The organism is Streptomyces sp. NPDC101166, assembly GCF_044768125.1.
Lineage (GTDB): Bacteria > Actinomycetota > Actinomycetes > Streptomycetales > Streptomycetaceae > Streptomyces.
Window position 1 is genome coordinate 889,093 of record NZ_JBIWPF010000001.1, and the last position, 114,734, is coordinate 1,003,826.

The 114,734-nt window shown below is 71.1% G+C and carries 100 protein-coding genes and 2 pseudogenes; 57 read left to right on the top strand and 45 right to left on the bottom strand.

Annotated elements, in window-relative coordinates; all coding sequences use genetic code 11:
* The 5 genes from ACIRS4_RS03785 to ACIRS4_RS03805 form a co-directional block, all read left to right on the top strand.
* The coding region (locus tag ACIRS4_RS03785) for a Pls/PosA family non-ribosomal peptide synthetase (RefSeq protein ID WP_404189425.1) at positions 1-2,415 on the top strand (2,415 nt) is incomplete at its 5' end.
* 767 nt (positions 2,416-3,182) lie between these two features.
* Complete coding sequence (locus tag ACIRS4_RS03790; RefSeq protein WP_404189428.1) at positions 3,183-4,190, top strand: TauD/TfdA family dioxygenase; 1,008 nt, start codon at positions 3,183-3,185, stop codon at positions 4,188-4,190.
* Complete coding sequence (locus ACIRS4_RS03795; protein WP_404189431.1) at positions 4,187-5,797, top strand: acyl-CoA ligase (AMP-forming), exosortase A system-associated; 1,611 nt, start codon at positions 4,187-4,189, stop codon at positions 5,795-5,797. Before ACIRS4_RS03790 ends, ACIRS4_RS03795 begins: the two co-directional genes overlap by 4 nt.
* Complete coding sequence (locus ACIRS4_RS03800; protein WP_404189433.1) at positions 5,794-6,369, top strand: hypothetical protein; 576 nt, start codon at positions 5,794-5,796, stop codon at positions 6,367-6,369. Before ACIRS4_RS03795 ends, ACIRS4_RS03800 begins: the two co-directional genes overlap by 4 nt.
* Positions 6,332-6,547, top strand: coding sequence for an acyl carrier protein (locus tag ACIRS4_RS03805; protein WP_404189435.1), 216 nt, complete (start codon positions 6,332-6,334; stop codon positions 6,545-6,547). The genes ACIRS4_RS03800 and ACIRS4_RS03805 overlap by 38 nt, the downstream gene beginning before the upstream one ends.
* 177 nt (positions 6,548-6,724) lie before the next feature.
* On the opposite strand, the gene ACIRS4_RS03810 is transcribed toward ACIRS4_RS03805, so the two are convergent.
* A complete protein-coding gene (locus tag ACIRS4_RS03810) occupies positions 6,725-7,840 on the bottom strand; it encodes a serine hydrolase domain-containing protein (protein WP_404189438.1) in 1,116 nt (371 codons plus the stop codon).
* A gap of 272 nt (positions 7,841-8,112) precedes the next feature.
* Here ACIRS4_RS03810 and ACIRS4_RS03815 point away from each other — a divergent pair, with 272 nt between their 5' ends.
* The gene (locus ACIRS4_RS03815; RefSeq protein WP_404189440.1) at positions 8,113-8,994 is read left to right on the top strand and encodes a GyrI-like domain-containing protein; all 882 of its coding nucleotides are present in this window, start codon (positions 8,113-8,115) and stop codon (positions 8,992-8,994) included.
* A gap of 318 nt (positions 8,995-9,312) precedes the next feature.
* Here ACIRS4_RS03815 and ACIRS4_RS03820 read toward each other — a convergent pair whose 3' ends face one another.
* On the bottom strand, positions 9,313-10,506 hold the full coding sequence (locus tag ACIRS4_RS03820) for a PAS domain S-box protein (RefSeq protein ID WP_404189443.1): 1,194 nt from the start codon (positions 10,504-10,506) through the stop codon (positions 9,313-9,315).
* Between the two features lie 359 nt (positions 10,507-10,865).
* Between ACIRS4_RS03820 and ACIRS4_RS03825 the strand changes: the two genes are divergently transcribed.
* From ACIRS4_RS03825 to ACIRS4_RS03835, 3 genes are read left to right on the top strand one after another with little or no spacing between them, the layout of a single operon-like run.
* Positions 10,866-12,239 (top strand): acetyl-CoA carboxylase biotin carboxylase subunit family protein, encoded by a 1,374-nt coding sequence (locus ACIRS4_RS03825; protein WP_404189446.1) that lies wholly within the window; start codon positions 10,866-10,868, stop codon positions 12,237-12,239.
* Positions 12,236-14,242, top strand: coding sequence for a PEP/pyruvate-binding domain-containing protein (locus ACIRS4_RS03830; RefSeq protein ID WP_404189449.1), 2,007 nt, complete (start codon positions 12,236-12,238; stop codon positions 14,240-14,242). Before ACIRS4_RS03825 ends, ACIRS4_RS03830 begins: the two co-directional genes overlap by 4 nt.
* Entirely contained in the window at positions 14,239-15,681 is a 1,443-nt protein-coding gene (locus tag ACIRS4_RS03835; protein ID WP_404189452.1) for an MFS transporter, read from the top strand. The genes ACIRS4_RS03830 and ACIRS4_RS03835 overlap by 4 nt, the downstream gene beginning before the upstream one ends.
* An 81-nt stretch (positions 15,682-15,762) precedes the next feature.
* Here ACIRS4_RS03835 and ACIRS4_RS03840 read toward each other — a convergent pair whose 3' ends face one another.
* The 3 genes from ACIRS4_RS03840 to ACIRS4_RS03850 all read right to left on the bottom strand — a co-directional run bounded on the left by ACIRS4_RS03840 (position 15,763) and on the right by ACIRS4_RS03850 (position 17,828).
* Entirely contained in the window at positions 15,763-16,413 is a 651-nt protein-coding gene (locus tag ACIRS4_RS03840) for a hypothetical protein (protein ID WP_404189455.1), read from the bottom strand.
* A gap of 108 nt (positions 16,414-16,521) precedes the next feature.
* The gene (locus ACIRS4_RS03845) at positions 16,522-17,376 is read right to left on the bottom strand and encodes a GNAT family N-acetyltransferase (RefSeq protein ID WP_404189458.1); all 855 of its coding nucleotides are present in this window, start codon (positions 17,374-17,376) and stop codon (positions 16,522-16,524) included.
* 146 nt (positions 17,377-17,522) lie between these two features.
* Positions 17,523-17,828 (bottom strand): hypothetical protein, encoded by a 306-nt coding sequence (locus ACIRS4_RS03850; protein WP_404189461.1) that lies wholly within the window; start codon positions 17,826-17,828, stop codon positions 17,523-17,525.
* A 331-nt stretch (positions 17,829-18,159) separates the two neighbouring features.
* Here ACIRS4_RS03850 and ACIRS4_RS03855 point away from each other — a divergent pair, with 331 nt between their 5' ends.
* Positions 18,160-20,472 carry a beta-L-arabinofuranosidase domain-containing protein gene (locus tag ACIRS4_RS03855; protein WP_404189464.1) on the top strand — a complete coding sequence of 771 codons (2,313 nt, stop codon included), beginning with the start codon at positions 18,160-18,162 and terminating at the stop codon, positions 20,470-20,472.
* A 257-nt stretch (positions 20,473-20,729) separates the two neighbouring features.
* On the opposite strand, the gene ACIRS4_RS03860 is transcribed toward ACIRS4_RS03855, so the two are convergent.
* A complete protein-coding gene (locus tag ACIRS4_RS03860; protein ID WP_404189466.1) occupies positions 20,730-21,665 on the bottom strand; it encodes a LysR family transcriptional regulator in 936 nt (311 codons plus the stop codon).
* Positions 21,666-21,805: 140 nt separating this feature from the next.
* On the opposite strand from ACIRS4_RS03860, the gene ACIRS4_RS03865 reads away from it, so the two are divergent.
* The 5 genes from ACIRS4_RS03865 to ACIRS4_RS03885 all read left to right on the top strand — a co-directional run bounded on the left by ACIRS4_RS03865 (position 21,806) and on the right by ACIRS4_RS03885 (position 28,070).
* The gene (locus tag ACIRS4_RS03865; protein WP_404189469.1) at positions 21,806-23,047 is read left to right on the top strand and encodes an MFS transporter; all 1,242 of its coding nucleotides are present in this window, start codon (positions 21,806-21,808) and stop codon (positions 23,045-23,047) included.
* A gap of 60 nt (positions 23,048-23,107) precedes the next feature.
* Complete coding sequence (locus ACIRS4_RS03870; RefSeq protein WP_404189811.1) at positions 23,108-23,941, top strand: cysteine hydrolase family protein; 834 nt, start codon at positions 23,108-23,110, stop codon at positions 23,939-23,941.
* Positions 23,902-26,097 carry an MMPL family transporter gene (locus ACIRS4_RS03875; RefSeq protein WP_404189472.1) on the top strand — a complete coding sequence of 732 codons (2,196 nt, stop codon included), beginning with the start codon at positions 23,902-23,904 and terminating at the stop codon, positions 26,095-26,097. Before ACIRS4_RS03870 ends, ACIRS4_RS03875 begins: the two co-directional genes overlap by 40 nt.
* 90 nt (positions 26,098-26,187) lie before the next feature.
* Positions 26,188-27,378 (top strand): sensor histidine kinase, encoded by a 1,191-nt coding sequence (locus ACIRS4_RS03880; RefSeq protein WP_404189475.1) that lies wholly within the window; start codon positions 26,188-26,190, stop codon positions 27,376-27,378.
* A 14-nt stretch (positions 27,379-27,392) separates the two neighbouring features.
* Positions 27,393-28,070, top strand: coding sequence for a response regulator (locus tag ACIRS4_RS03885; RefSeq protein ID WP_404189477.1), 678 nt, complete (start codon positions 27,393-27,395; stop codon positions 28,068-28,070).
* Positions 28,071-28,145: 75 nt separating this feature from the next.
* Here ACIRS4_RS03885 and ACIRS4_RS03890 read toward each other — a convergent pair whose 3' ends face one another.
* From ACIRS4_RS03890 to ACIRS4_RS03915, 6 genes are read right to left on the bottom strand one after another with little or no spacing between them, the layout of a single operon-like run.
* Complete coding sequence (locus tag ACIRS4_RS03890; RefSeq protein ID WP_404189479.1) at positions 28,146-29,453, bottom strand: amidohydrolase family protein; 1,308 nt, start codon at positions 29,451-29,453, stop codon at positions 28,146-28,148.
* Positions 29,454-29,479: 26 nt separating this feature from the next.
* Entirely contained in the window at positions 29,480-29,800 is a 321-nt protein-coding gene (locus ACIRS4_RS03895; protein WP_404189482.1) for a hypothetical protein, read from the bottom strand.
* Positions 29,763-30,182: a hypothetical protein gene (locus ACIRS4_RS03900; protein ID WP_404189485.1), complete on the bottom strand. Its 420-nt coding sequence runs from the start codon at positions 30,180-30,182 to the stop codon at positions 29,763-29,765. The genes ACIRS4_RS03895 and ACIRS4_RS03900 overlap by 38 nt, the downstream gene beginning before the upstream one ends.
* Positions 30,179-30,889 (bottom strand): ABC transporter ATP-binding protein, encoded by a 711-nt coding sequence (locus ACIRS4_RS03905; RefSeq protein WP_404189488.1) that lies wholly within the window; start codon positions 30,887-30,889, stop codon positions 30,179-30,181. The genes ACIRS4_RS03900 and ACIRS4_RS03905 overlap by 4 nt, the downstream gene beginning before the upstream one ends.
* The gene (locus ACIRS4_RS03910; protein ID WP_404189491.1) at positions 30,886-31,605 is read right to left on the bottom strand and encodes an ABC transporter ATP-binding protein; all 720 of its coding nucleotides are present in this window, start codon (positions 31,603-31,605) and stop codon (positions 30,886-30,888) included. Before ACIRS4_RS03910 ends, ACIRS4_RS03905 begins: the two co-directional genes overlap by 4 nt.
* Positions 31,583-33,694: an ABC transporter permease gene (locus ACIRS4_RS03915; RefSeq protein ID WP_404189494.1), complete on the bottom strand. Its 2,112-nt coding sequence runs from the start codon at positions 33,692-33,694 to the stop codon at positions 31,583-31,585. Before ACIRS4_RS03915 ends, ACIRS4_RS03910 begins: the two co-directional genes overlap by 23 nt.
* Before the next feature lie 128 nt (positions 33,695-33,822).
* Between ACIRS4_RS03915 and ACIRS4_RS03920 the strand changes: the two genes are divergently transcribed.
* From ACIRS4_RS03920 to ACIRS4_RS03935, 4 genes are read left to right on the top strand one after another with little or no spacing between them, the layout of a single operon-like run.
* Positions 33,823-34,239 (top strand): nuclear transport factor 2 family protein, encoded by a 417-nt coding sequence (locus ACIRS4_RS03920; protein WP_404189498.1) that lies wholly within the window; start codon positions 33,823-33,825, stop codon positions 34,237-34,239.
* Complete coding sequence (locus tag ACIRS4_RS03925; RefSeq protein WP_404189501.1) at positions 34,236-35,330, top strand: acyl-CoA dehydrogenase family protein; 1,095 nt, start codon at positions 34,236-34,238, stop codon at positions 35,328-35,330. Before ACIRS4_RS03920 ends, ACIRS4_RS03925 begins: the two co-directional genes overlap by 4 nt.
* A gap of 6 nt (positions 35,331-35,336) precedes the next feature.
* A complete protein-coding gene (locus tag ACIRS4_RS03930; RefSeq protein WP_404189504.1) occupies positions 35,337-36,143 on the top strand; it encodes an acyl-CoA dehydrogenase family protein in 807 nt (268 codons plus the stop codon).
* Between the two features lie 9 nt (positions 36,144-36,152).
* Positions 36,153-36,950 (top strand): acyl-CoA thioesterase, encoded by a 798-nt coding sequence (locus ACIRS4_RS03935; RefSeq protein ID WP_404189507.1) that lies wholly within the window; start codon positions 36,153-36,155, stop codon positions 36,948-36,950.
* 250 nt (positions 36,951-37,200) lie between these two features.
* Here the strand turns inward: ACIRS4_RS03935 and ACIRS4_RS03940 are convergent, their stop codons facing one another.
* Positions 37,201-38,346, bottom strand: coding sequence for a thiolase family protein (locus ACIRS4_RS03940; RefSeq protein WP_404189509.1), 1,146 nt, complete (start codon positions 38,344-38,346; stop codon positions 37,201-37,203).
* On the bottom strand, positions 38,339-39,775 hold the full coding sequence (locus ACIRS4_RS03945) for a class I adenylate-forming enzyme family protein (RefSeq protein WP_404189512.1): 1,437 nt from the start codon (positions 39,773-39,775) through the stop codon (positions 38,339-38,341). Before ACIRS4_RS03945 ends, ACIRS4_RS03940 begins: the two co-directional genes overlap by 8 nt.
* Positions 39,776-39,828: 53 nt before the next feature.
* Between ACIRS4_RS03945 and ACIRS4_RS03950 the strand changes: the two genes are divergently transcribed.
* Positions 39,829-40,596 (top strand): SDR family oxidoreductase, encoded by a 768-nt coding sequence (locus ACIRS4_RS03950; RefSeq protein WP_404189514.1) that lies wholly within the window; start codon positions 39,829-39,831, stop codon positions 40,594-40,596.
* Positions 40,597-40,615: 19 nt separating this feature from the next.
* Entirely contained in the window at positions 40,616-42,529 is a 1,914-nt protein-coding gene (locus tag ACIRS4_RS03955) for a hypothetical protein (RefSeq protein WP_404189517.1), read from the top strand.
* A 64-nt stretch (positions 42,530-42,593) separates the two neighbouring features.
* Here ACIRS4_RS03955 and ACIRS4_RS03960 read toward each other — a convergent pair whose 3' ends face one another.
* Genes ACIRS4_RS03960 through ACIRS4_RS03990 form a run of 7 tightly spaced genes read right to left on the bottom strand, consistent with a single transcriptional unit; the run spans position 42,594 to position 50,776 of the window.
* Positions 42,594-43,631 (bottom strand): CaiB/BaiF CoA transferase family protein, encoded by a 1,038-nt coding sequence (locus ACIRS4_RS03960; protein WP_404189520.1) that lies wholly within the window; start codon positions 43,629-43,631, stop codon positions 42,594-42,596.
* Positions 43,628-44,584, bottom strand: coding sequence for an LLM class F420-dependent oxidoreductase (locus ACIRS4_RS03965; RefSeq protein WP_404189523.1), 957 nt, complete (start codon positions 44,582-44,584; stop codon positions 43,628-43,630). The genes ACIRS4_RS03960 and ACIRS4_RS03965 overlap by 4 nt, the downstream gene beginning before the upstream one ends.
* A 1-nt stretch (position 44,585) precedes the next feature.
* Positions 44,586-44,987, bottom strand: a complete 402-nt coding sequence (locus tag ACIRS4_RS03970) for a cobalamin B12-binding domain-containing protein (RefSeq protein WP_404189526.1) — start codon at positions 44,985-44,987, stop codon at positions 44,586-44,588.
* On the bottom strand, positions 44,987-46,564 hold the full coding sequence (locus ACIRS4_RS03975; protein WP_404189528.1) for a methylmalonyl-CoA mutase family protein: 1,578 nt from the start codon (positions 46,562-46,564) through the stop codon (positions 44,987-44,989). The genes ACIRS4_RS03970 and ACIRS4_RS03975 overlap by 1 nt, the downstream gene beginning before the upstream one ends.
* The gene (locus tag ACIRS4_RS03980; protein WP_404189530.1) at positions 46,561-48,003 is read right to left on the bottom strand and encodes a FadD3 family acyl-CoA ligase; all 1,443 of its coding nucleotides are present in this window, start codon (positions 48,001-48,003) and stop codon (positions 46,561-46,563) included. Before ACIRS4_RS03980 ends, ACIRS4_RS03975 begins: the two co-directional genes overlap by 4 nt.
* Entirely contained in the window at positions 48,000-49,178 is a 1,179-nt protein-coding gene (locus tag ACIRS4_RS03985) for an amidohydrolase family protein (protein ID WP_404189533.1), read from the bottom strand. The genes ACIRS4_RS03980 and ACIRS4_RS03985 overlap by 4 nt, the downstream gene beginning before the upstream one ends.
* 11 nt (positions 49,179-49,189) lie before the next feature.
* Entirely contained in the window at positions 49,190-50,776 is a 1,587-nt protein-coding gene (locus ACIRS4_RS03990) for an AMP-binding protein (protein WP_404189536.1), read from the bottom strand.
* A gap of 64 nt (positions 50,777-50,840) precedes the next feature.
* Here ACIRS4_RS03990 and ACIRS4_RS03995 point away from each other — a divergent pair, with 64 nt between their 5' ends.
* Genes ACIRS4_RS03995 through ACIRS4_RS04005 form a run of 3 tightly spaced genes read left to right on the top strand, consistent with a single transcriptional unit; the run spans position 50,841 to position 53,319 of the window.
* Positions 50,841-51,833, top strand: coding sequence for a 2Fe-2S iron-sulfur cluster-binding protein (locus ACIRS4_RS03995; RefSeq protein ID WP_404189538.1), 993 nt, complete (start codon positions 50,841-50,843; stop codon positions 51,831-51,833).
* Positions 51,834-51,875: 42 nt separating this feature from the next.
* Positions 51,876-52,595 (top strand): enoyl-CoA hydratase/isomerase family protein, encoded by a 720-nt coding sequence (locus ACIRS4_RS04000; protein WP_404189540.1) that lies wholly within the window; start codon positions 51,876-51,878, stop codon positions 52,593-52,595.
* Positions 52,585-53,319 carry an alpha/beta hydrolase fold domain-containing protein gene (locus tag ACIRS4_RS04005; RefSeq protein ID WP_404189543.1) on the top strand — a complete coding sequence of 245 codons (735 nt, stop codon included), beginning with the start codon at positions 52,585-52,587 and terminating at the stop codon, positions 53,317-53,319. Before ACIRS4_RS04000 ends, ACIRS4_RS04005 begins: the two co-directional genes overlap by 11 nt.
* Before the next feature lie 304 nt (positions 53,320-53,623).
* Here ACIRS4_RS04005 and ACIRS4_RS04010 read toward each other — a convergent pair whose 3' ends face one another.
* From ACIRS4_RS04010 to ACIRS4_RS04020, 3 genes are read right to left on the bottom strand one after another with little or no spacing between them, the layout of a single operon-like run.
* A complete protein-coding gene (locus tag ACIRS4_RS04010; RefSeq protein WP_404189545.1) occupies positions 53,624-54,907 on the bottom strand; it encodes an amidohydrolase family protein in 1,284 nt (427 codons plus the stop codon).
* A complete protein-coding gene (locus tag ACIRS4_RS04015; protein ID WP_404189547.1) occupies positions 54,907-55,236 on the bottom strand; it encodes a hypothetical protein in 330 nt (109 codons plus the stop codon). The genes ACIRS4_RS04010 and ACIRS4_RS04015 overlap by 1 nt, the downstream gene beginning before the upstream one ends.
* Before the next feature lie 50 nt (positions 55,237-55,286).
* Positions 55,287-56,570 (bottom strand): aromatic ring-hydroxylating dioxygenase subunit alpha, encoded by a 1,284-nt coding sequence (locus ACIRS4_RS04020; protein WP_404189549.1) that lies wholly within the window; start codon positions 56,568-56,570, stop codon positions 55,287-55,289.
* 172 nt (positions 56,571-56,742) lie between these two features.
* Between ACIRS4_RS04020 and ACIRS4_RS04025 the strand changes: the two genes are divergently transcribed.
* Both ACIRS4_RS04025 and ACIRS4_RS04030 read left to right on the top strand, forming a co-directional pair.
* Entirely contained in the window at positions 56,743-59,253 is a 2,511-nt protein-coding gene (locus ACIRS4_RS04025) for a glycoside hydrolase family 3 C-terminal domain-containing protein (protein WP_404189551.1), read from the top strand.
* A complete protein-coding gene (locus tag ACIRS4_RS04030) occupies positions 59,250-60,125 on the top strand; it encodes an NAD(P)-dependent oxidoreductase (RefSeq protein WP_404189554.1) in 876 nt (291 codons plus the stop codon). The genes ACIRS4_RS04025 and ACIRS4_RS04030 overlap by 4 nt, the downstream gene beginning before the upstream one ends.
* On the opposite strand, the gene ACIRS4_RS04035 is transcribed toward ACIRS4_RS04030, so the two are convergent.
* The 11 genes from ACIRS4_RS04035 to ACIRS4_RS04085 all read right to left on the bottom strand — a co-directional run bounded on the left by ACIRS4_RS04035 (position 60,101) and on the right by ACIRS4_RS04085 (position 71,174).
* Positions 60,101-60,700 carry a TetR/AcrR family transcriptional regulator gene (locus ACIRS4_RS04035; RefSeq protein WP_404189557.1) on the bottom strand — a complete coding sequence of 200 codons (600 nt, stop codon included), beginning with the start codon at positions 60,698-60,700 and terminating at the stop codon, positions 60,101-60,103. The two genes, ACIRS4_RS04030 and ACIRS4_RS04035, sit on opposite strands and share 25 nt — an antisense overlap.
* 86 nt (positions 60,701-60,786) lie before the next feature.
* Positions 60,787-61,617, bottom strand: coding sequence for an NAD(P)-dependent oxidoreductase (locus ACIRS4_RS04040; protein WP_404189560.1), 831 nt, complete (start codon positions 61,615-61,617; stop codon positions 60,787-60,789).
* Entirely contained in the window at positions 61,614-62,114 is a 501-nt protein-coding gene (locus ACIRS4_RS04045) for a DoxX family protein (RefSeq protein ID WP_404189563.1), read from the bottom strand. The genes ACIRS4_RS04040 and ACIRS4_RS04045 overlap by 4 nt, the downstream gene beginning before the upstream one ends.
* Positions 62,107-63,021: an alpha/beta hydrolase gene (locus tag ACIRS4_RS04050; protein ID WP_404189566.1), complete on the bottom strand. Its 915-nt coding sequence runs from the start codon at positions 63,019-63,021 to the stop codon at positions 62,107-62,109. Before ACIRS4_RS04050 ends, ACIRS4_RS04045 begins: the two co-directional genes overlap by 8 nt.
* A 31-nt stretch (positions 63,022-63,052) precedes the next feature.
* Complete coding sequence (locus ACIRS4_RS04055; protein ID WP_404189569.1) at positions 63,053-64,708, bottom strand: thiolase C-terminal domain-containing protein; 1,656 nt, start codon at positions 64,706-64,708, stop codon at positions 63,053-63,055.
* The gene (locus ACIRS4_RS04060; protein ID WP_404189572.1) at positions 64,705-66,072 is read right to left on the bottom strand and encodes a cytochrome P450; all 1,368 of its coding nucleotides are present in this window, start codon (positions 66,070-66,072) and stop codon (positions 64,705-64,707) included. The genes ACIRS4_RS04055 and ACIRS4_RS04060 overlap by 4 nt, the downstream gene beginning before the upstream one ends.
* Positions 66,073-66,106: 34 nt before the next feature.
* On the bottom strand, positions 66,107-66,298 hold the full coding sequence (locus ACIRS4_RS04065; protein WP_123766231.1) for a ferredoxin: 192 nt from the start codon (positions 66,296-66,298) through the stop codon (positions 66,107-66,109).
* Between the two features lie 16 nt (positions 66,299-66,314).
* Positions 66,315-67,688: an ABC transporter substrate-binding protein gene (locus tag ACIRS4_RS04070; RefSeq protein ID WP_404189576.1), complete on the bottom strand. Its 1,374-nt coding sequence runs from the start codon at positions 67,686-67,688 to the stop codon at positions 66,315-66,317.
* Positions 67,689-67,777: 89 nt separating this feature from the next.
* Entirely contained in the window at positions 67,778-68,983 is a 1,206-nt protein-coding gene (locus ACIRS4_RS04075; protein ID WP_404189579.1) for a CaiB/BaiF CoA transferase family protein, read from the bottom strand.
* Complete coding sequence (locus ACIRS4_RS04080; RefSeq protein WP_404189583.1) at positions 68,980-70,446, bottom strand: aldehyde dehydrogenase family protein; 1,467 nt, start codon at positions 70,444-70,446, stop codon at positions 68,980-68,982. Before ACIRS4_RS04080 ends, ACIRS4_RS04075 begins: the two co-directional genes overlap by 4 nt.
* Positions 70,443-71,174: an SDR family oxidoreductase gene (locus ACIRS4_RS04085; RefSeq protein ID WP_404189586.1), complete on the bottom strand. Its 732-nt coding sequence runs from the start codon at positions 71,172-71,174 to the stop codon at positions 70,443-70,445. The genes ACIRS4_RS04080 and ACIRS4_RS04085 overlap by 4 nt, the downstream gene beginning before the upstream one ends.
* Positions 71,175-71,354: 180 nt before the next feature.
* Between ACIRS4_RS04085 and ACIRS4_RS04090 the strand changes: the two genes are divergently transcribed.
* From ACIRS4_RS04090 to ACIRS4_RS04105, 4 genes are read left to right on the top strand one after another with little or no spacing between them, the layout of a single operon-like run.
* A complete protein-coding gene (locus ACIRS4_RS04090) occupies positions 71,355-72,161 on the top strand; it encodes a TauD/TfdA dioxygenase family protein (protein WP_404189589.1) in 807 nt (268 codons plus the stop codon).
* Entirely contained in the window at positions 72,158-72,877 is a 720-nt protein-coding gene (locus ACIRS4_RS04095; RefSeq protein WP_404189592.1) for an SDR family NAD(P)-dependent oxidoreductase, read from the top strand. Before ACIRS4_RS04090 ends, ACIRS4_RS04095 begins: the two co-directional genes overlap by 4 nt.
* Entirely contained in the window at positions 72,874-73,410 is a 537-nt protein-coding gene (locus ACIRS4_RS04100) for a carboxymuconolactone decarboxylase family protein (RefSeq protein WP_404189595.1), read from the top strand. The genes ACIRS4_RS04095 and ACIRS4_RS04100 overlap by 4 nt, the downstream gene beginning before the upstream one ends.
* A 17-nt stretch (positions 73,411-73,427) precedes the next feature.
* Positions 73,428-74,483, top strand: a complete 1,056-nt coding sequence (locus tag ACIRS4_RS04105) for a dihydrodipicolinate reductase (protein WP_404189598.1) — start codon at positions 73,428-73,430, stop codon at positions 74,481-74,483.
* Between the two features lie 19 nt (positions 74,484-74,502).
* On the opposite strand, the gene ACIRS4_RS04110 is transcribed toward ACIRS4_RS04105, so the two are convergent.
* The 3 genes from ACIRS4_RS04110 to ACIRS4_RS04120 are packed head-to-tail and all read right to left on the bottom strand — an operon-like array spanning position 74,503 to position 77,327.
* Positions 74,503-75,294, bottom strand: a complete 792-nt coding sequence (locus ACIRS4_RS04110; protein ID WP_404189600.1) for an enoyl-CoA hydratase — start codon at positions 75,292-75,294, stop codon at positions 74,503-74,505.
* A gap of 24 nt (positions 75,295-75,318) precedes the next feature.
* Positions 75,319-76,476 carry an acyl-CoA dehydrogenase family protein gene (locus ACIRS4_RS04115; RefSeq protein WP_404189814.1) on the bottom strand — a complete coding sequence of 386 codons (1,158 nt, stop codon included), beginning with the start codon at positions 76,474-76,476 and terminating at the stop codon, positions 75,319-75,321.
* Entirely contained in the window at positions 76,476-77,327 is an 852-nt protein-coding gene (locus ACIRS4_RS04120; RefSeq protein ID WP_404189603.1) for an acyl-CoA dehydrogenase family protein, read from the bottom strand. The genes ACIRS4_RS04115 and ACIRS4_RS04120 overlap by 1 nt, the downstream gene beginning before the upstream one ends.
* Before the next feature lie 166 nt (positions 77,328-77,493).
* Here ACIRS4_RS04120 and ACIRS4_RS04125 point away from each other — a divergent pair, with 166 nt between their 5' ends.
* From ACIRS4_RS04125 to ACIRS4_RS04185, 13 genes are all read left to right on the top strand, one after another.
* Positions 77,494-78,381, top strand: coding sequence for a TetR/AcrR family transcriptional regulator (locus ACIRS4_RS04125; RefSeq protein WP_404189605.1), 888 nt, complete (start codon positions 77,494-77,496; stop codon positions 78,379-78,381).
* A gap of 153 nt (positions 78,382-78,534) precedes the next feature.
* On the top strand, positions 78,535-79,701 hold the full coding sequence (locus ACIRS4_RS04130; RefSeq protein WP_404189608.1) for an acyl-CoA dehydrogenase family protein: 1,167 nt from the start codon (positions 78,535-78,537) through the stop codon (positions 79,699-79,701).
* A gap of 9 nt (positions 79,702-79,710) precedes the next feature.
* Positions 79,711-80,478: an SDR family NAD(P)-dependent oxidoreductase gene (locus ACIRS4_RS04135; protein WP_404189610.1), complete on the top strand. Its 768-nt coding sequence runs from the start codon at positions 79,711-79,713 to the stop codon at positions 80,476-80,478.
* Between the two features lie 62 nt (positions 80,479-80,540).
* A complete protein-coding gene (locus ACIRS4_RS04140; RefSeq protein WP_404189613.1) occupies positions 80,541-81,308 on the top strand; it encodes a FadR/GntR family transcriptional regulator in 768 nt (255 codons plus the stop codon).
* Positions 81,309-81,395: 87 nt separating this feature from the next.
* Complete coding sequence (locus tag ACIRS4_RS04145) at positions 81,396-82,208, top strand: enoyl-CoA hydratase/isomerase family protein (RefSeq protein WP_404189616.1); 813 nt, start codon at positions 81,396-81,398, stop codon at positions 82,206-82,208.
* A gap of 2 nt (positions 82,209-82,210) precedes the next feature.
* Positions 82,211-83,191, top strand: a complete 981-nt coding sequence (locus ACIRS4_RS04150; protein WP_404189619.1) for an acyl-CoA dehydrogenase family protein — start codon at positions 82,211-82,213, stop codon at positions 83,189-83,191.
* A complete protein-coding gene (locus ACIRS4_RS04155) occupies positions 83,188-84,345 on the top strand; it encodes an acyl-CoA dehydrogenase family protein (RefSeq protein WP_404189622.1) in 1,158 nt (385 codons plus the stop codon). The genes ACIRS4_RS04150 and ACIRS4_RS04155 overlap by 4 nt, the downstream gene beginning before the upstream one ends.
* Positions 84,346-84,360: 15 nt before the next feature.
* Positions 84,361-85,935, top strand: a complete 1,575-nt coding sequence (locus ACIRS4_RS04160; RefSeq protein ID WP_404189624.1) for a FadD3 family acyl-CoA ligase — start codon at positions 84,361-84,363, stop codon at positions 85,933-85,935.
* A gap of 4 nt (positions 85,936-85,939) precedes the next feature.
* Positions 85,940-87,118 (top strand): CaiB/BaiF CoA transferase family protein, encoded by a 1,179-nt coding sequence (locus ACIRS4_RS04165; protein WP_404189627.1) that lies wholly within the window; start codon positions 85,940-85,942, stop codon positions 87,116-87,118.
* Positions 87,115-87,918, top strand: a complete 804-nt coding sequence (locus ACIRS4_RS04170; protein WP_404189629.1) for an enoyl-CoA hydratase/isomerase family protein — start codon at positions 87,115-87,117, stop codon at positions 87,916-87,918. The genes ACIRS4_RS04165 and ACIRS4_RS04170 overlap by 4 nt, the downstream gene beginning before the upstream one ends.
* Complete coding sequence (locus ACIRS4_RS04175) at positions 87,918-89,054, top strand: thiolase family protein (protein ID WP_404189817.1); 1,137 nt, start codon at positions 87,918-87,920, stop codon at positions 89,052-89,054. The genes ACIRS4_RS04170 and ACIRS4_RS04175 overlap by 1 nt, the downstream gene beginning before the upstream one ends.
* Before the next feature lie 14 nt (positions 89,055-89,068).
* The gene (locus tag ACIRS4_RS04180; RefSeq protein ID WP_404189632.1) at positions 89,069-90,217 is read left to right on the top strand and encodes an acyl-CoA dehydrogenase family protein; all 1,149 of its coding nucleotides are present in this window, start codon (positions 89,069-89,071) and stop codon (positions 90,215-90,217) included.
* A gap of 3 nt (positions 90,218-90,220) precedes the next feature.
* Positions 90,221-90,979, top strand: a complete 759-nt coding sequence (locus tag ACIRS4_RS04185) for an SDR family NAD(P)-dependent oxidoreductase (protein WP_404189635.1) — start codon at positions 90,221-90,223, stop codon at positions 90,977-90,979.
* Positions 90,980-90,984: 5 nt separating this feature from the next.
* On the opposite strand, the gene ACIRS4_RS04190 is transcribed toward ACIRS4_RS04185, so the two are convergent.
* From ACIRS4_RS04190 to ACIRS4_RS04200, 3 genes are read right to left on the bottom strand one after another with little or no spacing between them, the layout of a single operon-like run.
* Positions 90,985-92,973, bottom strand: a complete 1,989-nt coding sequence (locus ACIRS4_RS04190; RefSeq protein WP_404189638.1) for a Tat pathway signal sequence domain protein — start codon at positions 92,971-92,973, stop codon at positions 90,985-90,987.
* Positions 92,970-94,244, bottom strand: coding sequence for an amidohydrolase family protein (locus tag ACIRS4_RS04195; RefSeq protein WP_404189640.1), 1,275 nt, complete (start codon positions 94,242-94,244; stop codon positions 92,970-92,972). The genes ACIRS4_RS04190 and ACIRS4_RS04195 overlap by 4 nt, the downstream gene beginning before the upstream one ends.
* Positions 94,238-95,431 carry a CoA transferase gene (locus tag ACIRS4_RS04200; protein WP_404189642.1) on the bottom strand — a complete coding sequence of 398 codons (1,194 nt, stop codon included), beginning with the start codon at positions 95,429-95,431 and terminating at the stop codon, positions 94,238-94,240. Before ACIRS4_RS04200 ends, ACIRS4_RS04195 begins: the two co-directional genes overlap by 7 nt.
* A gap of 52 nt (positions 95,432-95,483) precedes the next feature.
* Here ACIRS4_RS04200 and ACIRS4_RS04205 point away from each other — a divergent pair, with 52 nt between their 5' ends.
* The 3 genes from ACIRS4_RS04205 to ACIRS4_RS04215 all read left to right on the top strand — a co-directional run bounded on the left by ACIRS4_RS04205 (position 95,484) and on the right by ACIRS4_RS04215 (position 97,995).
* The gene (locus tag ACIRS4_RS04205; RefSeq protein ID WP_404189644.1) at positions 95,484-96,422 is read left to right on the top strand and encodes an enoyl-CoA hydratase/isomerase family protein; all 939 of its coding nucleotides are present in this window, start codon (positions 95,484-95,486) and stop codon (positions 96,420-96,422) included.
* Between the two features lie 78 nt (positions 96,423-96,500).
* Positions 96,501-97,763, top strand: a complete 1,263-nt coding sequence (locus ACIRS4_RS04210; RefSeq protein WP_404189647.1) for a cytochrome P450 — start codon at positions 96,501-96,503, stop codon at positions 97,761-97,763.
* Between the two features lie 43 nt (positions 97,764-97,806).
* A complete protein-coding gene (locus ACIRS4_RS04215) occupies positions 97,807-97,995 on the top strand; it encodes a ferredoxin (protein ID WP_404189649.1) in 189 nt (62 codons plus the stop codon).
* Between the two features lie 204 nt (positions 97,996-98,199).
* Here the strand turns inward: ACIRS4_RS04215 and ACIRS4_RS04220 are convergent, their stop codons facing one another.
* Positions 98,200-99,762, bottom strand: coding sequence for a hypothetical protein (locus ACIRS4_RS04220; RefSeq protein WP_404189652.1), 1,563 nt, complete (start codon positions 99,760-99,762; stop codon positions 98,200-98,202).
* A 529-nt stretch (positions 99,763-100,291) separates the two neighbouring features.
* On the opposite strand from ACIRS4_RS04220, the gene ACIRS4_RS04225 reads away from it, so the two are divergent.
* From ACIRS4_RS04225 to ACIRS4_RS04245, 5 genes and pseudogenes are all read left to right on the top strand, one after another.
* Positions 100,292-100,885 carry a trypco2 family protein gene (locus ACIRS4_RS04225; RefSeq protein ID WP_404189655.1) on the top strand — a complete coding sequence of 198 codons (594 nt, stop codon included), beginning with the start codon at positions 100,292-100,294 and terminating at the stop codon, positions 100,883-100,885.
* Positions 100,885-103,050, top strand: a complete 2,166-nt coding sequence (locus ACIRS4_RS04230) for a hypothetical protein (RefSeq protein ID WP_404189658.1) — start codon at positions 100,885-100,887, stop codon at positions 103,048-103,050. The genes ACIRS4_RS04225 and ACIRS4_RS04230 overlap by 1 nt, the downstream gene beginning before the upstream one ends.
* Positions 103,047-104,042, top strand: a complete 996-nt coding sequence (locus tag ACIRS4_RS04235) for an AAA family ATPase (RefSeq protein ID WP_404189661.1) — start codon at positions 103,047-103,049, stop codon at positions 104,040-104,042. The genes ACIRS4_RS04230 and ACIRS4_RS04235 overlap by 4 nt, the downstream gene beginning before the upstream one ends.
* Positions 104,043-104,046: 4 nt before the next feature.
* A pseudogene (locus tag ACIRS4_RS04240) lies at positions 104,047-105,480 on the top strand (SAV_2336 N-terminal domain-related protein); the annotation flags it as partial.
* A 267-nt stretch (positions 105,481-105,747) separates the two neighbouring features.
* On the top strand, positions 105,748-106,401 hold the full coding sequence (locus ACIRS4_RS04245; RefSeq protein WP_404189820.1) for a two-component system response regulator: 654 nt from the start codon (positions 105,748-105,750) through the stop codon (positions 106,399-106,401).
* 429 nt (positions 106,402-106,830) lie between these two features.
* Here the strand turns inward: ACIRS4_RS04245 and ACIRS4_RS04250 are convergent.
* Together ACIRS4_RS04250 and ACIRS4_RS04255 are read right to left on the bottom strand one after the other, a co-directional pair.
* Positions 106,831-106,953 (bottom strand): annotated as a pseudogene (locus tag ACIRS4_RS04250) (gamma-glutamyl-gamma-aminobutyrate hydrolase family protein); the annotation flags it as partial.
* A 293-nt stretch (positions 106,954-107,246) separates the two neighbouring features.
* Positions 107,247-107,816 carry a TetR/AcrR family transcriptional regulator gene (locus tag ACIRS4_RS04255; RefSeq protein WP_404189664.1) on the bottom strand — a complete coding sequence of 190 codons (570 nt, stop codon included), beginning with the start codon at positions 107,814-107,816 and terminating at the stop codon, positions 107,247-107,249.
* A gap of 126 nt (positions 107,817-107,942) precedes the next feature.
* Here ACIRS4_RS04255 and ACIRS4_RS04260 point away from each other — a divergent pair, with 126 nt between their 5' ends.
* Entirely contained in the window at positions 107,943-108,656 is a 714-nt protein-coding gene (locus tag ACIRS4_RS04260; protein ID WP_404189666.1) for an alpha/beta fold hydrolase, read from the top strand.
* Positions 108,657-108,828: 172 nt separating this feature from the next.
* On the opposite strand, the gene ACIRS4_RS04265 is transcribed toward ACIRS4_RS04260, so the two are convergent.
* On the bottom strand, positions 108,829-109,278 hold the full coding sequence (locus ACIRS4_RS04265) for a transcriptional regulator (RefSeq protein ID WP_404189669.1): 450 nt from the start codon (positions 109,276-109,278) through the stop codon (positions 108,829-108,831).
* A 59-nt stretch (positions 109,279-109,337) separates the two neighbouring features.
* On the opposite strand from ACIRS4_RS04265, the gene ACIRS4_RS04270 reads away from it, so the two are divergent.
* The 5 genes from ACIRS4_RS04270 to ACIRS4_RS04290 all read left to right on the top strand — a co-directional run bounded on the left by ACIRS4_RS04270 (position 109,338) and on the right by ACIRS4_RS04290 (position 114,572).
* The gene (locus tag ACIRS4_RS04270) at positions 109,338-110,171 is read left to right on the top strand and encodes an NAD(P)H-binding protein (protein ID WP_404189823.1); all 834 of its coding nucleotides are present in this window, start codon (positions 109,338-109,340) and stop codon (positions 110,169-110,171) included.
* Positions 110,172-110,232: 61 nt separating this feature from the next.
* Positions 110,233-110,517 (top strand): hypothetical protein, encoded by a 285-nt coding sequence (locus tag ACIRS4_RS04275; RefSeq protein WP_404189672.1) that lies wholly within the window; start codon positions 110,233-110,235, stop codon positions 110,515-110,517.
* A gap of 584 nt (positions 110,518-111,101) precedes the next feature.
* A complete protein-coding gene (locus ACIRS4_RS04280; RefSeq protein ID WP_404189825.1) occupies positions 111,102-111,305 on the top strand; it encodes an alpha/beta hydrolase fold domain-containing protein in 204 nt (67 codons plus the stop codon).
* Positions 111,306-111,727: 422 nt separating this feature from the next.
* Positions 111,728-112,849, top strand: coding sequence for a lactonase family protein (locus ACIRS4_RS04285; RefSeq protein ID WP_404189675.1), 1,122 nt, complete (start codon positions 111,728-111,730; stop codon positions 112,847-112,849).
* A gap of 277 nt (positions 112,850-113,126) precedes the next feature.
* Positions 113,127-114,572, top strand: coding sequence for a DUF1996 domain-containing protein (locus ACIRS4_RS04290; RefSeq protein WP_404189677.1), 1,446 nt, complete (start codon positions 113,127-113,129; stop codon positions 114,570-114,572).
* The last annotated feature ends 162 nt before the right edge of the window (positions 114,573-114,734 follow it).

Sequence of the window (114,734 nt, forward strand, 5' to 3'; positions counted from 1 at the left end):
GCCGACTCGATGCTGATGGCCCGATTCTGCGCCCGGGTACGCAAGCAAACCGACCTGCCATCGGTTTCCATGCCGGACGTCTACAAAAACCCGACAATACGAAAGCTTGCAGCCGCCCTCGCCGACACCAAAACCGACCGCAAAACCATGCCTGCCTCGCAGCAGGCAACTCCGGCGGCTCTCAGTGCGCCGCCGAGACGGGCGCGCAATGGTGAGTACGTCCTCTGCGGGGCGTTGCAACTCCTGTTCCTCCTCGGCTACCCCGCCCTTACCACCATCGTCGCGGTGAAGGGCTACGAATGGGTCTCGGCCGGCCCGAACCCGATCGACATCTACCTGCGGGCGGTCGTGTACGGCAGCGCGATGTTCCTCGGCCTCTGCTGCCTTCCGATCATGCTCAAGTGGCTGATCGTCGGCCGGTGGAAGCCCCAGCAGATCCGCGTCTGGAGCATGGCGTACTTCCGCTTCTGGCTCGTCAAGACCCTGGTCCAGCGGAACCCGATGGCGCTGTTCGTCGGTTCACCGCTCTACATGCTCTACCTGAGGGCACTGGGCGCGAAGGTCGGGCGCGGCGCCGTCATCTTCTCCAGGAACGTGCCCGTGTGCACCGACCTGCTCAGCCTCGGCGACGGCGCGGTGATCCGGAAGGATTCGTTCTTCAACGGCTACCGGGCCCACAACGGCATCATCCAGACGGGCGCGGTCAGCCTCGGCAAGGACGCGCTCGTCGGCGAGATGACGGTGCTCGACATCTGGACCTCGCTGGGTGACGGGGCCGAGCTGGGGCACTCCTCCTCGCTGCACACCGGACAGACCGTGCCCGACGGCGAGCGCCGGCACGGCTCCCCCGCGCAGCCGTCCGACGTCGGCTGCCAGCGGATCCCCACGATGGACGTCAGCACCCGGCGACGGGTCGTCTTCGCGACCGTGCAACTGGTGAACCTGCTTCTGGTGGGTACGCCGCTGATGTTCGTCATCGCGATCCTCGCGCTCACGAAAATCCCGCAGCTCGTCACGCTGTCGGCCGCGGAACCGGTCTCCTTCACGAGCTGGGCGTTCTACCGCGACGACGCGCTGGTCATATCCGCCGTTTCCTTCTTCGGCGCCGTACTCGTCGGCATCGTGTTCGTGGGAACCGTTCCGCGCGTGCTGAATTTCTTCATCAAGCCGGACAAGGTCTACCCGCTGTACGGGTTCCACTACTGGATCCACCGCGCGATCGCCCGCACGAGCAACAGCAGGTTCTACAACACTCTTTTCGGTGGCACCTCCTGCATCGTCCATTACCTGCGTTGGCTGGGCTACGACCTTCGGGGGGTGCGGCAGACCGGTTCGAACTTCGGCGAAATGGTCAAACAGGACACCCCGTTCCTCAGCGCGGTCGGCAGCGGAACAATGGTCGCGGACGGGTTGTCCATCATCAATGCCGATGTCTCGAGCACGTCGTTCCGGCTGTCCCGCGTGTCGATCGGGGCAGAGAACTTCCTCGGGAACCTGATCGCCTATGCCGCGCAGGGCAGGACGGGCGACAACTGCCTCCTCGCGACGAAGGTCATGGTTCCCGTCGACGGACAGGTGCGGGAAGGCGTGGGCCTGCTGGGCGCGCCCAGCTTCGAGATCCCGCGGTCGGTCAGGCGTGACAAGCATCTGGACGTGCGGAGCAAGGACGAGCTGCGCCGCGGCCTGCGGGCCAAGAACGTCTACAACACCATCAGCATGGCGCTGTTCCTGCTGGTGCGCTGGTTCTTCATCTTCCTCGTCACGGTGCTCTACTTGGCCGCCATCGACCTCTGGGCCTCCCTGGGTGCGCTCGCCTTTGCACCGGCCACAGCCGGGGTCTTCGTTTTCACCGTCGCCTACAACGTCCTGGTCGACCGGCTGGTCCGGCAGCTGCAGTGCTTGCGGCCGCAGGGCTGCTCGATCTACGACCGCGCCTTCTGGCGGCACGAACGCTTCTGGAAAGTGAGTTCTCTCGCCTATGTCCTCGTCTTCAACGGCACCCCGCTCAAGAACGTGGTCTGGCGGCTGCTCGGTATGCGGGTCGGCCGCCGGGTCTTCGACGACGGCCTCCGCGTGTCCGAGCGGACGTTCACCACGATCGGGGACGACTGCACCTTCAATGTGGACACTGTCGTTCAGTGCCACTCGCAGGAGGACGGAGGATTCAAGTCGGACCGTAGCGTGATCGGTGCCGGCTGCACGCTCGGTGTCGGCGCATTCGTCCACTACGGCGTGACAATGGGCGACGGCGCGGTGCTCGCCACCAGCTCCTTCCTCATGAAGGGCGAGGAAATGCCACCGCACGCCCTGTGGGGCGGGAACCCGGCCAGGAAGATGCGTGAGCAGTCGGCTGACCTTCGGCTGCGAAGGAACAGTCTCGACGACCGCGCCGACGTGCTCGTCCGCGGCGACTGACACCCGGCAAGCGTGGAACGTTGGGACGATTCGATGGGCGATCGGATTGAAACCGACCGGGAGTTCTGGCGGGCTGTGCTGTGCGCGGGCGGCGCGACCGCGATCCCGCGGTGGACGCTCGACCCGGCACCGGGCGTCGCCGAGCACATCGCGACTCTTCTGCGGCGGACGCGCCGGCCTGCCTGTGAGCTGGAGGTGCCGCTGCACTCGGTGGCGCCTGCCGCGCACCGAGAACACCCTGCTGCGGGTGGCCGGGGTCCGCGACGGCGCCGTGGTGGTCGCCGAGCGAGCCCGACCGCAGCACGCACCTGGTGCTCTTCCACTCCGGCCCGAGGCTGCTCGAGGCCGAGGCCCTGCGCCACTTCTTCGACCTGGACGGCGCGCCGCTGTCGGCGGTGCGGCCGGCGATCGCCCTGGAACGGGCAGTCTCCCCTAGGGCGTGTTTCGAAAGTAGCGTCGTCCGCCCGGAGGGCGGGGCTCGCGGCGGCGATGGGGGCACCTCCCGCGCGAGCTCGGTTCGAGCGTGGGGGAGCGTGCGATCGCAAGGCGGAGGGTCGCCCTCGTACTGGGCGTACGAGGGCGATCCCGACAACGCGGCGAGCGCGCGTGCCAGGCGTCGCGAGCCAGACGGGACTTTCGAAACACGCCCTAGGACCTCACCACCACCCGGCCCTCGCCGATCTGGCCTGCTGGTCACGACAGGCTCGAGACGGCACCGGGCGTGCAGTGCGTCAAGAGTGGACATCGAGGGATCAAGGAGAAATGAGATGTCGACCTCCTCTCAGGCGGCGCTGCTCGAAGTGGACCTGCAACCTGGCAAACCGCCGATCCTGCACACCGGGCCTGTCGGCGACGCGGTGCGCTGGGCAGCCGAGCACCGGACGGCGCTGCGCGCGGTGGTCGCCGAGCACGGATCGGTCCTGGTCCGCGGCCTCGGGCTGCGCGACGCGGCCGAGACCGTCGCCGTCTTCCACCAACTGGCCCGCACCGGTCTGATGACCGAGAGAGAGGCCTTCGCCTCCCGGCGGACCTACGCAGAGGGTGTGTACTCCTCCTCGAAGTGGCCGCCGAACCAGCCGATGTGCATGCACCACGAACTGAGCTACCGGCTCGAGTTTCCCGGCCTGATGTTCTTCGCGTGCCTGTCCGCGCCCACCGAGGGCGGGGCGACCGGTGTGGCGGACTCGACGGCCGTGCTCGACGCGCTGCCCGGTGACCTCGTCGAACGACTCGAGCGGGAGGGCTGGACACTCGTCCGCAACTACAACGAGGAGATCGGCACGTCGGTCGCCGAGGCGTTCGGCACCGAGGACCGTGGCGCGGTCGAGAGCTACTGCCGCGCCAACGCCATCGAGTTCGAGTGGCGACCCGATGGAGGGCTGTGCACCTGGCAGCGCCGCAGCGCGGTGGTGCGGCACCCGGTCACGGGGCGGCGCTGCTGGTTCAACCAGATCGCCTTCCTCAACGAGTGGACGCTCGACCCCGAGGTGCGCGAGTTCCTGGTCGACACCTACGGCGCCGAGGGGCTGCCGTTCACCACTCGCTTCGGGGGCGGCGACCCGATAGGCGAGGAGGTCGTGCACCTGCTCAACGAGGTGTACGAGGCCGAAACCGTGCGGGAGCCCTGGCAGGCGGGGGATCTGATGCTCGTCGACAACATCCGCAGCGCACACAGCAGGGAGCCCTTCGCCGGACCGCGTGAAGTCCTGGTCGGGATGGTCGACCCGGTACGCCTGGCCGACTGCTCGCCGACTGTCAGGGTGAACGCCGGATGACCACCGCCGAAATGATCACCCGAGTGCCGGACCTCGTTGCGAGGTCCGCCCAACGGAACCCCGGCGCGCCCGCCCTGACCGCACGAACGATCACGATCTCCTATGCCGATCTGCACGAGCGGACGGAGCTCGCGGCCGTCGGCCTGCGCGACCTCGGCCTCGATGGTGGCGAGCGCGTCGCGGTCTTCCTCGACAAGAGGATCGAGACCGTCGTGGCGCTGCTCGCCTGCTCGCGGGCCGGTGGCGTGTTCGTCCCGGTGAATCCCGTGCTGCGGGCCAGACAGGTGAGGCACATCCTGGACGACTGTGCCGTGCGGGTACTGGTGACCTCCAGGGACCGGCTGCGGACCCTGCGCGCCGAGCTCGCCGCCTGCAAGTCACTCTCCCACGTCCTCGTGCTGGACGACTCGCTTGGGGAGGACGAGGAAGCCCCCTACCGCGTGCTCCCCTGGTCGAAGGTCGCCGAACCCGCGAGCCAGGACGTGTGTCCTCCGACGGGCGGCGTCGACACGGATGTGGCCGCGATCCTCTACACCTCGGGGAGCACCGGGGCCCCGAAGGGCGTCGTACTGTCGCACCGGAACCTCGTCGTCGGCGCGGAGAGCGTCAGCACTTACCTGGACAACACGGCAGAGGACCGAATCCTGGCCGTTCTCCCGCTGAGCTTCGACGCCGGGCTGAGCCAATTGACGACCGGCTTCTGCGTCGGCGCTCATGTGGTGCTCGCCAACTACCTACTGCCGGCGGATGTCGTCCGGCTGTGCGCGAAGCACCGCATCACCGGGCTGGTGGGCGTACCGCCGCTGTGGACCCAGCTCGCAGCCCAGACGTGGCCGTCCGAGGCCGTGGCCGGGGTGCGCTACTTCGCGAACACCGGGGGACGACTCCCGCGCGTCACCCTGCAACGACTGCGAGCGATCTTCCCGACCGCAACGCCATACCTGATGTACGGCCTCACAGAGGCGTTCCGCTCCACCTACCTCGATCCCCGGGAGGTCGACCGGCGGCCCGATTCGATCGGCAAGGCGATCCCGAACGCCGAGATCCTCGTGGTCCGGGAGGACGGCGGCCTGTGCAGTCCGGGAGAGCCGGGTGAACTGGTGCACCGAGGTCCGCTTGTCACGTTGGGTTATTGGAATGACCCGGAGCGTACGGCCGAGCGGTTCCGGCCACCGCCGAACCGTCCGGTCGAGCTGTGTACGCCCGAGCTGGCGGTCTGGTCCGGCGATGTCGTCGTCCGCGACGAGGAGGGCTTCCTGTACTTCGTCGGACGGCGTGACGACATGATCAAGACATCGGGATATCGGGTCAGCCCGCAAGAGATCGAGGAAGTGGCCTACGAGACCGGCCTGGTCCAGGATGCCGTCGCGCTCGGCCTCGACGACGAGGCACTTGGCCACCGGATCGTCCTCGTCGTGTCACCCTGCGATCCCGCCGGTTTCGACCCGGCTGCGGTGACCGCACGCCTGCGGCAGGAACTACCCGGCTACATGGTGCCCGCCGAGGTGATGGTTCTCGATGTTCTGCCCCGCTCGCCGAACGGCAAGTTCGACCGGGCATTCCTTCGCCACGAGCTCACCGCCTCCCGCCCGCAGGAGCCCGCATGACCGCAGGCGCCTACGCGCATCCCACGATCAGCCGGTTCGCGATCGCCGACGGAATGCTCCGCATCGGTGGCCCCTCGGTCGGGTTGCTCGCTGAGCGCGCCGGTGCCACCCCGTTCTTCACCTACCGGCCTGCGGCGACGGACCTCGACGTCCTCGGCTTTCACGTGTTGTCCGGCTCGCAGAACGTGTACGCCGATGTCCTTTCCGCTGCACACGGCAGGAACGCCGACCTCGTCGTGCGGCTCGGCGACCCGGCTGCTGAGACTGTCAGCGTCGGGTGCTTGTGCACCCTGCTGGACGTGCTCGCACGTGATGTCCGCCTCCCGCGTGCCGAGATCGGCGACCTTGTGGCGGTCTTTCAGGCCCGCTCCTATGGGATCACGGCCAGTCCCACAGCGTTCCTCGGCCATCCGATGCCGACGGAGGTGATGGTGCAGATCGCAGGCCGCCGGGTCTGCACGACTGATGAGGAGAAGCCATATGACTCGCTCGCAAGAGATCTCGCAGGCGATTTTCGAGGACGTCAAGGCCCTCGTGGTGGTCACGCTGGACATCGAGGACCGGGCCGATGACCTCGGGCCGGAGACGGGCCTGTACGGCAATCTTCCTGAGCTCGACTCGCTCACCGTCGTCAAGCTCATCGTCGCATTGCAGAAACGGTTCGGGATCGAGATCGGGATCGAGGTCGTCGGTGAGACCTTCGACACCCTCGGGCGGCTGGCGGCCTTCGTGGAGTCCAAGGTGTGCTGAGAGCCGCTCCGCGGAGTCGGGTACTTGAGGGGTCGTTCTCTTTCCGAACCTGGTGTGCGGATTCCGCTGGTCGGACATGGGATGGCGGTTGTCGCGGAAGCCTCGACTCGTTGCTGATCGAGTTGTCCCGGAGAGGAGAAGGCAGCCTGTGCGGGTCGGGCCGCTCTGTTGTCTGTCTCAGTGCAGTCCGCTGTAAGCGGCCATGATGATCTCCATGCCGCGGTCGTCCTCCTGCCGGTCCCGGTCGATCATCTGGTTCATGACGTAGGCCACCGTCATGCGTGAGTCGGGGTCGCTCACGACCAGCGAGCCGCCCCAGCCGCCCCAGCCGAAGGTGTTGCCGAACTTGCCGAAGCCCACCGTCCAGCACATCGGGGTGCCCAGCACGCGGTCGCCGCCGCGGAACACTTCCTGCCAAGCGGGCTCGCAACCCTGGGGGGACAGCAGGCGCACGCCGCCGGCCGAGCCCTGGTTCGCCAGTACCGACTGGGCCAGGGCGACGGAACGAGCGTTGCCGAAGCCGTTCACCGCAGGGATCTGCGCACGGCGCCAGGCCGCAGAGTTGGCGTCCTTGACCCGGATCGCGGCACCGGTGTTCTCCCGGGACGCGCCATCCGGTCCGGGCGGTGCGGTGGCGGCGTACTCGTCGGTCAGTGACGGCGGCGGGATGAGCGGTGCGACGCGGTGGTCATGTTCGGTGGAGAGCCCGATGTGGAAGTCCGCGCCGAGCGGTTCGGCCACTTCCTCGGCGAAGAACTCGCCGAGGCTGCGGCCGGTGACGCGACGGACGATCTCACCGACAAGGAAGCCGAAGGTGAGCGCGTGATAGCCGGCGGCCGTTCCCGGCACCCAATCGGGCGCCTGCGCTGCCAGAGCCGCGGACACGCTCTCCCATTCGTAGAGCTCCTCGACCGCCGTCAGCCCGGACACGTCCGGCAGCCCTGCGGTGTGCGACAGCACGTGTCGCACCAGCACGTTCTCCTTGCCGGCCGTGGCGAACTCGGGCCAGTAGGCGGCGACCGGGGCGGACAGATCGAGCTCGCCCCGGTCGGCCAGGATCAGTGCGCACAGGGCGGTCATGTTCTTGGTCGTCGAGTTCACGCCGGTCAGGGTGTCGCGCTCCCAGCTGACGGAGCGGTCGGCATCGGCGTACCCGCCCCAGATGTCGACCACCGGCTCGCCGTTGACGTAGACGGCCGCCGAGGCACCCACGTCGTCCTTGCCGAGCAAAGCTGCAAGAGCCGCCTGGACCGCCTCGAACCGCGGCTCGCAAAACCCCTTGACATCAGTCATGGGCGTAAGCCTCGTGCCAGGTCAGGGCTTCCTGCCCGATAATTCCCGCACTGGTTCTGTCGGGTGGGGCGCGGTCACATCTTCTCTACTCCGGCAAGGCGGTCGGGCTGCCGGATCGCCCGGTCGACTGCTCGTGTCTTCAGTCGGGTCGGTCGACGGTCCGTCGGCGGCTCGGAGCGCAGCGCCGACGACTCACGCCAGGGCGCCTTGCGCAGCGAGGCACTCCGCCGTGGGTGTTCTGTGGCGGAGACGAGAACGAAGGGCGGATACGCGTGCTGGAGCGGCTGAATCAGGCGCTGGACCACCTGGAGGCCTGCCTCGACCGGGAGATCGACATGACAGAGGTGGCCCGGATCGCCGCGGTGTCGGAGTACCACTTCCGGCGGCTGTTCTCCGCGCTCGCCGGGATGCCGCTCCCGGTCTACGTGCGGCGCCGACGCATGACGCTCGCTGGGGCTGAGGTGCTGGCCGGGGACCTGACGCTGCTCGATGTCGCGGTGCGGTACGGGTACAGCTCGGGCGAGGCGTTCGCCCGGGCGTTCCGTTCGGTGCACGGCGTCGGCCCGGGCGAGGCCCGGCGAAGGGGCGCTGTGCTCACGGCACAGCCCCGCATGTCGTTCCGTGTCGTCGTCGAAGGCAGCACGGCCATGCGCTACAGGATCGTCGAGAAGGGGTCGTTTCGGGTCGTCGGCAGAAAGGCCCGGCTCCCACTCGTGCCGGAGGGGCTCAACACGGCGGCTGTGGCGCACTTGGAGAGCCTGGACGAGTCGGTGATCGTGCGGATGAAGAAGCTGGCCGGCCGGGAGCCGGAGGGGATTTTGTCGGCGGTGCTGTACCTGACCGACAGCCGGGAGGAGGGCGCCGAGGCGGACTACTGGATCGGCGTGGTGACCGGTCCCGAGGTGGCCGCCGAGGAGCTTGACGCCCTCGACGTTCCGGCCGGGACCTGGGCGGTCTTCGACCATCGCGGGCCCTATCCGAGTGCCCTCCAGGAGCTGTGGCGAGACGTGTTCACGCATTGGTTCCCCTCGAATCCGTACACGAGCCGACCGGGTCCGGAGCTCTTGCGGACGCAGCCGGTGGAGATCGGCGCGGAGACCGACTCCCAGCTGTGGATCCCCGTCGAGCGGGAGCGCGGCAGCGCCGGGGCCTGAACACCGGCACCTGCTCCCCGGGGGTCCTGGCTCAGCCGCACGGTAGCGTGTAGAGCTGCTGGGCGAGTGCGGCGTGTTCTGTGCTGAGGCGGTTGTCGCCGGTCCGTCAACTGCTCCGTCTGTTGACGGACGTGCCCAAGGAACCGCTTTTCCTCCTCGCTGTGGCCGCCTCGGACCATCTCGTCACCGAAGCAGCCCGGCTCGTTGCGGAGTTCCATCACGCACGACAAGACGCGTCCGGCCCGTTTGAGGCGCACCTGCGCCGAATTGAGGCGCCGACCCGGGTGCTGAGGCGTCGCGACGAACCGTCCGCCGGCGTCACACAGTGCTGAGCGGGTGGGCCGCCGTGGCCGAGCGTGGAGGCCAGGCGTGGGGCGCGAGTATGCCCAGGACGTAGGCGCGGGCCACGAGGGCCGGACGGGTGGCGGCGCCCAGCAGGTGCCGCAGGCGGCTGAGGTGGTAGTCGAGCGTCTGCCGCGACAGTTTCAGCGAGGCGGCTATGTCGCTGTTGCTGCTGCCCTGCGCCAGCAGCGACAGGATGCGGATCTGCGCGGCGGTCAGCGGCGGATGCGCCTCATGGGCGAGGCTCTGATGGGTGATCACCGCCCAGACGTGCCGAGCCCGACTGGCGGAATGGCCGATAGTCGTCAGGTGGAGCTCCGCCCGCCGCTGCAGTCCATGGGTGTCGACGAGCACGGCGGTGGTCTCGACACGTCGGGTGCGGCGGGCGATCAGACTGTTCCAGCGACGGTGCAACTGTTCGAGGTCGGGTCCCGGTCCGGGGGCCAGCAGTGTGTGGGCGCGGCGGCCCACGAGGTCGGTCAGGCCGAGGTGGAAGAGTTCGGCGGCCGCCACGCTGGCCTCGATCACGCGCCCGTTCGCCGACAGCAGGGCGCAGGGCAGGCCGCTGTGGTCACGCAGGGCGCTGAGGTTCTCCTCGGCCTCCTGGCGCTGCGCCGTGGCCCGCACATGGTCGGTGATGTCCACGTAGATGCCGGCGATGCACGTACGGGACTGTTCCCGCACCGGGAAGCGGTGGCCGACCGCGCGGCCCGTGGTGCCGTCCTGACGCACGTAGCGCAGGGTGTGGCGGACGGGCGTGCCCCTGGTGAGTATCTGCTGGTCAAGTGCCCTGAACCGGTCGGCCTCGGCCGGGGCGTCGAAGTCCTCGATGTATCTGCCGACCAGCTGTTGCGGCACGGTGCCGTAGAGGTGCGCGTAGGCGTGGTTGGCCCACAGGTAGCGCCCGTGGCGGTCCCGGATGAAGGCGGCCGCCGGAGCGAGGTCCACGAGGTCCGCGAAGGCGGCGTAGCCGGAGGGTATCGCGAGCCCTGCTCCCTGCTGCCGCGGGTCCGGGGCATGCCGTGAGCCGCCCGGGTCGCCGGTGTCGTCCGACTCACCTGTCCGCAAGGGCCCGTCGGCCTCCCCCTCCCCCGTCTGCCACGGCTCGTCGGCTTCCCTCCAGAACACGGGAAGGTTCTCGAGCAGTGTCTTGAGGCTTGGGTCGCCCACAACGGTCTCCGTTCGCATACGACTGTTTGACGCACAGTCACATGTCGTTGGATATACCGCCCGCTACAGAACACAAGCTCGATTCCCGGCCGACTTGCCGGGAGCTGCCTGGCCCCCGTCGCCTTACCGCTCGGGCCTGGCTCCAGGGACGAAAGTCTGCGAATCACCCCGGCGACTCAGGCATTTGCCTGAGTCGTGAGCGCCCTCTGCGGCGATATGGACGGGTACAGCCTGGTCCCCTGGAGGGTGCGGGCGGACACGCCGGACGCCGTTCCCCCGCCCGCGATCCCCGGGCCCGTCACCGCACCACCGGTGCCGAGGAGGGCCTCTACCGACCAGGTGAATGGAGACGAATTCCTGTGAGCACGGTGCTGTTGGTGCATGCCAAGGGTGGTCCGCCGCTCGGCCATGTCCTGTCCCGGACGGCTGCGAGGGCGGACGTGCACCTGCTGGCGCTCAGCGCTCTTCCCGCCACCGTGGCGGGTTCCGCCGCCAGACTGTGCGCCTCGGTCACGACGCCGGACGACGCCGCCCGCCGCGACCTGGTCTCCCTGATCGTCTCGCACGCCCAGGAGGTCGGCGCGGACGCCGTGCTCACCTTCTCCGAGTACGCGGTCGTGGCCGTCGCCGAGGCCTGCGAGAAGCTCGCTCTGCCGGGCGCGGGCGCGGCCGCCGCACTCGCACGCGACAAACGGCTGATGCGCGGCACCTGGCAGCGAAGCGGCCTGCCGCAGCCTGCGTTCCGCCCGGTCGCCACGGAGGCGGATCTGCAGGCGGCGGTGAACGCCCTGTCCTGTCCGCTGCTGCTCAAGGCGGCCTGGAGCGCGGGATCCACCGCCCACCAGATCATCGCCTCCCCCGATGAGGCGTCCGCCGCCTGGGCCCGCTCGCGCCAGGTCATGGCGGAGTCCGCCCAGTTGGGATACGCGGAGCTGCACGTCGCCGAGGCGAACGCCCACTTCGTGGTCGAGGAGATCGTCAGCGGCACCGCGGCGGACTGGTTCGACGAGCCCGGCTGGGGCGACTATCTCAGCGTCGAGGGCGTCGTGGCGGACGGCGTCTTCCACCCCGTCTGCCTCAGCGGCCGGATGCCCACCATCGAGCCCTTCACCGAGCGCGCCGGCATCACCCCCGCTCTGCTCTCGCCGGACGCGCAGGACCGCGTCGTGGACCTGGCACGCCGCGCCGTCGACGCGCTGGGCCTGCGCGACTGCGGGACGCACACGGAGATCAAGCTCGGCCCCGACGGCACCATGTGGCTCATCGAGACCGCCGCCCGGTTCGGCGGCGCGATGACCGTGCCGCAGATCGAGGAGGTCTTCGAACTCGATCTGGTGGGCATGCTCGTCGACCACCTGCTGGGACGCCCGGTCGCCTGGCCGGAGCAGGCCCTGACGCCGGCGCAGGCACGAGGGGCGGCAGGCTCCCTCGTCGTCCTCGCCGTGGACGGCCGCGGCGAGGCCTGGCACGACCGCAGGGTCTGGGACTTCCCCGTGGTCGCGTCGGACGTCCCGCTGAGCCCGGACAGCGAACTGTCGGTGGTGGCGGAGAGCTCCCTGCCCGACGGCAGTGTCGTGCCGGTCTACGACCCCGCCGCGGGCGCCAACACCATGGCGGCCCTGTGCCTGCTCTCCGCCGCCGACCCGCGGACGGTGCTGCGGGACTTCGAGACCCTGGTGGACGCCCTGCCCCGGGTGCTGCCCGCCGCGCAGTCCGAGGAGGTCCCCGCATGAGCACCCACCTGGCCACCGGAGCCGCCGTGACCGCCACCGACCGCACGGTCGTCGGCGAGAACCTCTCCCTGCCGCTCTTCCGCACGCTGTCGGGGGTCCTGGCGGGTCACCCCTACCTCAAGGTCGTCGTCGACCGAGCGGAGAACACCTGGCACCTGCTCGACACCGACGCGCACCCCTTCCACGTCAACTACATCGCCACCCGGGTGCTGGGGATGGATCTGGACGCGCTGGACGCGCAGTTGGACGCGTTCAACGCCTCCGTCTACACCGATCCCGAGCGCCGATTCCTGCTCGGTGTGCTGTCCCTGCACACCGAGCAGGACGACGGCAGGGAGCGGCCGTTCCTCGTCCTGGAGACGACCGAGGCCGACACCATGCACGGCGAACTGCTCACCTTCTACTACGAGTTCGTCCGGTCCCGGGTCGACAGCAGTCTGCCGCTGCTGCTCAAGCCCGCCAACCACGGACAGGAGGAGGAGCTGTCGGCGATCAGCGAACAGCGCGTGCCCCGCATCCTCAGCCACGAGCTGTTCGGCTCCCGGGAGCGCACACCGCTGAACCCCGGCGAGGCCACCGGGCGGCTGCGCTTCTTCCGGACGGCCGAGGAGTACAGGGCGGCGGAGTCCGGCCTGGGCTGGGCCGACATCGTCGCGATGCCCTGCCTGCCCGACGACGTACCGCGTGTGGCCGGCTTCATCAACACCGCGCCGATCACACCGCTTTCGCACACCAACGTCCTCGCCTCCGGCTGGGGCATCCCCAACGCGATCGTCCGCGACCTGGAACAACTCGTCGACGAGGACGGCCTCGACGACGCGTGGGTGCGCTACCGGGTCGCCGAGGACGACATATCCCTGCAGCGCCTCGACCACGAACCCGACCTGCGGGCGCCGGCCTGGCACCAGCAGCGCATCCGACTCGAACCGCCGCTGCTCGAAGGCGCCCCCGTGCTCTCCCTGCACCGCCTGCGCAGCGCCGACCGCGACCGCTACGGCACGAAGGCCGCCAACCTCGGCGAGCTGCACCACGTCCTCGACAGCCGCACGGTGGACCTGACCTCCTTCTACGGCCGGCCCCGCCCGCCGCGCGAGGACCTCTACCGCCACCTCGCCACCCGCCTCGGTCTCAGCGCCTTCACCGTGGAGCAACTCCGCTGCAGGGCCGCCGAGTTCGTCGCCGAGTCCGTCGGAGCCCCGGAGGGCGTCGCCCTCCCCTTCGCGCTCCAGCAGCAGTTCCTCGCCTCCTCTCCGGCCCTCCAGCAGGGCATCGGCAAACTGAAGATGGCGCTCGAACTCGACGCCACCGACGTCCTCGACTCGCTGTGCCTGCACCTGCAGCACCTGATCCGGCACATCCCCGTCCCCGAGTCGGTCACCCGGCAGATCGACCAGGCCTTTCCCGCGGCGGCGGCCACGCGCCGACGACTGGTGGTGCGCTCTTCCTCCAACGCCGAGGACCTCCCCGGGTTCTCCGCGGCGGGCGTCTACGACTCCGTCACCACCGTCCATGGGACGGGTGAACTCCTCGACGCCGTACGCCAGGTGTGGGCCTCCCTCGTGTCGCCCCGCAGCGTGCGGCTGCGCCACCAGGTCGGCATCTCCCTCGACGACACCTACATGGGCGTGATCATCCAGGAGTACGTGCCCGCCTCCCTGGGCGGCGTCCTCGTGACCTGCAACCCGACCCGCCGGGAGGACTTCCGCAACGTCTACCTCAACTGTTCCCCGGGCTCGCCGGAGCAGGTCGTCGACGGGACGGTGCTGCCGCAGCAGTACCTGTACAACACCGTGGAGGGCGGCGGCCGTACCGTCGCGCTGGGATCGTGGAACCAGGGGCTGTCCGCCGCCGTCCGCGCCCGGCTCGCCGACCTGTCCCTGACCGGACGGCTCCTGCAGTCCCACTTCAGCGAAGCCGACGTGGACAAGCCCCTCGACATCGAGTGGCTGATGACCGAGCAGGGCGACTTCCGGCTGGTCCAGATCCGCCCCTACGCGCTGTGAGGGCGCTTCCCGGCCGGCCTCGCCCCGGCACCGGAGCGGGCACGGGCCTGACCGACACCGCCCGCCGGATCATCCGGCTCAACTACGGCTTCCAGCTGCTGTTCAACCTGCTGTGGTGGATGCCGGTGTTCTACGCCTACCAGAAGGCGGCCGGCCTCTCGGACGGGCAGATCTTCGGCATCCAGAGCATCTACTACGTGGCCTTCTGCCTGCTGGAGATCCCGACCGGGCTGATCGCCGACCGGATCGGCACCCGCAACTGCCTGCGGGCCGGCGCGGTGGTGATGACGGCCGCGAACCTGGCCCCGGTCGTCAGCGCCTCCTACACGGGGTTCCTCGTCCACTTCCTGGCCATCGCCGCCGGCCGGTCGCTCACCTCGGGCGCGGCGAGCGCCTACCTGTACGACGGACTGCGGGCGGAACGGTGCGACGAGCACTATCTGCGCGCGGAGGGCACCGCGCGGGCACTTGGGCTGGCGGCGAAAGTGTTGTGCTGGCCGCTGGTCGGACCGTTGATGGCTCTCGCCCACCCGGCCCCGTACGTGCTCAGCGCCGTGAGTGCGGCGGGCTCCCTCGTCTGCGCCGTGCTGCTGCCCCGCCTCGCCGGAGCGGAAGCCGGCGCGGACACGGGCCGGGGTAGCGGCGGGCGCCGGGGCGGCGCCTTCCTGCGGGACGCGGGAACCGCGCTGCGCTGCGTCGCCTCCTCACCGTGGCTGGCCCTGGTGATGGTGCAGGGCGTGGCGGTCTTCACGCTGTCGCGCATCTGCCAGGTCAACCTCTTCCAGCCGATCCTGCTGGACCACGGCATCGGCGAGGCCTCGCACGGTGGGGTGCTGGCCGCGATGACCGTGGCGGAGGCGGTGGCGTCCGCCCGACCCCAATGGCTCAGCCGCAGACTGCCGCCGGTCGCCTGGGTGTCCGTCCTCAGCCTCGCGCTGGCGGGCGCCCTGGCGGCCATGACCCTGGGCGGGCCGTGGACCGTCGTCGTGCTGCTCTGCCTGTTCGCCGCCGCCACCGGGTTCGCGTTCCCCGTCCAGCGCAAACTGGTCAATGACGCGGTCCCCGCGCATGCACCGCGGGCCACCCTGCTGTCGGTGGAGAGCATCGTGGACCGCGCCGTGTGTGCGCTGGCCGCGATCGCCGTGGGCGCGTACCTGTCGGCCGGGCATCTGGACGCCCTGCTGTGGCACAGCGCGCTGGCCACCGCGGTGCTGCTCGGGGTCTTCCAACTGCTGCTGCGCAGCGGGGTGGTCGACCGTACCGGCCAGGGCGGGGATCGGGCGATGCCGTCGCAGGCGGGCGGCCCGGGAGCCGGCACCGCGTCAGCGGGGGTGGGCGACGGTGCTCCCGACCCGGCGGACGCGGACGCGGCGGGAGAGCCCGGCCGCGAGGGGGCCCTCGAACCGGGCGAGGCCGCCCGGAGACCACGCACGACGTGACGGCCGGGTGATCGGAAAGGGCGTACGACGACGGGGCGGTCCCTGCTGCGGCTACGGCCGTAGCAGGGACCGGGACGGTGATCAGCCGTGGCGACGGCCGAGGAGTTCGACCAGTCCCGCCGGCAGGAACACGGGCCGCTTCGGCCGACCGACCTGGTACGACACGAAGCCCAGCGACGAGGCGACGGACACCTCCTGGGCGGTCTCCGCCTGGTAGACGACCCGGCAGCCGGCTGAGTCGTCCTTGGCGCGCTGCCACAGGACCGGGGACGGCTTGCGTTCGGCCTCGGTGCGCGGCGTACGGATCCGGTCGCCGAAGTCCGCCCAAGCGAAGGGCACCGGGCCCCGCCACGTCGCGTCGACCTCGGTCCGGAGCCGGGCGGCGCGTTCAGCGTCGGTCGTGCCCCAGGAGGGCGGGACGTTGGTGATCAGGCCGACCCTGATGTGGCGTCCCCGCAGGTTCCGCAGGTATGAGGCCGCCCCGGGCAGGTAGGTGGTGCTGCCGTCGTCGGCGGTGTGCACCAGGGTCTCCCCCAGGTCGAAGTACACGACAGGACAGGCCCGTTCCGCGTGTGCGGGCGTGGTGGCGGCCGCACCCGGGCCCTTGCCGGCCTCCTCGGGGGCAGCCGCGGTCGCCGGCGTGCAGAGCATCGCCGACACCAGGGCTGCGCCCAGTGCGAGGCCCGCACGGGCCGGCCTGTTGGAGGCGGATCCGTTCATGTGCACCGTCATCCCTTCACTGTCATAGGCATGACACGCTAACGCTCCTGCGGTCCCTCGGTGGGCCGAGCACACGACTGGCTTGAACCCGCCCCTGGCCCGGGGCGGGTCTTCGTGGCCCTATTGCCCGCGTGCCGGCTGGTTGGCGATGAGCAGGGTGGTACCGGCCGGACGATAACCGAGCCGGGCGTAGATGCGCGCGACGGCCTCGTCGGCGTAGGCGAGGAAGACGGTGGGCACGCCGTGGTCGCGGGCGTGGGCCACCAGGGCCGCCATGACGGCGGCGCCGAGCCCCTGCCGTCGGGCGGCGGGAAGCGTGCCGATGCCGCCGATCTCCGTGGCGCAGGCCGCCGGGTGATGGTGCCCCACGGCGAGAGGGGTGCCGTCCGGTGCGAAGGCGGCGACGAGGGCCTTACGGCCGGTGCGCAGAAAAGGCCTGTTCATGGCGACCGTGCCGTCCGCCCGCAGTCGCTCGGCTGCCCGGGCGAGTTCCGCGGGTCCCGCTGGGCCCACAGCGGTGCCCTCGTCCGCGAACGCAAGGCCGGGCAGGGCGAGTACGGCCGGCAGGGAGGGATCGTCGGCGTCAACGGCACGGACGGTGACGCCGTCGGGGACGGGCTGCGGCGACGGTCGGCGGTCCGCATCGATCACCATCAACGGCCTTTCCGCCACCGGGAGTCCGGCCGCCTCGATGCGCTGGCGCAACGACGGCGTCACCTCGGCGAGCCACTCGAAGGCCTCCGGTACGCCGAGCTCGCGCTGCCGGGCGCGCACCAGGTCGATGTCGGAGACGGAGGGCACGCGCAGGCGCCCCGCCGAAGCCGGGCGGGCGTGGTGCGGGCCGCCGTAGTACGGGGCGCCTGCCTCCTTGCGCCGGAACAGCCTGAAAGGGCCCAGCACTTCGGCCTCCGCGAAGTGCAGCGGCACCGTGTCGTAGTACTCGTCGATGTGCTCGCGCAGGGAGAGGTCGTTCACGGGGCCCATCCCATCACGGGGCATCCCGACCGCGCCCACGGCCTGATCGTGCGGGGCTCCGCGCCGAGACCTGTCAGCGCTTCGGCGGGGCTGACGGCGGCGCCACGACCGGGCCTGCTCGTGCGCCCTCCTCGCACTCCACGGCGTCAGTACAGGTCCCCCTGGAAGGCGTGCCGGACGTCGGCGGGGCAGACGAAGATGCGCAGGCCTCCCCAGCGGCCGACGACCACCCCTGCCTCATCGTCGCCGGCCACGGTGAACAGGAGCGTCGTGGCCGCGCCGCAGTCACGGCAGGCGAGGACTGCGGGGTGCGTCAGGTGCCAGGTGGGCCGGCCGCCGAGTTTCCAGCCGGCGAGACGGGTGATGACGTCACCTCCGTCGCCGCTCTCACGGATTCGGCGGGCAACAACGGCTGGCCGTCCGCCGCCCGATGTCTGGCCAACGCTCAGCATGCCGATTGGAAGCACATCCCGGAGTAGCCAACATTCCGTGTCGCACGACTGGACAGTGGCACCGTTCGTATCCGTTAATCCATCCCATGTATCTGTTGACACGGCTGATGCGGTCGAGACCCCGACGCGCCCCGGCCGCGTTGCGATGCAGGGCTGCGCCGCGTCCGCCGCTGACGGCTCCGCCGGTGTTGTCGCCGGCCTGTCACCTGAGGCGCCACATCGGCAGCAGACACCCCGTGACGTATGGCGCCCCACCAAGGGACAGCGAACGCATCGACGACGAACGCGTCGACGACCAGACAGTCACCCATCCCTCACCGAGAGGTTAGAGATGTCCTCCTCCTTAAGCAGGCGACGCCTGCTGCAAGCAGCCGGGGCCACCGCCGCCGCCTCTGCCACCGGGTCCCTGGTCGGCGCATCCCCCGCCCGCGCGGCCGTCCCTCCCGCAAGGGCCGACATCGGGGTCTTGGCGCACCCCTTCACACTCGGTCAGGTCCAGCTCACCGCGAGCCGGTGGCTCGGCAACCAGAACCGTACGCGGAACTACCTGCGGTCCGTCGACGTCGACCGACTGCTGTACAACTTCCGAGCAAACCATCGGCTGTCCACCAACGGCGCAGCGGCCAACGGAGGTTGGGACGCGCCGACGTTTCCTTTCCGCACCCACGTGCAAGGGCACTTCCTCACGGCATGGGCACAGCTGTACGCGGTGACCGGGGACACCACCTGCCGGGACAAGGCGACCACCATGGTGGCGGAGTTGGCCAGATGTCAGGCCAACAACAGCGCAGCCGGTTACAACGCCGGCTACCTCTCCGGCTATCCGGAGTCCGACTTCACCGCGCTCGAACAACGAACCCTGAACAACGGCAACGTGCCGTACTACACCATCCACAAGACCCTCGCCGGTCTGCTGGACGCATGGCGCCACATCGGCAGCACGCAAGCCCGGGACGTGCTGCTCGCCCTGGCGGGGTGGGTCGACCTGCGCACCGGTCGGCTGAGCGGGCAGCAGATGCAGGCCATGCTGGGAACCGAGTTCGGCGGCATGAACGCCGTGCTGACCGACCTCCACCAGCAGACAGGCGACGCGCGGTGGCTCACCGTCGCCCAGCGGTTCGACCACGCCGCGGTGTTCGACCCCCTGGCGTCCGGCCGGGACCAGCTCAACGGACTGCACGCCAACACCCAGGTGCCCAAGTGGATCGGGGCCGCACGGGAGTACAAGGCCACCGGCACGACCCGCTACCGGGACATCGCGTCCAACGCCTGGAACATCACCGTCGACGCACACACCTACGCCATCGGCGGCAACAGCCAGGCGGAGCACTTCCGCGCCCCGAACGCCGTCGCCGGCTACCTGAGCAAGGACACCTGCGAGAGCTGCAACACCTTCAACATGCTCACCCTCACTCGGGAACTGTTCGCCCTGGCCCCGAACCGGGCCGCGCTGTTCGACTACTACGAGCGGGCATGGCTCAACCAGATGATCGGCCAGCAGAATCCGGCCGACGAACACGGCCACGTCACCTACTTCACCCCGCTCAACCCGGGAGGCCGGCGCGGTGTGGGCCCGGCGTGGGGCGGCGGCACCTGGAGCACCGACTACGGCACCTTCTGGTGCTGCCAGGGCACGGGCCTGGAGATGCACACCAGGCTGATGGACTCCATCTACTACCGCAACGACAACACGCTGATCGTGAACCTCTTCGTGCCCTCGGTGCTCAACTGGTCAGAGCGCGGAATCACCGTCACGCAGACCACGTCGTACCCGGTCAGCGACACCACGACCTTGCAGGTCACCGGCAACGTCAGTGGAACCTGGGCGATGCGCGTCCGCATCCCGAGCTGGACCGTCGGGGCCACCATCAGCGTGAACGGCACCGCGCAGAACATCACCACCACGCCCGGCAGCTACGCCACCCTGACCCGTTCCTGGAGTTCCGGCGACACGGTAACCGTCCGCCTGCCCATGCGAGTGGTCATGCGAGCGGCCAACGACAACGCGAGCGTCGCCGCGATCACCTACGGCCCGGTGGTCCTGTCCGGCAACTACGGTGACACTGCGCTCAGTTCACTCCCGTCGCTCAACACCTCCTCGATCTCACGGACCAGCAGCAGTTCGCTCGCCTTCACCGCCACCGCCAACGGCTCCACCGTCAACCTGGGACCGTTCCACGACGCACACGGCCACAACTACACCGTCTACTGGAACGTCAGCGACACCAGCACTGTGCGTCTCGCCAACGCGGGCAGCGGTCTTGTTCTGGGCATCCAGGACATGTCCACGGCCGACGGCGGCCGCGCACTGCAGTGGAACGACTCGGGTACCGCGGACCACAACTGGCAGATGATCCCCGACGGAAACGGATTCCGCTTCCGCAACGCGCACAGCGGCAAGGTGCTCGGCGTCCAGAACATGTCCACGACGGACGGTGCGACGGTCCTGCAGTGGTCGGACAACGGCACGGCCGACCACGTATGGACGCTGCTCGACCAGGGAGACGGCACCTACAAGATCCGCAACGGGAACAGCGGCAAGCTGCTCGCCATCGCGAACAACTCCACCGCCGCCGGCGCGTTCGCGGTCCAGGACTCGGACAACGGCACGGCCGACAACCGGTGGCGCATCGTGCGGAACTGAGGTCGACCGTACGACCCCCGATCGCTCTCCTTTGGCCTCGCCTGCTCGGCTACCCGACCATTGTGGGAACGCACGCCGATGCCGTGGGCCTGCGTCGGGTTCGCCGGGCCCCCGACCCGCTCGCCGGTCCAGCGCACCCGCACCGGCGGCCTCACGCATCTCCTCACCAAGCCCCGGGCGTCCGAGTGCCGCATCGCACTCCCGGCCGAATGCAACCACTCCCTCGAGAGCATCAGGACCGGCAGGAAAGGGGCCGTTCAGCGCGGAATCACCCAGCCCGGTGCCCAGGTGCCGGCGGCGTCGTGGTCGGCCGTCGTGGCGGCGAGGTGGGTGCGGAGGGTGGCCAGCGCCGGGTGGGGGTTGTCGCGGTGCCAGAGGAGCGAGTGCGGGTAGACGGGCGTCGGGTCGGTCACCGGGATGCGGCGCAGGCCGTGGTCAGCGGGCCAGATGAGGCGGGTGTGCTCGCCCATGAAGGTGGCCAGGGCCGGGGTGTCGGAGATGGTGTCGAGGAGCGCGTCGGAGCCGAAGTTGGGGCCGGTCACCTCAATGGTGAGGCCGAACTCGGCGACGAGGTCGTCGTAGTAGGCGCCCCACTCGGTACCGGGGGCGATGCCGGGCATCCAGATCCGGTGCCCGGTGAGCTGGGCGACGGTCACGGACCGGGCGCCTGCCAATGCGTGGGCGGGGCCGGTGAGGAGCTGGAGCGGCTCGTCGAGCACCCGGATGGACTCGATGTCCTCGGGGAGGGGTCGGCCTGGCGCGGCGACGGCGCGGAAGGACGCGTCGATCGCACCGGAGCGAATGGCGGTGACGGCGGTCTCGATGTCGAACAGCATCATCACGTCGAGGTCGATCTCGGGGTGTGCGCGATGGAAACCGCGCATCAGGCTCGACTGCGCGCTGCGCGAGGCGATCACGTCGACGCGAAGCGGACGGTGGCCGGGGCGCACGGACGCGCCTGCACGCTCGGCGACGCGCAGCAGCTCGCGTGCGTGGGGCAGGAACGCCTGACCATCGATGGTGAGCTCAGCTCCGCGTGGGGCACGGGTGAACAATCGCACGCCGAGGGTGCGCTCCAGCGCGGCGATGCGTTTGGAGACGGCCTGCTGGGTGATCGAAAGGTCGGCGGCGGCTTTCTGGAACTGGCCCGCTTCCGCGACGGCGACGAAGGTACGCACTGCTTCGAGATCCACGCCGACCCACCTTAGTGAACAACTGATTGTTGTGGATTGCCGGCAGGTCAGTTGTTTGACCTGCTGTTGTCCTGCCCGCTTATCTCTCCATGGTCAACGTCAGTTTGTTCCGGTGGGGCCTCAAAGGGAGTGCGCTGAGCGTGGTGGGCAGGAGACGGTTGGGTCGGCAGTTCGGCTGGCTGTGGGCGTCATATGCGGTGAGCGCATATGGGTCCGGGCTGGGGTTCGGGGCTTTGCCGCTGATCGCCGTGCTGGTGCTGCATGCCGGACCCGCCGAGGTGTCCGCCCTGTCGGCGGTGGGACCTGCGGTGGGTGCGCTGATTGCGGTGCCGCTCGCGCCATGGGTGGAGTTCCGGCACAAGCGCCCAGTCATGATCATGATGGACCTGGCCCGGTTCACGGCCATGGCGACCATCCCGGTCGCCTACGCCTTCGGATGGCTCAGTTTCGTCCAACTGCTCGTGGTCTCCGCCGTGGTCGCCGCAGCCAAGATCGCGTTCAATGCGGCCGGCGGCGCCTGTCTCAAGGCCCTCGTGCGGCCGGACGACCTGCTCATCGCCAACGCGCGGTTCGAGTCCACGAACTGGAGCTCCATCGCAGTGGGGCCACCGCTGGGCGGGGCGGCGATCGGCCTGTTCGGGCCGGTCACCACCGTGGTGGCCGACGCGCTCAGCCATTTGCTCTCCGCGTTGGGCATCACCGCGATCCGCGGCCAGGAAGAAGCGCAGCGAACGACCGACAAGAGCCCGGTCCGGGCGAGCGCACTGCTCGACGGCTGGCGACACCTCATGGGCCACCCCGGTCTGCGTGCCCTCTACCTCAACCAAATGCTCGTCGCCGGGCTGATCATGGCCACCGAGCCGCTGCTCGCCGTGGTCCTGCTTCGCCAGTTCGGGTTCCCGCCCTGGCAGTACGCCCTCGCCTTCGCCGCCCCCTGTCTCGGCGGACTCATCGGCTCGCGGCTGGCCCGTCGTGTCGTGGCTCGCTTCGGCCGGCACTGGTTCCGGACCGTCGGCACCTTGCGCGCCATCTGGCTGATCGGCCTGGCCTTTGTCCGTCCCGGCGTCGTCGGCCTCGTCACCGTGATCGCCGTCGAGCTGGCAATCATCATCAACATGAGCCTGTACAGCCCGGTGCTCGCCACCTACCGGCTCGAGCACACCCCAAAGCATCTCGTCGCCCGCACCCTGTCGGCCTGGTCGATCGGCCAGCAGGCGTCCATCGCCGTCCTCACCGCACTCGCCGGGCTGCTCGCCGACGCCACCAGCCCACGTACCGCTCTCACGGTCGCAGGACTGCTCATCTTGACCACACCGCTCCTGCTTCCCCGACACGACCAGACGTCACAGCACGAGCCGGAACTGTCCCGCAGCCACTCATGAGGCACCACAACTTGCCACCCGCAGGCCGCAGCCGGTCCGCCGACGCGTGTCCGCGTCGACCTGGCACACCACCGGTCAAGGAGAACTCCCGGGAGCACTGCCCCCGCGCTTGACCCCGCCCGCACCGCTCTTCTCGTCATGGACCACCAGCCCGCGATCCTGGCCTTTGTGCCCGAAGGCGAGGACCGAAACGCGCTGCTCGGTGGTGTGGAAGGGGCCGTCGTCGACGTCCGCGCAAACGGCGGCACCATCGCCTACGTACGCGTCGGCTTCACCGGTACCGACTGGGACGCGATCCCAGCCTCCAACAAGTCCTTCGCCCCGCTGGCCCGACACCGCGTCATGCACCACGAGGCGCCTGCCGCTGCCATCCACGAGCGCCTGGCCCCTCAGGACAGCGACATCGTCGTGCGCAAGACCCGCTACGGCGGCATGTCCACCACCGACCTCGACCAGCAACTACGCGAGCGTGGCATCACCACTCTGGTCGTGTCCGGCATCAGCACCAGTGGCGCCGTCCTGTCCACCGTCATCGACGCGGCCGACGGCGACTACCGGCTCCACGTCCTGGCTGACGGTGTCGCCGACCCGGACACCGAAGTCCACGATGTCCTGCTCCACCACGTCTTCCCCTCACGGGCCCACATCATCGACACCACCGAGCTGCGCGACATCGCCCGGCACTGCGGCGCTCCCGTTTCGCTGCCGAGCGGTCGCCGCCGATCTGCTGCGATCGCAGTAGACGAAAGAGCCTGCGTACGGCCAACGACGAGAGGCCGGAGAACTGCGACTGTTCGGGTGGGTCGAGATCGTCGGCCCACACGCACATGGCAGTCCCCTCGAAAGGCTCGTCGATGTCCTCTCTCGCCCGCTGGTGCCACCGGCACCGGCTAGCCGTCGTCCTGGTCTGGGTGGGCTTGTTGCTCGCTCTCGGTGCCGGAGTCGGTGCGGCCGGCAGCGCCTTCGGCAACAGCCCGACCTCGCAGGACACCGACTCAGCCCGGGCGACGGCACTGCTCCAGCAGGCCTCCAACAGCGCGGCGGGCAAGAGCGGCAGGGTGGTCTGGCAGGTGAACGGCGGAAGGGTCACCGAGCCCGCCGCCGAGCAGACGATGACCAAGACCCTGAAGGAGATAGCCGAGGCGCCGGGCGTCGCCGGGGTGACCAGCCCCTACACGCCGGCCGGCCAGGGACAGATCAGCAAGGACAGTCGGACGGCCTACGCCTCGGTCGCGTTCGACCGGGACGTGGAGGACGCCCAGGTCGACCATGTGAAGGAACTCGCCACCGGCCCGGAGTCGGAGAACCTGCACATCGCCCTCAACGGGCAGGCGTTCACCGTCAACCCCGAACCCAACGCGGTAGCCGACGCCATGGGCATCGTCCTCGCCTTCGTCGTGTTGCTGTTCGTCTTCCGGGCGATCTGGGTGGCGGCGCTGCCGATCCTCACGGCCGTCGTCGGTGTCGGCACCTCCGCGGTCGCGGTGATGCTGCTCAGCCACGTCATCACGCTCTCCGACACCACACTGACCCTGGGTTCGCTGATCGGTCTGGGCGTGGGCATCGACTACGCGCTCTTCATCGTCAACCGCCACCGCGCCAACCTCATGGCGGGCATGGGCGTCGCCGAGTCGGTCGCCAAGTCCCTCAACACCTCCGGGCGGGCCGTGGTGTTCGCCGGTCTGACCGTCGTCGTCGCGCTGCTGGGCATGCTCACCCTGAACGTCGGCATCATCAACGGCATGGCGATCGGCGCGGCCGTCACCGTCGTCCTGACCGTGCTGGCCGCCATCACCCTGCTCCCGGCGCTGCTCGGCATGATCGGCCCGCGCGTCCTCAGCAAGAAGGAGCGCCACGGCACGGCTGGTCGGGCGAGCCGCCCGTCCTCCGGGCGCGGCGGGCTGTGGCACCGGTGGGCCGAGCGCGTCCAGGCGCGGCCCAAGACCCTGGGTGTCGTCGCCCTGGCCGTGCTCGCCGCTCTCGCGCTGCCGACGCTGTCGCTGCGCCTGGGGGCGTCCGACGACGGCAACCTGCCCACGACCTCGACGAACCGTCAGGCGTACGACATGATCGCCGACGGCTTCGGCCCCGGCTTCAACGGCCCCCTCGTGCTCGCCGTCCAGGCCCCCACCGCCGCCGACAAGGCCGCCGAGGCGAAGCTCGTCACCGCTCTCGAGCAGGTCGACGGTGTCGCCGACGCCAACGCCGCGCCCATGAAGGACGGGCAGACCGTCGGTGTGATCCAGGTCGTCCCGACGACCTCCCCGCAGTCGGAGGCCACGTCCGACCTCATCCATCACCTGCGGGACGACGTGATCCCCGAGGCTGAGCAGGGGACGTCGATGAAGGTCTACGTGGGTGGTGTCACCGCGAGCAACGACGACTTCGCTTCGGTCCTGATGGGCAAGCTTCCGATCTTCGTGCTGGTGATCGCCGCCCTGGGATTCCTGCTGCTGACCGTCGCCTTCCGCAGCCTGCTCATCCCGGCGGTCGGCGCACTGCTCAACATCCTCAGCATCGGGGTCGCCTTCGGCGCGATCGTGGTGGTCTTCCAGTACGGCTTCGGCGCCGGAGCGCTCGGGCTCGGGGCCGGCGGACCGATCGAGTCGTTCGTGCCGATCCTGGTCGTCGGCATCATGTTCGGCCTGTCCATGGACTACCAGGTCTTCCTGGTCAGCCGGATGCGCGAGGAGTGGACGCACACCGGCGACAGCCACCGCGCGGTCCGGGTCGGACAGGCCGAGACCGGCAAGGTGATCGTCGTCGCCGCGACCATCATGGTCTGCGTGTTCGGTTCCTTCGTCTTCGGCGGCATGCGCGTCATCTCCGAGTTCGGCGTCAGCCTCGCCGTCGCCGTCGCCGTCGACGCCCTGCTGATCCGCATGGTCGTCGTACCGGCGCTGATGCACCTGTGCGGACGGGCCAACTGGTGGCTGCCCCGCCGCCTGGACAAGGCCCTGCCCAACGTCTCCGTGGAAGGCCCCGCCGACGAGCCCACGCTGCTGCTGCACGCGGTGCAGGAGCCTCAGACCAGTGGCCTGACCCGCTGACCTCCAGCACGACGGACCGACATCGCACGCGGGCCGGTGGAAGGCGGGTGACCTCGCCTTCCACCGGCCGGCGCTGCTTAGAGTGAGAGAATGGAACTGCCCATGATGTGGCGACAGTGGCTGGCCCGTCATGACCGGATCACCGACGTCCTGCCCGCGGTGCCTCTGCTCGTGATCGCCGCGGGGGCGACCGCCGCCGGTCAGCACGGCTGGCAGCAGCCTCGTTGGCACGATGTCGTGTGGACGGCGCTGTCCTGCGTGCCGTTGGCCTTCCGGAGCCGCTGGCCGCTGGGCGTGGCCCTGTTCACGGTGGCGGGCGACCTCACGCTGATGGCCGTCGCCCCGCACATCGCGCCGACCCCGGCGGCGAGCCTGATCGCCCTGTACACCCTGGCCCTCCTCGGCAGCCGGCGCACCGCGTGGATCGTCGGCTCCGTCTCGGCCGTGGCGATCACCGGTGTCTACGCCGCGACACACGCGGAGTCCGTGGTGGCGGGGGCCAGCCTGTTGCGGTTCGACTTCGCACTCGCAGCCACCGCGCTCGGCCGCGCCGTCCTCAACCGCCGTCAGAGCCTCGCGGCGGCCAGGGAACGTGTGGACCACGCCGAACGCACACGGGAGGAAGAGGCCCGGCGCCGGGTCGCGGAGGAACGCGTGCGCATCGCGCGCGACCTGCACGACGTCGTCGCCCACCACATCACCCTGGTCAACGCCCAGGCCGGCGTGGCTCACCACCTCATGCGCGCCAACCCCGACCAGGCGTACGAGGCGCTCGCCCACATCAAGGACAACAGCCGCGCCGCGCTCGACGAACTGCGGGCCACCGTCGGCCTGTTGCGTCAGCCCGACGACGCGCCGGGCTCGCGGGCACCCATCCCGCGTCTGGCCGATCTCGACGCTCTGGTCGGCGGGTTCCAGGCGAGCGGGCTGTCCGTGTGGGTGGCCCGGACCGGGGCTCCCTCGCCCCTGGCGCCGGCCACCGAACTGACCGCCTACCGCATCATCCAGGAGGCCCTCACCAACACGCACAAACACGCGTCCGCGACCCGGACCGCGGTGGTCCTGGACTACGGCGTGCACGCGCTGCGGGTCACCGTGACGGACGACGGGCGCCCCGGTACGCCGAAGGGCGCGGGCGGCGGCCACGGCCTGATCGGGATGCGCGAGCGGGCCATCGCCATCGGCGGTACCATCACCGCCGGGCCCCGGCCGGAGGGCGGTTTCCAGGTCGTCGCCGACCTGCCGCTCTCCCTCGCCCCCTCCCTGCCTGACGCCCCCTGAGGAAGAGACCGTCCATGTCCATTCGCGTCCTGCTCGCCGACGACCAGGCCCTGCTCCGCGGCACCTTCCGGCTGCTCATCGACGCACAGCCCGACATGGACGTCGTCGCGGAGGCCTCCAACGGACGGGAGGCGGCCCGGCTGGCCCGGGCCGAGCGCGCCGACGTGGTGGTCATGGACATCCGGATGCCCGAGGTCGACGGTATCGAGGCGACCCGGCTGATCGCCCAGGACGAGGACCTGGCCGGGGTGAAGGTCCTCGTCCTGACCACCTTCGAGGAGGACGACCTCGTCATCGAGGCCCTGCGGGCGGGGGCGAGCGGATTCCTGGGCAAGGGAGTCGAACCGGCTCAACTGCTCGACGCCGTCCGCCTGGTGGCCGGCGGAGAGGCACTGCTCTCCCCGACGGCCACCAAGGGCCTCATCGCCCGTGTCCTCGCCCAGCCCTCCCCCGGCGATTTCGTCGACGCCGCCCGCCTGGCCACCCTGACCCCCCGGGAACGGGAGGTGCTGACCCTGGTGGGCTCCGGCCTGGCCAACGACGAGATCGCCGAACGCCTCTTCGTCACGCCCGTGACCGTCAAGACCCACGCCAACCGGGCGATGGCCAAACTCGGCGCCCGCGACCGTGCCCAGCTCGTCGTCATCGCCTACGAGACCGGCCTGGTGCGCGCGAGGGAACGGCGCGGCTGAGGCCCGCCCGCCGTGGCCGGCGACTCGGCCGGCCAGAGCGGGCCGCCGGAGCCGGCCGCCGCCTGCGTCCGCCGGTCAGCCCCCCTTCTGCTGCGCGGCGGCGAGCGCGGCCTCAGCCTTCCTGCGGTAGACGGCCAGCTTCTCGGCGGGGGCGATGATCTGGCGGCTGCGGGACCTGACGGACACGTCGTGGTCCCCCGCGGCCCTGCGCAGCGCGCCCACGGTGGCCTGTTCGCGGGGGACGTGGGTGAACGGGTCGAAGGAGTACCAGCGCATCGCGTTCGCGTGCGTCATCTTGTCGATGTCGACGTCCGGCACGGAGTGCGCGGTCAGCACCTCGTGGAGTTCCTCGGGGGCGTTGGGCCACATCGAGTCGCTGTGCGGGTAGTCGGCCTCCCAGCAGATGTTGTCGATGCCGATGTCGTGACGGAGCTTCACCCCGATCGGGTCGCTGATGAAGCAGGTCAGGAAGTGCTCGCGGAAGATCTCCGAGGGCTGCTTGCCACCGAAGTCCTGGAGGGTCCAGGTGGCGTGCATCTCGTAGGTGCGGTCGAGACGGTCCAGGAAGTACGGGATCCAGCCGGTGCCGCCCTCCGACAGCGCGATCCTGATGGCCGGGTACTCCTTGAGGACGCGGGACCACATCAGGTCCGCGGCCGCCTGCACCAGGTTGATGGGCTGGAGGGTCATCATCACGTCCGGCGGCGCGTCGGGCGCGGTGATGGCGAGGCGGCCGGAGGACCCGATGTGCAGATTCATGACCGTGCCGCAGTCGGTCAGGGCCCGCCATACCGGGTCCCAGTACTCGGAGTGGAAGCTGGGGTAGCCGAGCGGGACGGGGTTTTCCGGGAAGGTGAGGGCGTGACAGCCCTTCTCGGCGACCCGTCTTATCTCCTGGGCGCACAGTTCGGCGTCCCAGATGGCGGGGAGTGCCATGGGGATGAAGCGGCCGGGATGGGCGGCGCACCACTCGTCGATGTGCCAGTCGTTGTAGGCGCGCACCAGGGCGAGCGAGAAGTCGGAGTCCTCGGTGGCGAACAGGCGGGCGGAGAAGCCGGGGAAGGAGGGGAAGTTCATCTGGGCGAGGACGCCGCCGGCGTTCATGTCGGCGACGCGTTCGTCGACGTCGTAGCAGCCGGGCCGGATCTCCTCCAGGCCCTGCGGCTCCATGCCGTACTCCTCCTTGGGCCGGCCCGCGACCGCGTTGAGCGCCGCGTTGCCTATCCGGGCGTCCCGGAACTGCCAGACGTCGCTGCCGTCCTCGCTGTGGACCAGACGCGGAGCGTCCTTCTTGTAGCGGGCGGGCAGGTGGTTGGCGAACAGGTCCGGCGGTTCGATGATGTGGTCGTCGACGCTGATGAGGATCATGTCGTCGCGGTCCATGGGACTCCTTGTGGCTGAGGGGCGGATCAGTCCGAGGCGGGCAGGGCCTTGGGCGGTTTGATCGCCAGGGGCTCTCCTGCGTACGTGAGGCGGCCGGCGCCGGAGGCGGTGCAGAGGAGTTCGAGCGTGTCGGCCGGGTCGACGTAGCGCTTGCCGATGAGGGTGTCCGGAGCCTGGCCCGACGGCTGCGGGGCGGGGGCTTCCTGGGCCGGCAGCATCGGGCTGCCGCCGCATTCGACCGGGCCCGTCACCTGCTGCGGAGCCCGGATCACGATGACGCGGGTGGTGCCGGTGACCGAGGCCAGTTGGTCACCGGGGCGCAGGCCCGGGGTGGGGGGTGACGCCATGGCGCGGTTCTCCTTGGTGTGCGGGTGCGGGTGCTGGTGCGGGCGGGGCGAGCGTCTCCCCGAGCCGGTCCAGGTCGTAGGACTGGCGGGCGAGCCAGAAGCGCAGGAATCCGGTGAGCGAGTAGCGCAGGAACAGGGCTCCGCCCACCACGGTGGCGGCGATGCCGCCGAGGCCGATGGCGAGCGCGTCGCCCTGGGCGAGGGAGTTGTCGGTGGCGTGGGCGAGCGGGAAGGCGAGCATGCCCAGCACGAGCCCGGCGGCCATGAGCCCTCCGCCCAGGCGCAGCCAGAGGGTGGCGCGGGCGGCGGCGGGGTCGGGGATCTTGAGTTCTGCGAGTTCGCGGATGAACCGTTCTGCACGCGCGTCGGGAGGTGCGGTCATGTCGGGCTCCCCAGGTAGTAGGAGGAGAGTTCGGCGTGCAGGGAGCCGTCGGGGTGCCCCTGCCACCGGATGCGGCCGCGGACGAGGACGGCGGCATGGTCGGCGATCTTCAGCACGGCCGTGGCGAACTGCTCGACGACGAGCACGGCGACGCCCTGCCGGGCGATCTCGACGACGAGTTCGTACAGCTCGGCGACGACCACCGGGGCGAGGCCCATGGAGAGCTCGTCCAGGAGGAGGACGGCCGGGTCGGTGGCGAGGCCGCGGGCCAGGGCGAGCATCTGCTGTTCGCCGCCGGAGAGCGTGCCCGCGGGCTGGGCGCGCCGGGTCGCGAGGACGGGGAAGCGGGCGTAGGCGTTCTCCTCGATCTCCTGCCGGGCGCGGCCCGTGAAGGTCATCATCCGGAGGTTGTCTCGCACGGAGAGGTTGGGGAAGACGCCGCGGCCCTGAGGCACCAGGCACACGCCGGCGCGGGCGAGGTCGCGGGGGTGGATGCCGGTGGCGTCCCGGCCGCCGAGCAGCAACCGGCCGGAGCTGGGCCGGTGCACTCCGGCGGCGACCGACAGGAGGGTGGTCTTGCCGGCTCCGTTGGGGCCGAGGAGAGCCACCACCCGGCCCGCCTCGACGGCCAGGTCGACCGCGTGCAGGACGGTGATGGCACCGTGGGCGGCGTGGATGTCCTCCAGCTCCAGCAGGGGTCCGCTCATGGCCGTGCTTCCCCCAGATAGGCGGCGAGGACCCTCGGGTCCTGCCGGACGCGGGCGGGCGGGCCGCCCGCGACGACGGTGCCCAGGTCGAGGACGTACACGTCGTCGCAGACGGTCATGACCAGGCTCATGTCGTGCTCGACGAGCAGAACGGCCGTGCCCTCGTCGGCCAGCGAGCGCAGCAGCCGGCCGAACCGAGCCGTCTCGTCGGCGTCCTGTCCGGCCGCGGGTTCGTCGAGGAGCAGGACGCGTGGGCGCAGGACGAGGGCGCGGCCGACCTCGACGAGGCGGGCCAGGCCGGTGGGGAGCGTGTCCGCGGGGTCGTCCGCCACGCCGGTCAGTCCGAGCCGCTCCAGTACCGTGTCGGCCGTTCGGGCGGCGTGGCGGCGGCCGGGACCGAGTTCGGCGGCGACCAGGAGGTTGTCGCGCACGGAGAGGCGGCCGAAGAGCTCCAGGTGCTGGAAGGTGCGGGACATGCCGCGCCGGGCGCGGCGGGCGGGACCCTCGCGGGTGATGTCGCGGTCGCCGAGACGGACCCGGCCCGCGCGAGGGCGGCGCAGCCCGCACACCACGTCGAACAGGGTGGACTTTCCGGCGCCGTTGGGGCCGATGAGGCCGGTGATCCGGCCCGCCTCGGCGCTCAGGGACACGCCGTCGAGAGCGCGGCGGCCTCCGAAGGAGACGGTGACCCCCTCAGCGCGCAGCAGTGGTGGCACGGCTCAGCACCTCCCCGTCGTCGGGCCGCCAGGGGCGGCGCAGGCCCCACCACTCGGGCGGGATGTCGGTGGGCGGCTGCCGTCGGGCGGTCGCACGGGAGCGCAGCAGCAGGGCGGTGACGACGCCGACCGTGAGAAGCAGCCGGCCGTTCGTCACGTCGAGGGCGGCGAGCAGCCAGCACCCGCCGAGGACGGCGAGCAGGGCGGACAACAGGGGCCGGTTCCGGCCCAGCGGCCGCCATTCGGCGCGCATCCGGGCCAGTACGCCGCTGGGGCTCCGGGCGAGGCCCATGCCGGCGAGGGCGACGAGCAGGGACGTCACGTCGTGGGCCCATGGGCCGGCCCCGTGCAGCAGCTGCGCCGGGGCGACGAAGGCGATGCCGGTGAACAGTCCCGTGCCGACGGCGCCGAGACCGCCGATGACGGCGATCAGGAAGAGGGGCAGTCCGGCGACGAGGTTGAACTGCTCGGCGGTGACGGTCTTCAGCTGCATGCCGTACAGGGCGCCACCCAGCCCCGCGATGCCCGCGGACAGTGCGAAGACGGCGGTCTTGGTGGCGAGGAGCCGTCCGCCGAGGGTGGCGTAGGCGGCCTCGCTGTCGCGCAGTGCGATCAGCCGGCGGCCGAAGCGGCCGCGGCGCAGCGCGGCCACACCGAGCGAGGCGAGGGCGAGGCAGGCGGCGGAGAGCACCAGCAGCTGGGCCGGGGACGTGAGGTGCAGGCCGAACAGGTCGGGGCCGGTGACCGCGACCGAGCCCTGGTCGAAGAAGGCGATGCGCACGCCCAGTACCTCGAAGGAGGGCAGGGTGAAGATCCAACGGTCGAGGACCACGGCGAAGGCCGCGGTGCCGAGGGCCAGGTAGATACCGGACAGGCGCAGCGCGGGCAGCGCGATCAGCGCGCCGACGGCCCCGGCGACCAGGACGGCTACGGGCAGTGCCCACAACTCGCCGTGGGCGCCGAGGTGTCCCCAGACCACGGCTCCGATGCCGGCGATGGACAGCTGGCACAGGGAGATCTGTCCGGTGTATCCCGCGAGCGGCACGAAGGACAGGGCGATGACGCCGAGCGGGAAGAGTGTGCCGTAGGAGATGACGGCGTCCTCCGTCAGGACCGTCACCAGCACCAGGGCGAACAACAGGACGGCGCCCGCCAGGAGGAGGCTGCCGCGTGCCGTGGGGAGGGGGACGGGAACCGGGGTGCGGCCCCGGCCGCGCAGCCGGCGGTGGGGGAAGGCCAGCAGGGCCAGGAACAGCAGCAGGGCGGGGGCGGCCAGGCGCAGGCCGGGCAGGTAGTCGTTCTGCGGCAGGTATCCGGCGAGGTAGGCCTCCAGCAGGCCCACGACGAGCGCCCCGAGGAAGGTGAGCGGGAGGCTGCGCAGGCGGCCGAACACGGCGGCGGTGTACGCGCTGACGATGAGCAGGGAGAGCTGCTGGGCGTCGAGTGCGACGGCCGGGGCGATGAGGATGCCGCCGACGGCGGCGAGTTGGATGCCGAGCACCCAGGCGAGGCGGGTGGCGCGCAGTGGGTCCGCGCCGGTGAGGCCCGCGAGCGCCCGGTCGTCGACGCAGGCGCGCATCTCCGTGCCGGCGCGGGTGCGGTGCAGCAGGAACCACAGGGCTCCGGCGATCGCGAGGGCGACCGCCATGGTGATGGCCTGGTGCCAGGTGACCGCGGCCGGGCCGATGCGCAGGGCGGGCCGGTCGGCGAGGAACGGCGTGAGCGGGCGCGCGGTGTTGGGGTCCCACACCCAGCGGGCGAACGCGATGCAGCCCGTGAGGAGCGCGACGGTCATCACCAGGCGTTCGGCCTCGCCGAGGGCCTGCACCGGCCGCATCAGCACGCGTTCGACGAACAGCCCGAAGGCCGGGGCCAGGACGAGCAGGACGAAGGCGAGGGCGAGGGGGACCGGCCAGCCCCACCCGACGGCCAGTTGCCAGTAGGCGAAGGCGGACAGCATCCCGGCCGCGCCATGGGCGAAGTTGAACACACCTGTGGTGGCGTGGGTGACCACCAGACCGGTGCCGATCACGGCGTAGACGGCGGCGGTGCTCAGGCCCACGACCGTGAAGGCCAGGAACTGATCCATGGCTTGGAAATTAGCTTCTCCCTATTGGAGAAGCAACCATCCGGAGTGATACTCCTCTAGCGAGAATGTAATTCTCGCTCGGTCCGAAGACCGTCCGCAGACGGTTCACAGACGAGAGGACGAGGCCCTTGAGCGACACCGACGACCTGGTGGAGATCGAACAGCTCCTCGCCCGTTACGCGGTCGCGATGACCCGCGGGGACGTGGACCGTGTGCTCGCCGTGTTCACCCCCGACGGCAGCTACAGCGCCTTCGGGGACACCTACCCGCTCGACGGGTTCCCGGCGCTCGTCTCCGCCGCCCCGAAAGGGCTGTTCCTCGTAGGCACGCCGGTGATCGAACTGGACGGCGACACAGCCTCCGGCACCCAGCCGCTGTGCTTCGTCGAGCACTCCGCGCACGAGATGCGCATCGGCTACTACGACGACACCTACGTCCGCACCCTCAAGGGCTGGCGGCTGCGCACCCGGGCCATGACCTTCATCCGCCGCAGCGGCGCCCACGACTCGGGCCGCCCGCACGCCTTCGAGCACACCCGCGGATGAGGACGGGGGAGTTCCAGCAGGCGGTGGGCACCTGGCTGGACGGTCACAACCTGTCCCCCGGCCGGGACAACGGTCTGGACGCCCAGGTCGCCCAACTGGCCCGCGTCCGGCGGGAGCTGTGGGCGGCGGGCTGGATGCGGCACGGATGGCCGGACGCGGTCGGCGGGCTCGGCGGCCCGAGCGTGCTGCGGGCGGTACTGGGCGAAGAGGTCGCCTCGCGGGATCTCACGGAGCCCGGCCTGTGGTCGATGGTGGAGGTGCTGGTCCCCACGCTGATCGACTACGCGCCGCCCGCGCTGGCCGCCGACATGGTGCCCCGGCTGCTGAGCGGACAGGAGCAGTGGTGTCAGGGCTTCTCCGAGCCGGGCTCGGGCAGTGACCTGGCCTCCCTGTCGACCAGGGCGGTGCCGCACGACGACGGCTGGGTGGTGACGGGGCAGAAGGTCTGGACGAGCCTCGCCCAGTACGCGGCCCGCTGCGTCCTGCTGGCCCGGACGGGAGGGCCCGGACACGGCGGGATCAGCGCCTTCTTCGTCGACATGGACTCCCCCGGCGTCACCGTACGGCCGCTGCGCACCATGCACGGCGTGGACGAGTTCGCCGAGGTGTTCTTCGACGGCGTACGGGTCCCCGCCGACCGTCTGCTGGGCTCGCCCGGTGACGGCTGGCGCCTGGCGATGGATCTGCTTCCGCACGAACGGTCCACCTGCTTCTGGCACCGCGTCGCCCATCTCTACAGTCGGCTCGACCGCCTCCTGGCCGACGACTGCGAGCCGGACGCGGACGCGCTGGGGACCGTGTGGCTGGACCTGCACGGCGTGCGCTGCCGCTCGGCGGCCACCCAGCGGGCCTTGGCCGACGGCGGACGGCTCGGCCCGGAGACCTCCGTGGACAAGATCCTGCTCGCCGGCGCCGAGCAGCGGCTCTTCGACACCGCGCGGGACCTCCTGCCCGGGGCCGTGGAGCTGGCGCCGGACGGAGCATGGCGCACCGAGTACCTCTACTCACGGGCCGCGACGATCTACGGAGGCACCGCCGAGATCCAGCGCAACATCGTCGCCCGCCGGCTGCTGGACCTCGGGAAGGAGTGAGAGGCGGTGGACGCAACCGATCGCGCACTGTTGGAAGACGCCCTGCGCAAGACGCTGACGACGAACGCGCGGGGAGCCGACGTGGACGCGAGCCTGGCCGAACTGGGCTGGGCGGAGATGCTCGTACAGGAGCCGGACGCCACCGTCCCGCTGGTGTTCCGGCTGCTCGGGGAGACCGGCGTCCAGGCTCCGGTCCTCAACGACGTCGTCCTGCTGGCTGCGGGCCGCCCCCTCGGAGGAACTGTGCCGCTGCCGTACGCGGGAGGGGCCTGGGTGCGGTGGGCCCGGGGGGACGGGGCGCCGGCCGGCACCCTGGACCCCGGGCTGCCGCTGCGCGGCGCCGAGCCGGGCGACCTGCCCGCGGCGGCCGTGGCGGCAGGGCGCCGGGCGCTGGGCTGGTGGCTCCTGGGCACCGGACGGGCCATGGCGACACTCGCGCGCGAACACGTCCTGAACCGGGAGCAGTTCGGCCGCCCCCTGGCCTCCTTCCAGGCGCTGCGGCACCGGCTGGCCGAGACGCATGTGGCACTGGAAGCGGCCGAGGCCGTGCTCGCAGCGCGGTTCACCGACACCGCCGACCACACCGGCGCGCTGCTCGCCAAGGCCACCGCCGGCCGCGCCGCTCTCACCGCTGCCCGCCACTGCCAGCAGGCACTCGGCGGCGTCGGTTTCACCGCCGAGCACGCGCTGCACCGGCACGTCAAACGTGCCCTGGTGCTCGACGGGCTGCTCGGCTCCACGCGTGAACTGACCCGCGAGGCCGGCCGGGTGCTGCTGCGTGAGACGGGTGCGCCCCGCCTCGTGCACCTCTGAGGAGCCATCGTGACGGACCTGTGGAACGACCTGCTCGGCTGCCTCGACCTCGCGCCCTGCGGACCGGGGGCGTACGAGGGCCGCTCACAACAGCTCGAGTACCGACGGCTGTTCGGCGGGCAACTGCTCGCCCAGTTCGCCTGCGCCGCCCAGCTCACCGCGCCGGGCAAGGGGCTGAAGTCACTGCACACGCAGTTTCTGCGGGAGGGGCACACGGATGAGCCGGTGCGCTACGAGACCGACCTGCCGCAGAACGGCCGGACGTTCGCAGCGGTACGGCTCACCGCGCGCCAGGAACACGGCGTCATCGCGGTGGCGAACGCGAGCCTGCACGCGTGGGAGGAAGGGCCCGACCGGCAGACGACGCCCCCCGTGCCGGCGCTGCCCGAGCCGGAGCACGTCGTCGAACTCGGCCTGCTCCCCTGGGAGTCCAGGGCGACAGCCGAGCTCGACACGACGAGGACCGAGCCTCCCGGGTACGAAATCTGGACCCGGATCCCGCAGGCTCCGCGTCCCGTCGCCCCCGCCCTGCTCGCCTACGCCACCGATCTCACGCTCATCGGCACCGCCCTGCGGCCCGTCGAGGGCCTGACGCAGAGGGACGCCGGTCGGGCGTTCACCTCGGCCGTCACCTCGCACACCGTGTGGTTCCACCGGCCTTTCGCGACCGGGGACTGGGTACTCCTGCGCCAGCACAGTCCGCTCGCCGCGCACGCGCGGTGCTTCGGGCGGGGCGAGGTCCTCACCCCGGGGGGCGAACTGCTCGCCTCCTACGCGCAGGAGGCACTGCTGCGGTTCACGGCCTAGGTCAGCGCTGGGTCGTGTCCGCAAGGTCCCGTCGTCCACCCGGAGGGCGGGCCGCGCGGCGTCTGGCGCGTGCTCCCGGCGTGCCGGGCGGAGGCCCTCGTACTGGACGCACCTGGGGGCTTCGCCCGTGCGGCGAGAGGGCGTGCCCGACGCCGCACGGCAGGCGGGAGTCTGCGGGCGCGACCTGGTGCCGCGCCAGGCGGCGTTCGCCCGTCGGGCGTCCGTTGCCTGCCGCGGCACCCGGCCACGGTCACGGCGCGGGCACGTCCAGGACCAGGGCGGAGCCCATGCCGCCTCCCGCGCACATCGACGCCACGCCCACTCCCCCGCCCCGGCGCCGCAGCTCGTGGACGAGCGTGACGACCATGCGGGTGCCGGTCGCGGCCACCGGGTGGCCCAGTGAGCAGCCGCTGCCGTTGACGTTCACGCGGTCCGGGTCGAGTTCGAGGCGGCCGATCGCGGCGAGCGGTACCGACGCGAAGGCCTCGTTGATCTCGAACAGGTCCACGTCGGAGACGGTCATCCCCGCCCGTGCCAGGGCTTTGGGGATGGCGCGCACCGGGGTCAGACCGGTCTCGGCCGGGTCCAGGGCGACCGAGGCCCAGGAGCACACCCTGGCCAGCACGGGCAGGCCGAGCCTCTCCCGTGCCAGGCGCTCGTCGGCCACGGCCACGGCCGCCGCGGCGTCGTTGGCGCCGCAGGCGTTGCCCGCCGTGATGGAGAAGCCGTCGATGTCCGGGTGAAGCGGCTTGAGCGCCGCCAGCTTCTCCGCGCTGGTGTCGCGGCGCGGGTGTTCGTCCGCCTCGAAGAGGCCGTACGGGGTGTCGACCGGCACGGTCTCCTGCGTGAAGCGGCCCTCGTCGAGGGCGCGGACGGCGTTGCGGTGGGAGCGCAGCGCCCAGGCGTCCATCTCGGCCCGGGTGAGGCCCTCCCGTACGGCGGTGTTCCAGCCGACCGTGATCGACATGTCGAGGTTGGGGGCGTCCGGGCGGTCGGGATGCGAGGGCGGTACCCAGCGCTCGCGGTCCCGGAAGGACAGTTTGGGCGCGGTGGAGGCGGAGTTGACGCCGCCGGCGAGTACCAGGCGGTCCATGCCGGCCCGTACCGAGGCCGCCGCGGTCGAGACGGCGGCGAGCCCGGCCGCGCAGTGGCGGTTCAGGGCGAGCCCCGGAACCTGCGGCAGGCCCGCGGTCACGGCGGCGTGGCGGGCGATGACGCCACCGCCGTAGTGCGATTCGGCGAGGATCAGATCGTCCACGAGGTCCGGGGACAGGCCTTCGGCGACCGCCGTGACGACACGGTCCGCCAGGTCGTGGGCGGTCGTGTCGCGCAGGCTCCCCTTGAAGGCGGTGCCGATCGGAGTGCGCAGGGCGGCGACGAGCACGGCGTCAGGCATCGGCGGCCTCTTCCAGTTCGGCGACCAGGGTGCGGCGCATGAGCTTTCCGGTGGGGGTGCGAGGCAGTTCGGGGCGGAAGACGACGGTGTCCGGGGTCTTGGCCGACCGCAGGCGCTGCTTGGCGAAGGAGCGGATCTCGTCCGGGTCACCGGCTCCGACCAGCACCGCGACCAGGCGCTGCCCCCACTCCGGGTCGGGCAGCCCCAGGACGGCAGCCTCGCGCACCCCCGGGTACTGGAGCAGGACGTCCTCGATCTCGGCGGGGGCGATGTTCTCCCCGCCCCGGATGATGGTGTCGTCGGCGCGCCCCTCGATGAAGAGGTAACCGTCCTCGTCCAGGCGGCCCCGGTCGCGGGTGGCGAACCATCCGTCGCCGTCCGCTCTCGCGCCTGGCTCCGCGTACTCGCCGGAGATCTGCTCCCCGCGCACGAAGACCAGCCCCGTCTCCCCGGGTTGGAGCCGTGTCCCGCGCTCGTCGCGGATCTCGACCTCCACGCCGGGCAGCGGCCGGCCGACGGAGCCGAGACGGGCCTGTACCGCCGGGTCGTCGGAGGTGATCGCCCTCCAGTGGTCGTCGGGGCCCAGTACGCAGACGGACGAGGCGGTCTCGGTCAGCCCGTAGGCGTTGACGAACCCGGTCCGCGGGAACTGCCGCAGGGCCCGCTCCAGCACCGGGCGGGGACAGCGCGCTCCTCCGTAGGCGAGGCTGCGCAGGTCGGGCACACCGGCCTCCGCGTCCGCGAGCTCGTCGGTGATCCGGGCGAGCATGGTGGGGACGACCATGGCGTGGGTGACCCGCTCCCGGCGCACCGTGGCCAGCCAGTCGGCCGGGCCGAAAGCCGCCTGGTAGACGACGCGGCGACCGGCGTACAGGTTCGTCAGCAGGTTCATCAGGCCGGCCACGTGGTAGGGCGGGAGAGCCACCAGCGTCGCGTCGGACGCCTCCGCCGAGCCGAAGTCCTGGGTGTTGAAGACGTAGGCGAGCAGATGGCGGTGCCGCAGCAGGGCCGCCTTGGGGGCGGCGGTGGTGCCGCTGGTGTAGAGGACCACGGCGGTGGCGTCGCGGTCCTCGGGGACGGGCCGCCCTTCGGCCTGGCCCGGCCCCGGGGTCAGCAGCGCGTCGAGGTCGGCCGGACGCAGCACTTGGGCACCGGGGTGCCGGGCGATCAGGGCTTGCGACTGCTCCTCGCCGAGTCGGTAGTTGAGGGGGACGAACGGGATTCCGGCCAGGGCCGCGCCGAACAGGGCGACGGGGTAGGCGAGGTGGTTCGGGCCCTGGTACAGGACCGCGGTGCGGTCACGGAAGCGGTCGGCCGCGTGGCGTGCGAGGTGATGGAGCTCGGCCGCGGAGAGCGAGCGGCCGCTCTCCGTGACGGCCGGCCGGTCCCCCGCGGAGGTGGCCATTTCCAGGATCACGGCTATATTCATGAGAATGGCATTCTCATACACTCAGAGCGCTGCTCGCAAGGGAGGGGAATGACGTGCGCATCAATGATTCGGCGGCCCTGGTGGTGGGAGGCGCGGGCGGCCTCGGCGAGGCGACGGTACGGCGACTCCACGCGGCGGGCGCCCGGGTCGTGGTCGCCGACCTCGCCGACGACAAGGGCAAGGCGCTGGAGGAGGAGCTCGGTGTGCGGTACGTCCGCACCGACGCCACGGACGAGGACGCGATGGCCGCCGCGATGGAAGCAGCCGGGCAGGCGGGCGAGTTCCGGATCGCCGTCGATTGCCACGGCGGCCCGGCCGGCGGGGGACGGCTGGTCGGCAAGGATGGTTCCCCCCTGGGCCTCGCCGCGTTCCGCACGACCGTCGACGTCTATCTCACCGGCGTCTTCAATGTCATGCGCATGGCAGCATCGGCCATCGCGCGCACCTCCCCCCGGGGCGAGGACGGCGGGCGCGGCGTGATCGTCACGACGTCGTCCATCGCGGCCTACGAGGGCCAGGTCGGCCAGCTGCCGTACGCCGCGGCGAAGGGCGGGGTGAGCGCGATGACGCTCGTCGCCGCCCGGGACCTGTCCCCGCTCGGCATCCGCGTGGTCTCCGTCGCTCCCGGCACCGTCCTGACACCCGCGTACGGGAAGGGCGCCGACCGCCTGGAGGCGTACTGGGGGCCCCAGGTGCCGCATCCGCGGCGCATGGGGCGTCCTCAGGAGTACGCCGCGCTGGTCCAGCACCTGTGCGAGAACGACTACCTCAACGGTGAAGTGGTCCGCCTGGACGGCGGGTTGAGGTTCCCACCGAAGTAGCCCCCACCTAAGGAGTCTCATGCGTACGCGAACCAGAGGCCTTGCCGCCCTGGTGGCCCTTGTGGGCATCACCACCTTCCTGTCCCCGGCTCAGGCCGCCCCGGCCTCCTCGGCCGCTCCGCCCCCGCCCGCCCCCGAGCGGATCACGGTGAAGAGGCTGCCGCTGCCGCCGACCGCCCCCTCGAACGAGGCCGGATCCTGCACACGCGCCGTGAACCCACGCGGAACCGGCTGCGTGTCGGCCGACTGGGCGGCCACGATGCGGGCCGGGGGCTTCCTTCCGGAGGGCGGTGTGGTCACCGCCAACGTGACCTTCACCGGCGCCCCGGCCGCGCCCGACCCGGCGAGTGTCTACAGCGGAAGCCAGCTGATCGCCGTGCGGACGGACGGGAAGACCTTCCCCGACGGCGACGCGTGGAAATGCCTCACGTGCGGCACACCGCCTGAGAACAGACAGGGCATGAACCCCGACATCAGCTACCCGCAGCCCTTCGCCGACGGCCGGCGTGTGCTGTGGGGGACGAACATCCTCGACTGCGGCCCCCACCGGCTCGCGTCCGCGGCCTGCACCCCGGCCCGCGTGCGCATCCACCCGATCCGCTGGAACACCAAGGCCGACGGTTCGGGTGCCGGCAGCACGATCCGGGAACTGCGCCTGCACCCCGACCAGGTGCACCTCGGATTCAACGCCACCTCGATCACGGCCGGGCGGTTCGACCAGTACGGCTACTTCGCGCGACTGAGGTTCGACCCGTCCCCCACGACGGGCACACCGCGGGTGCCCCGCTACGACCTGGAAAAGGTCACCCGCATGTTCGACCCCGCCACCACCGAGCAGCCGGTGCACGTCGACCCCAAGGACTCCTCGAAGCTTGTGTTCGACGCCTCGGTGCCCTCCGTCGGCGAGCTGCGCGGCTTCTCGAAGGACGGCAAGGAGGTCTTCTACGTCGGTTTCCCCGCCGAGTCGTCCAACATGGACCTCATGGCCGCCGACCTGCGCACCGGCAAGGTCCGCAGGGTGACGTCCGACCCCGAGTACACCGACCCCATGGACTCGTCTCCGGACGACCGGTGGATCGTGGCGCTGGACACCCGGGGCAGCGACCGCATGGCCTTCATGTCCGGCATGAGCGGCATCCCTCCGATCACCGACCTGCTGAGCACCTCGGCGGTCTCCTCCGTGCGCAACAACGGCGGTCGGCGCTTCTTCCAGCCCTATCTCATCGACCGGCACGGTGACCGCGGCCGCTATCAGGGCCAGCGGCTCAACTACGCGAACACCTCCCCGGGCTGGAACGCGGGTGCCGACCCCCGCTGGTCTCCGGACGGTACGGCGGTCGTCTACCACGAGCGCCTGGTGTCGGCGCCCGCCTGCGGCGGAGCGAACCCTCTGCCCTGCCCCGTGTCCGAGGAGCCGGGCGGCCGCCGTACCCGGCTGATGCTCGCGGAGCTGGTCGAGCGTGAGCCGGTACGCGCCCGGCCGGTGAAGCCGGTCTCCGACGAACTGCCGTGGGGCACGCCCTACGTCCCGGGCAGCGCGGTTCCGGAGCGGCCCTACCCGCCCCAGGGCACCTACACCCTGCGCGGGAAGGCGTCCGGCGGCGCGAAAGTCGACATCGTGTGGGACGACGCCAGGACCGGCGTGAAGACGGTGTCACTGCGCTACACGCACTACTCGGACGACGGCCGGACCTTCCTGGACGGCACCGAGAGCGTGACCCGCGTCAGCCACAGCTCCACCCTCACCACCCTCGACTGGAGCTCGGACCTGGTCAAGACCGGGCGGAACGGCAGGACACTGGCCACCAAGAAGACGGGCGCCGATGGCTTCCACCTGACGATCGACCTGTGGGACACGGTCTTCCAGGCGACCGGCACCCTGACCACGACCGTCGGCCGGCGGACCTACCACCAGCCGGCGAACGGGACCTGACACCGGCCGGGGGCCTGACCCGCCGGAGCGCGGGTCAGGCCCCCTTCCGCCGGACCGGGCGGCATCAGAGCAGGTCGCCGTGTTCCCCCAGACCGGGCGGCGGGCCGTACGACGGCTGGTGCCCGGCGATCCGGAACGGGCTCGCGACCAGGCGGTGTTCACCCGCCCACACGACGGCGTCGGGAAAATCGACGAGCGCCTGGGGCAGCGTGCGTACGGCGGCGGCGGGCACGCCCAGCGGACGCAGCCGGCGCTCCCAGCTCGCCGCCGAGTCCGCGGCGAGCGCCTTCGTCACCGCGGCCACCACCTCCTCGCGGCGGGCCGCGCGCTCGGCCATCGTCGGGTAGCCCTCGATGCCGGCCTCGGCGGCGAAGGAACGCCAGAAGCCGTCGTGGGTGATGAAGAGGGCCAGGTGTCCCTCGGCGGTGGGAAAAAGCTGGGCGGGGACGTAGTGGGCGTGGGCGCCTCCGAGGCGGCGCGGGGCCCTGCCGTCGTTGAGCCAGGCCGCGGCGTGGTAGTTCAGCTGCGAGAGCATCACGTCGCGCAGCGACACCTCGATCTGGCCACCGCGTCCGGAGACGATCTGCGCCAGCAGTCCCAAAGCGGCCGCCATTCCGGCCGAGTTGTCGACCGAGGAGTAGCCGGGCAGCGCGGGCGGTCCGTCCGGGTCGCCCGTCATGGCCGCGACGCCGGTGGCCGCCTGGACGACGTAGTCGAAGGCCGGCAGGTCGCCCGCGTCCATGCCCCAGCCGGTGAGGGCCACGCACACCAGGCGCTCGTTGTAGGGCTTCAGCGCCTCGTAGGTCAGACCGAAGCGCTCGACGGCGGACGGTTTGAGGTTGACCAGCAGGGCGTCGGCGTCGCGTACCAGCTCGTGCAGCCGGTCCTGGCCGGCCGGAGCCGACAGGTCCACGCGGACCGAGCGCTTGTTCCGGTTGAGGCTGGCGAAGTAGGCGTCGGAGACCTGCCGGGACAGGTCGCCGTCCGGCGGTTCGACCTTGGTCACCCGGGCGCCCAGGTCGGCGAGCAGCATGGTGGCGTACGGGCCGGCGAGGATGTGGCCGACCTCCAGGACGCGCAGGCCGGTCAGCGGACCGTTCACCGCAGGTCCGCCGCGACCGCGGCGACGGCGTCACGGGTGCGCAGCTTGGAGGCGACGAGTTCGTCGCGGCCGTTGCCGATGGGCAGCAGGCGGACGGACAGGTCGGTCACGCCCGCGTCGGCGAAGCGCCGGAAGCGGGCCCGGATGGCCGCCTCGTCGCCCGCCGCGCACAGGTCGCCGACGTCACGGGCATCGCCGTACTCCAGCAGCCGCTGGTAGTTGGGGGACACCTCGGCCTCGCCGAGGATGCGGTTGGCGCGCTCGCGCGCGGCGTCGGCCTCGTGCGGTGCGCACAGACACACCGGGATGCCGGCGACGATGCGGGGTGCCGGGCGGCCCGCGGCCTCGGCGGCCTTGGTGATCGTCGGGACGACGTGCTCGGCGACCGACCGCTCGTCCGCCATCCACAGGACCGTGCCGTCGGTGTGCTCCCCCGCGATGCGCAGCATCACCGGGCCCAGCGCGGCCATCAGGACCGGCAGGGAGGTGAGCGGGGCGATGGTGAGCGGGTTGTGGACGCGGAAGACGTCGTTCTCGATGTCCACCGAAACGCCCCCGGAAAGAGCCGAGTTGAGCACCTCCAGGTAGGCGCGGGTGTACGCCGCGGGTTTCTCGTACGGCAGGCCCAGCATGTCCCGGACGATCCAGTGGTGTGAGGCGCCGACGCCGAGCGTGAGCCGGCCGCCCGCCGCCGCCTGTGCGGACACGGCCTGGCGGGCCAGCGCGATGGGGTGCTGGGCGTGGACCGGGACGACGGCCGTGCCCAGTTCGATGCGCTCGGTGGCCTGACCCATGAGGGCGATGGCGGTCAGGGCGTCGAAGTCGGTCGGCACCTGGGGAACCCACACGGTGTCGAACCCGGCCTCCTCGGCCCACCTGGCGTCGTCGGCCATGCGGGCCGCCTTGTGCGCGGCATCACCCCGTTCGGGGCCGCTCATCACTCCGACTCGCATGTCAGTCCTCCGGGGCTGTCAGGGCGCGGATGTCCGCGACGATCGCGTCGAGCGGGGTGCCCGTGGGGTACACCCCGGCGGCCCCGGCCTCCCGCAGTCGCGCCACGTCCGAGGCCGGGATGGTGCCGCCGACCACGACGGGGATGTCGTCGCCGCCCGCGGCGCGCAGCGCGTCGAGCGTGCGGCGGGTGAGGGTGAGGTGGGCGCCGGAGAGGATGGACAGCCCGACCAGGGCGACGTCCTCCTGCACGGCGGTGACGGCGATGTCGTCCACGCGGTGCCGGATGCCGGTGAACACCACCTCGAACCCGGCGTCCCGCAGGCCGCGGGCGACCAGCTTCGCGCCCCGGTCGTGGCCGTCCAGGCCGGGCTTGGCGACGAGTACGCGCACCGGTGCGGTCATCAGAACACCACCGGCTGCCGGAACTCGCCCCACACCGCGCGCAGGGCGTCGGCCATCTCGCCGACCGTGCAGTAGGCGCCCGCGCAGGCGACGAGCGGGTCCATCAGGTTGGTGTCTCCTTCGGCGGCGCGCCGCAGGTCGTCGAGGCGGGCGCGCACCTCGGCGGCGCTGCGCTCGGACTTGACCCGCGCGAGCCGCTTGAGCTGGCGTTCGCGGCCCTCGGCGTCGAGTTCGTAGGTGGCGAGGTCGGGCGGGGGCTCGTCCACGGTGAACCGGTTGACGCCGACGACGGGCCGCTCACCGGAGGCGGTCTCCTGGTGCAGCCGCCACGCCTCGTCGGCGATGAGTCCCTGGAGGTAGCCGTCCTCGATGCAGCGCACCATGCCGCCGTGCGCCTCCAGGTCGGCCATGATCTCGACGATCCGCTCCTCGGTGGCGTCGGTCAGGGCCTCCACGAAGTACGAACCGCCCAGCGGGTCGGCGACCTTGGTCACGCCCGTCTCGTGCGCGAGGACCTGCTGGGTGCGCAGGGCGAGCGTGGTCGACTCCTCGCTCGGCAGGGCGAACGGCTCGTCCCAGGCCGCGGTGAACATCGACTGCACGCCGCCGAGCACGGACGCGAGTGCCTCGTAGGCGACGCGCACAGTGTTGTTGCGGGCCTGCGGGGCGTGCAGGGAGGCCCCGCCGGCGACACAGCCGAAGCGGAACATGGCCGCCTTGTCGGTGCTCGCGCCGAACCTCTCGCGCACGATGGTCGCCCAGCGCCTGCGTCCCGCACGGTACTTGGCGACCTCCTCGAAGAAGTCGCCGTGGGTGTAGAAGAAGAAGGAGACCTGCGGGGCGAACTGGTCGATGGTCATCCGGCCGCGTTCGAGGACGGTCTCGCAGTAGGTGACGCCGTCAGCGAGGGTGAACGCCATCTCCTGTACGGCGTTGGCGCCCGCGTCCCGGAAGTGCGCCCCGGCGACAGAGATCGCGTTGAAGCGGGGCACCTGCGCGGCGCAGAACTCGATCGTGTCGGCGATGAGCCGGAGCGAGGGCTCCGGGGGCCAGATCCAGGTGCCGCGCGAGGCGTACTCCTTGAGGATGTCGTTCTGGATGGTGCCGGTGAGCTTCGCCCGGGGGATGCCCCGCTTCTCGGCGGCGGCGACGTAGAACGCGAGCAGGATCGCCGCGGTGCCGTTGATGGTGAAGCTGGTGCTGATCCGGTCCAGCGGGATGGCGTCGAAGAGGATCTCGGCGTCGGCGAGGGTGTCCAGCGCGACTCCGACGCGGCCGACCTCGTCGGCGTACTCCGGGTCGTCGGAGTCGTAACCGCACTGGGTCGGCAGGTCGAGCGCCACCGACAGGCCGGTGCCGCCCTGGTCGAGGAGGTAGCGGTAGCGGCGGTTGGACTCCTCGGCGGTGCCGAAGCCGGAGTACTGGCGCAGGGTCCAGGTGCGGCCCCGGTATCCGGTGGGGTAGTTGCCGCGGGTGAAGGGGAACGCGCCCGGCTCGGAGGGTTCGGCGCGGCGGTCTGCGGGCCCGTACACCGGCTTCAGAGGGATGCCGGAGTCGGTGCGGAAGTCCTGGGTCATGACAGTTGGTCCTTCATCACCTTTCCGGTGGCGTTCAGCGGCAGTTCCGTGCGGAACTCGATATGGCGGGGCACCTTGAAACCGGCCATCCGCTCACGCGCCCAGGCGATCAGCTCGGCCTCCGTGATCCCGGCGAACTCGGTGCGCGAGACCACGAAGGCCTTGCCGACCTGGCCCAGCCGCTCGTCGGGCACGCCGATGACGGCGGCCTGGGCGACGGCCGGGTGTCTCAGCAGGAAGCCCTCGATCTCGGCGGGGTAGGCGTTGAAGCCGCCGACCACGAACATGTCCTTCTTGCGGCCGACGATCCGCAGGCGGCCCTCGCAGTCCAGTGCGCCGAGGTCGCCGGTGTGCAGCCAGCCCTCGGCGTCGACGGCCTCGGCGGTGGCCTCGGGGTCGTCGAGGTAGCCGCGCATGACGGCGTAGCCCCGGACGAGTACCTCCCGGTCCTCGGCGACGCGCACCTCGAAACCCTCGCACGGTCTGCCCACGGTGGTGGCGACGGCCTCGTACGGGTCGCCGGGGCGGGACGCGGTGACGGTGCCGGCCTCGGTGAGGCCGTAGCCGGTCATCAGGTGCGTGAACGGCAGCTCGGTGGTGATGCGCCGGACCAGCTCGACCGGGATGTCCGCCGCGCCGGTCACCGCGACCCGCAGCGAGGACAGGTCACGGTCCGCGCCGGCCTCCAGGAGGGAGTGGTACAGGGTCGGCGGTCCGGGCAGGACGGTCACCCGTTCCTTCTCCACCAGGTCCAGCACCCGGTCCACGTCGAAGACGGCGACCGGGAGCACGGTGGCGCCCCGGATCACCGACGCGACCAGGCCCGCCTTGTAGCCGAAGATGTGGAAGAAGGGGTTGACGATCAGGTACCGGTCGCCCTGTCGGAGCCGGGCCAGGTCGCACCACTCGGTGTACAGGCGCAGCGTCTGGCCGTGCGTGGTCATCACGCCCTTGGGGCGTCCCGTCGTACCGGAGGTGAAGACGATGTCCGCCAGGTCGTCCTCGCTGCTCCTGGGTTCCATCGGCTCACCGGAGGCGAGGAAGCCGGAGGTCTTCAGATCGATGACGCGAACGCCGGGCGGACCGGTGAACTCCCGGTCCAGGAAGCCGTTCTGGACGAGCAGCACCTTGGCGCCGCTGCGTACGACGATGTCGTGGGCCTCCTCGTCGAGGAAGCGGGTGTTCACCGGCACCAGCACCCCGCCGGCCGTGAGCAGGCCGAACGCGGCGACGATCCACTCGGCGGAGTTGGGCGCCCACAGCGCCACCCGGTCGCCCGGACCGACGCCCGCCGAGGCGAACGCCCCGGCTGTGCGGCGGACCCGGTCGGCCAGGTCGCGGAAGGTGAGGCGCGCCTCACCGTCCACGACGGCCTCGGCGTCGCCGAACCGGTCGGCCGAGCTCAGCACCAGTTCGGGGATGGTGCGGGCGGTGGTCATGCGTCGATCAGCCGGGCCAGATTGCCGCCCATGACCTTGGCCTTGTCCTCCTCGGACAGCTTCGGGAGGTGGTCGACGTAGGTGACGGGGTCGGCGAGGCCCTCGGGGTGGGGGTAGTCGGAGCCGAACAGGACCCGCTCGATGCCGATGAGGTTGCCGAGTCCCGCCATGTCCTCCTCCCAGAACGGGCTGATGTGGATGTGCCGCTTGAAGACGTCGACCGGGTCCTCCCGGAACTCGTGGGGCATCTTCTTGTGGACGTCGGCGAGCCGGCTCAGCAGGGGCTCCACCCACGAGGCGCCGTTCTCGATGACGGCGACCTTCAGCTCGGGGAAGCGGGACAGCGCGCCGTGGCAGATCAGCGAGGAGACGGCGTCCTCGATCGGCCGCCACTCGTTGACCTGCCGGAAGGCGTTAGGCTTGAAGGGCAGGAACTCGCGCCGCTGCCCCTCCCAGTCGTTGGCGTAGTTCGAGTAGCCGCTGTCGGAGGAGTGGAAGGCGACCAGGACGCCGGTCTCCACGACCCGCTTCCAGAACGGGTCGAACTCGGGCAGCGCGAAGGACCGGGTGCCGCCGAAGCCGGGGACCGGCGCGGGGCGGATGAGGATGGCGCGGGCGCCGCGCTCCACGACCCAGTTCAGCTCCTCGATCGCCTTGTCGACGATCGGCAGGGTGATGACGGGGACGGTGAAGATGCGGTCCTTGTAGGTGAAGCCCCAGGTGTCGTGCAGCCACTGGTTGAGGGAGTGGACGACGACGTGGATCAGCTCCGGGTCGTCCTTCATCCGTTCCTCGATGAGACTCGCCAGCGTCGGGAACATCAGGCTGCGCTGGATGCCGAGCTCGTCCATCAGCGCAAGGCGCGGGGCCGGTTCGCGGAAGGCCGGGACGGAGCGCATGGGCTCGCCGAAGATCTCCCGGCGGGTCTTGCCCTCGGGATTGCCGACCCGGAAGTACTCCTCCATCGCGCCGGGGCGGGCGACGACCTCGAAGGTGGGGTTCGGGATGTACTCGCTGATCTGCCCGCGTATCGCGATCTTGGTGCGGCCGCCCACGTTCACGTACTGGATGGCGCCCCGGTACTCCTCGGGGAGGTACTTGGTGAGCGCTTCCTGCGTCTCGTAGAGGTGGTTGTCCGCGTCGAACAGCGGATACGCGAGTTCACGAGAGGGCATGAGATTCTCCTTCACCGTTTACGAGAATCGTATTCTCGTACTGAGGGAGTGGCAATATTCTTGCGAAGGACGAACTTCTTCACCTTGCCGCTCGGGGTGCGCGGGAAGTCCTCGACCTCGTGGACCACCTCGGGCCACTTCTGCCGGGCCAGACCCGCCCGGTCGAAGCGCAGGCGCACCTCGGTCAGACTCGGCGCCGACCAGCCGGGAAGCATGCGCAGGACGGCGGCGGCCCGCTCCCCCAGACGCGGGTCCGGCACGGCCACCACGGCCGCCTCCGCCACGCCGTCCAGCCCCAGCAGGACCTCCTCCACCTCCAGGGCGCTGATGTTCTCCCCGCCCCGGATGATGACGTCGGCCTTGCGGTCGGTGACGGTCAGCCAGCCGTCGGCGTCGAGCACGCCGATGTCGCCGGTGCGGTACCAGCCGTCGGCGTCGAAGGCGGCGGCGGTGAGCTCCGGGTCGGTGTAGCCGAGGCAGAGGTCGGGACCGCGGGTGAGGATCTCACCGTCCTCGGCGAGCCGGACCTCCGTGCCGGGCAGCGCGAGCCCGTCGGTGTGCAGGCGTTTGACGGCGGGGCTCTCGTAGGGGGTGCAGGTGACCGACGGGTGCTCGGTGGAGCCGTAGGCGCGGAAGACGGTGATGCCGAGCGCCTCCAGCCGGGTCGTCACGGCGGAGGGGATGGAGGCGCCGCCCAGTCCGGCGTACTTCAGCCGCGCGACATGCTCTTCGGTGCAGTGGGGGTGGTCGAGCAGGCTGGTCATGTAGTACGTCGCCCCGCCGCCGACGGTGAGCCCCTCGGCGCGCATGAGGGCCAGCGCCCGGGCCGGGTCCCAGGAGTCGCCGAGGTTGACCGGAGTGCCGTCGAGGACCGGGATGAGGAACGCGTTGACCATGCCGATGAAGTGGCCGACCGGCGCCACCGTGAACTGCCGTCCCCGGTCCGGGGGGTAACTCGCGGCCAGCTGGCGGGTCTCGAAGCCGAGGGTGCGGTGACTGTGGACGACCCCCTTGGGGTCCCGGGTGGTGCCGGAGGTGAAGGCGACGAGGGCGGGTCCGCCCGGGTCCACCGGCAGGACGCCGGCCAGCGGTTCGTCGGCGAGCAGCTCCTCGAAGTCCCGGTCGACGACCCCGACGACCGGCACCTCGGCGCACAGCTCCGGCCGGAACTCGGCCCGCCCGAAGCGCTCAGCGGCGAAGAACACCTTAGGGCGGGTGGCCTCGACGATGTAGCGGACCTCCTTGGGCCCGTAGAAGTGGACCACCGGGACGACGACGGCACCGAGGAAGGCCGAGGCCCAGAACACGGCGGCCGCCTCCATCCAGTTGGGCAGCTGCATGACCACCATGTCACCCGGACCGACGCCACGCGCCCGCAGGCCGGCGGCCAGCCGCCGCGCCGTACGCTCCACGTCGGCGAACGTGCCCCTCCAGGGCCGCACCGCGGAGTGCACGCGGAACTCCACCTCCCCGGACGCGCCCAGCCCGTGCGCCAGCATCTCGCCCAGGGTCTCGCCGGTCCACCAGCCCTCCGACTCGTAGCGCGCCACGAGCCCGGGCGGGATTGACCGCAGGGCACCGGGGGGAATCGTCGTCATGACAGATGCTCCTCCCTCGTTTGGAGAATTGCACTCTCCCATAGGGAGAAGGTAAGTTCCATACATGGCACGGGACCATGGCTTCCATCCGGTGCGGATCACCCGGGTCGTCGACGAGACACCGGACACCCGCACCTTCGCCCTCGACGCGCGCTTTCCCTACCGGGCCGGGCAGTTCCTGACCTTCAAGATGTGCGGGACGCTGCGCAGCTACTCGATGTCGTCCTCGCCCGACACGGACGGGGAGGTCTGCGTCACGGTCAAGCGCGTGCCCGGCGGGCTGGTCTCCGGCTGGATGCACGAGCGGCTCAGGCCCGGCGACACCCTGGAGGCCACACTGCCCGGCGGTTCGTTCTGTCTGCGTGCGGACGCCGCCGACCGGCCGCTCGTCGCGTACGCCGGCGGCAGCGGCATCACCCCGGTGTTCTCCCTGGTCAAAAGCGCGCTGGCGACGACGCGCCGCAGCGTCCGGCTGCTGGCCGCCCACCGAAGCGCCGACGCCGCCATCTTCCGCGAGGCACTCGGCACGCTCGCCGCGCGCCACCCCGGCCGGCTCGCCGTCCGGCACCACCTGGACGACCGGGACGGACTGGTCACGGCCGAGACGATAGGGACGCTGGCCGACCCGGACGCGGACCACTACCTCTGCGGACCGGAGCCGTTCATGGCGTTGGTGGAGGACACCCTGAAGACCCACCGGGTGGCCCCTGGGCACCTCTTCGTCGAGCGGTTCACCCCGGCGGCAGCGGAGGAGGCACCCGCCGCTCCGCCCGAGCCCGCCAGGGGGACCGTCACCGTCGGTCTGCGGGGCGAGAGCCGTACCGTGCCGCAGCGACCGGGCGAGACCCTGCTGCAGAGCGCCCGCCGGGCCGGCTTCACGCCGCCGTTCTCCTGTGAATCGGGGGACTGCGCCACCTGCATGGCCCGGCTGACCGACGGCGAGGCCAAGATGCGCGTGAACAACGCCCTGGATTCCGACGAGGTCGCCGAGGGCTACGTGCTCACCTGCCAGGCCGAGCCGACCACCCCGGACGTGACCGTGGTGTACGAGGACTGACCCGCCGGCATCCGCACCCGCCCGACGACCGGAAGGCCACGCATGGTTGAGCTGGAGCTTCAGGACGGCCTGGCCGTCGTCACCATCGATCGTCCGCACGCCCGCAACGCCATCGACCCGCACACCATGGGCGAGCTGGAGAAGGCGCTGGACGCGGCCGAGGGCGCGCGGGCCCTGGCGGTGACCGGGTCGGGCGAGAAGGCGTTCGTCTCCGGCGGCGACCTGAAAGAACTCGCACGGCTGCGCACCGAGGGCGAGGCGTCGGACATGGCACTGCGGATGCGGGCGCTGTGCGACAGGATCGCCGCGTATCCCGGGCCGGTGGTGGCCGCTCTCAACGGGCACGCCCTGGGCGGCGGCGCCGAGGTCGCGGTGGCGGCCGACATCCGCGTCGCCGCCGATGACATCCGGATCGGGTTCAACCAGACGAAGCTCGCCATCGTGCCCGCATGGGGCGGCGGGGAGCGGCTGGCGCGGCTGGTGGGGCCCGGGCGGGCCCTGCTGCTGGCCGGCACCGGGCAGGTGCTGGCGGCGGCCGAGGCCGAGCGGCTGGGGCTGGTCGACCTGGTCCTGCCGCGAGCGCGGTTCGCCGTCGGCTGGCGGGAGCTGGCCCGCTCCCTGGCCACCCCGCAGGCGCGCGAGATCAAGAACCTCACCACCCGGAACCGACCGGCACGCGAGGCCGCCGGGGCGTTCGCCCGGCTGTGGGTGTCCGAGGAGCACTGGGAAGCCGCGGAAAGGGTGATGTCCCGTGGCAAGTGACGTACGCGTCGACGAGGGGCCGTTCGGCCCGGAGGTGCGCCCCGAGAGCGGTGCCGTGGCACAGACGGTGTTGTACCTGCACGGCGACCCGCGGCTCGCGGGCACCCCGCGGGACGCGCTGCCGACCGCCCGGGAACTGGCCCGGCTCACCGGGTACGCGATCGTCTGCGCCCGCTACCGGCCCCGGTTCCCGCAGGCGTTGGACGAGGTGCAGGCGGCCTGGGAGCACTGCCACGCGGGTGGACCGGCGGCGGTGGCGGGCAAGCGGCTCGGCGGGGCCCTCGCCGCCGGCCTGTTGCTGCGGCTGCGGGACGCGGGCGCGACGCTGCCGACCTGCGCGGTGCTCTCCTCACCGGTGCTGGACTTCACGCTCGACGCGCCCAGCCTGCTCTTCAACGCGGCGGCCGACCGCACCGTGGACGCGGAAGCGCTGCCGCTGCGGGCGGCCATGTACGCGGGGACGACCCCGCGCGATCATCCGCTGCTCAGTCCGCTGCACGGCAATCTCCACGGCCTGCCGCCGCTGCAACTGCACGCGGCCGGCACGGAGGTGCTCCTCGACGACACGCTGTCCTTCGCGACCCGGGCGGCGCACTCCGGGGTGGCGGTGGACATGCGGATCCACGAGGACTCCGCCGCCCAGGGCCTGCGGCAGTTGGCGGCGACGGCGGAGTTCCTGCGGACCTGGTGCCCGAACGGGCTCGTCACTCCCCGTCGCGGATGAACTCGGCGGCGCGCCACGCCATCGCCGTCACCGGTCCGTTCAGGTGCCCGGACACCATCGCCGGCAGGTCGCGGTCCCAGCCACAGCCGGGTCGCCGAGCCGCTGCAGGCCGTCCCCGGCGGCACGGCAACCCAGCCGTAGATCATGCCGTTGACGGAGCTGGACCCGCCGAGCACCTTGCCCGCGGTCCGACACCTCGTGGTCGCCGCCCTCCCGGAGCGGGCGGGTGCGGTAGAAGCGCGACGGCGCCGCGCGGTCCCCTCCTCGGCTTCCCGCGCGGCGCCGGCCCGGTGGTGGCAGCGGGTCAGGAACCCGGGGTGTCGTCGCGGTACACCCGGCCGCCCTTCATCACGAAGCACACCCGTCCGGTGACGGACAGGTCGGCGAGCGGGTCGCCGGGGACGGCGATGACGTCCGCCAGCAGTCCGGGTGCGATCCGGCCCCGGTCGCCCGCGTCGATCAGCTCGGCCGCGACGGTGGTCGCGGCGCGCAGGGCGTCGACCGGCCGCATGCCCCGGTCGGTGAGGGCGAGGAGTTCCATGACGCCCTTGCCGTGCGGGATGGCGGGGGCGTCGGTGCCTAAGGCGACCTTGAGCCCGCGCCTGATCGCGCGGGCGGTGGACTCCCGGGCGCGCGGGAAGACCTCGGCGGCCTTCGCCCGGAGCGCCGGGTCCGCGTGCGCGGTGTCCATGCCCTCGGTGAGCGAGGTGGTGGCGACCAGGAAGGTGCCTCGTTCGGCCATCAGGTCGAGGGTCGCGTCGCTCGCCAGGAAACCGTGCTCGATGCAGTCGACGCCCGCCTCGACGGCGGCCCGGATCGCCGAGTCGCCCATGCAGTGCGCGGCGACCTTGAGCCCCGCACGGTGCGCCTCGTCGACGGCGGCACGCACTTCCTCGTCGGAGTACTGCTGCGCGCCGGCGGGGCCGGTGTGCGACATGACGCCGTTGGAGGCGCACACCTTGATGACCCGTGCCCCGTACTTGATCTGGTGGCGGACCGCCTTGCGCACCTCCGCCACCCCGTTGGCGATGCCCTCCTCCACGGTGAGGGGCAGCACACCGGGGGCGAACGCCTGGAACATGGTCGGGTCGAGGTGTCCGCCGGTCGGGGCGATCGCGTGTCCGGCGGGCACCACGCGCGGGCCCTCGACCCACCCGAGGTCGATCGCCTTCTTCAGCGCGACGTCGAGCAGCACTCCCCCGGTCTGCACGAACAGGCCGAGATTGCGCACGGTGGTGTAGCCCCGCCGCAGCGTGCGCCGGGCGTTGGCGACCGCGCGCAGGGTACGCACGGCCGGGTCCTCCTGGACGGGGATCAGCGGGCTGCGGTGGTCGGGCCCGCCGAGGAAGAGGTTGACCTCCATGTCCATCAGGCCCGGCATGAGGGTGACGTCGCCGAGGTCGCGGACGACCGTGCCCTGCGGGAGCCGGGCCGGCTGGATCTCGGCGATGTGCTCGCCCACCACGAGCACCTCGCCGGGCTCGGCGATCTCGCCCTTGTCGATGTCCAGCAGACGCGCCGCCCGCAGCAGCACGGGGGGCTGCGGCGTTCCCTCCCGGGGGGACCGCCCGGGTTCCTGTGCGGCCATCACACGGCGGGTTCGATGACGGCGTCGATGCTCGAGGGGCCGCTGTCCGGGACCCTCGGCTGGCCCCACGCCTCCACCGGGAAGGCGACGGTCACCAGCGCACAGAAGGCCCACAGCAGATGCTTGTCCTGGTCGCCGATGTCGTCGAGGCTCAGGTTCTCCAGGTAATCGGTGTTCTGCCGGAGCAGCGGGTACGCCACGTCGTAGAAGGCCTGAAGCTCCTCCATGGTGCTGCTGACGCGTTTGGCGTAGCGGGCCCGCTCGCCGCGGACCGCCCAGTCCGCGAACGGTTCCAGCGCGGCGAAGCCGGGGGGAAAGACGTTGCCCATGTCAAAGGTCTCCGTTGTCTGTTCGGCGGGCGTCTTCGGGCGGAGGGGGCTCAGGAGGCGGGCGCCGTGGAAGCCCGCTGCCGGTGGTCGTGCACGTAGCTCTGCGCGGTGGTGTGCAGGTGACGCAGCAGGACCTCCTGGTCGCAGAGCGGGAACCGGTCGACGGTGCGCGACTCGAGCATGGTCTGGGTCGCCTCCAGGGTGTTGCCGTCCTGAAGGCCGTACTCCTTGAACGTCACGGCGGCCAGTTCCTGCTGAAGCCGCTCGAAGCCGTTCTTCGGCGGGACGAAGTAGCAGGTCCCCTCGAAGATGTGGGTGTTGTACGAGGTCGGCCAGTAGTGGTAGGTCAGCACCCAGTTGGGCCGCCAGATCAGCAGCATGAAGTTGGGGAAGAACACGAACGAGTCCATCCCCCAGACCTCACTGCGCGTCGGGTTGATCGCCGGCGGCAGCTCCTCGGTCGTCATGCCGATGTCGGGGGCGTCCCACGGGCCGAAGAGTCCGCTGCGCAGGACCCGTTCGATGGGCTTGACCATCGCCTTCTCCTTGGGGGGCGCGATGCCGCCCCAGGACGAGACCATGCTGTGCGGGCCGTCGATGTCGTAGGCCAGCGCCTCGTAGCCGTACTTCTTGATCTTGGCGGCCTCGCCCGCCTCGTACTGCCCGGCGTGCAGGATCGGCGCGTGGTAGAACTCGGCGAACGCGTCGATGAACAGCTTCCAGTTGCTGCCGATCTCGGCACGGTACTTGTGCACCCGGGTGAGCTTGTGGAACGGGTAGCCGTCGATGCCCTGCGCGAACTTGCCGAGGTAGGCCTTCAGGGGCGTGGAGTTCTCCGGGTCGAGGTTGACGAAGACGAACCCCTCCCACACCTCGGTCTGCACCTGCATCAGCCCGTACTTCGACTTGTCCATGTCGAAGAACTCGGACTCCTGCTGGACGAAGGTGAGCTTGCCCTCCAGGTCGTACCGCCAGGCGTGGTACTTGCAGGTGAAGGCCCGGCAGGTGCCCTTGGTCTCCTCGCGCGGGTAGTCGTCCCACACCAGCTTGTTGCCCCGGTGGCGGCACACGTTGTGGAAGGCGCGCACCTCACCGTCCGAGCCGCGGACCACGACGACGGACGCCCGGGCGGCGTCCAGCTCCTTGGTGAAGTAACTTCCCTTGCGCGGCAGCTGCTCGACCCGCCCGACGTTCAGCCAGGTCCGGCGGAAGATCGCGTCCCGCTCCTGCTCGTAGAACTCCGGCGAGATCGAGTCGGCGTAGGAGACGGGCCCGGTGTCGATCTTGAAGTGCTCGGTCCAACTGCCCTCGGCGGGCTTGGGGAAGTGTGCCATGGGTCGGAACCTCCGCTCGGGGTGACTCCGCCACGATAACAAGAGTCTCGATTTTGAGAATAGCGTTTCCATATCTTGCTCAATGAGCTTTGGTCACAGACGTTGAGTTCATTTCCGCATGCCGGTAGCTTCGTATCACTGGCGTCACAACTCCGCGCACCCAGGAGGGGCGATGGCGACACGCCGTGCGAACACGACCCGACCGGGCCGTGGGAGAAGGCTCCGGCTCACCGGCATGCTGGTCACCGTGTCCGGTGTCGCGGTGCTGGCAGTCGCCCCCGCGGGCCACTCCACAGCGCCCGCCGCGCACTCCCCCGGCAGACTCCCGCAGCTGGTCGCGGCGATGACCCTGGACGAGAAACTGTCGTTCGTCCAGGGCCGCTGGGACGATCCGCAGCAGAAGGTCATCGGTGAGTCGGGGTACATCCCCGGAGTGGCCAGGCTCGGAATCCCGCCGCTGCGGATGAGTGACGGTCCGGCCGGTACGCGCGCCGCCCCCTCCTCGACGGCGATGCCGGCGCCGGTCGCCCTGGCCTCCTCCTTCGACGACCGGCTGGCGCGTGAGTACGGAAGGGTCCTCGGCCGCGACGGACGCGCCCGGGGCATGGACGTGGTGCTCGCCCCGATGGTCAACACCATCCGCGTGCCGTACGCGGGCCGCAACTTCGAGGCCTACAGCGAGGACCCGCTCGTCAACTCCCGCATGGTGAGCCAGGAGATCCGCGGCATCCAGGACGAAGGTCTGATCGCCACGACCAAGCACTTCGCGGCCAACAACCAGGAGACGAACCGCCAGAGCGTCAACGCGAACGTCGGGGAGCAGGCGCTCCACGAGGTGGAACTCTCCGGGTTCGAAGCGGCCGTCAAGGCCGGTACCGGATCGATCATGTGCTCCTACAACAAGGTCAACGGCGCGCACTCGTGCAGCAACGACACCTTGCTGACCTCCATCCTGCGGGAGCAGTGGGGATTTAGCGGATGGGTCATGTCGGACTGGTCCGGAACACGCGCCACCACGGACATCCTCCGCGGACTCGACCAGGACATGCCCGGTCCGCCCATCGGTCCGGACTACTTCGGTGCGCCGCTCAAAGCCGCGATCCAGGAGGGTTCGGTCCCGGTCACGGCACTCGACCGGTCCGTCACCCGCATCCTCGGCACCATGCGGAGGTTCGGTCTGCTGCGCTGCGCATCCCCTCAAGGGCCCCCGCCCGGCTGCTCGTTGCCGGCGCGGCCCCGATTCGACGCCACCGCCGGTAACGCCGTCGCCCAGCGGGCAGCCGAGGACGGGGCCGTCCTGCTGCGCAACAAGGGCGACGCCCTGCCGCTCAGCCGGCGTGTGGCCCAGGACGTCGCGCTCATCGGCACTCCGGCGGTCGCTCCCGTGATCGGGGGCGGAGGCAGCTCCTCGGTGATCCCCAGCACCGTGACCGTTCCGCGCGAGGAGATCGTCAAGCGCGCCGGAAGCGGCTCGACGGTTTCCTACCGTCCGGGCGTCGACACCATCGGCACGGTGATCCCCGGTTCGGCGCTCTCCGGCGGAGCGATCGACCACACCGGACGCAACGCGCTCACGACGAAGACCTACGACCAGACGCGCACGCTGACGGCACCCGAGGACGGCGACTACCTGCTCAGCATCCGTTCAACGGTGAGCAACCGGTCGCTGACCGTCGACGGCCGCAAGGTCGCCGAGGCGAACAGCTACCGCACCGACACGCTCACCGGCACCTCCGCACGTGTCCACCTCGAGGCGGGGAAGCACGAGATCGGTGTGAAGGTGAAGGGCTACGGCGTCGACCCGACCATGCAGGTGCAGCTGACCTGGACCCCGCCCCGGGCCGCGCGGGCCGATCTGGCGGCGGCCGTCGCCGCGGCCCGGAAGGCCAGGACCGCCGTGGTGTTCGTCCACGACGAGCAGACGGAGGGCGCGGACCGCACCACCCTGGCGCTGCCTCACGACCAGGACGCCCTCGTCTCGGCGGTCGCCAGGGCCAACCGCAACACGATCGTCGTCATGAACACCGGCGGACCTGTCACGATGCCGTGGCTGAGCTCGGTCGAAGGCGTGCTGCAGATGCACTACCCCGGCCAGATGGGCGGCGTCGCCACCGCGCGGTTGCTCTTCGGTGAGGCGGCACCGGGGGGCAGGCTCACCCAGACGTTCCCGCTGGACGACGCGCACACGATCGTGAGCGGCATGCCTCGACGCTTCCCGGGTGTCGACGGGCAGGAGGAGTACTCCGAGGGCGTCCTCGTAGGCCACCGCTGGTACGACCGACAGCAGATGAAGACGCTGTTCCCCTTCGGCTACGGCCTGTCCTACACGACGTTCTCCTACAGCGGCCTGAAGGTCACGCCTCGGCCCGAAGGGCTGACCGTCAGCTTCACTGTCAGGAACACCGGTGAACGCGCCGGACAGGAGGTCCCGCAGATCTACCTCGGCCCCAGCACCGAGGTGAGGAACGCGCAGCAGCCCCCGCGGAAGCTGGTGGGGTACCAGAAGGTCCGCCTGGGCCCCGGCGAGTCCCGCCGCGTCACGGTCACCGTGCCGAAGCGGCAACTCCAGTACTGGGACAGCGCCGCGCACGGCTGGGGCACGGGCACCGGTTCCCGGGACGTCTGGGTGGGCTCGTCCTCGCAGGACCTTCCGCTCCACCGCGACGTCTCCGTGCGTCGATGACCCCGTTGATCCCGCGAGACGGAAGGGGCGGCGGCCCGGTCGGGTTCGTGGGCCTGGGCGCCATGGGCGGCGCCCTGGCGTCCAACCTGGTCCGGGCCGGGTTCGAGGTGGTGGCGTACGACGCCGCCGGACCCGCGCGCACCCCGCTGGGCGCCCGCTGGGCGCCGAGCCCGGCGGATGTGGCGCGGGCGGCCGTGACGGTGGTGCTCAGCCTGCCGGACGGGGCCGTCTGCCAGGACGTGGTGCGGGACCTCGCGGCCGCCCGGGACCGGCGGGTCACCCACGTCGTGGACACGTCCACGGTGGGGGTGACGGCCGCCCGCGTGCTGTCGGCGATGGGGCCGGTGTACGTGGACGCGCCTGTGTCGGGCGGGGTGGCCGGGGCGCGCCGGCGCACCCTGATGGTCATGTACTCCGGGTCGGACGAGGACTGCGCCCGGGTGGAGCCGGTGCTCGCCGGGCTCAGCGACCGTCGGCGCAGGGTCGGCGACCGGCCCGGGCAGGCGCAGGCGCTGAAGCTGGCCAACAACTTCCTGTCCGCGACCGCACTCGCGGCGACCAGCGAGGCCGTCGCCTTCGGGCGGGCCGCGGGGCTGGACCCGGCCCTGATGGTGGAGGTGCTCAATGCCTCCAGCGGACGCAGCGGGGCCAGTGCGGACAAGTTCCCCAGCGAGGTGCTCACCGGCCGTTACGCCTCGGGGTTCAGCAACGCGCTGATGGCCAAGGACGTGCGGCTGTATCTGGAAGAGGTACGGCGGCTGAGCGGCGCCCGGACCATGGGGGCGGTGACGGGCTCGGTGTGGGAGGCGTTCACCGCCGCGGAACCCGGTGCCGACTTCACCCGCATCTACCCGTTCGTCGCCGGGGACTGATCCTCCGTGTCCGCGGTGTCGGTGCCGAGGAGGACCGCCACGGTGTCCCGGACGATCTGCGGATACCGGTCCGCATCCGGGTCCACGAGCCACAGCTGGTGGACGCCCTCGATCAGTGCCAGCACCGCGGCCGCGGCGGTCGGCGCGCTCAGCCCGCTGGGCACCCGCTCCCCGTACCGTTCGACCAGGCTCGCGACGAGGTGGTCCTGGACGGAGCGGCACCGCTGCCGGATGTAGCCGGCGGCGGGTTCCTGACCGGTGACCGCCTCGGCCAGCACCACGCTGTGCACGGTGGCGAGCGACGGATGACTCTGTTCGAAGGCGACGGTCTCGGCGAAGTCGCCCGCCCAGTCCTCGCCGACCCGCCGTCCCGCCAGGTTCTCCCGGGCGAGCTCCTCACGGAAGCGCAGGATCTCCAGCAGCAGCCGCTTCTTGCTGGGGAAGTAGTGCAGGACGCCCTGACGGGTGAGGCCGGCCCGCTCCGCGACCGCGTCGATCGAGGTGCCCTTGAATCCGCGGGCGGCCAGGACCTCCAGCGCCGCCTCCAGGACCTGCTCACGCCGCTGAGACACCACGTCGTGCCCTTCCGTCGTCTGGAGAGGTGCCCGCACACCGTACGCACGCGAGTCGCCGCAGGTCGAGAGGGCGTACGGGTTCCCTCTCAACGTCCCATCGCGGCAAGGGCGGACAGGGCGGCGTTCCGCAGTGCCGCGGCGTCGCGTACGCCCGCCTTGTCCGCGATCTCGCCGAACAGGCGGACGTCCTTGGCGAGCAGGCCGCCCGCGTGGGCCGCGATGCGCTCCAGGCCGCCGCCCGCGTCGCAGACCCGGTCCAGCGCGAAGCTGGCCGCGCTGCCGCGCGGCAGGACCCGGGCCAGGGCGGTGCGGTCCAGACCGAGAGTGCCTCCCAGCCCGAGGGCGTCGGCGGCGAGCCCCAGGTGGGCGGTGAACAGCAGGTTGTTGAGAAGCTTGGCGAGCTGGCCGGAGCCGGTCGGGCCGAGGTGGACGACGGGGTCGCCGTAGGTGTGGAACACCGGGCGGCAGAAGGCGAAGACCTGGGGGTCGCCGCCCGCCATGACGACCAGGGTGCCCTCTTCGGCTGCCCGGCCGCCGCCGCTGACCGGCGCGTCCAGGACGAAGACACCCGACGCACGGGCCAGCGCCTCCAGACGACGGCAGGTGTCGGGGTGGACGGTGGAGTGGACCACGATCACCCCGCCGCGGCGCAGCCCGGCGAGGACGCCGTCCGGGCCGGTGATCACCTGTTCGACGTCGGCGTCGTCGACGACGCACAGGCACACCAGATCGCTGGCGGCGGCCAGTTCGGCGGGCGAACTCGCCATCACGGCCCCGCTGTCCGCGAACGGGGCGAGTGTGGTGCGCCTGCGTGCCCACAGGGTCGTCGGGTGTCCCGCCCCGACGATCCGGCGGGCCATGGGCGCGCCCTGGCTGCCCAGTCCGATGAAGCCCACGCGGGCGGGCGCCCCGCTCATGTCGTCCTCCTTGGCCGCCAGAACACGGCGAGCAGCCCGGCGGTCGCCACCACGCCCACCCCGAGCACGGCACCGGCGCCCGCCCACCCGGTCACCTCGATGCCGGCCGCCGTGTCCACCGCGTACTCCCCCGGTCCCCACGCGCCGAACGCCACGGCGAGCACGCCCAGGACGAGGACGTACTCGTAGCCCTCCTTGAAGACGAAGAAACCGTGCGGACGGTGGGCGAGCAGTCCGGCGACCAGCATCACCGACAGCACGGCCGCGCAGGCCAGCGGGGTCAGCAGCCCGAGGACGAGCAGGACGCCCGCGCCGATCTCGGTGACCACGCTCAGCCAGGCCTGCAGCCGCGGCCGGGTCAGGCCGAGACCGGCGAACCAGCCGGCGGTCCCGGTGATGCCGCCCCCGCCGCGCCAGTGGTTCCAGCCGTGCGCCACCATGACCGCGCCGAGCACGAGCCGCATCGCGAGCGCGGCGGCGTCGAAGGCCTCACCCATCGTGCCTCCCCCGTTCCGTGGGCAGCGCCTGCACGCCGAGCGCACACTCCTCGACGAAAGCGAGGACACGCAGGTGGTAGGCGAGGGCGGTGCGGCCCACGCTGGTGTTGTGGCCGGCCCCTGCCTGTTCATGGAGCACCACCCGGGGAGAGCCGGTGAACATCGAGGCCAGGTCGCACAGCCCTTCCGGCCCGTTGACCCACACCTGTTCGTGCTCGGCGAGGGTGATGTGGACCGGGACCGCGATGCGCGCCGACAGCCGGGCGAGATCCTCCTGCCAGCCGTCGCGGTGTCCCTCGTAGGCGGGCGAAGGAGAACCGATCCGCTGTCCGCCGTGCACGTCGGGCGCGTAGGCCTGCGGCGGGTGCCAGAGCGCGTGGCGCAGGCTTGGCCGGGCGCGGGTCGGATCACGTCGCCACTCCTCCATCGCCCTTACGGCCCTGGGGTGGTGCACGCGGCCCATGCCCGCCAGCTCAACGCCGAGCAGGTCTTCGACTCGCGGGCCGCTCGCCATGCGCAGGGTGAGTTCGGAGCCCGCCGAGTGCGCCCACAGGAACACGCCGAGGCCGCGCTCAAGCTCCTTCAACAGCGCGTCCACGGCCTCGTGCGCGAAGTCCGTGCGCTGTTCGGCCGTGCGCATGCGGTCCTCGTGTCCGGCCGAACTGCCGTAGCCGGGGCGGTCCAGGGCGACGACGGTGAAGCCGGCCGCGGCGGCGGTGCGCAGGAGCGAGAGCCTCGGGTGGCCGGGGTGGTCGAAGTAGGCGGAGGTGGTGGCCCCTCCGTGCAGGGCCACGATCACGGCCTGTGGGCGAGGCACCTCGGCCACCAGCGCGGACGCCGGCACTCCGTGCACGTCGACCACCTGCCGGCGCACGGCGGTGGTGAGTTCGGGTTCGAGTGAGGTCACGCCACGGTCCTGATGGTCACGGTCCTGGAAGTCATGCGTCCGTCCTGAGCAGGAGTACGCCGCTGGGGGTGAGCCCGCCGCTGGAGACCACCGCCGTGCGCGCCCCCGCGACCTGCCGCCGCCCCGCCCGGCCGCGCAGTTGGAGCACGGCCTCGTGGAGCAGGCCCATGCCATGGGTCCGGCCGTGGGAGAGCTGACCGCCGTGCGGGTTCAGGGGCAGCGCGCCGTCGGGGGCGATGTTCTTGCCGCCGTCCAGGAAGTCGCGCGCCTCGCCGATGCCGCAGAAGCCGAGCGCCTCGATCCAGGACAGGCAGTTGAAGGTGAAGCCGTCGTAGAGCAGCGCCACGTCCACGTCGGCGGGGCGCAGGTCGGTGCGCGTCCACAGATGGGCGGACTGGCCGAGGACCTGGGGTTCGTGGGTGAGGGTGGACTGGTCCCATTCGGGACGTTCGACGATCTGCGTGCCGACGGCCTCGACCCGTACCGGTGGTCCGGGGAGGTCGGGCGCGGTCTCGGCGGCGGAGACGACGACGGCGACGGAGGCGTCGCAGGGGACGTCGCAGTCGTAGAGGCCGAAGGGGGTGCTGACGGTGCGTGCCGAGAGGTAGTCGTCCATGGTGAGCGGGTCGCGGTAGATCGCGTCCGGGTGGCGGGCCGCGTTGGCACGCTGGTTGAGGGCGATCCAGCCGAGGGTCTCGCGGGTGGTGCCATAGCGGTGCATGTGCCGCTGGGCGTTCATGGCGAGCATCACCGCGGGCGAGACGGCACCGAAGGGCTTGAACCAACCGTCCGCACCGGCCCGTTGGGGCACGGCGATCCTGCCCTGCCGGACGAGTGCGCCGTGCGTCGCCTCCCACACCGTGCGGAAGCACAGCACGTGCCGGGCCAGGCCGCCCGCCACCGCGAGCATCGCGGCGATCACCGAGCCGCCCGGTCCGGGGGTCTCCGCCGCCCCGTTGTGCCACACCGGGCGGATGCCGAGCGCGGACTCCACAGCGGTCACACCGCCCTCGGCGAAGCCTCCGTACGCGCCGCCGCCGGGATAGGTGGACAGTCCGTCGATGTCGTCGAGGGTCAGGCCCGCGTCGGCGACGGCTCTCTCACAGGCCTCGACGGTGAGGTCGAGGGGCGGGACCATCAGGCGGCGGCCTATGCGTGAGGCGCCCGCGCCGCTGATGACCGCACGGTCCTCGAACCGGGGGCCGCGCAGCGCCGGGCGGAGGTGTCCGGTGACCGGGGGGTCCTCGGGCAGGGGCGCGGGCAGGGGCTGGCGCGCACACGGCCGGAACAGGGGCAGCCAGGCGTCACCGGCCTGCTCGAAGACCACTTCCATGCGTATGCCGATCCGCAGGTCCTCCGGCGCGCAGCCGACGACGTTGGTCGTCAGCCTGACGCGCGGGTCCTCCTCGATCGCCACCTGGACGACGACGAACGGGGAGGGCAGACCCGGGAGCGGGAAGCGATGGTTGACGGTGAAGCCGATCAGGGTGGCGAAGCCCGAGACCTCTTCGGCCTCGGTCTCGTGTCCCCGGCAGTGGCGGCAGACGGGCTGCGGCGGGTGGATCAGGGCCCGGCACGCGGTGCAGGTCTGGAAGCGGAGCCGTCCGTCCCGGCCGGAGGTCCAGAAGAATTCGGTCTCCAGGCGGATCTCCGGCTGCGGACGGACCGTGCCCCCGGTCTCGCTCAACGGATTTTCGCCTCCGCCTTGCGGACCGTGACCGGCTCGGCCAGTCCCTGTTCGTCGCAAGCCTGCTGGAGGTTGTCCAGGGTTTCCGCCAGCCCGGGTCCGAGGCGGGCGCCCGGGGTGAAGGTGGCCGGAAGGTGGCGCATGCCCTGGATGACGCCGATGGTCTCGTAGTGGACCGTACCCTCGGGGTCGCACTCGAAGTCCGGGATCCGGTCGAGGACCTGGAGCAGCATCCGCTTGAACACCGTGCGGGCGACGTTGGAGCCGATGCAGCGATGGATGCCCAGGCCGAAGGCGGTGTGGCGGTTGCCCCCGCGTGCGAGGTCGACCTGGTCGGGGTCGGGGAAGACCTGTGGGTCCCGGTTGGCCATCGCCCACGACAGCCACAGCCGGTCGCCCTCCTTGAGCTCGGCGCCCACGATCTCGCAGTCCTCGGCGACGGTGCGTCCGTCGCCGGGTGCCGGGGTGAAGTAGCGCAGGAACTCCTCGGTGGCCGTGTCCAGCAGTGTGTCCCGCTCCCCGCTCAGCCGGGCCCGTTCACCGGGGTGTTGGGAGAGCCACTCCAGGGCGTGCGCGGTCAGGGCGGTGGTGGTGTCGAAGCCGCCGCCGATGAGCAGGGCCAGCGCGCCGACCAGGTCCTCCTCGCGCGGGGCCGCGCCGTCGATCTCCAGGTGGACGAGAGCGTCGACGAGGCCGGGGCGGGGGTGCGCGCGGACCTCCTGCAGCGTGGTGGCGATGTCCCTGATCATCGCCATGTGAGCCTCCACCACCCGGGCCATCTCCGGCGAGTGCGGCGGGGTGTAGACACCGGCGTGGGCGGGCTCGTTGTACAGCTCCCACTTCTTCAGCGGGATGCCCATCATGGCGAGTGTGAACACGGCCGGCACGATGTTGGCGAGGTCGTCGACGAAGTCGATCCGGCCCGTCTCGATCCTCTCGTCGATGCAGGCCCGCGCCACGTCGTCGATGAACGGGATCCACCGCTGCACGGCGGCCGGGGAGAGGTAGGGGTTGAGGGCGGTGCGGTAGGCACGCTGCTCGGGCGGGTCCATCTCCAGGAAGCCGCCGCGCAGGCCCCTGCCGCGGGGCGGGGCGGGGATGCTGATGCCGCGGTAGCCGCGCCGCTCGCCGTGGATGTCGTGGTCGTTGGACAGCTTGTCGCCGGCGCGGGCGAAGGCGAGCAGCTCTCGGTTGCCGGCGGCCACCCAGTGTCCGTCGTAGGTGTCGGTCCAGGCGAGCGGGCAGCCGCTGTGGAACGCGCGGGTCTGCTCCTCGAACCGGTCGCGGTACTCCGGGGCGTGCCGGTCGAAGTGGACGCGGGGCTGTTTGCGGGCGTCGTCGCCGGTGGTGTCCGGTGCGGTCATGGGCTGTGCTTCCTCTCGGTCCGCCGGGTACGGCTCAGAACACGCCGATCGCGCGTTCGGGGCAGGAGCGGACGGCCTCGACCACCGCGTCCTCCTGGTCGGTGGGGACGTCCTCGGCGACGGGTGAGGAGTGTCCGTCGATCTCGCTCAGCTCGAAGACCTTGGGGGCGCGCATGGCGCACAGGGTGTGCCCCTGGCAGCGCTCGGGGTCGACGCGTACCTTCACGTCTCTCACTTCCGGTTCAGGTCAGGTCGGACAGGGACTTGCCGACATCGGCGAGGGTGGCGGGCTTGCCGTAGCCGCCCTTGTACTCGTAGATGGGGGAATCGCAGCGGAAGGCGCCCTGGTCGGGCTTGAAGTCGGCCACCTGCCAGCCTTTGGCGGTCGCCTCGACGACGGAGTAGCACGTGGGCGGCTCCTTCGAGGTGAGGTCGAAGGGGGCCTGCAGGCCGCCCGCGGTGAAGTCGGTGTTCTTCATGGCGTTCTCGTACACGCACTTCCGTGTGATCTCGGCGCAGTCGCGGGCCGCGGTGGCGAACAGCAGCCAGGCGGAGAAGGCGCGCAGGGCCGGGTAGGTGACCTGTTTGCCGGGGGCGTACTTCTCGAACAGGCCGGTCAGCTGCCGCACGGCCGGGTTGTCGGCGGCGCTCTCCAGCGGGGCGGTGGCGAAGAGTTCGGCGTAGTTGTGCTGCTTGTCCAGGGCGGCTCCGGCCAGTCGGGGGAAGGCGGGGCCGTAGGCGTTGCTGTTGGCGTCGATCCAGTCGGGGCTGTAGCCGATGCCGGTGAGGGCCTGCTCCAGTTTGGCGAGGCTCGCGAAGTCGCCCAGGAAGACCAGGCCCCGGACGCCGGACTTCTTGATCGACTGGGCGTACGGCGTCCAGTCGGAGACTCCGGCCGCCGGGTACAGGTCGCTGTAGGAGACCTTGCCGCCGAGGCCGGCGACGGCTTCCTTGAACTGGGCGGACATGGCCTTGGTGACGGGAGAGTCGCCGGCGATGATGCCGACCTTCTTCGCCGAGTCCGGGTACTTCTCCTTCAGCAGCCAGGAGTAATAGCCGGCGTACTGGAAGTAGCCGGCGGTGGGGCCGGAGGCCAGTGCCTGGAGGTCGGAGCCGATGGCGCCGATCTGGCTGGACTGGGAGGGGAAGTTGGGCAGCAGGCACTTCAACCGGTCCTGGACGCCGAGGCTGTCCAGGGCGGCGCCGCCGCCCACGAGCGCGAAGTCCGCCTTGCATGCCTCCAGGACCCGCTGACGGACCTCCATGAGCTTCGCGTCGCGGGTGACGGGAACGAGGTCGAGGCCGTTGATGCCGCCCGCGTCGTTGCACCAGGACGTGAACACCTTCGCGGCGTCCACGAATTCGGACCTCTTGGTGAAACCGATGTCGGACAGGACACCGACCTGGATCTCGTCGTCGGTGACGCCCTGGACGGTGGAGGGTCTGGTGGTGCCGGGACCGCAGACGTCCTTCAGGGTGCCGAAGTCCCCACTCGCCTCGGCGGCGGGGCTCGTCCTGCGGGCGGGGTCGGTGCCGGGGTCGTCGCCGGAGCGGGTGGAGCAGCCGGCCAGCAGCACCGCGGTCACGGCGACCGCGCCGATCAGCGTCCTGCGCATGGTGCCTCCTCGGGGAGCTCGGACGCCGTCGTCCGAGGGAGGTGAGGGAGTGCGTGGGGTGGCGTGGGCCGGGTGCTGTGCCGACGCCGTCAGGTGATCGCGCCGCTCGCCTTGAGGGCGAGGATGCGGTCCCAGTCGTAGCCGAGCTCGGTGAGGATCTCCTCGGTCTGGGCGGCGAACTCGGGGGCGGCTCCCAGGCGGGTGTCCTCGACGTCGAACTGGACGGGGCTGGAGACCAGTTCGAGGTCGCCGGCCCGCCCGATGTAGCCGTTGGCGCGGACCTGCTGGTCGGCGGCGGCCTGGAGGGTGTCCTGGACGGGTGCCCAGGGCCCGTCGAGCGCGGCGAGGTCCTCGGACCACTCGCTCAGGGTGCGGCTCGCGATCACCTCGCGGAGGATCTTCACCCCGTCCGCCGTGTGCTCGGCGATGGCCTCGGCGGTGGCGAACCGGGGGTCGTCGGCGAGTTCCGGCCGGCCGATGCAGCGGCACACCCCGGGCCAGAACTTGGCCGGCTGGAGCATGACGAAGGCGATGAACCGGCCGTCGGCGGTGCGGTAGAGCCCCGAGAGCGGGTTGGTGGGTGAGCCGTGCGCGCTGGGCGTGACACCCTCCCAGGCACGGTCGAGGTGGACGGACAGGGCGATGGAGTGGCCGAGTGCCCACAGGCCGCTGCCGAGCAGCGAGACGTCCACGACGGGGGCCTCACCGGTGCGTTCGCGGCGCAGCAGGGCGGCCGCTATGCCGCCGGCGAGGTTGGTACCGGAGACGGTGTCGCCGTAGGCGGGTCCGGGTGGGCTGATCATGCCGTCGCTGCCGGGCGGGGTGATGCTGGCGGCGGTCCCCGCGCGGGCCCAGAAGGCGGTCATGTCGTAGCCGCCCTTGTCCGCCTCCGGACCGCGCGGGCCGAGGGCGCTGCCGCGGGCGTAGACGATGCGCGGGTTGACGGCGCGGATGTCGTCGACGTCGATGCCGAGCCGCGTGCGGGAGGCGGGCATGAAGCTGGTGAGGAAGACGTCGGAGTCCTTCACCAGTTCGTACAGCACCTCCTGGCCCTCGGGGCGGGACATGTCCAGGCCGAGGGAGCGCTTGCCCCGGTTGGCGTGGGCGACGTTGGGGTTGGGTTCGCCCTCCACCCGGAACGGGCCGGTCTGGCGCAGCCCGCGCTGCGGGTCGCCGGTGACGGCGTGCTCGATCTTGACGACGTCGGCGCCCCAGTCGGCGAGCACGGCCCCGGCCGAGGGGACGAAGCCGTACATGGCGACTTCGAGGACGCGGATGCCTTCGAGTGGTTTCACGTCCCCTCCCCGGCCGGCACGACGCGGCCGAACGCCTTCTCCTCCAGGAACTCCTCGAACCCGGCGCGTCCGCTCTCCCGGCCGATGCCGGACTGCTTGTACCCGCCGAAGGGCACGTCGGCGGAGAAGTAGTTGCCGCCGTTGATCGAGAAGGTGCCGGTGCGGATGCGGCGGGCCAGGCGGATCGCGCGCGCGTCGTCGGCGCTGTGCACGGCGCCGGACAGGCCGTACTTGGAGTGGTTGGCGATGCGGACGGCGTCGTCCTCGTCGTCGTAGGGGATGACCGCGAGGACGGGTCCGAAGACCTCCTCCTGGGCGATCTCGCTGTCGGGGTCCACGCCGGCGAGGAGGGTGGGTTCGTAGAACCAGCCGGGGTCGACGCGGGTGCCGCCGCGGACGAGCGTCGCCCCGGCCTCGACGGCGCGCCGCACCATCGCGTCGACCTTGTCGCGCTGCTGCTCGCTGATGAGCGGGCCCATGGCGGTCTCCGGGGCCTTCGGGTCGCCGACGCGGACGCGTTCCATGCCCGCCGCGACGAGCCGCACGATCCGGTCGTGGTCGGCGCGCGGCACGAGGAGCCGGGAGGTGAGGGCGCAGCCCTGGCCGGAGTGGGAGCAGATGGTGAAGGCGGCGAACATGGCGGCCCTGGTGTAGTCCGCGTCGTCCAGGACGATCATGGCGGACTTGCCGCCGAGTTCGAGGAAGACCCGCTTCACGGTGCCGGCCGCGGCGGCCATGATGGCCCGCCCGGTGGTGGTGGCGCCGGTGAAGGTGACCAGGTCCACGTCGGGGTGCGTGGTGAGCAGTTCGCCGACCTCGGTGCGCGAGGAGCTCAGGACGCTCACGACACCGGGCGGGATGTCGGTGTGCTCCGCGACGAGTTCGCCGAGCGCGAGGGTGGTCAGCGGGGTCTGCGGGGCGCCCTTGAGGACGACGGTGCAGCCGGCCGCGAGCGCGGGAGCGAGCTTGGCCAGGGCGAGCTGGTTGGGGAAGTTGTACGGCAGGATGGCGGCGACGACCCCGGCCGCCTCCTTCTCCACCCAGCGGTGGTGGCGTTGGCCGCGGCTCTCCTTCTCTCCGAGGTCCTCGGTGAACTCGTAGGTCTCCAGGACGTCCGCGTAGTACGTCACCAGGCCGATCGGCTCGTCGAGCTGGGGGCCGTGGGTGAGCTGGCGGGGCGCGCCGACCTCGGCGATGGTCAGCTCGCGCAGCTCCTCGCGGTGGTCGTCGAGGGCTTGGTGGAGCTGGCGCAGACAGCGCAGCCTCAGGTCCTTGTCCGTGGCCCAGTCGGTGGTGTCGAAGGCGCGGCGGGCGGCGGCGATCGCGGCCTCGGCGTCGGCCTTCGTGGCGTCCGGAGCGTGGCCGAGCAGGTCACCGGTGGCGGGGTCGTACGAGGGGAAGGTGCTGTCCCCGGCCACCAGTTTGCCGTCGATCAGCTGGGACTTGGCGACGAGGGAGCTCACAGCCGCACCACCGATCCGCCGTCGACGGCGATGACCTGTCCGGTGACCCAGGCGGCCTCGTCGGAGAGCAGGAACATGAGGGCGCCCGCCTGGTCGGCGGCGGTGCCCATGCGCTTGAGGGCGAAGGACTGCACCATGGCCGTGCGGTACTCCTCGGGGATGATGCTGCGGGCCGCCTCGGTGTCCGTGGGTCCCGGCGCGATCGCGTTGACGCGGATGCCGCGCGGGCCGAGTTCGGCGGCGAGGGAGGCGGTGAGGTGGTTGATGCCGGCCTTGGCGAGCCCGTAGAAGCCGGTGGCCTGCCAGGCCGCGGTGGAGGACTGGTTGACGACGGCCGCGCCCTCCTTAAGGTGCGGCAGCGCGGCGCGGGTGACGTGCAGCGCGCCGAGCAGGTTCACCTTCAGGAAGCGGTCGAGGTAGTCGTAGTCGACGGTGACGATGCCCTCGCGGCGCATGCCGTGGAAGATCGCGGCGTTGTTGACCAGGTGGTCGATCCGCCCGAACTCGCGCATCACGGTCTCGATGAGCGCTTCGGCGGAGGCGGGGTCGGCCACGTCGGTCCGCACGAACAGGGCGTCGCCGATCTCCTTGGCGACCCGCTGCCCCTGCTCCTCGTTCAGCTCCGCGACCACCACGCGTGCGCCCTCGGCCGCCAGCGCCCGGGCGTACCCCTCGCCGATGCCCTGGCCGGCTCCGGTGACGATGATCACCTTGTCCTTGAACCGCATCCCAGCCTCCTCGCTCAGTTGCTCGGAAACTACATTCTCCCTTAGCGTGAAGCAAGGATTCGTACACGAGAATCACACTGTCATGCAGGTGCGCTTCTCTCCCAACACCCCGGCATGCATGGGGGTTTCCGCCCCACACCTCATGAGAATAGGATTCTCGTATTCGGAAGGGGCATTTCCATGATCGATTCGAAAGCGTTGGGTCCGGCATTCGGTGTCGAGTTCACCGGGGTCGGGGACCCCCTCGACGACTCCTTCGTCCACCGCTGCGTGGAGGCCCTCAAATGGCGGGGCGTCCTGCTGGTGCGCGGGCTGCATCTCGACGACGAGCAGCAACTGGCGTTCAGCCGCCGACTGGGCGAAGTGGTCGCGCTGAACGGCCAGGAGATCTTCCCGATCTCCATCAACCCGGAGAAGAGCAGGACCGCCAAGTACCTCAAGGGCGCCTTCTTCTGGCATCTCGACGGCACCACCGACGACGTGCCGGTGAAGGCCACCACCCTGACCGCCCGCCAGATCGCCATGACCGGCGGCGGCACCGACTTCGCCAGCACCTACGCGGCGTACGAGAACCTGCCGGAGAAGGACCGCGAGCGCTTCGAGTCCCTGCGGGTGGTGCACAGCTTCGAGGCCGCCCAGCGGCTGGTGAACCCCGACCCCGATGAGAAGGAGCTCACCGCCTGGCGTGCCCAGCCCACCCACGAGGTGTCCCTGGTGTGGCGGCGCCGCGACGGCCGCCGCTCCCTGGTCACCGGCGCCACCGCCGACCATGTCGTCGGCATGGACCCCGTCGAGAGCCGCGCCCTGCTGGACGAACTGCTCGACCGGACCACCCAGGAGCGTTTCCGCTACACCCACGAGTGGGAGGTCGGCGATCTGGTGGTCTGGGACAACACCGGCGTCCTGCACCGGGCACTTCCCTACGACGAGGACTCCGAGCGGCTGCTGCACCGCACGACCGTCGTCGGCGACGAGGCGTTCGCATGAGCGCCGCGCCGGCCTCGACCGCCGTCGTGACCGGCGGTGCCTCCGGCATCGGCCGGGCGATCGCACAGCGGCTCACCGCCGACGGCCTGAACGTGGCCGTGCTCGACCTCTCCCCCGTCGAGGAGGGCTTCGGGCTGACGGTGGACGTCACGGACCGTGCCCAGGTCGACAAGGCGATGGACGCGGTGCGCGAGCGGTTCGGGCCCGTGCGTGTCCTGGTCAACGCGGCCGGCAAGGACGGCTTCACCCGCTTCGCGGACCTGCCCTTCGCCGACTGGCAGCGCGTGGTCGACATCAATCTCAACGGCGTCTTCCACTGCGTCCAGTCGGCCCTGCCGGACATGCTCCGGGCCCGCTGGGGCCGCATCGTGAACATCTCGTCCTCCAGCACGCACTCGGGACAGCCGTTCATGGCGCACTACGTCGCCGCCAAGTCCGCCGTCAACGGGCTCACCAAGGCCCTCGCCCTGGAACTCGGACCGAAGGGCATCACGGTGAACGCCATCCCACCCGGCTTCATCGACACCCCCATGCTGCGCACCGCCGAACAGAACCAGCGACTCGGCGGCACCATCGAGGACCACATCGCCCGTACACCGGTACGCCGCGTCGGCCGCCCGGAGGACATCGCCGCGACCTGCGCCTTCCTGGTCGGCGAGGAGGCCGGTTACATCACCGGGCAGATCATCGGCGTGAACGGGGGCCGCAACACATGACGAGGGTGCCACCCGTCCCGTACGAGGAATGGGACACCGAGGTGCTGCGGCCATTGACCGGCGGGCGTACCGTTCCGCCGTCGAACGTGCTCGGTCTGCTGCTGAACCACCCGGACCTGGCCGAGGCGTTCCTCACCTTCGGCACCCACCTGCTGTACCGCAGCACCCTGCCCGCGCGGACGCGGGAGCTGACGATCCTCCGGGTCGCCTGGCGGCACCGGTGCCGGTACGAGTGGTCCCACCACGTGTCGCTGGCGCGTGCGGCGGGTGTCACCGAGACGGAGCTCGAGGAGGTTCGCCGAGGCGCGGCCACCCTGCTGAACCGGGCCGTGGACGAACTGGAGACCACCTCCACCCTCTCCGACGAGGTGTACGGGGAACTGGCGAAGGACATGGACGAACGCCGGCTGATGGACTTCGTGTTCACCGTCGGGGCGTACGGAATGCAGGCCATGGCCTACAACACCTTCGGCGTGGAGCCCGACCCGGGGACGGACGACGGGGGCATGAGCGGTCAGGGGGCGGCCGCGTGACCGGGAGAGATGGTGACATGCGGCGTTCCGCACGGCACGGCGAGCCGCTTCACGTCGTCCAGTGGGCCACGGGAACCATCGGCGCACAGTCGCTGCGCGCCGTCCTCGGCCACCCCGGCATGACGCTGGCCGGAGTTCACGTCCACTCGCCGGGCAAGGCCGGACGGGACGCCGGCGACCTGTGCGGCACGGGCCCCACCGGCGTCACCACCACCCACCGTCTCGACGACGTCCTCGCCCTGGGCGCCGACTGCGTGCTGTACATGCCGCGCGCGGCCGGCCTGGACGACCTGTGCGCCCTGCTCGCGTCCGGCGCGAACGTCGTGGCCACGACCGGCGGGTTCCACCACCCGGCCGGCATGGATCCGGCGGTCCGCGGACGCGTCGAGGCGGCCTGCGAGCGGGGTGGCACCACGCTCCACGACACCGGCAGCAGCCCGGGCTTCATCACCGAGGCCGTTCCGCTCGTGCTGGCCTCCGTCCAGCGGCGGCTGGAGAGACTGGCCGTCCACGAGTACGCGGATCTGTCCCAACGGAACTCACCGGAGCTGCTGTTCGACATCATGGGCTTCGGCCGGGCGCCTGCCGCGGAGTTCGACGAGGGACGTCTCGCGCACCTCCGGGGGAGCTTCGGGCCGTCGTTGCGTCTGGTGGCCGACGCCCTCGGGGTGCCGCTCGACTCCGTACAGGCCAGTGGGAGGTTCGCCACCGCGGCACGCACGACCGGCATCGCCGCCGGCGTCCTGCCCGCCGGCACGGTGGCGGCGCAGCGTACGACCCTGTCCGGCCTGCGCGGCGGCCGCACGCTGCTGGAGTTCAACGCCACCTGGTACTGCACCACGGACCTGGAGCCGGCCTGGGACCTGCGACCCACGGGATGGCATCTGACGGTGGACGGCGACGCGCCCCTCGACGTCGACCTGCGGGTCCCCGTGCCGCTGGAGCGGCTGGGGGCGGTCTCCCCCCGCTACACCGCGCACCGGGCCGTCAACGCGGTACCCGCCGTCTGTGCGGCGGCACCGGGCATCCGGACCACGGTGGACCTCCCCCCGTTCACCGCGGCCCTCGGCTGAGCCCGGGGCCGTCCCCGGCTCAGCCCTGCTTCAGTCGCTGCTTCATCTCGTCCAGGCGGGTCAGGATCGGGAAGCCGTCCACGCTCAGCGCGTTGCCGTGCCCCGTCTGATGGACGTCGAAGACCGACTGGAGGGCGGCGTGGAAGCCCTGGACGTCGAGGGTCTGGTTGACGGCCCGTTTGGCCTGGCGCAGCCCGAAAGGCGGCATCGCGGCTATCCGTTCGGCCAACTCGTGGGTCGTCGAGCCGAGTTCGTCGAGGGGCACGACCGTGTTCACCATGCCGACCTGCTCGGCCTCGCGGGCGGTCAGCGGCCGTCCGGTGAAGAGGATCTCCTTGGCCTTGCGCGGGCCCAGTTCCCAGGTGTGGCCGTGGTACTCGACACCGCCGATGCCCATGTGCACCACCGGATCGGAGAACTCGGCGTTCTCCGCCGCGACGATGAGGTCGCACGGCCAGCACAGCATCAGCCCGGCCGCGATGCACTTGCCCTGGACGGCCGCGATGGTCGGCTTGGGGATGTTGCGCCACTTCAGCGCGTACTCCAGATAGTGGCGGGTCTCGGTGTCGTAGATCCACTCCAGGGTGATCTCGCCGGGGCCGGGCCAGCGGTCCTTCAGGTCGTGCCCGGCGGAGAAGTGCCGCCCGTTCGCCCTGAGGACGACGACCCGGACGTCCCGGTCGCGCGCAGCCCGGGTGTAGGCCGCGTCCAGGTCGTCGAGGAGCGCCAGGGTCTGGGCGTTGGCCGCCTCGGGCCGGTTGAGGGTGATCGCGGCGATGCCGTCCTCGACCTCGTACAGGATCTGGTCCATGTGGCGTGTCCTCTTGTCCCTCGTCTATCGCGGCAGGCCGAGGATGCGCTCGGCAATGATGTTGCGCTGGATCTCGCTGGTGCCGCCCGCGATGGTGCCGGCGAAGCTGCGCGCGTACCGCTCGAACCAGCTGGAGATGAAGTGCTCGTGGTGCATGTGGTGGTACGGGCCCGTGCGGGCCGGATGCTCCAGCCCCTCGGCGCCGTGCGCCTCCAGCGCGTGCAGCGAGGCGGACTGGACGGCCTCGGAGCCGAGCAGTTTGAGCACCGAGATCTCCGCCGGGTCCCGGTCCGGGCCCAGCTGGCGGTAGCCGAGCAGCCGCAGCGCCGTCAGGTCCATGCGGAGCGTGGCGTACCACTCCTGGCCGGCTCCCGCGCCGGCCGCGTCGCGGAGCAGGTCCTCAAGGCGTTCGGCGTACGACAGCCACAGCAGCGTGCGCTCGTGGCGGAGGGAGCCGTTCGCCACCCGCCAGCCCTCGTTCAGGGGGCCTACGAGGTTCTCGCGGGGCACCCTGACGTCGGTGAGGAACACCTCGTTGAAGTCGAGGTCGTCCTCGGCGGCGATCGATCCGAACGGGCGGCGCACGACGCCTTCGGTGCCGGTCGGGATCAGCAGGGCGCTGATGCCCTGGTGCTTGGGCGCGTCCGGGTCGGTGCGGACGAAGGTGAGCAGGACGTCGGCGTCGTGCGCGCCGGAGGTCCAGATCTTCTGCCCGTCGACCACGAACCCGTCCCGGTCCGGTACGGCCCTGGTGCGCAGGGAGGCCAGGTCGGAGCCTGCCTCGGGTTCGCTCATGCCGAGCGCGGCGGTGATCTCGGCACGCAGGATCGGCACCGCCCAGCGGCGCTTCTGCTCCTCGGTGCCGAAGGTGAGCAGGGAGGCGGCGATGATGCCGAGGCCCTGGGGGTTGAAGCTGTGGTAGACCCGGCGGCGGGCCAGCTCCTCCAGGTGGGCGAGTTGCTGGGGCAGGGTGGCGTCCCGGCCGCCGTACTCGGGCGGCTGGCCCGGCAGCAGCCAGCCCGCGTCGAACAGGGTGCGCTGCCAGCGGCGTGCCCAGGCGGGGACGTCGCCGCTGGAGCCGGCGCGTTCGCGGGCCTCGGCCTCGTCGGGCAGGTGGGCGTCGAGAAAGGCGGCGAACTCCGCGCGGAACGCCTCCACCTCGGGGTCGTCGGCCAGCTTCATCACGCGAGCAATGCCTTCCTGTGAACGGATGCGACACCGAGGAGCAGGTCGCAGGCCTGGGCGCGTTTGAGGTGGTACTGCAGTTCGTTCTCCCAGGTGAAGCCCATGGCGCCGAACAGCTGCAGACCGTGCCGGAAGACCAGGCGCTGGCACTCGCCCGCCGCGGCCTTGGCCATGTGCGCGGCGTCGGTCCGGCGCGGGTCGTCCTCCGCGAGGGTCAGGGCGCCGAAGTGGGTGAGGGCACGGGCCCGTTCGATGGCCACGTGCATGTCGGCCGCCTTGTGCTTGACGGCCTGGAAGGAGCCGAGCGGCCGGCCGAACTGTGCACGCTGCTTCACATGGTCCAGGACGAGGTCGAGGACGCGCCGGCAGGCGCCGACACAGGTGGCGGCCAGCCCCAGCAGGGCCAGTTCGGGCACCGCGGCGACCAGGCCGTCGGCGTCCACATGGGCGGCGTGCAGGTGCGGATCGAGCACCGGCACCCGTCCCGCGGCCAGCTCCGCTCCCGGGACGACGATGACACCCCGGCGGGTGAGCAGTGCGACCTCGTCCGCCCGGTCGGCGTCCAGGACGTAGCGCCCGGCGCCGTCGAACACGGCGGTGCCGCTGCCCTCGGGGAGGCGGCCGGTGAGCGGTGCGAACCAGGTGGCGGTGGCCAGGAACGGGGTGGGATCGGCGGCGTACCCCAGTTCCTCGAGGATGAGGGCGAGTTCGAGCGGGGGCGCCTCCAGCCAGCCGAGGCGGAGGTAGGTGTCCCACTGCTGGTCCTCGGGGCGGCCGCGCACCTTGGTCACCGTCTCGCGCACGGTGCGCCGCAGCAGCCGCTGCTCCTCGTCGAGTTCGAACTCCACGCCCGGCCCCCTCCGCCGTACCACCGGCTGCATCCGGGCACGAGCCCGGACCGGGGTTGAGAATAACATTCTCACATTGCGCGAGTAAGACTCTTGCACTTCGTAGAGCGTAATTCGGTAGGGCTCCGGCCTCCCCTTTCCGCATACGTGGAGTACCGTTCTTCCCATGAGTGTCGTCCCCGCCGAATCCGTCGAGTCCCCCGAGCCCGCCTGGCGGCAGCGCGCCGTCGAGCGCTCCACCCGGGCGGCGAAGCTGCGCGCCGAGCAGCGCGTGCAGCGCTTCCTGGACGCCGCCCAGGAACTCATCGCCGACAAGGGCACCACCGACTTCACCGTGCAGGAGGTCGTGGAGCGCTCCCGCCAGTCGCTGCGCAGCTTCTACCAGCACTTCGACGGCAAGCACGAGCTGCTGCTCGCGCTGTTCGAGGACGCGCTGGCGAGGTCGGCCGCCGACATCCGCGAGAAGACCGCCACGGGGCAGGACCCGCTGACGCGACTGCGGATCGCGGTCGAGTTGCTCTACGACTCCTCCAAGCCCCGTCCCGGCCGGCAGTCGCCCCTCTTCACCGACTTCGCCGTCCAGCTCCTGGTGTCCCACCCGGACCAGGTGGCCACCGCGCACCTGCCCCTGCTCAGCCTCTTCACCGAGCTGGTGGAGGAGGCCGTGGAGGCGGGGCAGGCCACCTCCCCGAAGGCCCGGCGCACCGCCTCCCTGATCATGCAGACGGCCATGTTCACGGCCCAGGCCCCCGCCGCCCCGGTCGGAGCCCACCCGTCCCCGATCACCGTCGAGGAGGTGTGGGCGTTCTGCCTCGGCGGGATCACGGGCGGAGCGGTGGCGGGCCCCCAGGAGTCGGCGACCGGGCCTGCCGCGAAGAAGACAGGTGCGGCGAAGAAGTCGGCCCCCGCGAAGAAGGCGACCTCGGGCACCACGGCGAAGAGGACAACCTCGGGCACCACCGCCAAGAAGACGGCATCGGCCACCACCGCGAAGAAGTCCGCCACACCGGCAAAGTCCGGCACCCGTAAGGCGACTTCCCGGCCCCGGACCTGATCCGACCGCCCTCACGCTCGGGCCCCCGCGGCGCACCCGCGGGGGCCCGCTCACGTCGAAACATCTCCCCCGGGCTCTTGACCGATCGTTTTGGTCTGACCTTTGATATGTTTCGCACTTTCCATCAGCCGCCCGGCAGAGGGGTTCCCCACCGTGGACTTCGAGCTGACCGAGGATCAGGAGACGATCCGCAAGTCCGTGGCCGGTCTCCTGCGTGATTTCGACGACCGGTACTGGATGGAGAAGGACCGGGACCACGCGTTCCCTGAGGAGTTCTACACCGCGGTCGCGGACGGCGGCTGGCTCGGGATCACGATCCCCGAGGAGCACGGCGGCCACGGACTCGGCATCACGGAGGCCACGCTGCTGCTGGAGGAGGTCGCGCGCTCCGGCGGTGGCATGAACGCCGCCAGCGCGATCCACATGTCGATCTTCGGCATGCATCCGGTGGTGGTGCACGGCTCCGAGGAGCTGAAGCGGCGCACCCTGCCCCGTATCGCGCGCGGCGATCTGCACGTGTGCTTCGGGGTGACGGAGCCGGGCGCCGGACTGGACACGACGAGCATCACGACGCACGCCCGCCGGGACGGCGACCACTACGTCGTCAGTGGACGCAAGGTGTGGATCTCCAAGGCCCTGGAGTCGGAGAAGATCCTGCTGCTGACCCGCACGGCCCGGCGCGACGAGGTCGGCAGGCCGACGGACGGCATGACCCTGTTCCTGACCGACCTGGACCGCGACCGGGTGGACATCCGCCCGATCCCGAAGATGGGCCGCAACGCCGTCTCCTCCAACGAGCTGTTCATCGACGAGCTCAGAGTGCCCGTCGAGGACCGGGTCGGCGAGGAGGGCCAGGGCTTCCGCCATCTGCTCGACGGCCTCAACCCGGAGCGGATGCTGATCGCCGCCGAGGCGCTCGGCATCGGCCGGGTCGCCCTGGAGCGGGCCGTGCGGTACGGCCGTGAGCGGGAGGTGTTCGGCCGGCCCATCGGCATGAACCAGGGCATCCAGTTCCCGCTCGCCGACGCACTCACCCGCCTCGACGCGGCGGAGCTCGTGCTGCGCAAGGCGACGTGGCTGTACGACCGGGGCCGGCCGTGCGGGCGGGAGGCCAACACCGCCAAGTACCTGTGCGCGGACGCCGGGTTCACCGCCGCCGACCGGGCCCTGCAGACGCACGGCGGCATGGGCTACTCCGAGGAGTATCCGGTGGCGCGCTTCTTCCGGGAGGCCCGCCTGACGCGGATCGCGCCGGTCAGCCAGGAGATGGTCCTGAACTATCTGGGGTCCCACACGCTGGGGCTTCCGAGGAGCTACTGAGGAGCCGTGATGGCCGAAGGAACGGGACTGTTCGATCTGGCAGGGCGTTCGGCGCTGGTGACCGGCGCCGGCGGTGGCATCGGCTCGGCGGTGGCCGAGGCGCTGGCACGGGCCGGGGCCGCGGTGCTCGTCACCGATGTCGACGAGGCGGCTGCCGCTGCCGTGGCCACGAAGCTGACCGCGCGGGGCCTGCGGGCCGAGGGGGCCGCCCTGGACGTCGTGGACCGGGAAGCGGCCGACGCCGCGGTGTCCCGGGCCGCCGCGCTCACCGGCGGGACGCTGCACATCCTCGTCAACAACGCCGGGGTCACCGCTCCCGCGATGTTCGAGAAGCTGGAGAAGGAGTCGGTGCGGCGACTGATCGAGATCCATGTGCTGGGAGCGTTCCAGTGCGCGCAGGCCGCGCTGCCCTTCCTGCCGACGGACGGCACCGGGCGGATCATCAACGTCACGTCGTCGGCCGGCCTGACCGGCACCCTGGGCCAGGTGAACTATTCGGCGGCCAAGGCCGCCGTCATCGGGTTCACCAAATCGCTGGCCCGCGAGCTGGCCAGGAAGAACATCCTGGTCAACGCGCTGGCGCCGCTGGCGGCGACCTCGATGACCGAGACCATCCGTACCGACCCGAAGTTCGCGGACCGGATGCTCGCCCGGATCCCGCTGGGCCGGTGGGCGGAGCCGGCCGAGGTCGCGGGCGCGTTCGTCTTCCTCGCCTCCGACGCGGCGTCCTTCGTCACCGGGCAGGTGCTGCCGGTGGACGGCGGGCTGGTCATCTGACGGACGGCACGCGGTGTTGAATGGTTCAGCCGAAACGGATGCCCGACGAGAGGCCTGAACCCGTGCCCAGCGCCCATTCCACCTCCCGCACCCCGCGCTTCGACACGCTCACCGTCCCCAAGGCCTCGGACGTCCTGGCCGCCGAGGTGCGTGAGCGCATCCTGACCGGGGAGTTCGCGGAGGGCACGGCTCTGCCTCCCGAGCGGCAGCTGGTGGAGCAGACGGGGCTGAGCCGGGCGACCGTCCGGGAGGCGCTGCGCATCCTGGAGGTCGAGCGGCTGGTGGAGATCCGGCCGGGACGCGGGGGCGGGGCCTTCGTGCGCCGGCCGGGCCGGGAGTCCCTGGCGAACACGGTCCAGTTGGTGATCCGGGGCCAGCAGATCCGGCTGGAGGCCCTGCATGAGACCCGCGAGGCGATCGAACCGGCGTGCGCGGCGCTCGCGGCCGGCCGGCGCACCGAGCGGGACCTGGCCGACCTGGACGCCGCCCACGCCGAGCTGGTCGGGGCCGGTGAGGACATCCGGCGCTTCCTGCGGGCCAACGTCCGCTGGCACAACGGGGTGGCGAGGGCCGGCGGCAACGAGCTGCTCATCGGGTTCCTCAGCGCTCTCTCGGAGTCGATCTACGCCGCCACGAACCTGGAACGGTTCATGGACGCCCGGATCCGCGAGGTCACCGCCCAGGCGCACGCGAAGATCACCGAGGCCATCAGGGCGGGTGACTCGGCGGCCGCCCGGCGGCGGATGAGCCGTCATGTGTGCGGGTTCGCACGGGCCGCCGCGGAGGTGGACCGCCGGGAACGGGTGGAACTGACCGAGCCCGAGGCCTGATCCGCCCGGCAACGGGTGAGAATATGATTCTCCATTTTGCGCAACACCATTGACACATTCGGTCTGACCTTTAATAACATCGGTGGCATGACCGACGTGAGCCCCGTCCTGACCGTGGCCGACGACGGAGACGTCCGCATCGTCACGCTGAACCGCCCCGACCACCTCAACGGTGTCTCGGCGGAGCTCCACCTCCGGCTGTCCCAAGTGTGGCGGGAGCTCGCCGAGGACCCCGGAGCGCGGGCTGTCGTCCTCACCGGAGCCGGGCGGGCGTTCAGCGCGGGCGGCGACTTCGACCATCTGCTCCGCCACCACGACGACCCGGAGCTGCGGGAGCGGTCCATCCGGCTCGACCGCACCATCCAGACGGACATGATCCGCTTCCCGCTGCCGGTCGTCGCCGCCGTCAACGGCCCAGCCGTGGGCCTCGGCTGCTCCCTCGCGCTGGGGTGCGACCTCGTCCTCATGGCCGACGACGCCTACCTCGCCGACCCGCACGTCTCGGTGGGCCTGGTGGCGGGCGACGGCGGGGTGACCCTGTGGCCGCTGCTGACCAGCCTGCTGCGCGTGAAGCAGTACCTGTTCACCGGGGACCGCATGCCGGCCGCCACCGCCGTCGAACTCGGCCTGGCCAACCGGACCGTCCCGGGGGCCGACCTGATGGGTGAGGCCCTGGCCCTGGCCCACCGGCTCGCGGCCCAGCCCCCGGAGGCACTGCGGGCCACGAAGGCGGCCCTCGCGGCGGTGGTCGAACAGGTCTCGCGCGGCGGCATGGAAGCGGCGCTGCTGGCCGAGCGCTCCACCATGACCAGCTCCGACCACATCCGCATCGTGGGCGACCTCGCCTCCCGCGCGAACCGCCGCGCCACCACCACCACTGCCGCCGCCGCCGAGGACTGAGCGTGGAACGCGAGGAGTTCACGCTGGTCCGGGACATGCTGCGGGCGTTCGCGTCCCGCTTCCGCACGGACTGCGCCGACGGTGCCGAGCCGCAGGCTCGCGCGGCCGCGCAGCGGGCACTGGACGAACTCGGCCTGACGGACCTGCGCCGCACCTCCCCGCCGGCCGCCACCGTGCAGGAATGCGCCCTGCTCGCCGAGGAACACGGCCGGCAGCCGCTGACCACGTCCCTCCTCGGCACCGCGCTGCTCGCCCCCGAGCTGCGGCGTCTCATCGACGGGGGCGAGCGGCCCGACGCCGTCCGCGGCTCCCGCCCCACCGTCGCACTCGCCCATGACCTGCGCTTCCCCGGCCCCGAAGCGACCGGGCTCGTCGCCTGGGACTGCGAAGGGGCCGACACCGCCCTGTCCGTCGACGCCGAAGGACGCGTCACCGAACACGAGGTGGGGGCGCCGGCACCGACCGCGGACCTGCTGCGGAGCGTGCGGCACGCCTCCGCCGAAGGGCGGCCCGTCGGCCGGCTCACCGCCGGGGCACACCAGCGCTGGCAGGCATACGCCCTGGTCGTCGTGGCGAGCGAACTCGTGGGCGCGGCCCGCTCGTTCGCCGAGCAGAGCACGGACTACGCCCGCGAACGCCACCAGTACGGACAGCCGATCGGCTCCTTCCAAGCCGTGCAGCACCTGCTCGCCGACGCCACCGTCCTGGTGGAGGCCGGCACGAGCGCCACCCGCCACGCCGCCTGGTGCCTGGACCACGAAGCGTCCGGACCGGCTCTGACCGCGGCCCGTGTGGCCAAGGCGGAGGTCGACGTCTCGGCCGTCGAGGCGGTGTACGCCGGGATGCAGGTCTTCGGCGGGATCGCCCAGACCTGGGAGCACGTGGCTCACCTGTACCTGCGCCGGGTCCTCGCCGGAACCACGCTGCTGGCGACCACAGCCGATCTGCTGCCCGCGCTGGCCGCACCGGAGGCGACACCATGACCGGCACGACCGACCTGCCCCTGGACTTCGGCGACCCGGCGGACCTGGACCGTCTACGCCGGGACTTCCGCGCCTGGCTGACCCGTCATCCGCTGCCCGAGCGGCCGGCGGACGAACCGCTCCCCGTCTTCCTGCACCGCTGGCACCGCCGGCTGCACTCCGGCGGCTGGGTGGGCCTCGACGTCCCGGAGGAGTACGGCGGCCGGGGCCTGACCGCGCTGCACCAGGTGGCCGTCAGCGACGAACTGGGAGCGCGGGGCGCGCCCGGCGTCCCCCGCATCGGCTACCTCGCCCACGCCCTGTTGGAGTTCGGCTCCGAGGAGCAGCGCCGCCGTCTGCTGCCGCGCATGCTCTCCGGCGACGACGTGTGGTGCCAGGGCTTCAGCGAGCCCGGTGCCGGCTCGGACCTGGCCGGCATGAGCACCTGTGCCGAGCGCCGCCCGGAGGGCCACTACATCGTCAACGGCCAGAAACTGTGGACTAGTTACGCCCAGTACTCCGGCCTCTGCCTGCTGCTGGCCCGCACCGACCGCACCGCACCCTCCCACGCCTGTCTCTCGGCCTTCGTCCTGCCGCTGGACCGCCCCGGCGTGACCGTCCGGCCCCTGCGCGCGGCCAACGGCGACGACGAGTTCTGCGAGCTGTTCCTCGACGACGTCCGCCTGGAGGAGACCGAGCGGATCGGCGCCGAGGGTGACGGCTGGCCGCTGGCGATGACGACGGTGGCGTACGAGCGCAACGCCCTGGACACCGGTCACCTCTCGAAGTACGGGCTGCTGATCGAACGGCTGCGCCGCGCCGCGCACGAGCGCCGCAGCACGCTCCCGGACGGCTTGCTGTCGGACATCGGCCGCTGTGTCGTCGACTACCGGGTCCTGGTCGCCCACGCCCGGCGCCGCACCGCCGAACGGCTCGCCGGGCAGCCCGCGGGACCGGAGTCGTCGGTGGACAAGCTGCTCATGACCCGCGCCGAACAACGCCTGTACGAGACGGCGCTGAAGGTCTTCCCCGAGGAGCTGTACGGGGAGGGCGGCGAGGTCCTGGGCGACTACTTCTACTCGCGGGCCGCGTCCGTGTACGGCGGCACGTCCCAGATCCAGCGGAACATCATCGCCAAGCGGCTGCTGCGCCTGCCCGCCGACCGCCGTGCCTGAACGGAGCCCCCCGCCATGCGACACGACCTGGAGTTCCTCAGCATTCCGAACGTGGTGAGGGTCGCCGCCCGGCGGTTCGGTGACGCCCCGGCCCTCGTCGATGGCGAACTGCGCCTCACCTTCCGGGAACTGGAGGCCCGGATGATCCACGCGGTGCGCTCTGCGCTCGCGCTCGGCATCGGGCCGGGTGACCGCGTCGGCCTGTGCGCGCCGAACACGGCGGAGTGGATCGTGACGGCTCTCGGCATCCAGGGCGCGGGAGGTGTCGTCGTCCCGCTCAACACGCGTTTCAAGCCGGCCGAGATCTCCTACATCCTGCGGAAGTCCGGCGCGAAGGCACTGTTCGCCGCCGCGTCGTTCCTCGGCATCGACTACATCGCCGAGCTGAGACGCGCCGATCCCGAACTACCCGCGCTGCGCATCGCGGTGTCGATGCCGGGCGGAGCGGAAGGCCTGTACTGGAGTCAGTTCCTCGCGCACGGCGAAGAGTGCCCCGAGGCGGCCGCCCTCGAATCCGTCGACCGGCTCACTCCGGATCACGTCTCCGACGTGATGTTCACCTCCGGCACCACCGGCCACCCCAAGGGCGTGATCCTCACCCACGGGCAGACGCTGCGGGCGTACGGCTGGATGTCCACGGAATACACCTTCGGCGCCTCCGACAGCTTCCTGGTCATCCCGCCCTTCTTCCACTGCTTCGGATACAAGGCGGGCTGGCTCGCCTCCCTGATGCACGGCGTGACCGTGATCCCCATGGCGGTCTTCGACGCGGGGCGCGCACTCGAAATCGTTGAGGCGGAGCGGGTGAGCATCGTCCTCGGCCCGCCGACCATCTTCCACGACCTCCTGAACCATCCGCGGCGTTCCTCGTACGACCTTTCGTCCCTGCGGGTGTCCATGACGGGCGGCACGACCGTCCCGGAGTCGCTGATCCGGGCGATGAAGAACGACCTGTCCTTCGACATCGTGTTGAGCGCCTACGGGCTCACGGAGTCGACGGCGCTGGTCACCACGACCAGGGTCGGGGACACCGAGGAGACCGTGGCCCGCACCACCGGGCGCCCCATCCCGGACGTCGAGGTCCGGATCGCCGACGACACCGGGAAGGACGTGCCGGCGGGCGAGGCGGGTGAGGTCCTGGTCCGCGGCTACAACGTGACGCGCGGCTACTGGGACGACCCTGCGGCCACCGCCGAGACGATCGACTGCGAGGGCTGGCTGCACACCGGTGACATCGGCCGCCTGGACGCGGACGGCAACCTGGCGATCGTCGACCGGAAGAAGGAGATGTTCATCGTCGGCGGCTTCAACGCATACCCGGCCGAGATCGAGAAGCTGCTCCTCGGCTACGAGCCGATAGCGCAGGCGGCGGTGATCGGGGTTCCGGACGAGCGGCTCGGGGAGGTCGGTTGCGCCTTCGTCGTGCCGAGGGCCGCAGCGGACGTCACGGAGCAGGACGTCATCACGTGGGCGAGGGCGCACATGGCGAACTTCAAGGTGCCCCGCCAGGTGCGCTTCGTGGACCAACTACCGCGCAATGCCAGCCAGAAGGTGCTCAAGCACGAACTGCGCGCACGGCTGGGGAGCTGAGCCGGTGACGGACGGCGGCCCCCTGGCGGGGCTCACGGTGGTGGCGCTGGAACAGGCCGTGTCGGCCCCCATGTGCACGCGTACGCTCGGTGACTTCGGCGCCCGGGTCATCAAGGTGGAGAATCCGGCGGGCGGCGACTTCGCCCGCCACTACGACGACGTGGTGGGCGGACTCGCGGCGCACTTCGTGTGGGCCAACCGGGGCAAGGAGTCGGTGGCCCTGGACCTGAAGTCGGACGCCGGACAGGCGGTCCTGCACCGGCTGCTGGAGCGCGCCGACGTCCTGGTCTCCAACCTGACCCCCGGCACCACGGCCAAGCTGGGCCTCTCCCCCGCCGACCTGGAGGTACGCCACCCGGAGCTGATCGCCGTGGAGATCGACGGGTACGGCCCCGGCGGGCCCCTCTCCCACAAACGCGCCTACGACCTGCTGGTCCAGGCGGAGTCCGGGGCCTGCTCGGTGACCGGCCTGGAGGGCGCTCCCGCCAAACCGGGCCCGCCCGTCGCGGACGTGTGCAGCGGGCTGTACGCGGCGCTGTCGGTGCTGTCGCTGCTGTACGCGCGGCGGTCGGGGCAGGTCGCGGTGAGCCTGTTCGACACCATGGCGGAGCTGATGGGCTACCCGCTGACGTACACCCGGCACTCGGGGGTCGAGCAGCGGCCGCTCGGCATGAGTTCGCCCGCGGTGTCCCCCTACGGCGCCTATCGCACGGCCGACGGGCAGACCGTCGTGCTCGGCACCACGAACGACCGTGAATGGCGGCGGCTGGCCACGGAGCTGATCGGCCGACCGGACCTGGCGGACGACGCGCGGTTCCGCTCGAACGCCGGCCGTGTGGAGCACCGCGCGATCCTCGACGCCGCGATCGGCGACTGGTGCGCGCGGCACGACCTGGGGCATGTCCAGGAGCGGGCCGACGCGGCCGGGATCGGCAACTCCCGCTACAACACGGTCACCGACGTCCTCGCGCATCCGCAGCTGGCCGCCCGGGACCGCTGGCGGCAGGTCGGCACGCCCTCGGGGCCGGTGCCCGCACTGCTGCCGCCGCCCGTGGTCGCCGGGTACGAGCCGCGGATGGGCGCAGTCCCCGGGCTGGGTGAGCACACGGACGCCGTGCTGGCCGAACTGGGCTATGCACCAGGGGAGATCACGACCCTGCGGGCACAAGGAGCTGTCCGGTGAGCGTGCTGCTGACCAGCGACGCCGGCGGGGTGCGGACGCTGACCCTGAACCGGCCGCACCGCCGGAACGCCATCGACGCCGAGCTGTGGGAGGCGCTGCGGGAAGCCCTCGCGACGGCGGGCTGCGACCGGTCGGTGCGGGCCCTCGTCCTGACCGGTGCGGGCGGTGCCTTCTGCTCCGGCGCGGACATCCCCAAACAGGTCAGCAGTGCTCATCCCCTGTACCGGATGCGGCCCCTGACCGAGGTGACCCTGCTGCTGCACGAACTGCCCGTGCCCACGGTCGCCAAGGTGACCGGGCCGGCGGTGGGGGCCGGCTGGAACCTGGCGCTCGGCTGCGATCTGGTGATCGCCACGCCCGTGGCACGGTTCTCCCAGATCTTCGCGCGGCGGGGGCTGTCCCCGGACTGCGGCGGCACCTGGCTGCTGCCGAGACTGGTCGGACTGCAGCAGGCCAAACGGCTCGCGCTGCTCGCGGAGACGATCGACGCGGCGGAGGCGAAGGCTCTGGGCCTGGTGACCTGGGTGGCGGACGCCGACACGGTGGACGCGTTCACCGACGAGGTCACCGCCCGGCTGGCCGCTGGCCCCCCGGCGACCCTCGCCCAGACCAAGGCGCTGCTCAACGAGGGTACCGACCGTACCCTGCGCGACGCGCTGGCGAACGAGGCACGGGCGCAGGCGGTGAACTTCGCGGGCGCGGACGTCCGGGAGGCCTACGCCGCGTTCGCCGCGCGACGCGAACCACTCTTCACGGGCCGCTGGGCGGTGCCGAGCCGATCGGAGGACGACGACACGTGATACGGGAAGCGGTGATCGCGGCAGCGGTCCGTACCGCCGTGGGCAGACGGAACGGCGGGCTGGCGGGTGTCCATCCGGCCGACCTGTCCGGCGCGGTGCTGAGCGCGCTCGTCGAACGGGCCGGGGTGGACCCGGAGACCGTCGACGACGTGATCTGGGGGTGTGTCTCCCAGGTCGGCGACCAGTCGAGCAACATCGGCCGGTACGCGGTGCTGGCGGCGGGCTGGCCCGAGAGCATCCCGGGGACCACGGTCAACCGGGCCTGCGGATCGAGCCAGCAGGCCCTGGAATTCGCCGTGCAGGCGGTGCTGTCCGGGCAGCAGGACGTGGTCGTGGCGGGCGGCGTCGAGGTGATGAGCCGGGTGCCGCTGGGCTCGGCCCGGGCGAGCGGAATGCCGTACGGACCTCAAGTCCTCGGCCGTTACCAGGACTTCTCCTTCAACCAGGGCGTCTCCGCGGAGAGGATCGCCCAGAAGTGGGGCCTCACGCGCGCACGGCTGGACGCGTACGCGGCGCTGTCGCACGGGCGGGCCGCCGCCGCACAGGACGGCGGCGCCTTCGAGGAGCAGATCGTGCCGGTGGCGGGGGTGAAGACCGACGAGGGCATCCGCCGGGGCACCACGGTGGAGACGCTCGCCCGGCTCAAGCCCTCCTTCCTGGAGGACGACGGCGTGATCCACGCGGGCAACGCCTCCCAGATCTCGGACGGAGCGGCGGCGGTCCTGGTCACCACCCCCGTGCGGGCACGGGAGCTGGGGCTGACGCCGATCGTGCGCTTCCGGGCGGGCGCGGTGGTCGGCTCGGATCCGGTGCTGATGCTCACGGGGCCGATCCCGGCCACCGCGAAGGTGCTGGACAAGGCCGGGGTGGCGCTTTCGCAGGTCGGTGTCTTCGAGGTGAACGAGGCCTTCGCGCCGGTGCCGCTCGCCTGGCTGGCCGAGACGGGTGCCGACCCGGAACTGGTCAACCCGCTCGGCGGGGCCATCGCGCTCGGTCATCCGCTCGGCGCCTCGGGGGCCGTCCTGATGACCCGCATGATCCATCACATGCGGGACCACGGCATCCGCTACGGCCTTCAGACCATGTGCGAGGGCGGCGGCACCGCCAACGCCACGCTCGTCGAACTCGCCCGCTGACGAGAGGGGTTGTCGTGCGCCGTGATGTCTTCACCGCCGACCACGAGGCGTTCCGGGAACTGGTCCGGGACGTCGTGGCCAAGGAGGTGGTGCCGCACTACTCCGAGTGGGAGAAGGCCGGGCGCCTGCCCCGGTCGTTCTTCGAGCGGCTCGGCTCGCTGGGGCTGCTGGGCATGGCGGTACCGGAGGAGTACGGCGGGGGCGGGCAGCCCGACTACCGCTACAACGTCGTCCTCCAGGAGGAGGCGGCCCGCGCCCTGGTCACGCTCGGCACGGTCCGTACCCAACTCGACGTCGTCCTGCCGTACTTCCTCGCCTACACCGACGAGGGGCAGCGCCGGCGCTGGTTCCCCGGGCTGGCCTCCGGTGGACTGCTGACCGCGATCGCGATGACCGAGCCCGGCACCGGCTCCGACCTCGCGGGGATCCGGACGACCGCCGTGCGCGACGGCGACCACTACGTGGTGAACGGGGCCAAGACCTTCATCACCGGGGGGCTCCTCGCCGACCTGGTGATCGTGGTGGCGCGCACCTCGACCGACCCGGGCGACCGGCGGGCGGGACTCACCCTGCTGGTGGTGGAGGACGGGATGCCGGGCTTCACGCGCGGCCGGGTGCTGGACAAGATGGGCATCAAGGTGCAGGACACCGTCGAGCTGGGCTTCGACGAGGTCCGGGTGCCCGTCGCCAACCGGCTCGGCGAGGAGGGCAGGGCCTTCGCGTACCTGGGGCACAACCTCCCCCGGGAGCGGATGACCGTCGCGGTCGGCTCGGTCGCGCAGGCCCGCGCCGCGCTCGACACGACGGTCGCGTACGTCAAGGAGCGCACGGTCTTCGGGTCGCCGGTCGCGTCCTTCCAGAACACCAAGTTCGAACTCGCCGCCGTCGACGCGGAGATCGAGGCGGCGCAGGCCGTGCTCGACCGGGCCGTTCTGGAACTGGTCGACGGGCGGCTGTCCGGCGCGGACGCCGCGAAGGTCAAGCTGTTCTGCACCGAGATGCAGGCCCGAGCCGTCGACCGGTGTCTTCAACTCTTCGGCGGTTACGGCTACATGTTGGAGTACCCGATCGCCCGACTGTACGCGGACGCCCGCATCACCCGCATCTACGCCGGGACGAGCGAGGTCATGAAGGTCATCATCGCCAAGTCCCTGGGGTTGTGAGGCATGGACGACTTCACCGCTCGGCCGGGCGCGGCCTTCGTCGCGGGCGGGACCGGCGGCATCGGCGCCGCGATCGTGCGGACGCTGGCCGAACGCGGCAGCGACGTCACCTTCACCTATCGCACCAGCCGTGCGGCGGCGGACGACCTCGTGCGGGAGGCGGGGGCTCACGGCCGGCGGGTCACCGCCCTGCCGCTGGATCTGACCGACGAGGCGGAGACGGCGCGGGCCGTGCGCGGGTGCGGCGGCGTGCACACGCTGGTCTACGCGGCCGGACCACATGTGCCCATGACCCACCTGAGCAAGGTCACGCCGAGCCGCTACCGCGCGCAGCTGGAGGCCGACGCGGTGGCGTTCTTCAACCTCGTCCACCCGGCGCTGCCGCTGCTGCGGGAGAGCGGCGGCAGCATCGTCGCCGTCACCACCGTCGCCACGCGCCGCTACCCGGTGCGCGACGGGCTCTCCTCGGGCGCCAAGGGAGCCGTGGAGGCAGTGGCCCGCGCCCTGGCTGCCGAGGAGGGCCGCTACGGCGTCCGGGTCAACTGTGTCGCCCCGGGGATGCTCACGGACGGCATCGCGGGCCGGCTGATCGACACGGGTGAACTCGACGAGGCGGCCCTGGCCGTCACCCGCCGCAACATCCCCCTGCGCCGGTTCGGACGGGCCCAGGACATCGCGGAGGCGGTCGCGTTCCTCGCCTCGGACCGGGCCGGGTTCGTCACGGGCCAGGCGCTGGGGGTGGACGGCGGGTACAGCGTCTGACCTCGTCAGCGGGCGACGACCACCCGGACCCGGGCGATGTTGTCCACGCGCGTGAACAGGGCCGTGACGTCGCCGTCGCGCTCGCAGCGCACGCGCACGGTCACGCATCGGGTGCCCGGTGAGGAGAAGGCGTGGCGCCGCTCCACACGGACCCGTTCGGCCGGCGCGACGCCCTCGGTGACCGGGTACGTGCCGTCCCCTTCGAGGTCCCACTGGACCGAGACCACCTGTCCGGCGCCGGGCGGGACCTCTCCGACGGCACACAGGGTGACCTGCTCCCCCGTCCGGACGTCCACGCGGTCGGTGCCGTCCACCGTCAGCCGGACTACGGGCTGGACCCCGCGTCGTGCGGCGGCCGAGGGCGGCACCGCGACCTGCCCGTCGGTGACCACGCAGTCGGTCGAGGCGGCCGGGGGCGTGCCCCGCTCCACCCACGCGCTCAGGTCACGCAACGCCTGGTGCACGACGCCCAGATAGCTCACGGACCGAGTGGGATCCTCCTGGATCTCGCGGTCGCCGTGGAGGGCGTTGTCCACATACCAGAGGCGGAAGTGCTCGTCGGTGGCGTCGCCGAGGTGCTGCCGGACCGCCGACCGGTACCAGTCCGCCTGCCAGGGGAACGCCTCCCGGTCCAGGAGGCAGGCGACCACGATCATCTTTCCGCCGAACTTCCCCGTCTGCACGGACCCGCCGGCACCCAGGGAGAAGAGCGGGCCCAGCAGTTGCGGGCGCTGGGGCGGGACCGGCTTCCCCTCCTCGTCACGGAACCGGTCCCAGACCGGGAACCCCTCGGGCGGGACCTGGTGGCGATGGTAGGTCTGGGCGGCGAGAAAGGGGCTGTTGTCGATGTCCACGGCGTCCCCGGGGCGTAGGGCGGCGATCGTGGCGGGGTCGTTCTGCTCGTCCAGCAGCACCAGGTCGCCGCGCACGTCCCGAAGGACGAGGGCCCTCCCCTGCGCCTGCCCGGTCCGGACGGTGAGTTCCGCGCCCTGCGCGTCGCGGGGCACGGGCATCGCGAGCCTCAAGGCGACGACGGAGTCCTCGTCGGTCCGTGGTCCCCGGAAGGCGTGGTCCACCCCGCCCGGGGCGTCCGCCGGGTGCGGGACGCCGAGGCCGAGTCGCGCCGCCTCCCGCGCCGTGATCAGGGCGGAGATCTCGGAGCCGTGCCGCAGGCGGTCCCTGTGAACCGAGGCCCCCGGGTCGGCCCCGAGGTAGCCGGGCAGCGTCCAGAAGTCCTCGAAGTAGCCGGGGTCGAGCAGGCGCATGCCGCCGTAGAGGGCGGTGAAGGCGTGCATGCCCATGGTGCGGTGGCCGAACCAGGCCCGCGGCGGGAAGCCCATGGCCGTGACCTCGGCGAGCGCGGCTCGTTCCTCGGCGTCCAGCCCCTCGTACGGGTCGCCGCTGCCGCCCGGTTCCAGCGCGTCGACGATCTGGTCGAGGCGGTGCCGGAGCACCCGCTGTGCGTGCATGCGCACGCTGAAGACGTTCGGTATCGCCATGGGACTGCCGATGACGTACGGCACCACCCCGTCCCAGACGCCCTCGGTGTTCTCGGCGCCGGCGATGGTCCGGTACCCGCCGCCGCTGCCGCCGTAGGCGTATCCGTACACCCGGTGCGGTCCGTGGATCCGCTGGGCGATGACACGGGAGTTGCGGGCCGCCGCCGCGTTGGCGCGGAAGCCGCCGATGGTCGGGTCGCCCGGGTCCGCCCCGCCGCCGTTGGTCTCCAGGAAGTACGCGCCGCTGGACAGGGCGAAGGAGATCCTGTCCTCCTGCCCTCGGGCGTCCTGGGCTTGGTTCTCGCTGCCGGGTACGGGGGTGATGTGCTGGAAGAAGCGTCCCCGGTAGGCGTCGTCGGGCGGGAAACAGAGCGAGAACCGTGTGCCGTTGTCGAGGAAGCCACCGTGGAGGTAGCGGTGGCGCACCGGGGTGTCGCGCCATTCGTCCACGTCCGTGTAGGGCTCACGGAAGTCCCGGTCCTGCGTCTCGTTCACTGTGCTCCCTCGGAGTCGGGTGCGGGGTCGGTGATCGGCCGGCCCCCGACGTACGCGGCCCGTACCGCGTCGGCGGTGAGGACGTCGAGTGCCTCCCGCAGGGGCACATGGAGCAGGCAGAGGTCGGCCGGTACGCCGGCCGTCACCCGGCGTGGGCGTCCTGGTCGGCGCGGAGTGCCCAGGAAGAGGCCCAGCGCCGCACGCGGTGTGAGGCTCTCCGGCTCGCCGCGCGCGACGGCGGCCCGCATGACGGCCCACGGGTCGTGCGTGCCGTACGGTGCGTCGGTGCCGGCGGCGACCGGGACGCCGGCCTCGGCGAGGCTGCGGCAGCGGTAGAGATGCGGCCGGTCGTCGGGGTGCACCTCGGTGGCGTACGCCTCGGCCCGTTCGACCGGGAAGTGCGGCTGGGTCACCACGGTCACGCCGAGCCGCTTCAGCCAGGGGAGGGTCTCCACCGGGATCACGGACCCGTGCTCGATGCGGTCGCCGTCCACCGGGCCCGCGTCCTCCAGGGCGAGGAGGGTCACGAGCAACTGCACGCGGGTTACGCAGTGCACGGCGACCGGGCGGGGACGTATCCCCCGCACCGTGTCGGCGAGGCCGACGGGGGTGGGCAGGGTCAGGTCGTCGAGGACGAGCTTCACCGGCGGATCGACGCCCATGACGAAGAGCCGCTGGGGCAGGACGGACAGCGTGCGCGCCAGGCCGTCGGCGGGCTGCGGGTCCGCGTTGGTGAAGCCGGTGACGCCGAGCCGTGCGGCCCTCAGGCCGACACCGGTCAAGTCGAGCCGTACCGGAGGGAGCAGGGCGCGCAGGCGATCGTCCTCCCGCCACAGACGCCCGTCGGGGCTCTCCAGTCCGGCCGTCCGCAGCGCCGCGCTGTTCAGGATCCACAGGGCGCCGCTCCGGTGCTGCACCCGGACCGGCCGGTCCGGGGCGAGGGCGTCCAGAGCCGGCCGGTCCAGGTCCCCGGCGATGCTCTCGTGGTAGCCGACGGCCCGCACCCACTCCCCCGGCGCCCCGGCGCGCAGGGCCGCCGCGAGCCCGGCGGGTCCGCGCACGTCACCGGGGCCGACACGCACCGATGCCGCCTCGGCCCCCAGTGCGGTGAGATGGATGTGGTGGTCGTGGAGCCCGGGAAGCAGCGCTCCGCCGCGTCCGTCGACGTCGGCGGCTCCGGGCAGCCGGTGCCCGATCGCGGCGATCCTGCCGCGCTCGACCCGTACGTCCACCCGGCCCCGGCCCTCGACCTCCACGTCCCTGATCAGCACGTCGCCGCCGGAGCGCTCCGCTGTGCGGCTCCGGCGGGAGCTGGAGCGGCTGCCTTGGTGACCGCCGAAACCGCTGCCCCGGTGACCGCCGGATCTTGTCCCCGGGCGGGCTCCCGGTCTGCTGCCCGGGTGACCGCCGAGTCTGCTCCCCACGCGGCCTCCGGATCTGCTGCCCCGGTGACCGCCGAGGCGTGTACCTGCGCGGCCGTGCAGGCAGACATGGACACGCTCAACAGCTCGCCGCCGCCCCGCTCCAGGGAGCGGGCCGCGGCGTGGGCCGCGTACACGCCGGTGACGGGATCGCCGAGCGCGTCACCGAGGAACACCGGGTCGCCGTGCCGGTCGAGACCCGTCAGGCCGCCGGAGACCGCCGCGTCGTCGCCGAAGGCGATCCGGTCGTCGTCACGGCCGTACCCGGTGATGCTCACCCACACCCGGCCCGGGCGGCCGGCGAGGAACTCCTCGGCGCGCACCCCGAGCCGCCTGAGCGCGCGCGGCCGCGAGGCCTCGATGACCAGGTCGGCCTGCGCGATCACCTCGGCGAGCGCGCCGGAGGCGAAGTCGAGCACCAGGCTCTCGTGCCCTTGGTGCAGGAGGCGGTAGAAGTCCGGAGGGCCGAAGCGGGCCCCGTCCGGCCGGGAGGCGCTCTCCACCTTCACGACGCGGGCCCCGGCCATCCCCAGCAGTCGTGCGCACAAGGGACCCGCCCAGAGCGCGGACAGGTCGACGACTCGCAAGCCGACGAGGTCGCGCGGGCGGTCCGGCCCGTACCGATCGGCGCGTACCGGGGGTCGCTCGCCGCGGTCCGCTCCGAGTTCCGCCGCGGCGATGCCCAACGTCTGTGCGGATGCGACCAGTTCAGCCGCGCTGGTCCCGCGCGCGGCGGTTCGCAGGTCGGCCCGGGGAGCGCCGAGGAGTCCGAGGAGGGCCGGGAGGGCGGCGTGGTCGTCGGGACGGGCCAGGTTGACCGCGGCCCGGCCGTCGGAGGTGGCGAGGAGGTGACAGGAGCCACCCGCCGAAACACCGCCGGGAAGACGGAACCCGGCCGCCAGGGCTCGCTCGAAGAGGGTCGGGCCCAGCTCGACGGGGACACCGGTCAAGGCGGTGAAGTCGTCCGCGACGGCGGCCAGTGGCCCGAGCCTGCCCTCCACCGTGGCCATCCAGCGAGCGAGAGTGGCATTCTTCATCGGCCGAACACCCTTCTCGCAGGAGGTGAAGCAAGATTACACTGCGGTGGTCATGGAATCACCCTTCCAGCTGATCGACCTCGACCGCGCGGCTTCGACCTCCCGGCGGGGGACGCCGGGTGTGCGCGTCGCCGTCGCGGCGCGCCCAGGGGAAGCGGCCGCCGGCTTCGACGTACTGCTGACCGCGTCACCCGACCCGCCCCGGCCCTGGGTGGGCTGCGCCGACCCGTACGCCACCGCACGGCGGCTGCGGGACATCGTCGCGGCCCGGCCCGATGCCTGCCTCGCCCTCGTGCAGGTGCTCCGCATGGGACAGGCACTGCCGCCGGCCGACCGGCTGGTCGCGGAGTCGCTGGCCTACTCCACTCTGCAGGCCGGCGCGGGCTTCCGGGCCTGGCTGGCCGCGAAGCGCCCGCACACCGCCCGCCCGGCCGCCGAGCCCGTCCGGCTCGACCGGGAGGGGGACCGCCTGACCATCACCCTGAACCGCCCCTCGGTGCGTAACGCCTTCGACGCCGCCACCCGGGACGCCCTGTGCGAGGCCCTGGAGGTCGCCGTGGCGGACCCGACCGTCACCCGCGTCGACCTGCGCGGCGACGGCCCCGCGTTCTGCAGCGGCGGCGACCTCGCCGAGTTCGGTTCCTCGCGCGACCCGGGGCGGGCCCATCACGTGCGTGTGCACCGCAGTCCGGCCGCGTTGCTCCAGCGGTGCGCGGCGAAGGTGACCGCCCATCTGCACGGCGCCTGCGTCGGCGCGGGCATCGAACTGGCCGCCTTCGCCGGCCGCGTGATCGCGGCGCCCGACACGGTGGTCCGACTGCCGGAGATCGGCATGGGCCTGATCCCGGGGGCGGGCGGCACCGCGAGCCTGCCGGCGCGGATCGGCCGGGAACGCACCGCCTACCTGGCGTTGACCGGAGACGCGATGAGCGTGCCGACGGCCCGGCACTGGGGCCTTGTCGACGAAACCGGAGCCGCCGTCCGCGACTGATGATCCGCAAGACGGAGAATTAAGTTCTCCACTGCGAGAAGATTCCTTACCCCCTCGGCAGCAGAAGGAGACCGGCCAGTGGCGCACGACGAGCCGTCCGAGGACATCGACACGATCGACTTCTTCCGGGACGACACCACGGTGGCGGACCCGTACCCCTACTTCGACGCCCTGCGCGCACGCTGCCCCGTCACCCGGGAGCCCCACCACGGCGTGATGATGGTGACCGGGTACGACGAGGCGGTCCAGGTGGCCCAGGACGCGCAGACCTTTTCGTCGTGCCTGTCGGTGACGGGCCCCTTCCCGGGCTTCCCGGTCCCGCTGGAAGGCGACGACGTCAGCGGGCTCATCGAGCGACACCGCGACGGGCTGCCGATGAGCGACCAGTTGCCGACCCTCGATCCGCCCGTGCACACCGCGCACCGCGGGCTGCTGATGCGGCTGATCACCCCGAAGCGGCTCAAGGAGAACGAGGCGGCCGTGCGGGAGATCGCTGACCGTCTGCTGGACTCCTTCCTGGCGCGCCCGGAAGGCGAGTTCATCGGTGAGTTCGCCGGTCCGTTCACGCTGCTCGTCATCGCGGACCTGCTCGGCGTGCCCGAGGAGGACCGGGAGGAGTTCCTCGACGCGCTCCAGCGCCGGCCGCGGGCGGGCGGCGGCATCGGCAGCACGGACGAGGACACCCTCGCCCAGTCACCGCTGGAGTTCCTCTACGGGCGCTTCACGCACTACATCGCGGACCGGCGGCGGGAACCACGCGAGGATGTCCTGACCGGCCTCGCCACCGCCACGTTCCCCGACGGCTCCCTGCCGGAGGTCGCCGACGCGGTCCGGGTGGCCGCCAACCTGTTCTCGGCCGGGCAGGAAACCACCGTCCGCCTGCTCAGCACGGCGTTGAAGCTGATCGCCGAACGAGCCGACATCCAGGCGCTGTTGCGCTCGGAATCCGAGCGCATCCCGAACTTCGTCGAGGAGACGCTGCGCATCGAGAGCCCGGTGAAGGGGGACTTCCGGCTCTCCAGGGTCCCGGCCACGGTCGGGGGCGTCGACATCCCGGCGGGTACCACGCTGATGGTGGTCAACGGAGCCGCCAACCGCGACCCGCGCCGCTTCGAGGACCCGGCCGCGTTCGACCCCGCCCGTCCGAACGCCCGCCACCACATCTCCTTCGGCCGGGGCGTCCACACCTGCCCCGGCGCACCGCTCGCGCGGACCGAGGCACGGGTCGGTATCGAGCGCCTGCTGGCCCGAACGAGCGACATCCGGATCTCCGAGCGCGTGCACGGGCCTACGGAAGCGCGCCGGTACCGGTACCTGCCGACGTACATCCTGCGCGCCTGACCCACCTCAACCTGGAGTTCACGCCCATCGAAGGGACCGCCCGATGAAGATCACCATCGACGAGGACCGCTGCCGCGGGCACGGCGTCTGCTGCACCGTCAGCCCCGAGGTGTTCGACCTCTGTGACGACGGCTACGCCGTGACCGAACAGACCGACGTGCCAGAGGAGTTCAAGCAGGCGGCGCGCACCGCCGCGCTGAGCTGCCCCGAGCGCGCCATCTCCTGTCACTGACGCGACTCAGGCCCGCCGCGGCGGCATCTCGAACCCCGGTCCTGGAGCTGGAACACCGTGGCGGCAGCGGTTTGATCCTCGGTGCGGACGGCGGACCCCCTCGGTCTGAGGGAGGGCGTGCCAGGAGCGGACGAGGCCCTGCCCCGTGAGTGTCCTCACGGGGCAGGGCCTCGGTGACGGGTCCGTTCGGCCCGCCAGGGTGCGTCAGGCGCGTTCCAGCACGATCAGGTAGATCGCGTTGGGCGCGAGATCGACGGTGGCGGTGTGAGTCCTGCCGGGCCGCACGATCCTCTTGTCCACCAGCTGGAGGCCGGCCTTGGCCGGGTCGGCGAAGTAGTTGCTGGTGTTCTGGTCGATCCGGTACATGAGCCGGCGGACCGGACGGTTCCTCAGTTCGTCCGGTATCCGGGACATGTCGATGGTGGCCCGGTAGCTGCGGTCACCCACGTGCTGCCAGTTCCACACCATCAGCGAGGCGCCGGTCCGGTCCTTCGACGCCATCGTGTAGACGCCGTTGTCCCCTTCCAGGGGACCGTCCGCGACGGCGGACACCCTGGTGCCCTTCATCCTGGACTGCATCAGCATCATGTTGCCGTAAGGACTGAAGGTGTTCTGGCGCGGCCCGTTCGGAGTACGGGTCACCAGCTGGTCCTTGCGCTCCTCGACCCGGTGCCGCACGCACCAGTTGAACATGTAGGTGTCCGGCTGGTTCGCGAAGTAGTAGGAGTAGGTGGCCATGCCGGCCGCCTGGCGGACGTAGTCCTTGTGCGGGTCGGTGTCATCGAAGGCCGGGCCGGGGTAGACGCCCGTCTCGGTGACGTAACTGGGGATGCGCTGGTGGATGCGGCGTTCCTTGAACCAGCCGAGCAGGGTCTCACGTTGTTTCGCCACCACCCTCAGGTCACCCTTGTACATCGACGGCGCCTGGTAGTCGTCGTCCCAGGCCAGATAGGCGTGATACGCCAGGAAGTCGAGGCGCTTGCGCGGGTCCCGGTCGGCGGCGTAGTCGTCGAGGAAGGGCTTCATCCACTTCGGGTCCATCCATGACAGCGCCGGCCCGCCCAGCTCGATGCGGTCCGCACGGCGGAGGCCCTTGTTGAGCTTGTCGACCGCCTTGTAGTAGGGCGCGTATAAGCGGTACAGGTCACCCGGCTGGAGTGTCGTCTTGTCCGCAGGAATTCCCTGTTTGCGTTGCTGGCCGTAGAACTGCCAGTCCGGCTCGTTGAAGGCCTCCACGTATTTCACATGGGGGTACGCGGACTTGACGCTCCGCAGGATCAGCTCGAGCATCGGCTCGAGGTCCTTCAAGGGGCGCTTGCCCTCGACGAAGTCCGTCGGGTTGAGGTTGATCAGCACCGAGTCGGACAAGGCACTCGCCTCGGTGAGGTAGTCGTCCAGCTTGGACAGGTCACACCGCTGGGTCGTCAGGTCACACGTGTCGAACACGTTCATGTCGTCCGGGGCGTTGGGGCTGCTCAGCCAGATCCGGTAGACATCACCGTGCAGGCCCTGCCGGTTCAGGAACTTCACGTCACCGGCGCGCCGCTCCGGCCATGCCGTCACGTTGCCGAAGTTGTTCAGCCGTTCCGAACGTGGAAGGTTGCCCTCGCGCGCACCGAAGTCGACGTGGACCGTGGTCGGGGTGAGCGACACGGCGGGTTCGGCCGCCTGAGCCGCGACGGACTGGACGGACGTCACGGCCAGCAGCATGGCGGCCGCTCCGGCCAGCATCCCTCGCCGGGCGGAGAGTCTCGTACTCGTGTGCATGGGGGGAGAACCTCGCTTCCATGAAGCAATGGCGGCCGCTCGCCGTTTGCGTGTGGGGGGGGGATGGCCGACGGCGGGTTCAGCATAGGGGCCCTCACACTGGCTGAGAACCCTCTTTGCAGTGCGTGAGAATGTTATTCCGCCCTGCTGGGGAAATGGCACGCGCCCGGGTGCGCGCTCGCCCCCAGTTCGGGCCTCTCGGCGGCGCAGATGTCGCACGCCCTGGGGCACCGCGTGCGGTAGGGGCAGCCCCGCGCCGTGCCGATCGGGCCCGGAGACGCGCCCGCGGCGGCTCCGGGAGCATGTCGTCGTCGAGGTCCACGGCCGTGGCACGACCGGGCGACGCCCTCCGCGGTGCCTGGGTGCAGGGGTGTGCCGGGTGTCCGTACAGCTCCTCGGTCGTCCCGGTCTCCACCACACGGCCCATGTACATCCCGGCCACCCGGTCGGCGACGAGCCGGGCCAGGTTCAGGCAAGTTTTGCGAGGTCTCGGTCAGGACATCGACCCCCGCCCCGGGCTGCTGCCGCCGTGTTCCCGATCGCCGCCCGCTTCCTCGCCACCGCCTTCACCGGAGTGCTCCACGCCGACCACCAACCGGCTGCTCTCACCGTCACAGAGGACGTGACCAAGAGCGCCGACCCCCTTTGCATCTCGCGTCGTTGCACGGGGACGTCCCGCGACGTCGAGCGCGGACCCGTTCACCGGCCGGGCGCGCACCCCGACACGCCCGTTCCCCCAAAGCCCGGGCACCGGGCCCCAAAACCTTGGCAGACTACTCCGCAGGCACAGTGCGCGTTGGGGGTGCGGATGGCGGGGATCGGTCTTGCTGCGGCGATCGAGGAGCTGCGGCAGGAGCTCTATAGGGCGCAGGACCTGGGGGCGGACCAGCAATTCGCGTTCGGCATTGAGGAGGCCGAACTGGAATTGCAGCTAGAGCTGCGCAACAGCGGCAAGGGGGATGGCAAGGTCAGCTTCGGTGTGGCGACCGTCGGCGGGAGCGGTGAGCACTCCACCGTCCGCGCGCACAGACTGACGCTGAGACTTTCGGTCCGGGACCGGGCCCGCGGCGGCTCCAGTCCCGAGATCAGCGACACCGAACCCGGGTCCTGGGACGAGGAGTGATGGACCCGCACAGACTGGTGTTGATCCGCAGCGGGACCACACGGCTGCGCCATAGCGTCGGCTCCGGCTATCTCGTCGCGCCCCGCCTGGTGCTCACCGCCGCACACACCCTCCGGGACGGCGAAAGCGGCACCTACTGGGAGGAGATCCAGGTCAGAGTGGGACACCCGGGCCGCGGTAGGACGTCACGAACCGGAGCGGAGCTGATCTGGATCCATCCGAAGGACCTGGACGTCGCGCTGCTGCTCACGCACGACGTGATCGACGTACCCGGGTCGGTTCGATGGGGCCACCCCGTGGGCACAGCCCCGCTGCGCTACGAGGGACTGGGCTTTCCGCTGGCATCCGCGGAAAACGGTCGTGACGCCGAACACCTCCGAGGCGTCCTACCTCCTCTGTCCTCCGGGGACCGCGGCCTCTACGTGCTCGACCAAGAGCCCGCACCCGACCTCCGCGACGACGGCCGCAAGGCCTGGGGAGGTGCCTCTGGAACCGCAGTGTTCTGCGAGGACCGCCTGGTGGGCGTGGTGATTCACGATGACCGGTCCTACGGCAACCGCCGTCTGCGGGCCCTACCGGCGCATTGCTTCGTCCAGGAAGACGGCTTCGACGCACTCCTGCGGCAGTACGCTGAGGTTCCACCCTCCCTCACCGAGATCGGCGCCGCCCTCCCGACGACCCATCCGGCGGGGGAACGCGGCCCCACCGAGCAGGAGACTGAGCGGCTCCTGTGGTCGGTGCTCGGCGGCCGGATCACCTACGCGGCTCATGCCCGCGCCCTCGCACGGCGGCTCGGATACACCGTTCCCGACAGCCATGAACCGACCATGTCCGACCTCGCGGCACTCGTGGCGGCCCATCCCCGCGCCCTGCCCTCCCTGAGCAGCACCCTGGCCCCGGCCCTCACAGGCGAGGACGAGCGCACCCGTCTGACAGACGTCCTCACCCGCGCCCGTGCCGGCGGACTGTGCCTGCTCCTGTCCCTGGACGAGTGCGAGCACTTACTGGAACTGCTCCGCGGCATCTGCAAGGAGCAGCCCACGCTGATACCTCGTGCCGCGCGCGAGGCCCTGCGCTACGCCTGGCTGCCCGACCCGCTGAACCGCACGCATCTCTGTGCCGACGACCTCGAACGCGTCGTCGAGCACTTGGAGTCCGTCTCTGACAGCGAGCGTGTACCGGACGGCACCCCTCCCGTACCGGCCCTGCTCCGGCTGATCGAATGTGTAGCCGCTGCCGTGGGAAGGGAACCGGGCACGGAGCTGCGCAGCTGGTCCGATCAAGTCGCCGCCCGGACCGGCATCCATCGGGCGGCGCTTGCCGAGCGCCGCACAGACGCCGGCCGCTGGGCCGCCCGGCAGCCGTCCCCCTTCTCCCGCGTCGTCGTCGAACTCTCCCGCGCGCAAACTGAACCGCGTGAGAGCTACTACTGCCGCATCCTGCTCGCCCGCGCCGACGGCACGCACACACCCCTCCACGAGGCGGAGAGCGCGCCCAGGACACCCGAGGAAGTGGCCCGGCGGGTGCGCGACGCCGTCGAGGTCGTCGCGGACGAGCTCGGCCCGACGGCCGCGCCCCACGCGACGGTTCTGGTAGCCCGCGACAGCCTCCAGCTGCCCATCGACGAATGGAACCCCGGGCCACCCAACGAGTTCGTGCCCGACCAGCCGATCGGCGCCGAATTCTGTATCACCCTGAGCTGTCCGGAGATGAGCGACCTGGTGCGCGGTAGAGAACGTGAGCACCGGCGGCGCTGGGAGAGCGGGCACGCGGCCCCCTTGGTGGTCGACGGCGAACGTGTCACTCGACCACGGCTTAGACGACTGCTGCAGACCACTCACCGTGACGCCACCCAGGTTGTGCTCCACGGTTTCCCGGAACAGCGGGACGCACTGCTCGAACTCTGCCTGGCGCTCGGCGTCCCGGTCGTCCTATGGGACCGGCGGGCCGACTGCCCCGCGGACGCGGCGGGGCTGCAACAGCTGGACCCGACCGGCCCGTTCGCCGACCTGCCCGAGCGCGTCCGCGTCTTCCGCGGGACGGCGTTCGACGAGCCGGAAACGCTCCCGGCACGCCCCGCACTCGTATGGGAGGAACACGGCCGGCGACCACGGCCCGAATCGCTGACCCTGCAGGACCCCCCAGAAGGAGCCAACGCCTCATGACCGCCGCAGAAGCCGCTGCCAACGGCCACCCCGCCCCGTCCGGCAACGGAGACTGGCGGCTCTTCCGGGGCGATGGGGCGCCCCGCGCGGTCACCTTCCCGCCCGCCCCGCCATGGCGCCGCCTCCACCCGGAGGAGCCCGACGTCTCGCGGACCGCACGCCCCCACCCGTACCTGATCGACCCCGACGACGCGGACATCGTCAACGCCGCTCTCCACCTGCGTCGGCCTTTGCTGGTCACCGGACACCCCGGTACAGGAAAGTCCTCCCTGGCCCACGCGATCGCCCACGAACTCGCCCTCGGCCGCGTCCTGCACTGGCCTGTCAACAGCCGCTCGACCCTGCAGGATGCCCTCTACCACTACGACGCGATCGGCCGGCTGCGAGAAGCGAACCTCCGCCAGGACACGGGCGGCTTGGAAGCCGGCATCGGCCAGTACGTCCGGCTCGGCCCCCTGGGCAACGCGCTGCTGGCCTGGGACCGGCCCAGAGTCCTGCTCGTCGACGAGCTGGACAAGGGGGACGTCGATCTGCCCAACGACCTGCTCACCGTGTTCGAGGAGGGCGAGTTCGAGATTCCGGAGCTCAGCCGCCTCCCTGAGGAACACTCCACGGTCCACGTCCGGACCGACGACCCGGACGGGCCGGCCGCGGTGATCCGCGGCCGCGTCCGATGCCGTGAATTCCCCATCGTGATCATCACCAGCAACGGTGAACGCGAGTTCCCACCCGCCTTCCTCCGGCGGTGCGTCCGTCTCGACCTGCCCGAGCCCGACGAGGAGCGGCTGCGGGACATCGTCGCCGCGCACCTCGGCCACGACGCGCTCCACGACATCGACGACCTGCTGGAGGAGTTCCTCGGCCGCCGCGCGCCCGGAGAACTCGCGACAGATCAGTTGCTCAACGCGGTCTTCCTGCGTAAGGGCGGCATTGATCTGGACGCCGGTCGACTGCTCGACGCCGTTCTGCACCAACTCGGCGGGGCGGTATGAGGGCATGCTCGGACGTCTGAGAGAGATCCTGGCCGGCACCGGCGTCGACCTCGCCGACGAGGAACTCCTCGACGTCCTGTGGCTGGCCAGGAACCTGCCGGGCGACGTCGCTCCGTTGGCGCGACGTCCGGCCCCGGTCGCCCCCTCACGGCAGGCCGCCGAGCAGGATGAACCGCGGGCCCCCGGCGCGGACGATTCCGCGCAACCGGGCGCGCACCCACCGCCGGACGTCGCCCCGCACCGCCTGTTCCCCCTGCACGCAGCCCCGCGGGGAAATGGACGCGGCAGGCCGGAGCCGACCCCGCACCAGGCGCAGGCCGTACGCACCCCGGGCTCCCATGTCCTGCCCAGCCGTCATCTCACGCTCGGCAAGGCACTACGGCCGTTGCGGCAGCGGCTTCCCGATCGGCGCCGTCAAGAACTGGACGTGGCACGGACGGTGGACGCCATGGCCGAGACGGGTCTGCCCGAGACCGTGACCAGCCCCTCACGTAGCCGCTGGCTTACCCTCACCCTGCTGATCGACGACGGCTTGTCCATGGTCCTGTGGAAGCGTCTGGCCTCCGAGGTCCGAACACTGATGGAACGGGCCGGAGCCTTCCGCGACGTCCGCGTGCTCGGACTGAACACCCGTGGTCCCCATGCCTCGTTGCTGAGCAACCGTCCCTACCGGCAGCAAGGTCCCTGTCTTCCGCCGGGCGCGCTCTGCGACCCCACCGGCGACACCCTTGTCCTCGTGATCAGCGACGGCGTCGGCGACGCCTGGTGGGACGGCCGGATGAGCGAGGCGGCGGCCTTGTGGGCCCGCCGGCAGCCCACTGCGATCCTGCAGGCGCTGCCCGCCCGGCTCTGGGCGAACTCGGGCATCGCGACCCGGCCGTGGCACGTCACCAGTGTCCGCAGGGGCGGTCCCACCACCGCCTGGCACGTCACCGACCCGAGGCTGCCGGCGGATTTGATCGGCTTCGACTCCGTCCCCGTCCCGGTACTCGAACCCACAGGGGCCGCCGTCGGCGACTGGGCGCGGCTGGTCGCCTCACCGAGCGCGACCGCGGTGCTGCCGCTGTGGGACACCGGGTGTTCCGTCACCCAGCCCTGGCGGGCCGAGACCCGGCAGGGTCCGGACGCCGAAGCCGTCCTGCGCTTCCGTGGCGCGGCCAGCCCGGAGGCCTATCGGCTCGCCGCCCACCTCGCGGCCGTGGCACCCGTCACTCCGCCCGTCATGCGCATGGTGCAGGAGACCCTGGGCCCTCCGACGGACACCGGGCACCTCGTTGAGGTTTTTCTTGGCGGCCTCATGCACAACGCCGCGGACACCACCGGCCGGTTGTCGCAGCCGGAGTTCTTCGACTTCTCCGACGACACACGGCGCATCCTCCTCGGCACGCTCCCCGCACGCGAGTTGCTGCGCACCACACGACTGATCGCCGACCGACTGGCATCGTCTGTCCCGCACTCACCGAGCTTCACTGCCTGGGTGGCGCACCCAGGAGGCACCGCCGCTGTCGGCGCACCCGACCGGTCCTTCGCCCAACTGGAGGAGCGACTGCTCAAACACCTCGGCGTCGCCACGCACATCGACGCCCCGCCCGCCGACCGGACTCCCCCGGGCCCGGGACCCCAGGAACGGGCCCGGCCACAGCCGCCTTCGACTCAGCGGACGAACACCCTCGCACCGCCCTCCGCACCAGATACAAGGGCCAAGATCCTTCTGGTCGACGACCAGCCGGAGAACCTGCTGGCCCTGGAGGCCATCCTGTACGCGCTCGACCAAACACTCGTCCGCGCCTCGTCGGGGGAGGAAGCACTCAAGGCGCTTGACGACGATGAATTCGCCCTCGTTCTACTCGCCACCCGGATGTCCGGAATGGACGGCTACGCGACCGCCGCACACATCAAGCGCCGTTTGCGGACTCGCGACACCCCGATCATCTTCGTCAGCGGGTACGAAACGATCAGTCCCCACGCCACCTTCCGAGGGTATGCGGCCGGTGCCGTGGACCATGTGTCGCGACCGTACGATCCCTGGGTGGTGCGCGCCAAGGTGAACGTCTTCGTCGAGATACACCAAAAGAACGTGCAACTGCGCAAGCAAGCGGCCTTGCTGCGCTCCGGGGCCGCGACCGATCTGTTCGCGCAGTTGTCCACCCTGTTGTCCGACGCCGAGACGCAGGCACGCGACCTGACAGGGCAGCTCCAGGCACAGGCACCGAGAGCGACGGTGAGGACCACGGCCGCTCGCCTGGAACGCGCGGTCAGGATCCTGCGCCAGGTGCTGCAGGGCGCGTTGGAGCTGCAGGAACCTGGTACCCCGCCCGCCCCGGCTCCCCTGCACTCGCCACGACGTCGAGACCGGTAAAGGGAGCCCGTCCGCGCGATCGGCGCCAAGCTCGACATCGGCGACGCCCTCGACCGCCTCGTCACCGCTGGCCGCTTGCAACGCTGGTGGCCCTACGAACCGGAGACCGCAGCATCGTGGCGACGACGCCCGTGCCCGAGAGGTCCGCTCCCTGCTGCGCGTGGACAGTGACGCTCTGCTGCTTCCCGGCGGACCGCTGGAACCCGTCGCCGAGCGTGAGCGACCCTCACGCCTCGAACTTTTCCGCCCACACGGTCATGTACCGGACGCCGAGGCGGCCTCCGTCTGGTCATGTTCTCCGACAAGGATGCACTGACCGCAACGAAGGCCGTCTGGGTGAACAGGGAAGTTCATCCGCCTTTGCAGATCGCCCTGGCAGTGTCAGTGTCTGACGCGGGCTGCTCGCACGAGGGCGTCGAAGAGGCCCTGCTAGGCGGGGTCGTCGTGCGCGGTGTCCTCGGGGTGCCACTGCACCGCGGTGAACCAGCCTTTCGTACCTCGGAGTTCGAGCCGCCGGGACGGCGGGGCGGCGGACCCCCTTGCTGCCCTTGACCTCGGCGGCGCGCAGTCCGTCGTAGGTCAGCTCGCGCTGGAGGCCGTGCTGGAGTTCGCCGGCGCCGACCTTCCCACGTTCAGCCAGGCCGACCTGGACGCCATCGCTCACGAACTCAACCACCGTCCGCGCAGGACCCACGGCTACCGCACTGCGGCAGAGGTCTACGCTGACCTCCTGAACAGCAATGATGCGCTGACCGCTTGAGGTCGCCATCGTTTCTTGACGGCGAGACACCAACGCGCATGGACTGATCGCCGGCCTGGTGGTCCCAGGGGTGGTTGTCCGGTCGTCAGGTGTCCTGGGAGGGGAAGACCTCGTCGACGGCGCGGCGGAGGGTTTCGCGGACCGCCTTGGGATCGTCGAGTTCGGCGGACTGGAACGCGCCGTCGTGGAGGAGGACGAGGAGCCGGGCGGCATGGTCGGGGTCTGGGTGGCCCATTTCCGCGGAGAGGTCGCGCAGGACGCCGAACAGCCAGGTCCGCTGGTCGTCGATCACGGCGCGCACCGGGTGGGTGCGGTCGGGGTACTCGGCGGCGGCGTTGAGGAACTGGCAGCCGCGGAAGCCGTCCTCCAGGGTCGCGTCCCCCAGGACGGCCATGACAGCGCGCAGCGCTTCGCGGGGCAGCTTGCCTTCGCGGGCCTTGGCGACGGCCTCTCGGATCCCCTGCGCGGTGGTGGTGAGGTAGGCGGAGACCAGGTCGTCCTTGCTGGGGTAGTGCCGGTAGAAGGTCGCGCGCGTGACCTTGGCCTCGGTGACCAGGCGGTCGATGCCCACGGCCTGGATGCCCTCCGCGTAGAAGAGGCGGGACGCGGTGCGCAGCAGCCGGTCCTTGGGGTGGAGCTCCGAGGCAGTCGTCATACCCCCATAGTAAAGAAAGACCAGTCGTTCTTTTGCGTCACCACCGCCGCATTGCAACCCCAGGGGAGAACGATTAGTCTTTCTCGCAGAAAGACCGATCGTTCTCCCAGTGGAGGAATCGAAGCCATGAGCACCACCACCCCCACGATCGTCCTGGTCCACGGCGCCTTCGGCGACTCCGGCATGTGGAAGGGCGTCATCGCCAAGCTCCAGGGACAGGGCTACACCACTGTGGCCGTGCCGAACCAGCTGCGCGGTCTGGAGTCGGACGCCGCGTACGTCGCCTCCGTCACCAACGCTGTCGAGGGCCCGGTCGTCCTGGTCGGCCACTCCTACGCCGGCGCTGTCATCACCCGCGCCGCCCGCGACGCCTCCAACGTGCAGGCTCTGGTCTACGTCGCCGCCTACCAGCTCGACGAGGGCGAGAGTGCCCTGGAGAACGCCGCCTCCCACTTCCCCGGCGCCAAGATGGGCCCGGACGTCACGTTCTCCTTCGAGCACGAGGGCGAGCCCGAGCTGCGGGTCCTGGCCGGCCACTACCAGGACGTGATCGCCGGTGACCTGCCCTCCGAGGTCACCGACATCCTCGCGGTGACCCAGCGTTCGGTGACGGTGAAGGCCCTGACGGACAAGGTGTCCGGCACCCCCGGCTGGCGCGACCTGCCCTCGTGGGTCGTGGTCGCCACCCAGGACCACGCCATTCCCGGCCAGGCCCAGGAATTCATGGCCGAGCGCGCCGGATCCCACATCACGCGCGTCGAGGGCTCCCATGCGGTGTCCATCTCACAGCCCGACGCGGTCGCCGACGTGATCCTCGAGGCCGCAAAGGCCACCCGCTGACCCACCCCCCATGCCACCGCCACCGCCGCCCAACGGGCCCGGTGGCGGTGGCATGCCGCGGACTACCTCTCCCTCTGAGCGGCGCGGCCATGTAGAGGAGCCAGCAGCGCCCACCCGCGCGGGCGGTCCGGAGCGAGCCGGGAGCGCAGGCGCTGCGGCACACGACCGGTGATCAGGGCGAGCGCGGCGGGAAGCAGGGTCGATGAACAGGCGGCGAGACGTTCCACCATCTCCAGCAGGAGGCCAGGCCGCTCGAAGCGCCCGCCGTAGCGGGCCGCCAGTTCTCGGAGAGGGGCCGGGAGCCGACGGTGACGTTCTCCATGGAGACGGTCGGCTGGGAGACACCGACGTCGGAGATGTCGCACACGCACGCCTCCCCACCCTCGTGCGAGGCCACGGCAGAGAAGAGCCGCAGGCCGACTGGGTCGCCCAGCGCCTTGAACATTCGCGCGGCCGTCTCGGCCGCTTCCGCGGTCATCGGACGTTCGGTCAGCGGCGGGCAGCACGGTGCCACACCCTGACCGTCAGTGGACTCGAGCAGCGGCAGCGCCTTCGCATTCGCCTGTGCCGAAGTCGTCTCAGTCAATGCGAGGCAGTGGGCTGACTCCTTGACCTCAACCATTGTTGAGGTCTTAGCGTGCCGTGGACGTGATCAACGGCTGACGGCAGGGAGAGATGACGATGATCCTCGTGACCGGCGCGACCGGAAACATAGGGAGTGCTTTGCTGAGGGAGTTGTGCCTGTCCGGTGCTGCACCTGTGCGAGGTCTTACTCGTGCCGTGGGACGGGTCTCGTTCCCTGAGGGAGTCGAAGCCGTTGAGGGCGATCTCGCGCAGGCGGAGTCTTTGAAGGCTGCGTTGGAGGGTGTGCGCTCGCTGTTCCTGTGGGTGGGTACGGGTGCGGAAGGCGAGGTCATCGCGGCTGCCAGGCAGGCTGGTGTCGAGCATGTGGTGCTCGTGTCGTCGATCACGGTGCAGACTCATCCGCATCTGCCTGGCGCCGGCGAGAATCTGGCTGTTGAGCAGTTACTCAAGAACAGCGGCATGGCCTGGACGATCCTGCGCCCGACGCAGTTCGCCTCGAACACCCTGTGGTGGGCGCAGTCGATTCGCGATCAGGGCGTGGTCCGAGCGCCATATGCAGACATCGGCCTTCCCGCGATCCACCCCGCGGACATCGCGGCGGTGGCCCGCGTGGCGCTGACCGACCCGGGACACCGGGGACGGACGTATGCGCTGACTGGGCCGGAATGCGTCACGGCCCGACAGCAGGTGGCAGCCATAGCCGCGGTGTTGGGGCGAGAGGTGGCCTTCATTGAGATCAGCCGGGAGGAAGCCCATCAACAGATGGCTTCCTTCATGGGAGACGAGACCGCGGGTGCTGTCCTCGATCTGATGGGTGGGGACGTCAATGACGAGTTGGTGAGGGTGCGCGACACCGTTTCCCGGGTCACCGGGTCCGAGCCCAGATCGTTCCAGGAGTGGGCATCGGACAACGGTGCCGCCTTCGGCTGAGACCGCGTGTGCACTGCTGTTTCCAGGCTGAGTGGGTCGGTCTTCGGACAAGGTCATCGGCGTGGAACCCGAGGACGGGGCCGACACCCTGCTGTCGATGCGCTGCGGCCGGCGCATCGCCCTGCCCGAGGTCCCCGCCACCATCAGCCGACGGACTCGGCCACACCAGCCCTTCACCGCTGACGTGGGCCGTGAACTCCGACTCCTCGACGCCGTCGTGACCGTGCCCGACCGGGACAGCACCATCGCCATGGCCTTCGCGTTCCGGCACTTGAAGGCCCGTTCCTTCCACCGGCTCATCAGCCAGATCGCCCACCGGAAGGACCAAGTTCCTGCCGGACCCTGACCCCTTGGCTTTCGGGCTCTCGTCGGGCTGCCCGCCGGGGGCGGGACCGGCCGCGCCGTCGCCGCTCTCCGCGCAGCCCGAGACGATCGCGGCCAGGGCGAGGGCCGTGAGACCACTCTGGTACGCCGTCCACCTCGTCCGGCATTTATCGAAGAAGGTCAGGCCGCAGGGGCCGAACGCGGCGACGGTGTTCCTGACCCGCGTGGCGGGAGCCCCGACGATGCTCGTCGGGCAGCCGACCGAAGGTCCCACACCAAAGGGCCGCGGCAGTAGTTCAGTTGCGCATACCGCGGTGTGGCATCGCGGGGCCGTAGAAGAAGTACTGGATCGTCCGTGTGGCGATGAAGAGCAGCACGCCACCGCCAGCGGCACCGAACCCATAGACGATCAGGGACGCAGGGCCTGATCTGTCGCCGTTCCCCTCGCTCATCAGGCCGTACAGCGCCGCCGCGCCCTCTGCCCCCTGCGTCCACGGCTCGCCGCCCCGGCCGGATCAGCGTGAACCGGCCCTTTCCGACCAGGTCCACCGTGGACTTACGACGGCGGTTGAACTCCACCCAGGCGGGCGGCAGGACTCACCCAGCCTGTCGTTCAACACAGCCGCGGACCGCACCACCGACGCCAGTACCCTGCATGCGCGAGCCGTCGCATACGCGGGTGCGACCCCCCGCACCGACCCCCTGCTCAGCCCTCTGCACGGCAACCTGCACGGGCTGCCGCCGATCCGACTGCAGGCGGCCGGTACGGACGTCCTGTTGGACGACACGCCATGTGCAGGCCGCGGGTGAGCCGGTATCCCCAGGCCGGGCGGCTCGGGATGTCGGCGAACGCCGGACGCAGCCGACGGCCGGCTGAGGTCGCCGTACGGGCGTCGTGCAGTCCGCCCTTGAACACCGGCGGAGAGACGCTGAGTTTCACCCTCCAGCCCACTCGGCGCCCGGCCGCGACGGCACGCAGCTCCGAACTCCACAGTGACGCGCAGCAGTCGGAAGCGGAGCCGTTTCTTACGAGACTCTGACAAGGGGCCGAAACCTCTGCCGCCTCCACTGCCCCAGAGGCAATGCTGGCTCCGCCGGTCACCGAAACCAGGTGACGGAGAAGGGTTGAGGAGCAGCGCATGAGCAGGCATACAAGGCGCAGGTCACCGTTGCAGGTCCGACTGACTGTGGCGGGAGCGGGAATCCTCGCGGTGGCGGGGGCCGCCGTGACAATGACCATTGCCTCAGCGGGTGAGCCCGTCCGTCCTCGAGCGGACCCACAGACGGCCCGAGCCGACCACGCCGTCTTCGTCCAGGGCAACGAACTCGAAGGCAACAGCATCCACGTCTTCCGGCGCGACGCGGACGGGAAGCTCACCGCCGCGGGGCGATACGCGACCGGTGGCAAGGGTGGCGATCAAGTGGACGCGCCCACCGACTCCCTCGCCTCCCAGGGCTCCCTGGTGTACGACGACCGGTCGGGGCTGCTGATGGCGGTCAACGCCGGCAGCGGCACCGTGACCTCCTTCCAGGTCCATGGGCAGAGACTGACGCACCGCCGAGTGGTCAAATCCGGCGGTGACTTCCCGTCGTCCATCGCGGTGTCAGGCGGAGTCGCCTACGTCATGAACGCGGGTGGCGCGGGCAGTGTGCAGGGCTTCCGCATCACCGACAACGGGCTCAAGCCCCTGCCGGGCTCGCACCGGTCCCTGGGGCTCGGCAACGAGAAGGTGCCGCTGTTCAGCAGCTCGCCCGGCCAGATCGCGTTCACACCGGACGGCCGAGCGCTGGTGGTCACCACCAAGTCCGCCAACACCATCGAGGTCTTCCCGATCGGCCGCCACGGCCTGCCCACCAGGAAGGCCGTGGTCAACCCCTCCGCCGGCGAAGTGCCGTTCGCGATCACCTTCGACCGGGCCGGCCGAATGCTCGTCGCTGAGGCCGCGAAGTCGACGGTCAGCACCTACACGGTGCGGTCCGACGGCCGCCTCAAGCTCATTCAGCGTCCGCTGGCCAACGGCCAGAACACCCTGTGCTGGCTGGAACGCGCCGGTGACTTCTTCTACGGCGGCAACACGGGCAACTCCACCGTGACCGGCTACCGCATGGACCGGTACGGAAGGCTGGCACTCACCAACGGCCGCGGGGTCGCCACGCCGCCTTCGGCCAAGTCCCAGGGAGTCATCGACCTGGCGGTGACGAAGGACGAGAAGTTCCTCTACGTGCAGAACGCCACCTCCGGCACCGTGGACGGCTTCCGTATCAGCAGCGACGGCTCACTCACCAAGGTCACCACCGCCACCGGACTGCCCGCCTTCGCCGACTCCGGGATGGAAGGCATCACCGCGGTGTGAAGATGCGGCAACCGCATGCGGCGCCCCGGAGCGACACCGGGGCGCGACATGGGCGGCGCGTCCACACGCCGCTCTCCCAACCGGGGGCCTCCTGCCCATGGCAATGACGGTGACCGCCCTGGCCCAGCCGCATGGCGACGCTTGCCCCGCAAACATGTCACGGACCCGAGGAAGCCATCCCCGCGCCAGCACGTCCACATGTGCTCGCCGGTCGACCGCGCCACCGGGGTACCGGCCCGCAGACGCCCACTTGCTTCGACAACTTTCTAGGAAAACCATGCGCCACACCACGCCCAATCGATCGAAGACAGCCAATCGAGTCATCGCCGCCGCAGCAGGCCTGGCCCTGGGGGCAGGAGGGCTGATAACCGTCAACATGTACGCCTCCGCCGACGAGAGCGGAGACACCAACTCGACGAAACGCGCCTCGGCGGACCAGACTCAAGTGCTCGCAGCCGGAACCGCCACCATCGGCTGCCCGGATGTCGGCGCCAAGCTGACCTCGGTCCCCCGCCAGGCCCGGGCACAGGTGGACAAGGAACTCGCGCTCCTCGACAGGCAGGTGGCCGAGGCGTACCAGCGGCTGCAGAACTCGGCCAGGGCGATCCAGCAGGACAGCAACTTCGCCACCAATGCGATCATGGGGCCGTTGAAGGACAAGAGGGTCGCGACCATCGACCGGATCGCGATCGCGATCGGCAGGTCAGGCGCAAGGCCGCAGGGCCTCGAATCCCTCGCCGCCTGTACGCTGCGCGCCTCCGGCAATCAGCCGGGCGCCGGTCAGGACGGCAACAGCGGACAAGGCGGGAACGGCCCCGCGGCTGCCGACTTCGTGGACATCACCACGGTCCGGCCGAACGTGCGCAATGCAAGCAAGTCGCGCCGCGCTTCTCTTGGCATCTTCACAACACGGTGCGGCGTGAACAAGAACAAGCTCTTCAACTCCGACAACGTCATCGTCGCCCCAGGTGTCGGCAACGGCGCACACCACACGCACGACTACGTCGGCAATCAGGACAACAACGCCTCCACCACCAATGAAGAGTTCGCCGCTGCCGGCACCAGCTGCCGCAACCAGGGCGACAAGTCCACGTACTACTGGCCGGTGCTCCGCCTCCAGGACGGCACCCGGGAGTTCGACGCCCAGCGGCTGGGCGGCGGCGCCGAGGGCAACACCGGTCGGATCCTCACGGCGTCGAAGGTCACCTTGAACTTCGTCGGCAACCCGCGCGGCAAGGTCGTGGCAATGCCCAAGTTCCTGCGCATCATCACCGGTGACGCCAAGGCATTCACGAACGGCACGGCGAACGCCAACGCGTCGTGGAGCTGCACCGGCTTCGAGAACCGGCAACTGACGGACAAGTACCCGGTCTGCCCTGAGGGCAGCAGCCTGGTCCGCACGTCCAAGTTCCAGAGCTGCTGGGACGGCCGGAACATCGACAGCGCCAACCACCGCTCCCACGTCGCCTTCGCCGACGCCAGGACCGGTGGCTGCCCCGACGGCTTCAAGGCCATCCCGCAGCTGGTCCAGCGTCTGGTCTACGACGTTGACGCACCCAGCCTCGACGACAACGGAAAGACCAGTCCCTTCTACGCCGTGGACGGATTCCCGGAGCAGATGCACAAGCCGATCACGGACCACGGGGACTTCATCAACGTCTTCGACGAGAGGCTGATGAACCGGATGGTTCAGTGCATCAACACAGGCCGAAAGTGCCAATGACCTCCTCTCCGGAACACCAAGATCGCCGACAGGATCCTCGTCATGGCGGACGGCCGGGTCGCCGAGCACGGCACCTACGACGAACTCGCCCACGGCGGCGGCCTGTTCGCCGAACTTCTGGCCCTGTCCACCGATCGCTGACCAACGGTGCCGCGCCCCGGC

Excerpts from the sequence above, each read along its gene's own strand:
- ACIRS4_RS04125 (WP_404189605.1), top strand. The coding sequence starts at position 77,494 with ATGAGTGTCGTCCCCGCCGAATCCGTCGAGTCCCCCGAGCCCGCCTGG.
- ACIRS4_RS03885 (WP_404189477.1), top strand. The coding sequence starts at position 27,393 with ATGTCCATTCGCGTCCTGCTCGCCGACGACCAGGCCCTGCTCCGCGGC.
- ACIRS4_RS04185 (WP_404189635.1), top strand. The coding sequence starts at position 90,221 with ATGGACGACTTCACCGCTCGGCCGGGCGCGGCCTTCGTCGCGGGCGGG.
- ACIRS4_RS04145 (WP_404189616.1), top strand. The coding sequence starts at position 81,396 with ATGACCGACGTGAGCCCCGTCCTGACCGTGGCCGACGACGGAGACGTC.
- ACIRS4_RS04285 (WP_404189675.1), top strand. The coding sequence starts at position 111,728 with ATGACCATTGCCTCAGCGGGTGAGCCCGTCCGTCCTCGAGCGGACCCA.
- ACIRS4_RS03890 (WP_404189479.1), bottom strand. The coding sequence starts at position 29,453 with ATGGACCGCGACGACATGATCCTCATCAGCGTCGACGACCACATCATC.
- ACIRS4_RS03965 (WP_404189523.1), bottom strand. The coding sequence starts at position 44,584 with ATGCGAGTCGGAGTGATGAGCGGCCCCGAACGGGGTGATGCCGCGCAC.
- ACIRS4_RS03900 (WP_404189485.1), bottom strand. The coding sequence starts at position 30,182 with ATGACCGCACCTCCCGACGCGCGTGCAGAACGGTTCATCCGCGAACTC.
- ACIRS4_RS04095 (WP_404189592.1), top strand. The coding sequence starts at position 72,158 with ATGAGCGCCGCGCCGGCCTCGACCGCCGTCGTGACCGGCGGTGCCTCC.
- ACIRS4_RS04030 (WP_404189554.1), top strand. The coding sequence starts at position 59,250 with ATGACCCCGTTGATCCCGCGAGACGGAAGGGGCGGCGGCCCGGTCGGG.
- ACIRS4_RS04230 (WP_404189658.1), top strand. The coding sequence starts at position 100,885 with ATGGACCCGCACAGACTGGTGTTGATCCGCAGCGGGACCACACGGCTG.
- ACIRS4_RS04215 (WP_404189649.1), top strand. The coding sequence starts at position 97,807 with ATGAAGATCACCATCGACGAGGACCGCTGCCGCGGGCACGGCGTCTGC.
- ACIRS4_RS03980 (WP_404189530.1), bottom strand. The coding sequence starts at position 48,003 with ATGACCACCGCCCGCACCATCCCCGAACTGGTGCTGAGCTCGGCCGAC.
- ACIRS4_RS04010 (WP_404189545.1), bottom strand. The coding sequence starts at position 54,907 with ATGGCCGCACAGGAACCCGGGCGGTCCCCCCGGGAGGGAACGCCGCAG.
- ACIRS4_RS04155 (WP_404189622.1), top strand. The coding sequence starts at position 83,188 with ATGACCGGCACGACCGACCTGCCCCTGGACTTCGGCGACCCGGCGGAC.
- ACIRS4_RS03850 (WP_404189461.1), bottom strand. The coding sequence starts at position 17,828 with ATGCTGAGCGTTGGCCAGACATCGGGCGGCGGACGGCCAGCCGTTGTT.
- ACIRS4_RS03970 (WP_404189526.1), bottom strand. The coding sequence starts at position 44,987 with ATGACCGCACCGGTGCGCGTACTCGTCGCCAAGCCCGGCCTGGACGGC.
- ACIRS4_RS04000 (WP_404189540.1), top strand. The coding sequence starts at position 51,876 with ATGGTTGAGCTGGAGCTTCAGGACGGCCTGGCCGTCGTCACCATCGAT.
- ACIRS4_RS04060 (WP_404189572.1), bottom strand. The coding sequence starts at position 66,072 with ATGACCGCACCGGACACCACCGGCGACGACGCCCGCAAACAGCCCCGC.
- ACIRS4_RS04260 (WP_404189666.1), top strand. The coding sequence starts at position 107,943 with ATGAGCACCACCACCCCCACGATCGTCCTGGTCCACGGCGCCTTCGGC.
- ACIRS4_RS03955 (WP_404189517.1), top strand. The coding sequence starts at position 40,616 with ATGCGTACGCGAACCAGAGGCCTTGCCGCCCTGGTGGCCCTTGTGGGC.
- ACIRS4_RS03940 (WP_404189509.1), bottom strand. The coding sequence starts at position 38,346 with ATGCCTGACGCCGTGCTCGTCGCCGCCCTGCGCACTCCGATCGGCACC.
- ACIRS4_RS03810 (WP_404189438.1), bottom strand. The coding sequence starts at position 7,840 with ATGACTGATGTCAAGGGGTTTTGCGAGCCGCGGTTCGAGGCGGTCCAG.
- ACIRS4_RS04040 (WP_404189560.1), bottom strand. The coding sequence starts at position 61,617 with ATGAGCGGGGCGCCCGCCCGCGTGGGCTTCATCGGACTGGGCAGCCAG.
- ACIRS4_RS03945 (WP_404189512.1), bottom strand. The coding sequence starts at position 39,775 with ATGAATATAGCCGTGATCCTGGAAATGGCCACCTCCGCGGGGGACCGG.
- ACIRS4_RS03790 (WP_404189428.1), top strand. The coding sequence starts at position 3,183 with ATGTCGACCTCCTCTCAGGCGGCGCTGCTCGAAGTGGACCTGCAACCT.
- ACIRS4_RS04265 (WP_404189669.1), bottom strand. The coding sequence starts at position 109,278 with ATGGTTGAGGTCAAGGAGTCAGCCCACTGCCTCGCATTGACTGAGACG.
- ACIRS4_RS03895 (WP_404189482.1), bottom strand. The coding sequence starts at position 29,800 with ATGGCGTCACCCCCCACCCCGGGCCTGCGCCCCGGTGACCAACTGGCC.
- ACIRS4_RS03985 (WP_404189533.1), bottom strand. The coding sequence starts at position 49,178 with ATGCCCTCTCGTGAACTCGCGTATCCGCTGTTCGACGCGGACAACCAC.
- ACIRS4_RS04235 (WP_404189661.1), top strand. The coding sequence starts at position 103,047 with ATGACCGCCGCAGAAGCCGCTGCCAACGGCCACCCCGCCCCGTCCGGC.
- ACIRS4_RS04270 (WP_404189823.1), top strand. The coding sequence starts at position 109,338 with ATGATCCTCGTGACCGGCGCGACCGGAAACATAGGGAGTGCTTTGCTG.
- ACIRS4_RS04070 (WP_404189576.1), bottom strand. The coding sequence starts at position 67,688 with ATGCGCAGGACGCTGATCGGCGCGGTCGCCGTGACCGCGGTGCTGCTG.
- ACIRS4_RS03830 (WP_404189449.1), top strand. The coding sequence starts at position 12,236 with ATGAGCACCCACCTGGCCACCGGAGCCGCCGTGACCGCCACCGACCGC.
- ACIRS4_RS04100 (WP_404189595.1), top strand. The coding sequence starts at position 72,874 with ATGACGAGGGTGCCACCCGTCCCGTACGAGGAATGGGACACCGAGGTG.
- ACIRS4_RS04015 (WP_404189547.1), bottom strand. The coding sequence starts at position 55,236 with ATGGGCAACGTCTTTCCCCCCGGCTTCGCCGCGCTGGAACCGTTCGCG.
- ACIRS4_RS03855 (WP_404189464.1), top strand. The coding sequence starts at position 18,160 with ATGTCCTCCTCCTTAAGCAGGCGACGCCTGCTGCAAGCAGCCGGGGCC.
- ACIRS4_RS04255 (WP_404189664.1), bottom strand. The coding sequence starts at position 107,816 with ATGACGACTGCCTCGGAGCTCCACCCCAAGGACCGGCTGCTGCGCACC.
- ACIRS4_RS04200 (WP_404189642.1), bottom strand. The coding sequence starts at position 95,431 with ATGAAGAATGCCACTCTCGCTCGCTGGATGGCCACGGTGGAGGGCAGG.
- ACIRS4_RS03925 (WP_404189501.1), top strand. The coding sequence starts at position 34,236 with ATGAGGACGGGGGAGTTCCAGCAGGCGGTGGGCACCTGGCTGGACGGT.
- ACIRS4_RS04205 (WP_404189644.1), top strand. The coding sequence starts at position 95,484 with ATGGAATCACCCTTCCAGCTGATCGACCTCGACCGCGCGGCTTCGACC.
- ACIRS4_RS04135 (WP_404189610.1), top strand. The coding sequence starts at position 79,711 with ATGGCCGAAGGAACGGGACTGTTCGATCTGGCAGGGCGTTCGGCGCTG.
- ACIRS4_RS03800 (WP_404189433.1), top strand. The coding sequence starts at position 5,794 with ATGACCGCAGGCGCCTACGCGCATCCCACGATCAGCCGGTTCGCGATC.
- ACIRS4_RS03875 (WP_404189472.1), top strand. The coding sequence starts at position 23,902 with ATGTCCTCTCTCGCCCGCTGGTGCCACCGGCACCGGCTAGCCGTCGTC.
- ACIRS4_RS03990 (WP_404189536.1), bottom strand. The coding sequence starts at position 50,776 with ATGACGACGATTCCCCCCGGTGCCCTGCGGTCAATCCCGCCCGGGCTC.
- ACIRS4_RS04290 (WP_404189677.1), top strand. The coding sequence starts at position 113,127 with ATGCGCCACACCACGCCCAATCGATCGAAGACAGCCAATCGAGTCATC.
- ACIRS4_RS03840 (WP_404189455.1), bottom strand. The coding sequence starts at position 16,413 with ATGACGGTGCACATGAACGGATCCGCCTCCAACAGGCCGGCCCGTGCG.
- ACIRS4_RS04045 (WP_404189563.1), bottom strand. The coding sequence starts at position 62,114 with ATGGGTGAGGCCTTCGACGCCGCCGCGCTCGCGATGCGGCTCGTGCTC.
- ACIRS4_RS03880 (WP_404189475.1), top strand. The coding sequence starts at position 26,188 with ATGGAACTGCCCATGATGTGGCGACAGTGGCTGGCCCGTCATGACCGG.
- ACIRS4_RS03905 (WP_404189488.1), bottom strand. The coding sequence starts at position 30,889 with ATGAGCGGACCCCTGCTGGAGCTGGAGGACATCCACGCCGCCCACGGT.
- ACIRS4_RS04085 (WP_404189586.1), bottom strand. The coding sequence starts at position 71,174 with ATGCGGTTCAAGGACAAGGTGATCATCGTCACCGGAGCCGGCCAGGGC.
- ACIRS4_RS04115 (WP_404189814.1), bottom strand. The coding sequence starts at position 76,476 with ATGAAGCTGGCCGACGACCCCGAGGTGGAGGCGTTCCGCGCGGAGTTC.
- ACIRS4_RS03795 (WP_404189431.1), top strand. The coding sequence starts at position 4,187 with ATGACCACCGCCGAAATGATCACCCGAGTGCCGGACCTCGTTGCGAGG.
- ACIRS4_RS03975 (WP_404189528.1), bottom strand. The coding sequence starts at position 46,564 with ATGACCCAGGACTTCCGCACCGACTCCGGCATCCCTCTGAAGCCGGTG.
- ACIRS4_RS04090 (WP_404189589.1), top strand. The coding sequence starts at position 71,355 with ATGATCGATTCGAAAGCGTTGGGTCCGGCATTCGGTGTCGAGTTCACC.
- ACIRS4_RS04110 (WP_404189600.1), bottom strand. The coding sequence starts at position 75,294 with ATGGACCAGATCCTGTACGAGGTCGAGGACGGCATCGCCGCGATCACC.
- ACIRS4_RS04020 (WP_404189549.1), bottom strand. The coding sequence starts at position 56,570 with ATGGCACACTTCCCCAAGCCCGCCGAGGGCAGTTGGACCGAGCACTTC.
- ACIRS4_RS04105 (WP_404189598.1), top strand. The coding sequence starts at position 73,428 with ATGCGGCGTTCCGCACGGCACGGCGAGCCGCTTCACGTCGTCCAGTGG.
- ACIRS4_RS03915 (WP_404189494.1), bottom strand. The coding sequence starts at position 33,694 with ATGGATCAGTTCCTGGCCTTCACGGTCGTGGGCCTGAGCACCGCCGCC.
- ACIRS4_RS03995 (WP_404189538.1), top strand. The coding sequence starts at position 50,841 with ATGGCACGGGACCATGGCTTCCATCCGGTGCGGATCACCCGGGTCGTC.
- ACIRS4_RS04025 (WP_404189551.1), top strand. The coding sequence starts at position 56,743 with ATGGCGACACGCCGTGCGAACACGACCCGACCGGGCCGTGGGAGAAGG.
- ACIRS4_RS04220 (WP_404189652.1), bottom strand. The coding sequence starts at position 99,762 with ATGCACACGAGTACGAGACTCTCCGCCCGGCGAGGGATGCTGGCCGGA.
- ACIRS4_RS04160 (WP_404189624.1), top strand. The coding sequence starts at position 84,361 with ATGCGACACGACCTGGAGTTCCTCAGCATTCCGAACGTGGTGAGGGTC.